General features: G+C 27.5%; 95 protein-coding genes, 2 riboswitches and 1 other annotated feature (2 of these 98 cut by a window edge). Of the genes, 74 read left to right on the plus strand and 21 right to left on the minus strand.

Annotated features, from left to right (window positions below; translation table 11 throughout):
• From IC213_RS02395 to IC213_RS02420, 6 genes are all read left to right on the plus strand, one after another.
• On the plus strand, positions 1-329 hold the 3' portion of the coding sequence (locus IC213_RS02395; protein ID WP_227432712.1) for a transketolase. Its footprint begins 484 nt before the window's first position; the window shows 329 of its 813 coding nt (coding positions 485-813); its start codon lies off the left edge, out of view; its stop codon occupies positions 327-329.
• A gap of 2 nt (positions 330-331) precedes the next feature.
• The gene (locus tag IC213_RS02400) at positions 332-1252 is read left to right on the plus strand and encodes a transketolase family protein (RefSeq protein ID WP_227862693.1); all 921 of its coding nucleotides are present in this window, start codon (positions 332-334) and stop codon (positions 1250-1252) included.
• A gap of 139 nt (positions 1253-1391) precedes the next feature.
• Positions 1392-1838: a ribose 5-phosphate isomerase B gene (gene rpiB, locus IC213_RS02405; RefSeq protein WP_227432714.1), complete on the plus strand. Its 447-nt coding sequence runs from the start codon at positions 1392-1394 to the stop codon at positions 1836-1838.
• Between the two features lie 32 nt (positions 1839-1870).
• Positions 1871-2536: a ribulose-phosphate 3-epimerase gene (locus IC213_RS02410; protein WP_227482789.1), complete on the plus strand. Its 666-nt coding sequence runs from the start codon at positions 1871-1873 to the stop codon at positions 2534-2536.
• A gap of 107 nt (positions 2537-2643) precedes the next feature.
• The gene (locus IC213_RS02415) at positions 2644-4146 is read left to right on the plus strand and encodes a phosphomannomutase/phosphoglucomutase (protein ID WP_227845639.1); all 1503 of its coding nucleotides are present in this window, start codon (positions 2644-2646) and stop codon (positions 4144-4146) included.
• Positions 4147-4539: 393 nt separating this feature from the next.
• Positions 4540-5535 carry a GGDEF domain-containing protein gene (locus tag IC213_RS02420; RefSeq protein ID WP_227845640.1) on the plus strand — a complete coding sequence of 332 codons (996 nt, stop codon included), beginning with the start codon at positions 4540-4542 and terminating at the stop codon, positions 5533-5535.
• Between the two features lie 143 nt (positions 5536-5678).
• Here the strand turns inward: IC213_RS02420 and IC213_RS02425 are convergent, their stop codons facing one another.
• The 6 genes from IC213_RS02425 to IC213_RS02450 all read right to left on the minus strand — a co-directional run bounded on the left by IC213_RS02425 (position 5679) and on the right by IC213_RS02450 (position 11789).
• Positions 5679-6857: a sensor histidine kinase gene (locus IC213_RS02425; protein WP_227862694.1), complete on the minus strand. Its 1179-nt coding sequence runs from the start codon at positions 6855-6857 to the stop codon at positions 5679-5681.
• 388 nt (positions 6858-7245) lie between these two features.
• Positions 7246-7962: a response regulator transcription factor gene (locus IC213_RS02430; RefSeq protein ID WP_227432719.1), complete on the minus strand. Its 717-nt coding sequence runs from the start codon at positions 7960-7962 to the stop codon at positions 7246-7248.
• A gap of 184 nt (positions 7963-8146) precedes the next feature.
• A complete protein-coding gene (locus IC213_RS02435; protein WP_227432720.1) occupies positions 8147-8947 on the minus strand; it encodes a PIG-L family deacetylase in 801 nt (266 codons plus the stop codon).
• 410 nt (positions 8948-9357) lie between these two features.
• Positions 9358-10557, minus strand: coding sequence for a hypothetical protein (locus IC213_RS02440; protein ID WP_227432721.1), 1200 nt, complete (start codon positions 10555-10557; stop codon positions 9358-9360).
• Between the two features lie 30 nt (positions 10558-10587).
• The gene (locus IC213_RS02445; protein ID WP_227432722.1) at positions 10588-11190 is read right to left on the minus strand and encodes a DUF3794 domain-containing protein; all 603 of its coding nucleotides are present in this window, start codon (positions 11188-11190) and stop codon (positions 10588-10590) included.
• Positions 11191-11216: 26 nt separating this feature from the next.
• Positions 11217-11789 (minus strand): DUF3794 domain-containing protein, encoded by a 573-nt coding sequence (locus IC213_RS02450; protein WP_227482784.1) that lies wholly within the window; start codon positions 11787-11789, stop codon positions 11217-11219.
• Positions 11790-11987: 198 nt separating this feature from the next.
• Between IC213_RS02450 and IC213_RS02455 the strand changes: the two genes are divergently transcribed.
• On the plus strand, positions 11988-12593 hold the full coding sequence (locus tag IC213_RS02455) for a DUF3794 domain-containing protein (RefSeq protein WP_227482783.1): 606 nt from the start codon (positions 11988-11990) through the stop codon (positions 12591-12593).
• A 508-nt stretch (positions 12594-13101) separates the two neighbouring features.
• Here the strand turns inward: IC213_RS02455 and IC213_RS02460 are convergent.
• Entirely contained in the window at positions 13102-13905 is an 804-nt protein-coding gene (locus tag IC213_RS02460; RefSeq protein WP_227824126.1) for a hypothetical protein, read from the minus strand.
• A 611-nt stretch (positions 13906-14516) separates the two neighbouring features.
• Positions 14517-14693, minus strand: coding sequence for a hypothetical protein (locus IC213_RS02465; RefSeq protein WP_227824125.1), 177 nt, complete (start codon positions 14691-14693; stop codon positions 14517-14519).
• 52 nt (positions 14694-14745) lie between these two features.
• Positions 14746-14842, minus strand: a riboswitch (cyclic di-GMP riboswitch).
• 209 nt (positions 14843-15051) lie between these two features.
• Here IC213_RS02465 and IC213_RS02470 point away from each other — a divergent pair.
• The 3 genes from IC213_RS02470 to IC213_RS02475 all read left to right on the plus strand — a co-directional run bounded on the left by IC213_RS02470 (position 15052) and on the right by IC213_RS02475 (position 16402).
• Entirely contained in the window at positions 15052-15429 is a 378-nt protein-coding gene (locus IC213_RS02470) for a BlaI/MecI/CopY family transcriptional regulator (RefSeq protein ID WP_227432727.1), read from the plus strand.
• Between the two features lie 394 nt (positions 15430-15823).
• Entirely contained in the window at positions 15824-15949 is a 126-nt protein-coding gene (locus IC213_RS20870; protein WP_255616327.1) for a hypothetical protein, read from the plus strand.
• A gap of 270 nt (positions 15950-16219) precedes the next feature.
• Positions 16220-16402 (plus strand): type I toxin-antitoxin system toxin, encoded by a 183-nt coding sequence (locus IC213_RS02475; protein WP_227824124.1) that lies wholly within the window; start codon positions 16220-16222, stop codon positions 16400-16402.
• 187 nt (positions 16403-16589) lie between these two features.
• Here IC213_RS02475 and IC213_RS02480 read toward each other — a convergent pair whose 3' ends face one another.
• A complete protein-coding gene (locus IC213_RS02480) occupies positions 16590-16766 on the minus strand; it encodes a DUF6530 family protein (RefSeq protein WP_227432728.1) in 177 nt (58 codons plus the stop codon).
• Between the two features lie 895 nt (positions 16767-17661).
• Between IC213_RS02480 and IC213_RS02485 the strand changes: the two genes are divergently transcribed.
• From IC213_RS02485 to IC213_RS02505, 5 genes are all read left to right on the plus strand, one after another.
• Entirely contained in the window at positions 17662-18354 is a 693-nt protein-coding gene (locus IC213_RS02485; RefSeq protein ID WP_227432729.1) for a response regulator transcription factor, read from the plus strand.
• Positions 18355-18549: 195 nt separating this feature from the next.
• Complete coding sequence (locus IC213_RS02490) at positions 18550-20619, plus strand: sensor histidine kinase (protein ID WP_255613177.1); 2070 nt, start codon at positions 18550-18552, stop codon at positions 20617-20619.
• Between the two features lie 469 nt (positions 20620-21088).
• Positions 21089-21517 carry a hypothetical protein gene (locus IC213_RS02495; RefSeq protein WP_227432731.1) on the plus strand — a complete coding sequence of 143 codons (429 nt, stop codon included), beginning with the start codon at positions 21089-21091 and terminating at the stop codon, positions 21515-21517.
• The gene (locus IC213_RS02500; protein ID WP_227432732.1) at positions 21504-22094 is read left to right on the plus strand and encodes a TetR/AcrR family transcriptional regulator; all 591 of its coding nucleotides are present in this window, start codon (positions 21504-21506) and stop codon (positions 22092-22094) included. Before IC213_RS02495 ends, IC213_RS02500 begins: the two co-directional genes overlap by 14 nt.
• Positions 22087-22830 (plus strand): DNA alkylation repair protein, encoded by a 744-nt coding sequence (locus IC213_RS02505; RefSeq protein ID WP_227824122.1) that lies wholly within the window; start codon positions 22087-22089, stop codon positions 22828-22830. The genes IC213_RS02500 and IC213_RS02505 overlap by 8 nt, the downstream gene beginning before the upstream one ends.
• A gap of 196 nt (positions 22831-23026) precedes the next feature.
• Here IC213_RS02505 and IC213_RS02510 read toward each other — a convergent pair whose 3' ends face one another.
• On the minus strand, positions 23027-24115 hold the full coding sequence (locus IC213_RS02510) for a DUF2185 domain-containing protein (protein WP_227824121.1): 1089 nt from the start codon (positions 24113-24115) through the stop codon (positions 23027-23029).
• A gap of 441 nt (positions 24116-24556) precedes the next feature.
• On the opposite strand from IC213_RS02510, the gene IC213_RS02515 reads away from it, so the two are divergent.
• The 4 genes from IC213_RS02515 to IC213_RS02530 all read left to right on the plus strand — a co-directional run bounded on the left by IC213_RS02515 (position 24557) and on the right by IC213_RS02530 (position 28915).
• Positions 24557-26476, plus strand: coding sequence for a BglG family transcription antiterminator (locus tag IC213_RS02515; protein WP_227432735.1), 1920 nt, complete (start codon positions 24557-24559; stop codon positions 26474-26476).
• A gap of 12 nt (positions 26477-26488) precedes the next feature.
• Positions 26489-26767, plus strand: a complete 279-nt coding sequence (locus IC213_RS02520; RefSeq protein ID WP_227432736.1) for a PTS sugar transporter subunit IIB — start codon at positions 26489-26491, stop codon at positions 26765-26767.
• A 145-nt stretch (positions 26768-26912) separates the two neighbouring features.
• Complete coding sequence (locus IC213_RS02525) at positions 26913-28172, plus strand: PTS ascorbate transporter subunit IIC (RefSeq protein WP_227432737.1); 1260 nt, start codon at positions 26913-26915, stop codon at positions 28170-28172.
• 2 nt (positions 28173-28174) lie between these two features.
• Positions 28175-28915, plus strand: coding sequence for an SIS domain-containing protein (locus tag IC213_RS02530; RefSeq protein WP_227482775.1), 741 nt, complete (start codon positions 28175-28177; stop codon positions 28913-28915).
• 227 nt (positions 28916-29142) lie between these two features.
• Here the strand turns inward: IC213_RS02530 and IC213_RS02535 are convergent, their stop codons facing one another.
• On the minus strand, positions 29143-29565 hold the full coding sequence (locus IC213_RS02535; RefSeq protein ID WP_227482774.1) for a DUF3284 domain-containing protein: 423 nt from the start codon (positions 29563-29565) through the stop codon (positions 29143-29145).
• A 483-nt stretch (positions 29566-30048) separates the two neighbouring features.
• On the opposite strand from IC213_RS02535, the gene IC213_RS02540 reads away from it, so the two are divergent.
• The 9 genes from IC213_RS02540 (at position 30049) to IC213_RS02580 (ending at position 40024) form a co-directional block, all read left to right on the plus strand.
• Positions 30049-32946, plus strand: a complete 2898-nt coding sequence (locus tag IC213_RS02540) for a sigma 54-interacting transcriptional regulator (RefSeq protein WP_227482773.1) — start codon at positions 30049-30051, stop codon at positions 32944-32946.
• A gap of 31 nt (positions 32947-32977) precedes the next feature.
• Complete coding sequence (locus IC213_RS02545) at positions 32978-33424, plus strand: PTS sugar transporter subunit IIA (protein WP_227862695.1); 447 nt, start codon at positions 32978-32980, stop codon at positions 33422-33424.
• A 118-nt stretch (positions 33425-33542) separates the two neighbouring features.
• Positions 33543-33845 carry a PTS sugar transporter subunit IIB gene (locus tag IC213_RS02550; RefSeq protein ID WP_227432742.1) on the plus strand — a complete coding sequence of 101 codons (303 nt, stop codon included), beginning with the start codon at positions 33543-33545 and terminating at the stop codon, positions 33843-33845.
• 188 nt (positions 33846-34033) lie between these two features.
• A complete protein-coding gene (locus IC213_RS02555) occupies positions 34034-35440 on the plus strand; it encodes a PTS galactitol transporter subunit IIC (RefSeq protein WP_227432743.1) in 1407 nt (468 codons plus the stop codon).
• A 350-nt stretch (positions 35441-35790) separates the two neighbouring features.
• Positions 35791-36849 carry a galactitol-1-phosphate 5-dehydrogenase gene (locus tag IC213_RS02560; RefSeq protein WP_227432744.1) on the plus strand — a complete coding sequence of 353 codons (1059 nt, stop codon included), beginning with the start codon at positions 35791-35793 and terminating at the stop codon, positions 36847-36849.
• 13 nt (positions 36850-36862) lie between these two features.
• On the plus strand, positions 36863-37684 hold the full coding sequence (locus IC213_RS02565; protein WP_255606540.1) for a transketolase: 822 nt from the start codon (positions 36863-36865) through the stop codon (positions 37682-37684).
• 2 nt (positions 37685-37686) lie between these two features.
• A complete protein-coding gene (locus IC213_RS02570; RefSeq protein ID WP_227482770.1) occupies positions 37687-38604 on the plus strand; it encodes a transketolase family protein in 918 nt (305 codons plus the stop codon).
• Positions 38605-38672: 68 nt separating this feature from the next.
• A complete protein-coding gene (araD, locus tag IC213_RS02575; protein WP_227824116.1) occupies positions 38673-39359 on the plus strand; it encodes an L-ribulose-5-phosphate 4-epimerase in 687 nt (228 codons plus the stop codon).
• Between the two features lie 17 nt (positions 39360-39376).
• Complete coding sequence (locus IC213_RS02580; RefSeq protein ID WP_227437322.1) at positions 39377-40024, plus strand: class II aldolase/adducin family protein; 648 nt, start codon at positions 39377-39379, stop codon at positions 40022-40024.
• Positions 40025-40205: 181 nt separating this feature from the next.
• Here IC213_RS02580 and IC213_RS02585 read toward each other — a convergent pair whose 3' ends face one another.
• Positions 40206-41573, minus strand: a complete 1368-nt coding sequence (locus IC213_RS02585) for an alanine/glycine:cation symporter family protein (RefSeq protein WP_227437321.1) — start codon at positions 41571-41573, stop codon at positions 40206-40208.
• Positions 41574-41760: 187 nt separating this feature from the next.
• A riboswitch (glycine riboswitch) is annotated at positions 41761-41849 on the minus strand.
• 428 nt (positions 41850-42277) lie between these two features.
• Here IC213_RS02585 and IC213_RS02590 point away from each other — a divergent pair.
• Both IC213_RS02590 and IC213_RS02595 read left to right on the plus strand, forming a co-directional pair.
• Entirely contained in the window at positions 42278-44395 is a 2118-nt protein-coding gene (locus IC213_RS02590; RefSeq protein ID WP_227862696.1) for a DNA topoisomerase III, read from the plus strand.
• A gap of 107 nt (positions 44396-44502) precedes the next feature.
• Positions 44503-45756 (plus strand): flagellar protein FliS, encoded by a 1254-nt coding sequence (locus IC213_RS02595; protein WP_227437317.1) that lies wholly within the window; start codon positions 44503-44505, stop codon positions 45754-45756.
• Between the two features lie 65 nt (positions 45757-45821).
• Here IC213_RS02595 and ytvI read toward each other — a convergent pair whose 3' ends face one another.
• On the minus strand, positions 45822-46883 hold the full coding sequence (gene ytvI, locus IC213_RS02600) for a sporulation integral membrane protein YtvI (RefSeq protein WP_227437315.1): 1062 nt from the start codon (positions 46881-46883) through the stop codon (positions 45822-45824).
• Between the two features lie 292 nt (positions 46884-47175).
• On the opposite strand from ytvI, the gene IC213_RS02605 reads away from it, so the two are divergent.
• The 4 genes from IC213_RS02605 (at position 47176) to IC213_RS02620 (ending at position 52757) form a co-directional block, all read left to right on the plus strand.
• On the plus strand, positions 47176-47916 hold the full coding sequence (locus IC213_RS02605; RefSeq protein WP_227862697.1) for a tyrosine-protein phosphatase: 741 nt from the start codon (positions 47176-47178) through the stop codon (positions 47914-47916).
• Between the two features lie 11 nt (positions 47917-47927).
• Positions 47928-49706 carry a BglG family transcription antiterminator gene (locus IC213_RS02610; protein ID WP_227482767.1) on the plus strand — a complete coding sequence of 593 codons (1779 nt, stop codon included), beginning with the start codon at positions 47928-47930 and terminating at the stop codon, positions 49704-49706.
• A gap of 174 nt (positions 49707-49880) precedes the next feature.
• Positions 49881-50798: a 1-phosphofructokinase gene (gene pfkB / locus IC213_RS02615; protein ID WP_227835754.1), complete on the plus strand. Its 918-nt coding sequence runs from the start codon at positions 49881-49883 to the stop codon at positions 50796-50798.
• A 39-nt stretch (positions 50799-50837) separates the two neighbouring features.
• Positions 50838-52757 (plus strand): PTS fructose transporter subunit IIABC, encoded by a 1920-nt coding sequence (locus IC213_RS02620; protein WP_227437309.1) that lies wholly within the window; start codon positions 50838-50840, stop codon positions 52755-52757.
• 338 nt (positions 52758-53095) lie between these two features.
• Here IC213_RS02620 and IC213_RS02625 read toward each other — a convergent pair whose 3' ends face one another.
• Entirely contained in the window at positions 53096-54490 is a 1395-nt protein-coding gene (locus IC213_RS02625; RefSeq protein WP_227862698.1) for a metallophosphoesterase, read from the minus strand.
• A gap of 343 nt (positions 54491-54833) precedes the next feature.
• Between IC213_RS02625 and IC213_RS02630 the strand changes: the two genes are divergently transcribed.
• The 6 genes from IC213_RS02630 (at position 54834) to IC213_RS02655 (ending at position 63791) form a co-directional block, all read left to right on the plus strand.
• A complete protein-coding gene (locus tag IC213_RS02630; RefSeq protein ID WP_227862699.1) occupies positions 54834-56360 on the plus strand; it encodes an FAD-dependent oxidoreductase in 1527 nt (508 codons plus the stop codon).
• A gap of 32 nt (positions 56361-56392) precedes the next feature.
• Entirely contained in the window at positions 56393-56950 is a 558-nt protein-coding gene (locus tag IC213_RS02635; RefSeq protein ID WP_227824106.1) for a hypothetical protein, read from the plus strand.
• Positions 56951-57421: 471 nt separating this feature from the next.
• Entirely contained in the window at positions 57422-58657 is a 1236-nt protein-coding gene (locus IC213_RS02640; RefSeq protein ID WP_227862700.1) for a hypothetical protein, read from the plus strand.
• A 110-nt stretch (positions 58658-58767) separates the two neighbouring features.
• On the plus strand, positions 58768-59910 hold the full coding sequence (locus tag IC213_RS02645; RefSeq protein ID WP_227862701.1) for a peptidylprolyl isomerase: 1143 nt from the start codon (positions 58768-58770) through the stop codon (positions 59908-59910).
• 459 nt (positions 59911-60369) lie between these two features.
• Positions 60370-61761 (plus strand): peptide MFS transporter, encoded by a 1392-nt coding sequence (locus tag IC213_RS02650; RefSeq protein WP_227862702.1) that lies wholly within the window; start codon positions 60370-60372, stop codon positions 61759-61761.
• Positions 61762-61997: 236 nt separating this feature from the next.
• A complete protein-coding gene (locus IC213_RS02655) occupies positions 61998-63791 on the plus strand; it encodes an aminopeptidase P family protein (protein WP_227437295.1) in 1794 nt (597 codons plus the stop codon).
• A gap of 85 nt (positions 63792-63876) precedes the next feature.
• Here the strand turns inward: IC213_RS02655 and IC213_RS02660 are convergent, their stop codons facing one another.
• The gene (locus IC213_RS02660; protein WP_227482758.1) at positions 63877-65259 is read right to left on the minus strand and encodes a peptide MFS transporter; all 1383 of its coding nucleotides are present in this window, start codon (positions 65257-65259) and stop codon (positions 63877-63879) included.
• A gap of 255 nt (positions 65260-65514) precedes the next feature.
• Between IC213_RS02660 and IC213_RS02665 the strand changes: the two genes are divergently transcribed.
• Together IC213_RS02665 and IC213_RS02670 are read left to right on the plus strand one after the other, a co-directional pair.
• Positions 65515-65862: a cupin domain-containing protein gene (locus tag IC213_RS02665; protein ID WP_227437292.1), complete on the plus strand. Its 348-nt coding sequence runs from the start codon at positions 65515-65517 to the stop codon at positions 65860-65862.
• A 17-nt stretch (positions 65863-65879) separates the two neighbouring features.
• A complete protein-coding gene (locus IC213_RS02670; RefSeq protein WP_227437290.1) occupies positions 65880-66914 on the plus strand; it encodes a DUF6398 domain-containing protein in 1035 nt (344 codons plus the stop codon).
• 50 nt (positions 66915-66964) lie between these two features.
• Here IC213_RS02670 and IC213_RS02675 read toward each other — a convergent pair whose 3' ends face one another.
• Positions 66965-68014 carry a PTS transporter subunit IIC gene (locus IC213_RS02675; RefSeq protein WP_227437288.1) on the minus strand — a complete coding sequence of 350 codons (1050 nt, stop codon included), beginning with the start codon at positions 68012-68014 and terminating at the stop codon, positions 66965-66967.
• Positions 68015-68287: 273 nt separating this feature from the next.
• Between IC213_RS02675 and IC213_RS02680 the strand changes: the two genes are divergently transcribed.
• The 3 genes from IC213_RS02680 (at position 68288) to eam (ending at position 71821) form a co-directional block, all read left to right on the plus strand.
• Positions 68288-69829 (plus strand): hypothetical protein, encoded by a 1542-nt coding sequence (locus tag IC213_RS02680; protein ID WP_227862703.1) that lies wholly within the window; start codon positions 68288-68290, stop codon positions 69827-69829.
• A 211-nt stretch (positions 69830-70040) separates the two neighbouring features.
• A complete protein-coding gene (locus IC213_RS02685; protein WP_227862704.1) occupies positions 70041-70181 on the plus strand; it encodes a hypothetical protein in 141 nt (46 codons plus the stop codon).
• A gap of 371 nt (positions 70182-70552) precedes the next feature.
• Positions 70553-71821 carry a glutamate 2,3-aminomutase gene (gene eam / locus IC213_RS02690; protein ID WP_227855526.1) on the plus strand — a complete coding sequence of 423 codons (1269 nt, stop codon included), beginning with the start codon at positions 70553-70555 and terminating at the stop codon, positions 71819-71821.
• Positions 71822-71922: 101 nt separating this feature from the next.
• Here eam and IC213_RS02695 read toward each other — a convergent pair whose 3' ends face one another.
• The 4 genes from IC213_RS02695 to IC213_RS02710 all read right to left on the minus strand — a co-directional run bounded on the left by IC213_RS02695 (position 71923) and on the right by IC213_RS02710 (position 75224).
• Positions 71923-72279 (minus strand): hypothetical protein, encoded by a 357-nt coding sequence (locus tag IC213_RS02695; protein ID WP_227437284.1) that lies wholly within the window; start codon positions 72277-72279, stop codon positions 71923-71925.
• A gap of 150 nt (positions 72280-72429) precedes the next feature.
• A complete protein-coding gene (locus IC213_RS02700) occupies positions 72430-73524 on the minus strand; it encodes an AI-2E family transporter (protein WP_227437282.1) in 1095 nt (364 codons plus the stop codon).
• Positions 73525-73727: 203 nt separating this feature from the next.
• On the minus strand, positions 73728-74426 hold the full coding sequence (locus IC213_RS02705) for a transglutaminase-like domain-containing protein (protein WP_227824055.1): 699 nt from the start codon (positions 74424-74426) through the stop codon (positions 73728-73730).
• A 36-nt stretch (positions 74427-74462) separates the two neighbouring features.
• The gene (locus tag IC213_RS02710; protein WP_227862705.1) at positions 74463-75224 is read right to left on the minus strand and encodes a helix-turn-helix domain-containing protein; all 762 of its coding nucleotides are present in this window, start codon (positions 75222-75224) and stop codon (positions 74463-74465) included.
• A gap of 321 nt (positions 75225-75545) precedes the next feature.
• Here IC213_RS02710 and IC213_RS02715 point away from each other — a divergent pair, with 321 nt between their 5' ends.
• The 9 genes from IC213_RS02715 (at position 75546) to IC213_RS02755 (ending at position 89303) form a co-directional block, all read left to right on the plus strand.
• Positions 75546-76661: a 4-hydroxybutyrate dehydrogenase gene (locus IC213_RS02715; protein ID WP_227835414.1), complete on the plus strand. Its 1116-nt coding sequence runs from the start codon at positions 75546-75548 to the stop codon at positions 76659-76661.
• 318 nt (positions 76662-76979) lie between these two features.
• A complete protein-coding gene (locus IC213_RS02720; protein WP_227437274.1) occupies positions 76980-77801 on the plus strand; it encodes an AAA family ATPase in 822 nt (273 codons plus the stop codon).
• A gap of 20 nt (positions 77802-77821) precedes the next feature.
• Positions 77822-79018 carry a VWA domain-containing protein gene (locus tag IC213_RS02725; protein ID WP_227862706.1) on the plus strand — a complete coding sequence of 399 codons (1197 nt, stop codon included), beginning with the start codon at positions 77822-77824 and terminating at the stop codon, positions 79016-79018.
• Between the two features lie 148 nt (positions 79019-79166).
• Positions 79167-82565, plus strand: a complete 3399-nt coding sequence (gene cspBA / locus IC213_RS02730) for a bifunctional germination protease/germinant receptor pseudoprotease CspBA (protein ID WP_227437270.1) — start codon at positions 79167-79169, stop codon at positions 82563-82565.
• A 9-nt stretch (positions 82566-82574) separates the two neighbouring features.
• Positions 82575-84248 (plus strand): bile acid germinant receptor pseudoprotease CspC, encoded by a 1674-nt coding sequence (cspC, locus tag IC213_RS02735; RefSeq protein WP_227862707.1) that lies wholly within the window; start codon positions 82575-82577, stop codon positions 84246-84248.
• Between the two features lie 101 nt (positions 84249-84349).
• Positions 84350-84553, plus strand: coding sequence for a CDIF630_02480 family spore surface protein (locus IC213_RS02740; protein WP_413926922.1), 204 nt, complete (start codon positions 84350-84352; stop codon positions 84551-84553).
• A gap of 289 nt (positions 84554-84842) precedes the next feature.
• Positions 84843-85077: a binding site (T-box leader), on the plus strand.
• A gap of 75 nt (positions 85078-85152) precedes the next feature.
• Positions 85153-86550 (plus strand): asparagine--tRNA ligase, encoded by a 1398-nt coding sequence (asnS, locus tag IC213_RS02745; protein WP_227437264.1) that lies wholly within the window; start codon positions 85153-85155, stop codon positions 86548-86550.
• 176 nt (positions 86551-86726) lie between these two features.
• A complete protein-coding gene (locus IC213_RS02750) occupies positions 86727-87185 on the plus strand; it encodes a hypothetical protein (protein WP_227862708.1) in 459 nt (152 codons plus the stop codon).
• Between the two features lie 183 nt (positions 87186-87368).
• Positions 87369-89303, plus strand: a complete 1935-nt coding sequence (locus IC213_RS02755) for a YARHG domain-containing protein (protein ID WP_227862709.1) — start codon at positions 87369-87371, stop codon at positions 89301-89303.
• Positions 89304-89575: 272 nt separating this feature from the next.
• On the opposite strand, the gene IC213_RS02760 is transcribed toward IC213_RS02755, so the two are convergent.
• Positions 89576-90751: a GGDEF domain-containing protein gene (locus IC213_RS02760; RefSeq protein ID WP_227862710.1), complete on the minus strand. Its 1176-nt coding sequence runs from the start codon at positions 90749-90751 to the stop codon at positions 89576-89578.
• Positions 90752-91095: 344 nt separating this feature from the next.
• Here IC213_RS02760 and IC213_RS02765 point away from each other — a divergent pair, with 344 nt between their 5' ends.
• The 20 genes from IC213_RS02765 to IC213_RS02860 form a co-directional block, all read left to right on the plus strand.
• Complete coding sequence (locus tag IC213_RS02765; RefSeq protein WP_227434929.1) at positions 91096-92460, plus strand: hypothetical protein; 1365 nt, start codon at positions 91096-91098, stop codon at positions 92458-92460.
• 21 nt (positions 92461-92481) lie between these two features.
• A complete protein-coding gene (locus IC213_RS02770; protein WP_227434928.1) occupies positions 92482-92973 on the plus strand; it encodes a zinc ribbon domain-containing protein in 492 nt (163 codons plus the stop codon).
• A gap of 257 nt (positions 92974-93230) precedes the next feature.
• Complete coding sequence (locus IC213_RS02775) at positions 93231-93902, plus strand: N-acetylmannosamine-6-phosphate 2-epimerase (RefSeq protein WP_227835420.1); 672 nt, start codon at positions 93231-93233, stop codon at positions 93900-93902.
• A gap of 70 nt (positions 93903-93972) precedes the next feature.
• Entirely contained in the window at positions 93973-94854 is an 882-nt protein-coding gene (locus tag IC213_RS02780) for an N-acetylneuraminate lyase (RefSeq protein ID WP_413926681.1), read from the plus strand.
• Between the two features lie 33 nt (positions 94855-94887).
• On the plus strand, positions 94888-96390 hold the full coding sequence (locus tag IC213_RS02785) for a sodium:solute symporter (protein WP_227434925.1): 1503 nt from the start codon (positions 94888-94890) through the stop codon (positions 96388-96390).
• 157 nt (positions 96391-96547) lie between these two features.
• A complete protein-coding gene (locus IC213_RS02790; RefSeq protein WP_227434923.1) occupies positions 96548-97000 on the plus strand; it encodes a YhcH/YjgK/YiaL family protein in 453 nt (150 codons plus the stop codon).
• A 162-nt stretch (positions 97001-97162) separates the two neighbouring features.
• Positions 97163-97966, plus strand: coding sequence for a sialate O-acetylesterase (locus tag IC213_RS02795; protein WP_227434922.1), 804 nt, complete (start codon positions 97163-97165; stop codon positions 97964-97966).
• A gap of 56 nt (positions 97967-98022) precedes the next feature.
• Positions 98023-98910 (plus strand): ROK family protein, encoded by an 888-nt coding sequence (locus IC213_RS02800; protein WP_227862711.1) that lies wholly within the window; start codon positions 98023-98025, stop codon positions 98908-98910.
• Between the two features lie 18 nt (positions 98911-98928).
• Positions 98929-99777 carry a MurR/RpiR family transcriptional regulator gene (locus tag IC213_RS02805; protein WP_227482491.1) on the plus strand — a complete coding sequence of 283 codons (849 nt, stop codon included), beginning with the start codon at positions 98929-98931 and terminating at the stop codon, positions 99775-99777.
• A 62-nt stretch (positions 99778-99839) separates the two neighbouring features.
• Positions 99840-100529, plus strand: a complete 690-nt coding sequence (locus tag IC213_RS02810) for a Crp/Fnr family transcriptional regulator (protein WP_227434918.1) — start codon at positions 99840-99842, stop codon at positions 100527-100529.
• Between the two features lie 185 nt (positions 100530-100714).
• Positions 100715-103354, plus strand: a complete 2640-nt coding sequence (locus IC213_RS02815) for a diguanylate cyclase domain-containing protein (protein WP_227862712.1) — start codon at positions 100715-100717, stop codon at positions 103352-103354.
• A 107-nt stretch (positions 103355-103461) separates the two neighbouring features.
• Positions 103462-106338: an EAL domain-containing protein gene (locus IC213_RS02820; RefSeq protein ID WP_227862713.1), complete on the plus strand. Its 2877-nt coding sequence runs from the start codon at positions 103462-103464 to the stop codon at positions 106336-106338.
• A 172-nt stretch (positions 106339-106510) separates the two neighbouring features.
• Complete coding sequence (gene asrA / locus IC213_RS02825; protein WP_227434906.1) at positions 106511-107518, plus strand: anaerobic sulfite reductase subunit AsrA; 1008 nt, start codon at positions 106511-106513, stop codon at positions 107516-107518.
• Entirely contained in the window at positions 107519-108310 is a 792-nt protein-coding gene (gene asrB / locus IC213_RS02830; protein WP_227862714.1) for an anaerobic sulfite reductase subunit AsrB, read from the plus strand.
• Positions 108311-108322: 12 nt separating this feature from the next.
• Positions 108323-109294, plus strand: a complete 972-nt coding sequence (gene asrC, locus IC213_RS02835; RefSeq protein WP_227434903.1) for a sulfite reductase subunit C — start codon at positions 108323-108325, stop codon at positions 109292-109294.
• A gap of 56 nt (positions 109295-109350) precedes the next feature.
• Complete coding sequence (locus IC213_RS02840) at positions 109351-110136, plus strand: formate/nitrite transporter family protein (protein ID WP_227434902.1); 786 nt, start codon at positions 109351-109353, stop codon at positions 110134-110136.
• A 263-nt stretch (positions 110137-110399) separates the two neighbouring features.
• Positions 110400-112418: an FUSC family protein gene (locus IC213_RS02845; protein WP_227862715.1), complete on the plus strand. Its 2019-nt coding sequence runs from the start codon at positions 110400-110402 to the stop codon at positions 112416-112418.
• A gap of 225 nt (positions 112419-112643) precedes the next feature.
• The gene (locus IC213_RS02850; RefSeq protein WP_227434899.1) at positions 112644-113501 is read left to right on the plus strand and encodes an alpha/beta hydrolase; all 858 of its coding nucleotides are present in this window, start codon (positions 112644-112646) and stop codon (positions 113499-113501) included.
• A gap of 97 nt (positions 113502-113598) precedes the next feature.
• Entirely contained in the window at positions 113599-114468 is an 870-nt protein-coding gene (locus IC213_RS02855; protein WP_227434897.1) for a radical SAM protein, read from the plus strand.
• A 262-nt stretch (positions 114469-114730) separates the two neighbouring features.
• Positions 114731-115343, plus strand: partial view of an FAD-dependent oxidoreductase gene (locus IC213_RS02860; RefSeq protein ID WP_227835423.1) — the 5' portion only. The gene runs 1388 nt beyond the window's last position; the window shows 613 of its 2001 coding nt (coding positions 1-613); it begins with the start codon at positions 114731-114733; the stop codon falls past the right edge of the window.

Below are 115343 nucleotides of genomic sequence, written 5' to 3' on the forward strand. Positions count from 1 at the left end.
ATAAATTAGACAACTTAATTGCATTTGTTGACTTAAATGGATTACAAATAGATGGTTCTAATGAAGAGGTAATGAATGTTAGTCCAGTAGATGACAAATTTAAATCTTTTGGATGGAATGTAATAGTAATAAATGGACATTGTTTTGATGAAATAGGAAATGCAATAGATGAAGCTAAAAAAGTTACAGGAAAACCAACAGTAATAATAGCTAAGACAGTAAAAGGTAAGGGTGTTTCATTTATGGAAAATAATGCTGCATGGCATGGAACAGCTCCAAATGCAGAACAAGCAGAACAAGCATTGAAAGATTTAGAAGGAGGTCTATAGGAATGGGAATAGCAACTAGAGAAGCTTACGGACAAGTGTTAAAAGAACTTGCAGAAAATAAAGATATAGTAGTATTGGATGCAGACTTAGGAAAAGCTACAAAAAGTATATCATTTAAAGAAGTTGCTCCAGATAGATTTTTTGATATGGGGATAGCAGAAGGTGACATGATTGGTACAGCAGCAGGTCTTGCTACTTGTGGAAAAATACCTTTTGCAAGTACTTTTGCAATATTTGCAGCAGGAAGAGGCTATGAGCAAATAAGAAACTCTGTAGCATATCCAAACTTAAATGTTAAAATAGCAGCTACTCATGCAGGAGTAACAGTAGGAGAAGATGGAGGAAGCCATCAAGCTATAGAAGATATATCTTTAATGAGAGGTATACCAAATATGGTTGTGTTAAATCCAGCAGATGCTTTAGAAGCAAGACAATCAATATTTGCATCTATTGATTATAATGGACCTGTATATATAAGACTAGGTAGAGCTGCAACTCCAGATGTAAACAGTGAAAACTATAAATTTGAAATAGGAAAAGGAACTGTTTTAAGAGAAGGTTCTGATATAACAGTGATAGCTACAGGAATAATGGTAGCAAAAGCATTAGAAGCAGCAGAAGAACTTGCTAAAGAAGGTATAAATGTAGAAGTTGTTAATATATCTACAATAAAACCTTTAGATGAAACATTAATAAAAGAAAGTGCTAAGAAAACTGGAAAAGTAGTTACAGCAGAAGAGCATAGTATAATTGGTGGTTTAGGTTCAGCTGTATGTGAAGCTTTAGCAGAAACTAAAGATGTAGTAGTTAGAAGAATTGGTGTTAAGGATGTATTTGGTCAATCAGGTACACCAGCAGACTTATTAAAACATTATGGATTAACTACTGAAGATATAGTAAAAAATATAAAAGAATTATTATAGATGTAAATATCATTGAATAATAAATTGGTTTGATATAAATCAATTAAAGCTGTCTTAAAAATAGAAAGAAATTTCTACAATGGGACAGCTTTATTTTTACGATAATTATAAAATTTTATATAAAGAGGGGTGCTTTTTAATGAAAATATCTATTGGATGTGACCATGGTGGTTACGAGTTAAAGGAATTTATAAAAGAAAACTTAATAAATAAAGGTATAGAAGTTGAAGATGTAGGAACAACTTCAAAAGAAAGTGTAGATTTTCCAATATATGCAAAAAAAGTAAGTCAAAATGTTCAAAGTAAAAAATCAGATTTAGGTATACTTTGTTGTGGTACAGGAATAGGCATGTCTATTGCTGCAAATAAATTTAAAGGAATTAGAGCAGCAGTTGTGTCAGATTGTTTTTCAGCTAAAGCCACGAGAGAACACAATAATACAAATGTACTTTGTTTAGGGGAAAGAGTTATTGGAAAAGGATTAGCAATGAGAATTGTTGAAGAATGGTTAAATTCAAGTTATAATGGAGAAAGACATGCAAGAAGATTACAAATGATTGATGATATAGAAAATGAAAACTTATAAATAATGAAAATTTATATCTAAGGAGGAGAATTATGTCTATTATTTGTGCTTCAATAATGTGTGCAGACCAAATGAATTTAAAAAAAGAACTAGAAGCTCTTGAAGAAGCTGATGTAAAATTGCTTCACTGTGATGTTATGGATGGAATATTTGTCAAAAACTTAGCTATGGGGCCAGAACTATTAAAATCAATAAGTGAAAATACAACTATCCCTTTAGATATTCATTTAGCTACAGAAACTCCAAATAAGTATATTGATATGATGTCTTATATAAAACCAAAGTATATTTCTTTTCATGTGGAATCAAGCACAGATGTAAAAGCTGATATACAAAAGTTGAGAGAATATGGAATAGGGCCAGTATTAGCGATAAGTCCTCAAACTAGTGTAGATAAAATAGAAGAATATATAGGTTTAGTTGAGGGTATCTTAGTAATGACAGTAAATCCAGGATTTGCAGGTCAAAAATTTAATCTATCTGTTTTGGATAAGTTAGATAAGCTTACGGAGATATTAAAAGATTATGATAATCCTCCATTTATAGAAGTTGATGGAAATATAAATAAAGAGACCATTAGACTTATGAGTGGCAAAAAAGTCGATATATATGTTGTAGGTACTTCAGCTTTATTTAATGACAAGCCTCCAATTTCATATAAAGAGAAGATAAAAGAATTAAAAGAAAGTATAAAATAGTTAATAATAAAATTATAAAATATGCATATTTAAATAATGTAAATTTTAAATAAGTTAGGAATTTTATAATCTTTAATAAAAATTTTAATTGAGTAAGGAGAATGTTTATGGGTGACATATACAAGCTGCAAAATGGAACAGATATTAGAGGAATAGCATATAAAAATGATTCTAAGGAAGTTAATTTAACTGTAGAAGAAGTAAAAAAAATAGCTAAAGCATTTCATATTTGGTTAAAAGAAAAAACTAAAAAAGATAAAGTAACTGTTGCAATAGGAACTGATTCTAGAATAACAGGGAGTCAATTTAGAAATACTGTTATTGAAACTTTGATTAATGATAATTGTGATGTAATTGATTGTGAGATTGCTACAACACCAGCAATGTTTATGACAACTATCATGGATGGATACCACTCTGATGGTTCAATTATGATTACAGCTAGCCATTTACCTTATTACTATAATGGGTTAAAGTTTTTTACAGAAAATGGTGGTCTAGAAAAAACAGATATAAAAGAAATGTTAGATATAGCTGTTAAAAATGATAGTGTACAGTCTGAAGGAGTAGATAAAAAAGGAACAGCTGTAGTAAAAAATTTAATAGAAGATTATTCTAATTTATTGATAGATAAAATTAGAACAGGTGTAAACTCAAGTAAAAACTATGAAAAGCCTTTTTCTGGACTTAAAATACTAGTTGATGCAGGAAATGGAGCTGGAGGGTTCTTTGCTGAAAAAGTTTTACACATACTGGGAGCAGATACAACAGGCAGTCAGTTTTTGAACCCAGACGGTATGTTCCCAAATCATATACCAAATCCTGAGAATAAAGAAGCAATGGAAAGCATCTGTAAAGCCGTATTAGATAATAAGAGTGATTTAGGAATAATATTTGATACAGATGTAGATAGAGCTGCTATTGTAGGTAAAAATGGGAAACCAATAAATAAAAATGCTCTTATAGCTGTTATATCATCAATAATATTAGAAGAACATCCAAATACAGCCATAGTAACTGATTCTATTACTTCAGAAGGTCTTGCTAAATTCATAAGCGAATTAGGAGGAAGACATCATAGATTTAAAAGAGGATATAAAAATGTAATAAATGAAGCTATAAGATTAAATAGTGAAGGTGAAGAGTGCCATTTAGCTATAGAGACATCTGGACATGCTGCTCTAAAAGAAAATTATTTTTTAGACGATGGAGCATATTTAATAGCTAAAATTTTAATAAAAGTTGCAAAACTGTCTTTAGAGGGAAAGACTATAGAAGAATTGATAGAAAACCTTGAAGAAGCAAAGGAAGAAAAAGAAGTTAGAATAGGAATCAATAAAGAAGATTTTAGACCATATGCAGAAGGGATACTAAAAGAATTAGATTCTCATGTTAATAATGTTGATGGATGGTCTGTTGCACCAAATAACTTTGAAGGTATAAGAGTCAATTGTAATGAAGCAAATGGAGATGGTTGGTTTTTACTTAGAATATCATTACATGAGCCATTGTTAGCTTTAAATATTGAATCAAATAAAGTTGGTGGAGCAGAAGAAATTTACTCTGAATTAAAACTTTTCCTAGAAAAATATGACTTAAAAGGTCTTTAGTGTTAATAAAAAACATATACTATATTAAAGAATGGATGTAAATTTATACCTAAGATTACAAATATTACAAAATTGTAATCTTAGGTAACAGAGATGTAACTGATTATGGAAACTCTATGTGATATTATAAATACAGAGAGATGAAATACATGATGATTTATAGAGAAATATAATTTAAAATGTATTAATATCGCACTAAAAGGTATAATCAAATAAATATGTAAATATAAACCCCAACATTTAGAAAGAGACCTCCAAGGAGGTTTTTTTCTTGTTTACTTCTAAAAAAGCATAAAAAATATATTATGTATAGATATAAATTTTTTTCTTTAAACAAATACACAATGTCATGATATAATAACTTTATTAGAACGATAAGGGGATAATAATATTATGTTTAAGAACAAATATGTTGAACGTGTTGAGCAGTTTATAAATGCATATTTTGTAGAGAGGGATGTGAAAAAATGTATGTCTTTTTTTCACAAAAATATATGTTGGATTGGTACTGGAAAGTTTGAAGTAGGGAATAGTATTGAAGAGGTAGAGTATTTATTAGAAGAGTATGTAAAACAATCACCAGATAGTTTTATTTTAGAAAAGTTATGGCTAGATAGTAAAGAATATTCAAAAAATTCACATACTGTATTTGGAGAGTATCTAGTTTGTAAGAAAACTAAAAAAGGCTATAATTTTCAAGTAGAAATAAGAATAACATACTTATGTGTTGAATGTGAGGGAGAAATATTAATAAGTAGTGTTCATAATTCTGTTGCAAATGATTTACAAAAAATAGGTGAGTATTTTCCGATAAGTTTAATGGAAGCTGAAAATAATAGACTAGAGGCCATTATTAATGAAAAAACAAAAGAAATAGAAGAGCAAAGAGTTATGTTGTTAGAGGCAAACAGAAAACTTCAGCAACTGGCTATTACGGATGAATTAACTGGTTTATTAAATCAAAGAGCCATTATGGGAAATATAAAATATACTGTTAAAGATAATTCTAAAAATTATGCAATAATGATAATCGATATAGATAATTTTAAACATGTAAATGATAATTATGGGCATCTAGTGGGAGATGAGGTTATAAGAGTGATGGCTTACATCATTCAATCATTTAAAGATTACTATCTATTCGCTGGTAGATATGGTGGAGATGAATTTATTGTTTTGACAGAAAATATAGAAAAAGCAATTCATATTGAATCTAAAGTTCATAATAGTCTACTTAAATATAATTTTAAAGAACTTCACTATAAAATAACTGTAAGCATTGGAATTTCTGAATGGATAGACTTTGATTCATTTGAAGCATTTTTAAGCGAGGCAGATAAAAAATTATATAAAGCTAAAAAATCAGGAAAAAATAAGACTATATATTAGAGCAAGTATATAAAAATAAGTATATATGTATATCAAAAATAGTTTTATGATTTTAATAAGGTTGTAAATTACAAGTTAACTATTTATAGCATGTAATTTAAAATAAAAATTATTTTGCAATTTACAACCTTATATATTTAATATTAATTAATTTTTTTAAAAGCAAGGGTTACCTTAAATAAATCAGCATCTATAATTATTTCCATAGTTGCATTTTGTAATTCAATTATATTTTGAGAAATTGATAAGCCCAGACCAGAGCCATCTGTATTTCTGGATATATCACCTCTTCTAAATCTTTCTATTAATTCTTCTGGTTTTAGATTTAATTTATCATTTGAAATATTTTTAAAGGTTACTATTATATTTTCATCTTTTATAAACATATCTATGTAAACTCTAGTATTTTTCATAGAATATTTTAGTATATTACCAATTAGGTTTTCAAAGACCCTCCAAGTCTTTTTTCCATCTATCATAGTAAATACAGAGTCTTCTGGTGTTTCTATTATAAAATCTAAATTACTGTTTTGAATTTTATCTTCAAGTTCTACTATACTTTGAATTAAGAGTTCTTTTATATCACTCTTTGTTATATTAAATTCAACATCACCACTACTAAGTTTAGAAGCTTCGAATATATCTTCTATCAATAATTTTAATCTTTGTGATTTTTTATCTAAAATATTTATATAGTCGTTTATAGTTTCTTTATCAAGGTCGTTATTTTTTAACATATCTACATAACTTAGTATAGATGTAAGTGGAGTCTTTAAGTCATGAGATACATTTGTTATAAGCTCAGTTTTCATTCTTTCACTTTTTATATTAGCATCTACAGCAGCTTCAAGACCATCTGTTATATTATTTATGCTTTTAGATAAAGCAGATATTTCATCATCTCCTATCACTTCCAACTTATATTTTAGATTTCCATTTTCAATGTTTTTTATATTTTTTGAGATATTATTTATGTAATTAAACTTAGTAGATAAAAAGTTGTATATATAAGAACAAGCAATTATACTTACAAGTGTAAATAAAACCTCTATAACTATAGCATTAGCGTAATATATACGCATAAATAATACTAAAGCTATGTACTGAATAACTGCTTGTATAACTATAGAGATTAAAAATGCTATAGCTAGTTTCTTATTTATAGTTTTTCTATTATATCTGCTAACAAGATCTGAAAAGAATCTACATGTTATAGACATATCTTTTGGATTGTAGCCACCATGCTTTATGTTTTCATATATTATATAAATTACAGATAGAATAATAAAATTAAATACAATTAAATTTGTATTGTAGAACATTTTAGTGTTTGTAAATATGTAAAATCGTAATGCTAAAAGTATTAAAATTAATATAAGTGTAAACTCAATCTTTACATTGGAAAAGAAAGTGATAATGTTTTCTAAGAATTTAACTTTATTTTGGTTATTTTTTTTATAGAATATAAAAAATAATATAGCCAATATACAACTTAATAATGCAATACCTTCACAAATAAATTTCAAATTTGTTTTTGATAAATACAAAGGAGGCCCAAAGTAGTAAAAGCAAGGTATAGCTACCTCATTGTATAAATATTTAAATTCATTAATATCAATAAAGTTATTATTTAAATCGTATATTGTCTCAAATAATATAGAAAGCGATAGAAATAATAGTAATAATAAAATAAATTTTGCTCTTGAATCATTAATAATTAAGTTTTTCAATTTTGTAACCAATACCCCACACCACCTTTAAATATTTTGGTTCTTTTGAATTTACTTCAATCTTTTCTCTAATTCTTCTAATATGAACAGCAACAGTTCTTTCGCAGCTATAAGCATCTTCGTTCCAAACTTTTTCATAAATCTCATGAGAAGAGAATATTTTTCCTTTTCGTGATAGGAGAAGAACAAGTATTTTATACTCAAGAGGTGTCATTTTAACTTCTTCACCATCTAAAGAAACTATTTTTGTATCTGTATTTAGCTCAAGACCTCCACTTTTTAAAATATAATTAGTATCATTTGAATTGTTTGTATTACTAAAATCTCCTAAGTTTATATATCTTCTAAGCTGAGATTTTACTCGTGCAGTAAGTTCGAGTGGATTAAATGGTTTAGTTATGTAATCATCAGCACCCATATTAAGGCCTATAATTTTGTCCATATCCTGTGATTTTGCAGATAAAAGTATTATAGGAATATTCTTTTTTTCTCTTATCTTGAGAGTAGTCTTAAGACCATCTAAATTGGGCATCATTACATCCATTATTATTAATTTAATATCATTTTCAATTAATATGTCCAAAGCTTCTAACCCATCATATGCTTTTAAAACGTTAAGATTATCAGGTTTTAAATAGAATTCTATAGCATCTACTATTTCCCTATCATCATCTACAACCAATATATTTTGATTCACTTCATTAATCCCCCTCGAAATTTTATTTTTAATCAATTTTTATTTTATACTAAAAATTGGTTTCAGAAAACAGTAAGTATATAAATTGACTAGCTCTAAAAATATATTAACAAATATAAATAACAAAGGAATTTCATAATTATTAAGAATTTATAACAAATATTTATTTTAAAATAAATATTTGTTATAAATTAGGAGTGTGGAGTATAGCAGGAACATTTTTATCACTTAATAATTTATCAAAAGATTTGTGGTCAGATTTATAACCAATACCCTCTCTACATTCTGATTCATCAATAAGTTTATATTGTTCACATGCATTTTTAACTTTTTCATAGTCCTCAATAGAATGAGCTTTATAAACTATCTTGTTGTTAAAACTTATTTCATGAGCAAACTTAGGTTTTACAAAGTATTTGGCATCTTTGATTTGACCAGAGTTATATAGACCTTGAATAACAGAGCCATTTTTTATGTGTTGTAAATGGTCATCTAACTTGTAAGTATGTGCTATATGGGTTACACTTTTAAATTTTTTTTCAAAAGTAATTGCAATTTCTTCCATAGAGTTAAAATTAGTAGTACCATTTACATTTTTTTCTGGTAAGATTATTATGTTTTCTCTTTTTACTCCTAGATTATTAAGAGAAGCTAAGAACTCTCTATTTCTGTATTCTGATTTTTGGCTATCTGTAAGAGTTTCATATTTTTTATATCTATCAAAAACAGATATACCACATCCAGTAGACACTAAAACCACAAATACATTATTTTGTCCTCTTTCTTTTACAGCATTTACAATAGCACTACCAGCCCACAATACCTCATCATCTTGATGTTGAACATAGAAAACAACATAATCTTTAAACTTTCTATTACTATAATTAACATAGCTATTAAAACCTGTTAAAATCAAGCATAAAACTAAAATGATAGATAAAATTCCATACTTATTTATAGTAAACTTCTTGTTTTTAAGAGTCATTTAATCATCTCCTGAAAAGCTGTCTTACTTATATTATCAATCAAAGTATTAAAAATTATTTCTTAAAAATCAAAAAATATAGAGTAGATTAATGGAATAAAATTTTTTGTTAACTAAACTAAAAATTAAAAAAATTTATATAGAAGTAAGAAAAAAGAAGGGATGGTTTATTGGAATAAACTTATAAATAAGCTAAATATCTACTTGACGTTTTATGAATTATTGAATCTAAGCGTACGTGGCACAAAGACTATTTTTTCATTGCTTTCATTTAGTGAGGTATTAAGTATTTAAACTAAATTCAAAGGCGTAAATTTGGTATTATTAACGCCTTTAAAAATTTAGATACTGTTATTAATTTGGTTTGTTTATATTACTTTATATAGTATACTAGTAAAATAGTATTAACCTTAATTACACAACGATTTTAATTGTGCTTTTAAGAATAATGTTATATTTTTAAATATAGTTCTTTCATCAAGATCATTTACATATATATCTTCAATACATGAATCTACAATAAATTCCTCACATAAATCCACTTCTATGTCTAACTTAGGATTATATCTGTAACCATTTATTGTAACTACTGGTCTTCCAGGTGGTGAAATAACTATTCCTTCTTCATATGTCAAGCATTCAAATTTGGCATATGGAATTATATATGCTAAAAATGGTACTTCATAATGTGCAGAATGAACTGATTGTTCATCTACTAGAGCAGTATATACTATTTTCTGTTTTAATAAACCATTTACTATTAGTTTTCTTCCATTTAAGCATGTTCCTTCAGCATTTTGTAGTATTGCAAATGCACTAGTCTTGTCACAATCGATTGGTATTCTACTTAAACTTTCAACAAGTATAATTAATATACCATTTTCTCCAATTAATATCTCAAATGAAGGTGTAATGATATTATTAATTATTGTTTGTAAAGTTGTTATTAATATTTCTATTAATGGTCCTTCAAGTGTACTAACTGTTTCAAATATATCATTGATAACAATTTGTATAGATTTTAGTAATCTTATTAAATCGTCTGTTCTGCATATTATAGAATTAAGAGATTCGCATACTATTCTTGCTATATCAGTTTGAATTGTATTTAACAAATTATCAATATCAAATAAAATAGAATTCACAGATGGTTGAACTAAATCTAGTAATCTTTGTAACTTAGCTAATAAAGGATTTATAATCTCACCTAATCCAGGTATTAAAGGTATAGCATCCTTAATTGTTGATATTAAATCATTTATTCCACCAATCAATGTATTAATTGTTGTCTGTATATTTGTTGCTAGAAACGCATCTAATATAGCTTCTATTTTATTCAATATATCCAAGCTAATATATAAATTATATGATTTATATGCAAATGGAGTTTCTATAAGTTTTACTGAAGTAATTGTTGCACTTGCATAAACTTGATCTATATTTTCTATATCAGGTTTTAATCTTGGGATGGGAAGTATCTCAGGAATTGAAATCTCTGTCCAATTTAAGTTTTCTTTTTTACATCCATTCATATTTAATTTTGATACATCACATATACCTAAAGTTTTGATATTAAAGTCACATTCACAAGTTTTTTTATTACATCCCATTTTTATTCCTCCTCATTTTATTTAAATTACTTAACATATTTTTGATGCCTTTATAAAAATAGTTGTATTTTTAAAGACACTTCTTTCTGATAATACACATGCATATATGTCCTCTATATATGCTGTTATTTTAAATTGTTGGTATAGTGGTGTATTTTTCTCTATTATTATAAATACTGAAAATGGTATATTAAAATCTGCAGAATGAACTGATTGTTCACCCAGTGCTGCTGTATAGATTATTTTTTGTCTTAGTAGTCCTTCTATTATTAGTTTTTTTCCTGTCAAATTTGTACATTCTCCATTTGGTATAGTTTCTCCTGGGATATAGTATCCATTACATGAGCTGTATCCGTTTACCAAAGGTGTTTTTATTACTCTTTGAGATATTATATCTACACAAGAATGTACCTCCACTATATCTTCTATATTTGGCTTTTGTGATGGTATATCTACTGTTTCTGATACAAAAAACTCTGTCCATTTGTTTTTATCTTCAGGACAGGGGCATTGCAAAACTTTTTCTATTTTTGATTCTGGATAGACACCAACAATATTTAATATCTTATCATCGCAACAGCATTTATCATGGAATTGATAAGATGTGCCATTTGTATAATTAGAATTTAACATTTCCTCTACTCCTTATTTTTATAATTTTATAATGTATTTCTTGGTATTGCATATAATAATAATGTTGTATATTTAGAGATAGTTCTTGCATCTAATAGGCTTACAGACAAATCTTCTATACACGCATTTACTTGATAGTCTACATCAAGTGAGTCTAATTTCATTGATTTTGTGCCCTTATTAAAAGTAATTTTCTGTGGTATAACTATATAGCTTGAAAATGGTACATAAAAATGTGCAGAATGAACTGATTGAGATCTTTCATCAGCTGTATAAGATATTTTTTGACACAATTCACCCTCAACAATAATTTTTCTTCCTGTAGAGATTTTTCCTTCTAAGTTTGGTATAAAATCACAATTAGCATCTAAAGGTGATACAGGTGTTTTTACTACTTTTGTTCTCAATATATTCACTGATACATTAACTGAATTTATCTGTTCAATATCTGGTTTTTGTATTGGGATACTTAATGTTTCTGGTATATACATCTGAAACCAATAAGGATATTGACTTATAACCTGTGTAACATCGTCTATGTCACATAAACCGCTTACATCAATTAAATCCATATTACAAGCACATGCATTACTATTCATATTTATCTCTCCTTATATAATTTATTGAAAGTTTTTACCTCTCAATATAATTTATTTAAATTTCGACTTTTTGTTACATGTTTTTAAGATTTTTTATTTTTTTAGCTTTTTTATAACAATATATGATTTTATATCATATATAAAATGTATATAGAAACTTTAATCTCTATATAATTATAAAATTAAGGAGATATTTATATGAATGAAAGTATTTTAAAAACGGGAATTACACCCTTAGAAGACTATCCAGATAACAAATGTATGAAATACTATAAAGAATTTATAGAAGATGATATACTATGTGTTCCAACACAAAAACCAGATATAGAATGTATTAATGAAGTAAGTGTAAAGATATGCATAGAAGATAAGGAGATTATTAACACTATACTAGGGCCAAAATTAGTTATAAAAGGATTTAAAAATATTAAGATTATATATACAGGAGATAATTGTCAGCAGTCTCTTCATTCTGCACATTGGAGTATACCATTTTGTCAATTTATCTTGCTAAAAGATTTGAGGTATGATAAGTGTGATAATATTATAGAAACTATTTTTGTTGGAATAGAGAATATTTGTGTAAAACACTTTGATTGTAGAATGATTGATTTATCACTATTATTTATAATTTGTCCGCAACTTCGTAATTGTAATAATTGTAAATGCTGTAGAAGTTATTGTATGCATAATCCAAATTTATGCTATTATGATAATGATGACTGTTCAGATAGTTGTAATAATGTTACACAATGTAAATATAGTCTTAGTGATAAATATAATAGTAAAATTAGATACAAATAAATATTTAAATAAGAGACAATAGGTATATTTACATATATTTATTGTCTTTTTATTAAATTAAAGTCAGTTTCTATAAGAGAAAATTTAACAATTACTATAAATAGATATATAATAAATTAATATAATATAGTATTATTAAACTTATAATTGTTACTATTTGAGTTAAAATATTGGAAAAAATTATATAGCAGTAAATTTGAGATAATAAAAAAAGACCTCAATTACATATAAAAATAAGGTCTTTTTATAGATTTCAAAAAAGTAAAAATATTATAGATTTTTACTTATACAAAAGAAGCTATCTCTTTTAGATTTTTAAACCTATTGAAGTAACTTCTTCTGTATTATAGTTTGTATATTATTATAAAATATTTCAAATAGCTAAAAAGTCATATTATTTGTATTATTCTATATATTTAGCTATCAAAATATATTAGATAAAAATAACAAGTTCTATTATAGTTAATAGAGCTTTTGAAAGATTTTATTTTGTATAAAAATAAGATTTTTAGTAGTTTCTATTACATTTACATTTTTTTGTATAGCATTGTTTTTTGTACTTATCAAAGCATTCTTGTATATCATCTTCATAATTATTTATATAAGATGAGTTTTCATGATAAATATTACAATAGTCACAGCCGTGATGTTCATCATGTTTACATTTTTTTGAGCCACATTTTATAAATGCAATGGCTAATTTAATTAGTTCATCAATTAACTCTTCTATTTCATCCAATTCTTTTTCTAAATCACAAATTAGACAATCGCAGAAAGAAGATCTTACATCTTTTTCATCATTGCATGAAATGCAATCACTACAGAATATTAACAGTATAATTATTTTAGCTATAATAGATATTATTAAAAGTATAATTTGTACCAATAAGCAAAATAATTTTCCTACTAAAAATTCACAGTTATCATTACAACTTATTTGTCTTATAGCTTCAGCTAAACACTCAGACAATCTAAAAGCTCTTTTTAATTCTTCTCTAAGTTTGCAGTTTTTTACATAATTAGAATCTATTAGAGATTCTAATTCTTCGGAAAGTTCGTTTAATATGCCATTATCTAAATTGAAACTTAAATCTTTCTGAAAATCTAATTTAACTTTTGCATCATATAAATCATAACTTTCGCCAACTAAAAAATATTTTATTATTCTCCATATTTGACAAGGTGTTAAATAAACTCTTGTATTTGCATTTAAATATTCCTCCTGTGTTAATCCAATTACTAATTTCATTAAATCACTAGAATATGATTCTAAATTATTTTTATAATATTCTAAACTCTTTGTATTATCCACTCTTTACCACTCCTATATATATATTAGGATAAATTCAATATCCTAATATATATATATGACTTGAGTACCTTTATGATACAAATAAAAACAAAATTTTACATTAATATATATAAAAATGCTATTTCCAATTGAATTATATAATTTTTTTATATTTTGTGTAAATATATGAATAAACATGTGAAAGAACTTTTATGCAATAGAGGTATAATAACTAAATTTAAGCATCCCTTAAATATAGATAAATTTATAAATTGTAATGGTGATAAATAATAATTTTGTTGTAAATGAAAATGATGTATAGAAGGCATTAACTAATATTATAGAAGTATTAGATTCTAAAAATAAAGAAATTAGGGTAAATACAAATATAAATATATTAAAAGTCTAACTTATTTCAGATTTGAATAGAAACAAAGTTATGTACGAAATGAAGGCAAACAGCAGTCCATGTGTTCTTTGATTTCGTACTTAAATAAAATCTCAAAATTATATCATGTTTTAATAAAAAATAAAACTGTGAATGCTAGAAATATATTTTAATTAATTTTTTAACAGAATAGTATTTAAAAGTAGATAAAACTAAAAAGGGTTTTCTAGAAAATAAGGTCTATTTAATTATACTTACTTACCAATACCATCACTTGATGCAAACAAGATTCTACTATATTTTCTCCATATTCTAGTATAAAATCATCTAACTGTGTATCTATAAAATCACAATAATCATATGAACTACCAATATAAGCAGTTAACATATGTGTACATCTATCCATTTTATCTCTAAACATATATTATTATCCCCCTAAAAAACTTTCATAAAAACAAAAAGAAAAATATCTTTTTGGCAACTGGCTGACATAACTTATAATATACTTTACAAGTCTTAGTCCCTATAGCTTTGCGTCACTAAATTTCTCTAGTTTTGCCCATTTAGTTTTATTCTACAACTACAATAATACAACAGAATTAGTTATTATTCAACATGATTGTTTGAAAATTGGATAAATTTATAAATATGAACGTCATTTTACTTAAAAAAAACATACTAAATATATAGATTTTATGGTAAAAATTACCTGTATCAATTATGATTAGAAGCTTCTATTATTAATTTGAACTAGACAGAATTTGAGGGAGTGACAAAATGTGGAAGAAGAAATATTAATAGAACAGTTAGTAAGAGCAGAATTTGTGGTAATGTGCTATCTATGGGAAAAAGATTCTTTGATATCTAAAAAAGAAATAATAAGAGACATAAAGCAGATATATGGATGGCATAAGAGTACAATAAAAATAATATTAAAAGGATTAATTTGTAAGGATTTTTTAGCTAGAGATATTATAAGATTTCAATCGCATTATAAAATAATAATAACTAGTGAAGAGTATGATACTTTCAAGAAAAAAGTATTAAAATCTACTAAAAACAGAAAAATTATACGTTCTCTTACGACTACACATAAGTCCATAAGTAAAGAAAAACTATATTATTTAGAAGAGTATTATAGGAATTTTGAAGAATGACTTGGAATAAATTGCAAAAATATTTATATAAATTCTCTTGTTTAGAAAACTTTATTGAGATAGAATTTATATATATATAAATCAATAATTTAAAAAATGAAAATGATAGATAATTAAATAATAAAAACAATGAAGGTATGAAAGTATAAGTTTTTGTACTTTTATTTTATTTATTATTCTGAACATATTTTAAAGATAAAAAATGTAGATAATATATCATTAATTAAAAAATAACAAAGAAATCTAAATTATGAGAGGTATATTTATAGAAAATAATGATATTAAACTTACAATATGTATATTTGCTTTTGTAATTGGAATAATAGTGTTATTTTGCTGTATAGCCTTAGGGCAATTTAATATAGATTGTATTATGTGACAAAATGGTGGAACAATGGATACCAACCAATACAATGTATATTTAGAACAACCTATTTCACAATATAGAAATTTTGGTTCTATATTGGCTTTACTAGGAGGAATAGGAATACTGTTTGATAAAAGTGTTAGAAAAGATTAAAAGAGTAAAAAATATTCTTAGTGATTATATTTTTGGTGTAATTAATACTAATAGAGATTAGAGTAAAGATATATAAGAATAAAGAAGCACCTACTTAAATGGTAGGCGCTTTTGCTTTGTTCAAATTTGCTTAGTTAAATATATAATAGGTAAAATATGTAAAAGTTATATGTTATAATCTTTTTAGCAAGAAGATGTAATCTACAATTTATAGAGTGGAGTTCATACAAAAGATTATCCTCCCAAGGTATAGAAGGGAGGTGAATATGTATGGATAATTTTTTACAGGGCATACTAGCCAGTTTAGTTGCCAGTTTAATAGTTTACTTAATTAGTAAGTTATTTAAAAAAGTAAAAAGCCACTCTGGCAGGAGTGACTTTAGTTTTGAACTAAAAATCAAGTTCAAAAAGAATAAACATTTAGTATTTGAACTTCACTCTACGTCTAAATAGATTGTAGTTCTTCTTGCTTTTATTATACCACAAATTGGTACACATATTCAAAAATAATATTATTATGATATAATAAAAATATAGAAGTTTTGTAGTGTGCGATTTTTCTACTAAAGTATAGTTTAACAGTTGGAATATAAGGTGTTGAGAGACTTTGATAAGTGTTATCAATTGCACTATTAGCCACTCACTGCAAATTTAAGAGAGTTGTATATGTGTAAGTATTGGAAATGCTCAATTTGTTTTGGGGTTTTTCTAAAGACAAAGCTTTTGCATCAGAATTGTTTGCATACTTTCCATCAATTCTATCATGATTATCTACTGCTACTATAGGTTTATGTGACAAATACTCAGCTACTCTCATTTTATCAATATCCTTTTATTTAAAAATTTTATTAAATTCATTCTAATAAACAATATAATAAATGCCAATAAAATAAATAAATTTATTAGTAACATATTTAGTAATTATATTGAAATAATTAGATTATATAAAAAATACAACTAAGGTATATGCAATTCATATAGGTTATATGGTAAAAATTAGATGGATATATTCAGCTAAATTCTCTTATTTGAAAAACTTTAGTGATAGTGGAGGAAGATAAATTAATTGAACTCGAAGAATATTTTAAGAATTTGAAATAAAAAAATGACAAATAGATACATAATAAACAAAATGAAGGTATGAAATTATAACTTTTTCTACCTTCATTTTGTTTATTATTCTGAACATGTTAAAAAAATGAAATAAGTTTATCTTCTGTTTATATAAATTTTAATAGGATATGTATAGTATATAGTAGATAGGATGTATAAAAATTGAATTTAAATAAGTAGCTATTATTGCAGTGAAATAAATGCTTCTAAGTATATTCAGGAGGAAGAATGGTGGAAGAACATTAGTAAAATATGATTCTCCCACCATTCTTACTCCTAGAAAATAAAAACTACTCAATAAGAATTAATATACATTAATTCAGCTGAATCCAATCAAAATACTTAAATGAAAGTAATCTGAAAACAACATAATTCAAATTAATTAATTCAAATAAACCTCAATTTATCTTAAATCTTAAGAAATATTTAAGATTTAGGATAATATTTTCTTAAGATTTATATTCTATTATATAGATATAAAGAAAAATTATAAAAATGTAAGATAATACAATATAACAATTTAGTCATTATTGAGAAAGGGAGTGAAAGATATTGTATAATAAATATAAGGATTATTATACAATAGAGGAAGTGAAAATATGTACAATATATTAGTAGTAGATGATGATAAAGAGATTGTTGATTCAATAGAGATATATCTTAAATCAGAAGGATTTAAAATACATAAAGCATATGATGGAATGAAAGCATTAGAAGTAATAACAAAAAATGATATCCATCTAATCTTAATGGACATAATGATGCCTAAATTAGATGGAATCAAAGCAACTGTAAAAATACGTGAAGAAAGAAATATACCAATAATTTTAATCTCAGCAAAAAGTGAAGATACAGATAAAATAATGGGATTAAACATTGGAGCTGACGATTATATAACAAAACCATTTAATCTATTAGAACTTGTAGCTAGAGTAAAATCAAACTTAAGGCGATATGTAACCTTAGGTAACTATGAAGATACATGTAAAGAAATTTTAAAAAGTGGGGCTCTAGAGCTAAATACATTGACAAAAGAAGTTAAGATTGATGGCGAAAATATAAAAATGACACCAATTGAATATAAAATAATTGAACTTCTTTTAGAAAATAAAGGACGAGTCTTCTCGATAGATGAGATATACGAAAAAGTATGGAATGAAGAAAGTTTTAATTCAGAAAATACAGTAGCAGTACACATTAGACGAATAAGAGAAAAGATTGAAATAAATCCAAAAGAACCAAGATTTTTAAAGGTGGTGTGGGGAGTTGGTTATAAGATTGAAAAATTTTAGCGGAAAACTTATGAAAGAAAAGAGTTTAATATTTAATTGCATTTTGATTTTAGTCGTTTTTACTTTTACACAAATATTAGGAATTCTTATATGTTTTAACTTCTTCTCAAGTAGCTTAGTGTACTCTATGGGAATTATGCTTGTATTGAATTTTATTTTATATAAGATATTGACGATGTAGATGAGGTGAACAACTTGGAAAAATATAGAGCATTAAAGTTAGTAGCATTAATAATAGTATCTATTTCGTTTCCATTAGCTATACTATTTGCATCAATAGGACTTGCTGAACCTAAACACAATATACAAAAAACTTCTACAAATAGTGGAATTTTTCGAATATCTGATGATTTTTATGACAGCAATATATTTGATGAAAGTACAATTCAAGATTTATTATATAATTTGAAACTATCTGTAAGTAGTGGATACACCAAAGAAGAAAAACTTAAATTAAATTATGAGGATTCAAAATCAGAAGGAAACGGAAAAAATGTTGCTTTAAATAATGATTATGATAACTTTGTAAATGATAAACTATCATCTATAGAATACTTAGACTCTTTAAAAAATGTAAAAATGTATATTAGAAATACATATACAGGAGAGTATTATACGAACACAATATATAATGATTTAGATGAATTTAAGCAAAACATAAAGGGTTATTGTGATGTAGAAATAATAGAAGGAGTAGAAAAAAGTTCCTATACTAAAAAACTAAATGGAAAAAAATCTGAATTAAATAATATCGATTTAAAACTAAATGGTATGGATAAAGCTTTTGAAGCCTATGTATCTTTTCCTAAAGAGTTAAGTATTGAAGATGGAATTGTATACAATAACTTTGAAACGTTTAAGCAAGCTACAGAAAAAGTGCAATTATTTTTTGTAGCTAGTTTAATTTTAGCTATTATATGTTTATTGTCCATTATATTATGTAAACGAATTAAATACAAGGCATTAAAGAAAGACAATGTATTTTTATTAATATACAATAAAATACCTATGGAATTTAATGCAGTAATAATAGTTACCTCAATAATACTTCTATTTCTGTATGTTATTGATACATCCTATGATATTTATATTATATTACTAATTTCTATAGCATCATTACTAATTTCAAATAATATATTTTTTATAACTGTTCAGTTAAGTCATTTAGAAAATAAAATATGTATATTTAAGTCAAGTATTATAGTAAGGGTGATTTTATGGTTAATAAAAACTGTAAGGGAGGTCATTAACGCTATAAAAAAAGTATCTTTAGCAAGAAAAGTTATTGGTATAGTAATAATATCTTTGGTTTTAACAATTGTAATTAGTGTTCAAAGTGTGAGCCTAGGATTGTTATTTTCTATATGTATATTTTTGGGTTTTGCACTTTATATAACCAAAAGGCTTTCTTATTTGAGTTATGTTATAGAAGGTACCGAAAAAATAAAAGATGGTGAATTAGACTATAAGATAAAAATTAGTGGAAATGATAATTTTACATCTTTAGCAGAAAATATAAATAATATTGGAGAAGGTCTGGATAAAGCAATAGAAGAACAGGTAAAAAGTGAAAGGATGAAATCTGACCTTATAACTAATGTATCTCATGATTTAAAAACTCCACTTACTTCTATAATAAATTATGTAGATTTAATTAAAAAAGAAGATTCTATACAACCAGAATATATAAACGATTATATAAATGTACTAGAATCAAAGTCAAAGAGGTTAAAATTATTGATAGAGGATTTATTTGAAGCAAGTAGAGTAAGTAGTGGAAATATAGAGTTACAAATTAGTAAAATTGATTTGGTGCAACTCTTAAGGCAAAGTATAGGTGAACTAGAAGAAAAGTTATCTACAAATAATTTAAGTATAAGACTAAATGTTCCAAATGAAAAAGTGTATATATGGGCAGATGGAAGAAGAATGTATAGAGTTTTTGAAAATCTATTATCAAATATAGCTAAATATTCTTTAGAAAGTACTAGAGTTTATATAGATGTTTATGAAAATGGTGAAAATGTAAAGGTGGTTATGAAAAACATATCTTCATATGAGTTAAATTTTGACCCAAGTGAAATTATGGAAAGATTTAAAAGAGCTGACGAATCAAGAAATACTGAAGGTAGTGGGTTAGGACTTGCTATTGCAAGAGATTTAGTAAACTTACAAGGTGGAAAATTCTATATAGAGATAGATGGAGATTTGTTTAAAGCAAATTTAGAATTTCAAAAATATGAAGAAGAAATAAAGATAGATTAAAATAAAATTTCAAGATATAATATAATTTTTACAGAAAAATTAAGATATTGAAAGGTTTCTTACAAAACAATTATATAGGTACTTTTAAAGAAAGGAATACTTTTAATTAATTTTATGAGAATATAGATAGATTTGTGTAAATATATTTTTCTTATTCAATATTACTGGAAATTTTGATATGCTCCCTTTATAAGTATACAGTTGAAATAATAACAACTGATGCTATGAAGGGAGTATATTTTTATGTCATGAAAATCTAAAATAGATTTTGAAATAAAAATTAAATCAGTTGAAATGTATTGTTTCGCCCCACTCTTGTTGTTCAAAAACGATAGTAACTGGAAGATTATAAGATAATTTAGATATTTCTTTTAAAATAAATTCTCAATCTCCTTTATTCAAAAATATTTGACATACATACTGTACGTATGTTATATTGATGATACCAAATATAAAGGAGATTATTTTTATGAAAAATAGTTTTTATCCTGTACTAATGTGCAATGATATAAGAAAAGAAGCAGATTTTTTTATAGAATTATTTGATTTCAAGGAAACCTTTAATAATGATTGGTATATTAGCTTAAAAGACAATGATGAATTTGAGTTGGCATTGATTGATAGTTCACATGATTCAATACCTAAACTTTATAGAAAACAGTGTGAAGGCCTTATTCTTAATATTGAAGTTAATGACGTAAACACTGTATATTCAGAAGTAATTAGTAGAAAAAAATCATCACTTTTATTAGATATAAAAAATGAAGAATTTGGACAAAGACATTTTATTATTGAAACTCCAAGTAAAATTTTGGTTGATATTATTCAAATAATTCCGCCATCAAATGAGTATCTTAAAAATTATAAGAAATCAGGTAAAGAAAATGAACAAAAATAAAAAAGAATTAGCATCTATAAATACTACAAAAAATTTGATTGCTATTGCACGTAATCATTTTTCTACTTATGGATATGAGAAGACATCATTAGAAGCTATCGCAGAAGAAGCTAATATGACTAGAGGTGCAGTATATCACCATTTTAAAAATAAAAAAAATCTATTTAAAGCAGTTTTAAATCTTGTTCAGTATGAAGTTGGATTAAATGTAGAAAAAGAAGCTATGAAATCCGAAGATATATGGGAACAGTTAATTTTAGGTTGTGTTGGATTTGTACAATCAGCTACTTTAGAATCTAACAAAAGAATATTATTAATCGAAGCACCCAATATTATAGAATGGACAGAGTGGAAAAAAATGGATAATGAGAATTCTGTTTTACTTTTGGAAGAACAACTCTTAGTTGCACAAAAAAATGGGAAATTAATAGAGTTTGATATTCATATGATTTCACATATGATTTCTGGTGCATTAAATGATTTATCTATTTTTCTTGCAGAAAGCAATATTTTAGATAAAAATCAAGTTTATAAAGCGATTTCTCATTTATTGACAGGGTTTAGAAAAGATGGCTAAGAAAGTGAAAGACTACTATGACATTGAATATGTAAACTTCTTAGCTGAAAAAATAAAATCAGTATATCCAGAATTTATTATTAATGAGTTTTTTTCACTAACAAAACCAACTATTGAATTGTTAGAATTCAATGAAAGGCAAGAGTTATTAGCAAATGCTTTAAAAAAGTCTATCAATTTAAACTATTCAGATACTATTAATGTTTTTGAGAAAATATTAGGTCCAGAGTTAGAAGGCAGTTTAGGCATGTTTACAGAGGGTTATTGGCTATGGCCCATTGGAAAGTATGTAGAGAAGTTTGGTGGAGAAAATTTTGAAGTAAGTACAACTTTCAGTAAGGAGTTGACAAAAAGATTTACTAGTGAATATTGTATGCGTACTATAATAAATAATTTTCCAGAACAGTCTATGGAATTGCTTTTAAAATGGAGTAAAGATAGTAATAAAAGAGTTCGTCGATTATCCAGTGAATGTCTCAGAATACGGTTGCCATGGGCAAAAAAAATGTATGTTGCCTTAGAATACTTTGATACTTATTTTGAATTATTGTCTAATCTAAAAAATGATACAGATAAAACAATTCAAAAGAGTGTAGCAAATAATCTAAATGATTTATACAAAGAAGAGCAAGACAAATTTGAATTAATTATTTCTAGTTGGCAAACAGAAAATATAACAAAAGAATGTCAATGGATTATTAAGCATGCTTCAAGAACAAAAAATAAAAAGAAATAATGTTTGTAGTATTTATATTCAAAAATATGTCTAAAGATGATATCTTTCTAATGAAAAAAGAGTAATTAAAAAGTAATTATAAAAAAACTCTATAAGAAAATTGTATTTTTCAAAAGATTTTCTTATAGAGGCAAACATATATTGTGTATAATACTAATATTAATGATAAATTTAAACTGATAATCAACCTAATATCTTAAAAATATGTTGGATTCATAAATGGGATTACAAGTTCTGCGACCTCTCCATCTGCATCAAGCCCCCAATATCCGCTGTAAATACCATCACCTATACCGCTTGTGAACATAATTAATCTGTAGGATGTTTGTGGTAATTTTAAAAGTAAGAAATTGCCATTTTTATTCTGTAAATTTGGATGCATTTCATGACTTTTTTGAAAAAGTGTTGCAAAATAATCATTATATTTGTTTTTACTTGGATTTTCATTTTGCCATTTTGTTATAAAATTACTATACTCCTTTGCAACTTTTGCGTCTGAAAAACAGGCTAATCCTGTATCCACACCAAAGAAAGTCCATGCTCCTGACTTTCCAAAATCTTCGCATTTCTTTCCCTTTGGCATTGCAATTTCATACTTGATAGGTTTTTTGTCATTGATAATCAATCTTGATGCTGCAATTCTAAGTCCTGCAATTTTAGAATGGCAGATAGAAATTTCTACCGAATAACTTCCAACAGGTATTTTTCTTTCTAAATAAGTCATATATTCACTACCTAAATACGCAAGAGGGTCTGCAAGGACAACTTCTCCACTTGGGAAATCTGTTTCTCCTATAATGAATGGTTCAAGTTTCTCACTTCTTTGAAACAAGCTTTGAAAGAATTCTATTGAATAGTTTTCCTGATTTAGAAATTTTAGGTTTTTTTCAAATGCTATTTGAGCAGGATGTTTAACTTGTTCTCTAATTTCTTTTCCTGTATTTGTATCAATAAAATATTTTCCACTTTTATTAGAGTGAAATTCTAAATCAGTTCCTATGGGCATATAAAAAATATTCAAAGTAGTTGGTTCAACGTTAATAAGTGTATTAAAATCTACAATTGCCATATTCTTGGGATTGTCTACATACTCTTGTGTATCTGTATCACCAAAAGCAATCCATCCATTTCCAAACTCACTATGCTCTCTAAAAAGCCACCTCAGTTTTGATGTTCCATTGAGAATCGATTTGCTGACAATACAGCCACCTGCTCCAGTAATATACTGCTTTACTTCTGATTTTTCGACTTTTGTTTCTTTTTTATTTTTGCTAAACAGTTCCATACGAATTCTCCTTACTTTCAAAAATTTCTTGATAATAAATATAATAGACATTATTTTATTTGATGGTTGATTTGTTATCTTTCAATTTATTTGTTAAATATATCGTATCATACCTTCATACTAAATTCTGTGTTTTTCTGATTTTAGCAAAGATACTTATTTCAATCTGTATGGTAATAATTGTATTTGATTGTATTAAATCATTACAGTACTATTTATTTAAGTAGACACAACTTAGGGATTTTTTACTCAGTATAGATTGTTTTTTTGAAAAAATAATCTATGCCATTCCCATATTTTTTAAAAAATACTTTTTAGTATCATTTATCTTTTAGATTAGGGTTAAACTGTGCAAAATTATAGAATAAGGTAAAATCATGTGCAATTATTTGGTATGGCACTATGTATGTAAAATATAGATAATAAAATTAAGGAGGCAGTATGAAGGAAAGGGCTAAAAAAATATTAGATTTTATTATTAAAAATAACAATGTAACATCACAAGAGCTACAAGAAAAGTTTAATGTATCAAAAAGAACTGTTTATTACGATATCCTATCTATAAATGAAGAACTAGGAAAAAGAGGTAATATAAAAAATATAAAGCACAAATTTATATTTGAAGGTAACTTAGGTAATGTAAGAAAAATAATTTCAGCTGAAGAAGATAAATTTCTAGATAGTGAATATAGAAAAACTTTTATATTAAACAAGATATTACATGATGAAAAAATATCAATAGAAAAACTAACAAATGAAATGTTACTTTCAAAAAACACAGTAGTACAAACAATAACTGATATAAAAAAGCACCTTCAAACAATGGGACTAAAATTAGAGTACAAGGGAAAGTACAAAGTAATAGGTGATGAATATGTTATTAGAGAACTTTTCTTGCTACTTACACAAGAAAATGTATTAGAAATTAATTCTATAAGTAAGGAAGTAACTGACTTTGATACAAAGGGATGCATAAACCTTACAGATTACTCTTTATTAAATTTAACTAAGTTTACAAAGTTTCTAAATAAAAGAATAAGAGATGGGAAAACCTTGTATTCTTATAAATATCTAAATGAAGCTAAAAAAATTAGTTACTTTAATAATTGTAAAGAACTTTTGTGTGAAGAAGCTAATGAAAATGAACAAGCCTATGTATGTGCTTATGTAAGTTCACTTCCTAGTTTAAATAGTGAAGTTAAGGAAGATGTTGTTGAAGAATATGTAGATAAACTTATAGACAAGTTTGAAGTAAATACAGCAATAAAATTAGAAAGTAAACATGAGTTTAAAAAAAATATTTTAAGGCACTTGCATTCTTCTTACAACAGAATAAGATTTAAGTTTCCTATTAGCAACCCTATGCTAGACGAAACGAAGTATAAACATAAGTCACTTTATAAGATTATAAAGTCAATTATAGAAAATGAAGAAGAGTTTCCTGTATTTGAAGGTATAAGAGAAGAAGAAATAGGATTTATAGCAGCATATTTTGGAGGATACTTAAGAGGTTCTAGAGATAATGGTCTAAGAAAGAATAAAGTTTTACTAGTTTGTCCTAATGGTCTTATGGTATCAAAGAGTTTGGAAATACAGCTATACAAATACATACCAACTATAGAAATAGTAGGTATAGTATCTATTAAGCAACTAAAAGAAGTAAATATATACTATGATTACATAATTACAACCATAGACATACAAAATGTAAGTAATGTAATAGTTGTGAATCCTCTTTTAACAACATCAGACATTCAATTACTGATGAACAAACTCATAAGTGTAAAAGAAAATGAGAAGTATTTCAATCTTGAACTGATAATACAGGCGATAAGAAAAAATGGAGTTATTAATAACGAAGAATCACTAAAAGCTGACTTATTAAACATAATACATAAGATAGATGAAGGAGAGATGTATCAACCAATGTTAAAGGAATTAATTAATGAAGATAGGGTCAATATAATAAAAAATGTTAAAGATTGGAAAGAAGCAATAAAAATAGCCTCAAAACCATTGTTAGAAGACAACTCTATAGAAGACTTGTATATAGAAAATATGATAAAGTCAGTTGAAAAGTATGGACCTTATATTGTTTTAGCTGATAGATTTGCTCTACCACATGCAAGTTCTAAAGAAGGGGTAAACAAACTTGCCATGTCTTTACTTATAGTAAAAGATGAGGTTGATTTATTAGGAAAGCCAGTGAATATATTTATGGTACTAGCTGCTATAGATAACACTACTCACATCAGAGCATTAGCATCACTTTCAGAAATGATGTATGAAGAAGAAAATATAAATTTAATAATTAATGGAGACAAAACCTCAATACTAGAACTTATAAATAAACAAAATTAGGAGGAATTTAAAATGAAAATATTAGCAGTATGTGGATTTGGTGTAGGTTCATCAATGGTATTAAAAATGACGATACAAAAGGTTTTAAAGCAGTTAAGTATAGAAGGTGAAGTAGAAAATACAGATATAAACTCAGCTAGAGGAGCTGATTGTGACTGTATATTTACAAGCCAAGAATTATTAAATGAATTAAAAGGAACTTGTAATGTACCAGTATATCCAGTTAAGAAGTATATGGACTTAGCAGAAGTTACAGAAGTTGTTCAAACCTTTTTAAATGATAAGAAATAGTATAAATTTAAAAAAGTAAATTTAAAAGTAAATTTAAGTTAATCGACATAAAATAAAAGCTTACTGAAATTAAAAATAGTAAGCAAGAGAGGGGGATTTTAGTGGTAGAAAACTTAAATAGTTAACCTATCACTAAAAAAATATAATGCTTGATTTTATTTCAAATAATATTTTACGTAATCCGTCTATGCTAATTGGATTAATAGCAGCATTTGGTCTTATATTACAGAAAAAGAAAGCATCAGATGTTATAAAGGGGGCATTACTTGCAGCTTTTGGAATCATAATTATGGAAACTGGAACAGGTATGTTAGTCAGTTCGATAGCACCAATTAATGGAGCTTTCCAAAGTATAAGTGGTGGTGCGGTAACAGAAGGTTTAAGTGATGTTACTTTTACTGCAAGTTATGGAGGAGTTATAGGTTTAGCTATGTTTGTAGGTCTAGCTCTTCATTTAATGATAGCAAGATTTACACCTATTAAGACAATCTTCTTAACAGGTCACATGCTTTACTGGTTTCCGTTTATATTTGTAGCATCAGGAGTTGAAGCTGGATTAGGTGGTGGAGTATTAATAGCTTTTGCAGCAGTACTATCAGCACTTTACTGGTCAATAATGCCATGGTTATTAAGAAAGTATGTATTTGACGTTATTGGAGATGAATCTTTTACACTAGGGCATCCAGCAGGTTGTTTAGCACTTGTATCAGGGTTTGTCGCTAAGTTAGTAGGAAATAAAGAAAAGTCTACAGAAGATATAAACATACCTCAAAGTTTATCATTCTTTAGAGAAATATCTATAAGTGGTGGAATGGCAGTATTTTTAATGTTTATAGTTGTTGGAATAGTAATACCAGGGGCATTTAAGGATGCTAATGAGTTTATTGGAACATATGCAATAAAGCAAGGTCTTTCTTTTGGGGCAGGTCTTATAATCATGCTTCATGGGGTAAGAATGTTAATAAATCAAATAATGCCAGCATTCCAAGGCATATCAGAAAAAGTTGTACCAAACGCACTACCAGCTTTTGACTGTCCAATACTATTTAACTATAAGCCAAATGCTGTATTAATAGGATTTTTAGTTGCTATGTTAACATCTACAGCTATGATTTTAATATGTAACTATTTCAATATATTTAACATGTTAATTATACCACTTGTTATAACTTCATTCTTTGAGTGCGGAGCAGCAGCAGTAATAGGAGAATCGCAAGGTGGTATACGTGGAGCTATAATAGGTACAGCTGTAGCTGCAATACTTATGGTAGCTTTAGTAGGAATATCTGCTGTAATTTACTCAGGAACTATTAAAAACTGGATACTAATATTTGGTGGTAACGACCTTTCATTATTTGGTATAATCAGTAAGTTTATAGGTTCATTATTTGGAGGAGTATTATAAGTATGAAATTTAAATACATAGATGAGATAAAAAGATTAATTGACATAATAGAAAATGAAGAAAAAGTCAATATGGAAAAAGCAGTACAAATCCTTGTTGAGGCAATAGAAAACAAAAGTGCTATATTTTCCTTTGGGGCTTCACATGCAGGAATACTAACAGAAGAATTATTCTACAGGGCAGGTGGATGTGTTCTTATAAATCCAGTATTTGCAAAGTCTCTAATGCTAGATACAGCACCGATAACTCACACTAGTAAGATGGAAAGGCTAGAAGGATATGGTGCAGCTCTAGCTGATAAGACTCCAATTAAAGAAGGAGATGTAGTTATAGTTCACTCAGTATCTGGTAGAAATCCAGTAAGTATAGAGTTTGCTATAGAAGCTAAAAAAAAGATGGCAACAGTAATATGTATAACTAATTTAAGTTATTCAAAGAGCGTATCTTCAAGACATTCTTCAAGAAAAAATCTTTATGAGGTGTGTGATTTAGTAATAGATAATCATGGTCAAAAGGGAGATGCCTGTGTAGACATAGATGGACTAAATCAAAAAGTTAGTCCAACGTCTACTGTAATTGCAACCACTGTTATGAATTCTATTATAGCTCAAGTTACTCAAGAGTTAGTTAATAGAGGGTTAAAGAATCCACCAATTTTTTATAGTGCAAATATAGACGGTGGAGATGAGTTAAATAAGAAGATTTTTGATGAGTATAAAGATGTAATCTACTATGAGTATTAAGGCGAATAAAGTATTTCAATAAGATTCAAAAGGTCTTAACAATGTAAATAAGTAGTATCTAAAAAAGCTGTAGGTAAAATCTACAGCTTTTATTATTAGGTAATCGCATAGAATAAAGATAATTAAAAGTACTCCTTATTTATCTTATATTATAAATTATTTAACTATTTAATTTCTATAATAAATATATTTAATTGTTTTTAAGTACAATAGTATTTAATTTATATTTATGAATTAATCTTTTTATTTGCTAGTTCTAGTTCTAATTTTTTTATAAAATTATTAAATTCATCTGGTTGTCTTTTTCCAAATAAGATTCTTACAATAAGTGAATTAATTTTTCCAAATATATTTCTATCACTTTCACTTTCAGTGAAAATAAGTTTTGTATTTTCTAAATCAATATGTATAAGTTCATATCTAGTAATAAAACTTTCTCTGTTATTGCTTGTTTTTATCTCATATATTCTATTCTTCTCAAAATTAGTTATTTCAACCTTAAATCTTTTATTATTTTTTTGTTGTACAAATGTACCTACCGCCCTCTTCTCGCTAAAATTAGGGAAATTTAGTCTTGCAGATTTTATAAATATATTAAATATATCTTTTGCAGAGTATTTCAATAAAGCTTCAGATTTAAATGTTTTCATATTATTTTCCTCTCTGTGTGTAATTTTAATACTTGTAAATTATTTTTATAAATAAAATAGTATAATATGTCATATAAAGTCATACCTCAGTTAGAGATATGATTAAATTACTGTGTATATGAGCATTTAATAAAATACTATTATATCGAATTAAAATTTAAAAACAGAAAGTGTTAAAAGCATAAGGGTTCATAAATTCTTTGTTGAGTAGATATATAATATTATATCTAATTAAATAAACTTTTCAATCCTAATTTTATAACTAATTTATATGATAATCTATATTATGAATTATAATATCAGCAATCAAAAACAGTTAATACATTTAGTAAATTACTAAATGTACAAAAAGCAAATGTTTATCAAAATGTATGAATGCTTATGAAAAAGTAGTCATTTACAAGCGTTGCAAAGAAAAAAAGTATTGAAATAAGTATGGCACGATAGTTGCTTATATATTTATCAAGAAAGGAGTTATCAAGCATGGAGTTGAGAGATAAACTTGTAAACATCATAAATACAGAAAATAAAAAAGACCCACTAACAGATGTTCAAATAGCAAAGTTTTTAAATACAACTAGAGAAAATATAACTAATCTAAGGAAAGAACTCAATATAAGTAATTCGAGACAAAGAAGATATCCTTATTTAAAGTCAGCGATTTCAGCAATATTGCAAAATAGCAAGGATATTTCTATTTCAGAAATTACCAGAGAGTTGATGACAGAAGGATTCAATATATCAAGAAGAGTTGTAGAGGAAATTTTACCTAAAGAAAGTTTAGAAATGGAAATCGTAGAGGTAATTGAAGAAAAATCAAGCGACCCGTTTGAAACTTTGATTGGAAATAAGGGAAGTCTTAGAAATGCTGTAGAACAAGCAAAGTCTGCTATATTGTATCCTCCAAAAGGTCTTCCAACTTTAATTGTAGGAGAGAGTGGAGTTGGTAAGAGTTTATTTTCTAAACATATGTATGAGTTTGCAAAGAAAAAAAAGGTAATAAAAGAAAATTCTAATTTTGTTGTATTTAACTGTGCTGATTACAGTGATAATCCACAATTATTGTTATCTTTATTATTTGGATATAAAAAAGGTGCATTTACAGGAGCTGAATATGATACCCCAGGTCTTGTAGAAGAAGCTGATGGAGGAGTTTTATTTTTAGATGAAATTCATAGATTACCTCCAAAAGGTCAAGAAATACTATTTTCTATTTTAGACAGAGGCAAATTTAGAAGATTAGGTGAAACTAATGCTGAAAGAAAGGTAAGCATGATACTGATTGGAGCAACTACTGAAAACGTAGAGACTAATTTATTGTTGACATTTAGAAGAAGAATACCAATGCTAATAACATTACCATCATTACATGATAGACTGTTAAAAGAAAAAATAGACCTTATATACAATATCTTTCAACAAGAGTGTAACAGAATAAATGCAAAAATATTTGTAGATAAAAATGTGATTGAAATACTTGCATTAAAAAAATTTAGTGGAAATATAGGGCAATTACAAAATATGATTCAGGTTCTTTGTGCAAGAGCTTTTATGAAGTTTATAAATTCTAAAGATGAAGATTGTGAATCAATAGTAGTAGTAGATATAAATGAAGTTTTAAAGCTTAAGGATTCTTTCAAAGATGCTGCTTTTCAAGAGGTTGAATACACAGAAATAAGAAAGTATTTAAAAAATGCTATATTTATACCATTTAATGTAGAGGAATCCTCAATAAAAGAAAATATTGTGAATGATGAGTACATATTACCAGAGGATATATATAAAACAATTGAAAAGAAATATTATGATTTAAAGTCTCTAGATATTGAAGATATTGACATAGAAAACATTTTATGGACTTTTGTTTTAAATAGATTTGCTGACATAAAGTTTAATCTAGAAAACGATGAAGAAATCTTCTCAATGAGTGATTTAAATAGCTTTGTAAGTGATAGTCTAGTAAAACTGGTAAAAGAGCTAATGAATAATATAATTGAAAAAAATACTAATTTAGAAGTAAATAAAAATGCATTTAAATATCTAGCAATACATTTAGAAGAAGCAATAAAAAGGATTAAACTAAATCAAAAGATAATAAATGTAAACTTAGAAAAAATAAAAATAGATTTTTCAAAAGAATATGAAATAGCAAAACGCTTTGCAATAAAAATTGAAGATACAAATGAAATTAAGATTCCAGAAGATGAGATTGGATTTATAACACTTTATATAAAATCAGCCTTAAAGAATGAAGTAAAAAAAGATAAAGTTGGATTGATAATAATCTCTCATGGTCGTATAGCTACAGAAACTGTAAATGTTGTTAAAGAGCTTTTGGGAGTAAAATTTCCTGTGGCCATAGACATGCCTTTAGATGAAAAACCAATGAATATATATAACAAGGCGGTGGAGTTGTCAAAAATAATAGACCAAGGGAAAGGAATATTATTTCTAGTTGATATTGGGTCACTTACAAATATAGGACAAATAGTAAATAAGAGAACTAACATAAATACTAAAACTATTGATAGAGTAGATCTTTTAATGGCATTAGAAGCAGCTAGGAAAGTTTCTATGGGAGATGAAGAACTTGATGAAATGTTTTTTTCTCTTGTAAAAGATAGGATGGGATATAATTATGAACTGGAAAAGCATATAGATAAAACCAATGCAATTGTAGCCCTATGTCTTACTGGAGAGGGAACCGCTAAGTACATAAGCAAAACATTAGAAGAAAAGTACAACAATACTAAATGTTATCAAATGAGTGCTTTGGATGAGAATCTTCCCTATAAAATTGAAAAATTAAGAGAAAAAAATAATATATTAGCCATTGTTGGTACAATAAATCCCAAAATACCAGGCATAAATTTTATTCCATATAATAAAGATGTTTTTAAAAACCTAGATATCTATCTTTCAAAAAAGCAAGATGATAGTCAAATTAAAGGATATGGAAGAATGCTTGATGAGGATTTAGTAATATTTGAGCCAGATATATATTTTAAAAAGGATTTACTAGAATATGTATGTTCAATTCTTATCAATAAAGGATATGTGGAAAAAGATTATTTGGATTCAGTTCTACATAGAGAAGAAATGCTTCCAACCTATTCTAAAGGGGCTACAGGTGTACCTCATGGAGATTCTTCTACAGTAAATAGTACAAGATTTGTTTTTATTAAATTAAAAAACCCTATTGACTGGGGTGTAGGCAATGTGAATTTTGTATTTATGCCAGTTTTTAAGACTAATGATAAAGATATTGTTAAGAATGTTCTTGAAATTTTAAAAGATGAAAAGTTTATGAATAGTGCTAAACAGTGTTTTGATAAAGAAGATTTTAAGAAGATTATATTTGATAAATTTAAAAATATATAGATATAGCAACAATTTGAGAGGAGTTAGAGTAATGAATGTAGATTTAATATCATTAGACTTAGAAGCTAATGATTATGAAAGTATTATCAGAGAATTAGGAAATAAAATGTATCAAAAAAAATATGTAAAAAATACATATATAAATGCCGTTTTGAAAAGAGAAAAAACATTACCTACAGGGCTTAATATTGGAGAAATGTGTGTTGCGATTCCACATACAGACTCACAACATGTAAATGAATCTAATGTAGCTGTAGGAATATTGAAAAATTCAGTGAAATTTAATTCAATGATAGACCCAACAGATAAATTAGATGTGGAGCTTGTATTTTTACTAGCAGTAAAGAATCCAGACTCTCAAGTAAAATTATTAAAAGATTTAATGTCAGTTTTTCAGAATATAAAGCTGTTGAGAGATATAAAAAATGCATCAACAAAAGAAGAAGTAGCTGAATTATTAAATTTTATAGAAATATAATGAAAAGATGTTTTAGAAGTAAATAATAGAAAATTAGAAACTTAAAAGCAGTATTAACTTTTGAGCAATTTAATTTATATAAAATAAAACTTAAATATAATATTAGGAGGAAATTATTATGAAACAATTTAATGTATTATCAGTATGTGGTTCAGGAACAGTTACATCATCAATGGTGGCAGGTAAATTAAAAGAAGTATTAGGAGATAAGGGTATATCTATTACAACAACAGAGGCTAGACCAACAGAAGCATTAAATTTGGCACAATCAGGAAGATTTGATTTTATAACATTTACAAGCCCACTTCAATCAGGTGATTACGGAATACCAACTATAAATGCATTTGCTTGTCTTACTGGTATAGGAGAAGATGCATTCTTTGAAGAAGTTTTAAAGGTTATTGATAGTTTAAATAAATAGTGTTTATAGTATTTAAATTAATAATTTAGATACTATAATAAACTATTATTCAAATAACTACTATCAAAATAAATTTAATTAAAGTGGCATCATTTAAGAATTTATTAGAATAAAAATGACAACAAAAAGATATTTATTTAGACATATTTAATTAATTTGATAAATGTTTAGAAATAGGAGGGTAAAAGATGTTAACATTTATGAAATCTATAATCGATACATTTGGTTCTGCAATTATAGTTCCAATTATAATATTCATAATAGCGAAAATATTTAAAGTGACTACTAAGAAATCGTTTCTTTCAGCTGTATATGCAGGTGTTGCTTTGCAAGGTTTTACGTTAATATTAAATTCATTTACACCAATAATAACACCAGTAATTAATAGAATGGTAGATAGTACAGGAGTAAATTTACCTGTGTTTGATGTTGGTTGGCAAGCTACATCATTAGTTGCATTTTCAACAAGTGCAGGTATGATATACTTAGGTCTTGGAATATTATTGCAAACTATTTTATTTTTAGTAAAGTGGACAGATGTATTCCAACCATCAGATTTATGGAATAATTATTCTTATATGGTTTGGGGAGCAATGGTAATAGGAGTGACAGGCAATTTCCCTTTAGGTATAGGGTGTATGGTCTTGTTAAACTTATACAGTTTATTAATATCAGAATTAGTTGCAAAGAGATGGTCTAGTTATTATAGATATCCTAATTGTACAATAATAGCTATGCACAATGTTGAAGCTTCTGTCTTTGCAGTATTTGCAGACCCTATATATAACAAACTTGGACTAAATAAAATAAAGTTAAACCCTAAAGAATTAGAAAAGAAATTAGGATTTTTAGGTGAGCCGATTACTCTAGGTCTTTTCTTGGGTATGTTTATTGGTATACTAGGTAATATGACTAGAATAACTACTATGGAAGCTTGGGGAGAAATAATGAAAGTTGGTATATCTACAAGTGCTGTTATGGCAATATTCCCAAAAGTAGCAAGTATGTTTGCTCAAGCATTTGCACCTATAACAGAAGCTGCTAGAAAGATTATGCAAAAAGCTGGAAATCGCGAGTGGTATATAGCAGTAAATGATGCTGTGGGATATGGTGAACCTGCAACTTTAATATCAGGTCTTATCTTAATTCCAATAATGCTTGTAGTAGCTATGATACTTCCAGGGAATCAGGTATTACCAGTTGTAGACTTACTTGCAATTCCATATATGGTACAAGGTTTAGTTGCAGTACATAATGGTAATATACCAAAAGTAATAGTTTCAGGTATAATATGGTTTGGATTAGGATTATATATATGTACATCTACAGCTCCATTATTTACAGATATGGCTACAAGTGTAGGTGTTGCTATACCAGCTGGAGCTATGCTTATAACAAGTTTCAATATACTAGGAAAACCTTTGATGGGATTAGTGTTCTTTGCATTCTTAAGTGCAAATCCAATTTATATAGGATTAGCAGTTGTAATTTATTTTGTCTTATGGGCATTATTTAGAAAGAATAAAACAAGTATACTTGAATATTTAGAAAAACAAGCACTTAAAAATGTTGCAGAAGAACCTGTAGTAGCATAGCTTAAGTTTATTAAATATAAGAATACAATGAATCAAGAAATCTATAATTGATTTTATAGGAGTATCAGAGATTATCTGAAAATCTATAAATGAAATGTAGATTTCTTTTTATTTTGATAAATATTAGGATTCTGTTTTATTGTGCTCAACTATTAATTTTATGAATTTTATTTTGTTATTTAAAACATATTTTTTTATATTTATACAATAATGTAATTTGATTTTATAAAATGTATTATACACTGTCAAAATGCTTTGTATGTAAGGTATTTGTAGATATGAATTATTTGTTTTTTGTATGGCATAAATATTGCTATATATAAGTGTATAGCATGAAGGGAGAGGTTTATATGGCAAATAAGATGAGAGCATCAGTACTATACGATATAGGTGATGTTAGATATGAAATGGTTGATATACCAGAAATAACAGATGGAGAAGTACTTGTAAATGTTAAATATGTTGGAATATGTGGCTCGGATTTACCTAGGTCTATGGTTAGTGGATTGAGTGGAGGTACAGCATATCCATTAATCTTAGGACATGAGTTTTCTGGTGAAGTTGCTAAAGTAGGGTCAAAAGTAAAGAGTATTAAAGTAGGAGATAGAGTAGCTGTTGCCCCATTAGTTCCTTGTGGAGAATGTGGTTATTGTAAAGAGGGGAATTTCGGATTATGTAATGACTACAATATAATTGGGACAAGAGTAAATGGAGCTTTAGCAGAGTATGTGAAAGTTCCTGAAGAGCATGTTTTAAAATTACCAGATACATTAGATTATGAAACTGCTGCTGGAATTGAACCAGCAACTATAGCATATCATGGGATTGCAAAAGCAGATATTAAGGTAGGAGATAGTGTAGTTGTACTAGGGTGTGGTCCAATAGGTCAGTTTGCTTTACAATGGGCAAAGGTTTTTGGAGCATCTAAAATTATAGCTGTTGATATTTTCAATGAAAAGCTAGAACTTTCTAAAGGTCTAGGAGCGAACTATACAGTAAATTCAAAAGAAGTAGATGCAATTGAAGAAATAAAAAAAATAACTAATGGTGGTGCTGATATTGTCATAGAGACTGCTGGTAGTAGGTTTACTCAAGAGCAATCTCTACTTATAGCAAAAAAAAGAGGAACTATAGTATTTGTAGGTATTTCGCATACAGAATTACCACTTAGTGCAAAAGCTACGGAGAGCATATTACGTGGAGAACTTACTTTGAAAGGTTCTTGGAATTCATATACAAGTCCTTATCCTGGAAGAGCATGGACCGCAACATTAGATTTTATGGGAAAAGGAGATATTATTTTTACACCAATGATTTCACATAAAATAGGTCTTAATGAGGTAGGAGAATTTCTGCGTAAAATGGCAAACAGAGAAATAAATTTTAATAAAATCCTAGTAGAAATATAAAAATTTAAGAGGTATAAAAATGAATAAAAAACTAAAACAAATAGCTAAAAACATAAGAATAAGTATTATAAAAAGTATAACAGAAGCTAAGTCTGGACACCCAGGAGGTTCGCTGTCAATAGTAGATATATTAACTGTATTGTATTTTGAAAAAATGAATATAGACCCTATAAAATTTAATGATGAAGATAGAGATAGATTTGTATTATCAAAAGGGCATTCTGCACCAGCATTATATGCAACTTTGGCAGAAAGAGGTTATTTTGAAAAAAAGGATTTAATAAGTTTAAGAAAATTTACTTCTAAGTTACAAGGACATCCAGACATGAAAAAGGTAGCAGGAGTAGATATGTCTACTGGTTCTCTTGGACAAGGTTTATCTGCTGCAAATGGTATGGCATTAGCTGGTAAATTAGATAATAAAAGCTATAAAGTATACACTATTTTAGGAGATGGCGAGATTCAAGAAGGACAAATATGGGAAGCTGCAATGACAGCATCACATTATAAATTAGATAATTTAATTGCATTTGTTGACTTAAATGGATTGCAAATAGATGGTTCTAATGAAGAAGTAATGAATGTTAGTCCAGTAGATGGCAAATTTAAATCTTTTGGATGGAATGTAATACTAATAAATGGACATTGTTTTGATGAAATAGGAAATGCAATAGATGAAGCTAAAAAAGTTACAGGAAAACCAACAGTAATAATAGCTAAGACTGTAAAAGGTAAAGGTGTTTCATTTATGGAAAATAATGCTGCATGGCATGGAACAGCTCCAAATGCAGAACAAGCAGAACAAGCATTGAAAGATTTAGAAGGAGGTCTATAGGAATGGGAATAGCAACTAGAGAAGCTTACGGACAAGTGTTAAAAGAACTTGCAGAAAATAAAGATATAGTAGTATTGGATGCAGACTTAGGAAAAGCTACAAAAAGTATATCATTTAAAGAAGTTGCTCCAGATAGATTTTTTGATATGGGGATAGCAGAAGGTGACATGATTGGTACAGCAGCAGGTCTTGCTACTTGTGGAAAAATACCTTTTGCAAGTACTTTTGCAATATTTGCAGCAGGAAGGGCTTATGAACAAATAAGAAACTCTGTGGCATATCCAAACTTAAATGTTAAAATAGCAGCTACTCATGCAGGAGTAACAGTAGGAGAAGATGGAGGAAGCCATCAAGCTATAGAAGATATATCTTTAATGAGAGGTATACCAAATATGGTTGTATTAAATCCTGCTGATGGAATAGAAGCAAAGAAAGCTATATTTTCTGCTGTAGATTACAATGGTCCTGTATATCTAAGACTTGGAAGAGCAACTACTGAAGATATACATAATGATGATTATAATTTCAAAATTGGAAAGGGCGAGATTCTTAGACAAGGTTCAGATGTAGCTATAATTGCAACTGGAATAATGGTTTCAAAAGCTATTAAATCTGCTGAATTATTAAGTAAAGAGGGACTTGAAGCTATGGTAGTTAATATATCAACTATAAAACCAATTGATAGTGAACTTATAGTAGAGGTAGCTAAAAATACTGGTAAGGTGGTAACTGTAGAGGAACACAGTGTAATAGGTGGATTAGGTTCTGCTGTTACAGAAGTTTTAAGCGAGAAATACCCTGTTGTAGTAAAGAGGATAGGTATAAATGATGAATTTGGTCAATCAGGAAATCCAGAATCTCTATTAAACTATTATGGATTGACTGTAGAAAATATAGTTAGTACTGCAAAATCATTCTAAATAAATATAATCAATAATAAAAGCAAACTAAAAATAAATTTTATCAAAAAAATATAGGAGGAATCAGAATGTTAGAGACTCTAAAAGAAGAAGTATTAAAAGCAAATTTGGAATTACCTAAAAGAGGATTAATCACTTATACATGGGGAAATGTAAGTGGAATAGATAGAGAAAAAGGGTTAGTAGTAATAAAACCAAGTGGTGTTGAGTATGATAAGATGACTGTAGAAGATATGGTAGTAGTTGATTTAGATGGGAATATAGTAGATGGTAGATTAAGACCTTCTTCAGACACTCCAACTCATCTAGTTTTATATAAAGAGTTTGAGGAATTAGGAGGTATAGTACATACACATTCAAGTTGGGCTACAACTTGGGCTCAAATAGGTAAATCTATACCAGCATGTGGGACTACTCATGCAGACTATTTTTATGGAAGTATACCATGTACTAGAAAAATGACTCGAGAAGAAATAAGTAGTGAGTATGAAAGAGAAACTGGTAATGTAATTGTTGAAGAATTTATGGGGAAAAACCCAATACACTGTCCAGGAGTAATTGTAAATGACCATGGTCCTTTTACTTGGGGTAAAAATGCAAAAGAGGCTGTTCATAATGCAGTGGTTTTAGAAGAAGTTGCAAAGATGGCATATTATACAGAATTAATGAGTCCTGAGAATACTATGGATAGAGTACTTATGAACAAGCATTTTTCAAGAAAACATGGTAAAAATGCATACTATGGTCAAAAATAACTGTCTGGAGGTAAATTATGCTAGAATCTTTAAAAGTTAAAATTGTGGAAGTAGCAATTAAAGCAGAGAATTATGGTTTATGTAAGGAAAAAGCTGGTAATTTTAGCATTAGAGATAAGGATACTGGATATATACTTATAACACCTTCAGGTATAGGAAGAGAAGAATTGAAGACAGAACACATTTGTGTATTAGACTTGGATGGGAATGTAATAGAAGCTGAGAAAGGTATTAAACCTAGTAGTGAGGTGCTAATGCATATTGAAATATACAAAGTGAGAGCAAATGTAAATGCTATATCGCATACACATTCTCTCTATGCAACAGCATTTTCAGTGGCAAATAAACCAATTATACCAATTGTATATGAGTCAGTTAATTATGGTGGTTATGTAGACATAGCTCCATATGAAAGACCAGGGACTTTGGAACTAGCCAAAAGTGTTTCAAAGTTATTATTAGATACGGATGCATGTTTATTAGAAAGGCATGGATTGACAACTGTAAGTAATGACCTTGAAGATGCTTTGTTAAAATCGAGATATGTAGAAGAAGTAGCAGAAATATACTATAGGTCTTTAGTATTAAATCAATTTAAAGAACCTAAGGCAGTAGATATTAATGAATTTAAAGCATGGAAATATCCAGATGAAATAAAATTTTAATTAGGATGATTTAAATTAAATAGATGAACTATAATAGGTATTAGCTTCTTTATATAGTGTAGTACTTCTTAAGTAAATATATTTAATCTGATATATTCATTTAAAACAAAAATAATATAAAACCCTAAATCGATTCTTATATTGGTTTAGGGTTTTATATTTTTTATTTATATATTTCTACTTATGCATTTCTTTTTAGTTGATTTTCTGGAGAATTTATATATTCAAAGTATTTTTTAGTTTCAGATACTATTATAGGTGATAGTGCAAGCAAAGCTATTAAGTTAGGTATTGCCATAAGTCCATTTACAATATCAGCAATTATCCAAACTACTTCTAACTTTAAGAATGCACCTAATAATACCATAGCTACAAATACAGTTCTATATCCATTCATACCTTTTACACCAAATAGGAATTCAAAACATCTTTCTCCATAATAACTCCACCCCAAAATTGTAGTGAATGCAAATAATGTTAAGCTAACTGTAAGTAATATTGGTCCAAATGTAGGAATAGCACCATTAAAAGCTGCTTGAGTCATAACAGCACCATTTAAGTCTGAACACCAAACACCTGATATAACAAGAGAAAATCCAGTAAGTGTACAGATTATAATAGTATCTATAAAAGTTCCTGTCATAGAGATAAGTCCTTGCTCTGCTGGCCACTCAGTTTTAGCAGCAGCAGCTGCTATTGGAGCACTACCTAAACCAGATTCATTTGAAAATACACCACGGGCGATACCATTTCTAATTGCTAGTGACATAGTTGCACCTAGAAAACCACCAGTTGCAGCAGTAGGTGTAAATGCACTTTTAATTATCAATACAAAAGTTTCAGGTATTTTATTCCAATAAGATATTAAAATGACTCCACAGATTACAATATAGATAACTGCCATAAAAGGTACTATCTTAGTAGCAACATTAGATATACTTTTAAGACCTCCAAATACAACTAAAGCTACAAATACTGCTAGTACAACACCTGTAATTCTAGGGTCCACTCCAAAGCTACTATTGATAGCGTCTGTTATTGAATTTACTTGAGTAAAAGTACCTATTCCTAAAAGTGCAACTAATATACCACTTATAGCAAAGAATATTGCAAGAGGTCTCCATTTTTCTCCCATACCATTTACTATGTAGTACATAGGTCCACCAGATACTTGACCATTTTTATCTTTAGTTCTGTATTTTATTGCAAGGACACCTTCTGAGTATTTAGTAGCCATCCCAAAGAATGCAGCTATCCACATCCAAAAAAGTGCACCAGGTCCACCAGCTTTAATAGCTGTGGCAACCCCAACGATATTACCAGTACCAACTGTAGCAGCCAATGCAGTACATAAAGCTGCAAAACTTGAAACATCACCACTACCTTTATTTTCAGCAGCAAATATTAGCTTAAGAGCACGTGGAAGTTTTGTTATTTGCACAACGCCAAGTTTAACAGTAAGTAATATACCAGTACCAACTAGTAGTACCAACAGGGGCGGTCCCCAAATAAAAGCATCAACTTTGTTTAAAATATCAATTAGATTCATAAAAACACTCCCTCATTTTTTTGCTTTACACAATCAATAGAATTTTTAATGAAGTAATTGACAGGAAATTAGTATAATTTATTAATAATTTCTAGTGTAATAAAAAAAGCTAAATCTAAAATAGATTCAGCTCTGGATATACACTAATTAGCAACCAAAATAAAAGTATTAATAATACTAGTTTTGGTAGATAATCCCTGTCCTTTTGCCTGAGAGATTGAGCACAAATGCCTTGCCCCTTCGGCGCCCATAATGGGTCTCTCCAGAGTTCCGTAAATTTTACAGTCCTACTTTAAAAAAGTACCTGAGAGTGTTACTCCTTCGGTGTGCCATATGGCAACTCTTCTATAAAATCTTAACCGGATATTGATTTGTCATAGCTTATTGTATTAATAATATTAATATAAGGTTTTGTGTTTTGTCAACTAAAAAATTTAAAAACAGGAAAAAAATATAAAAATATAAGTCTAATTACGAATTATAAACTTACAAATTTAAATAATATACGTAAAAATAAATAGGATAGTAGGTGTGTAAATCAAATTAAATATAGGTTTGTGATAAAAAAAGAAGAAAATATTAAATAATTAATTAGAATTGATTTAATTATGGTAATATTATAGTTACAATGTTAAGAAAAAGTATATTTATTTAGCTTTTAAGTGTAGTGTAAGATTGGAGAAAGAGAAAGGAAGTATTTTAAAATGGGAAAAATATTAGTACTAGCAGAAAAACCTTCTGTGGGAAGAGATATAGCAAAAGTTTTGGGTTCAAAAAATGAAAAAAATGGATATATAGAGGGACCAAAGTATATTGTTACCTGGGCACTAGGTCATTTGGTTACACTTGCTGACCCTGAAAGTTATGGAGAAAGATACAAATCATGGAGTTTAGAAGATTTACCAATACTTCCTAAGTATCTAAAGACTGTTGTAATAAAAAAAAGTGGAAAGCAGTTTAATACAGTGAAGGCTCAAATGAACAGAAATGATATAGATGAAATAGTTATAGCAACAGATGCAGGGAGAGAAGGAGAACTTGTAGCAAGATGGATAATAGAGAAATCTCAAGTAAAAAAACCTTTAAAACGTCTTTGGATTTCTTCAAGTACAGATAAAGCAATAAAAGAAGGTTTTGCAAAACTAAAAAGTGGTAAAGAATATGAAAATTTGTACTATTCAGCAATAGCACGAGCAGAAGCCGATTGGATTATTGGAATAAATGCAACTAGAGCTTTAACAACAAAGTATAACGCACAGCTTTCTTGTGGAAGAGTGCAGACTCCTACTCTTGCTATGATATTGAAAAGAGAAGAAGAAATAAGAAATTTTAAACCTAAAGAATATTATGGATTGGAGATAATTGCAACAAAGGGCAACTCAGATATAAAGTTTATTTGGAATGATAAAAATAATAATTCCTCAACTTTTAGTAAAGAAAAGATGGAAGGTGTATCAAAAAAAGTAAAAGATTTAGATGTTAAAATATCTGAAGTAAATAAATCATATAAGAAAAAATATTCACCTGCGCTTTATGATTTAACAGAATTACAAAGAGATGCAAATAAAATGTTTGGATTTTCAGCAAAAGAAACATTATCTATAATGCAAAAACTATATGAACATCATAAGGTACTTACTTATCCTAGAACTGATTCTAGGTATCTAACTTCGGATATTGTTGGAACATTAAAAGATAGAATAAAAGCTGTAAATGTTAGTGATTATTCGAAGGTTTGTAATAAGTTATTAAAAAGTAATATTGTATCTAATAAGTCTTTTGTTGATAATTCAAAAGTAACAGACCATCATGCTATAATACCAACAGAGCAAAAAGTGTTTATGAGTGATTTTACAGATAAAGAAAGAAAAATATATAATCTTGTCGTAAAAAGGTTTTTGGCAGTATTAAGTCCTCCCTTTGAATATGAACAGACAACTATAAGTGCAACTATAGAGGGCGAGACATTTAAAGCCAAAGGCAATAAAGTAATAAATCTAGGTTGGAAAGAAAGCTATAAAGATATGGATGATGAAGATGAATATGAAAGCATTCCAAATGTATTGGAAAAAGATATTCTTAAAGTTAAAAGCTTGAAGATGACTTCAGGAAGGACAAATCCACCACCATACTTAAATGAGGCTACACTTTTAACATCTATGGAGAAAAGTGGACTTGGTACAGTTGCTACTAGAGCAGATATAATAGAAAAATTATTCAATTCATTTTTGATGGAAAAGAAAAATAAAGATATATATATAACATCAAAAGGAAAACAACTGTTAGATTTAGTTCCTGTGGACTTAAAGACACCAGAACTTACAGCATCGTGGGAAAAGAAATTATTAGATATTTCAAAAGGGAAGCTTAATAAAAATACATTTATAAATGATATGAAGGATTATTCAAAAGCTATTGTATTAGAAGTAAAAAGTAGTGATAGCAAATTTAGACATGATAATTTAACTAAAAATAGATGCCCAGAATGTGGTAAATTTATGCTAGAGGTAAATGGTAAGAAAGGTAAAATGTTAATTTGTGAAGATAGAGAGTGTAATACTAGAAAAACCATATCACAAACAACTAATTCAAGATGCCCTAATTGTCATAAAAAATTAGAACTTCGTGGTGAAGGTGAAGGAAGAATATTTACTTGTAGTTGTGGGTACAGGGAAAAATTATCCTCTTTTAATAAAAGAAAACAAGAGGAAAAAAAGAAAGCATCAAAGAAAGATGTTAATCAATATCTAAAAAATCAAAATAAAAATCAAGAAGTATTTAATAATCCATTTGCAGAAGCCTTAGCTAAGTTGAAAAAATAAATAGTTTTCATGGCAATATTATACACAATCATAACTTTAACTATATATTAGTTATATGTACTGATATAATATAGGGTATAGTTTAGACATGAAAGTAGGGATGTCAAATGAGATTAAATTATATATTTAAATGCTATTGTGACAAATGTAAAGATATATGGAATAATTCAAGTATCGAATTATGTAAAGAAATAGAAACATATAGTGAAGATTCACAAAAAAAGTGTGAAGGCGAATTAGATAAATTGATAGATAAAGTATCAGTTCACTTAGAAAAGTGTCCAAGTGATGTTGTTCTAAGAAAAATGTGGATAAAAAAAGGTGAAGCTTTTTTGCAAAAAACACTAGAAAAAGAGAATATTTTTAAATTAGAGAAAATGAATGTAGAAGATAGAAAAAAATTCTTAGAAATAACAAAACAATTTATCAGAGATGCTAGAGGATTTGATGATGATTTACCTATAGAAGATATTATGCAGGCCATGAGAAATGTATGGATTTCAAATGCACTGCAATTATTATTTGGAAAAGATGTCTATTATTCAAAAGCAAGTTTTGCATATAGTATGTTATATCCATATACAGACAATTATTTAGATAATACAAAGACAAATGAAATGGATAAAGCCTTATTCAATCGTTGGTTAGAAAAAAGACTCTTAGGAGAAAAAATTAAACCTAATAACTGTCATGAAAGTAAAGTATCTCAGATGATAGATTATATTGAAGAGGTTTATCCTAGAGAAGATTTTAAAGAAATATATGAGTCATTGTTATTAATATTTGAAAGCCAAGTAAAGAGTTTAAAACAGCAGGATAAGGAGACTTATTTGCATAAAGACGAAATATTATCTATTTCTATTGAAAAGGGAGGTTCATCTGTTTTAGTAGATGGATATTTAATAAATGGGCTTATGACAAATGAAGAGGTAAAGTTTTGTATTGGTTATGGATTTTTATTACAAATATCTGATGATTTACAGGATATAAAAGAAGATTTAAAGTGTAATCATAAGACTATTATGACAGAGATGTCAAAAAAGGGTTTATTGGATGAAATTGCAAATAAGTTAATAAACTTTACTATTGAATTAATAGAAAACTTTAAAATTAACAGTAGAAATGAAGCTATAACAGACATGATAAAAAATGATTGTTTAATGTTGATTTTGTTTTCTATAGCTTATAATGCTGAATTTTTTTCTATAGAATATATAAAAAAAATAGAGAGATTTCTTCCATATACGATATCTTATTCATTGGAAATTAAAGAAAAGATGCGAAAAAAATTTAAAAATATTGATTTTTTAAATAATGAAAATGAATATAAAGAAATGATTGATACTATATGTGCAAAGTAGAAAAATAGTGAGATGTATAATACATATCTCACTATTTTAAGTTTAAATAAAATATTGATTTTAAGTTATTTAAATGCAGTAATAATCCCATTATCATGTAGATTTTTAATGATTGTAGCTGCAATAGGAAAGCCAAATAATCCAGCTATTCCAAATAGTTGAGCACCAACAAACATACACATTAGTGTTATTAAAGGATACAGACCAATTTGTTGTCCTACTACTTTTGGTTCTAATATTTGTCTAACAACAGTTATGATGATGTATAGTATTAAAAGCCCTATTGCCAAATGTATATTTCCATTGATTAATGAAATAATCATCCAAGGAGTTAAGATACTTCCTGTGCCTAATACTGGTAAAATATCGACAAGCGCAACTATGACAGATATAGTAAATGCATTTTCAACTTGTAGGATATTAAGACCAATAAGAAGTTCTACAAATGTTACTGATAGTAGTATGGCATATGCTTTTAACAATTTTAAAATAGCATTGATACTACTATTTTTTATATTGATTATCATTGTCTGACTTTTTTCTGGAAACTGTCTTAAAATAAAGTTCACTATTTTTTGATAGTCAAATGTAAAGAAGAAAGAAGCAATTAAAGTTATAATAAGTTTCAACATAAACGCAGGTGTTTTACTTGCAATACTTGCAATAGCATTAAGTGCATTTGTTGAAATAGAGGCAACTAAAGACATCATAGATTGACTGATATTATCCCAACCAAGTATCAATGCTAGATTAACATTAGGTGTACTAGCATCTATCTTAGAAAATAAAGTGTTTAATGTTGGCTGTATACCTGATTTATATATATCAGGAAGTCTAAAAAATATGTCGCTTATACTTGCAAATATTTTTGCACCAAAACTAACTAATAAAAATATTCCTAATCCATAAAAGGCTAAAAGTACTACCGCAGAAATAAATGTACGGTTTAAGTTTGTATTATCTGTAATAAGTTTTATAATAGGTCTTAAAATAAAGGCAATGATAAAACTAATCACAAAAGGCATTAATAATGGAAATAAGAATTTTAAGACAACATATATAATACTTGCTATTAAAACTACATATGTAAATTTAATTATAAAGCTCTTTTGTTTTTGAATGTCCATAATATAAAACCTCCAATGTATTTGATATTATTCTAAATATGGTCTTATTTGTATAAAATATACTACTGTATATTGATTATAAACTATAAAGCTTCTATGTAGTAAATAAATTATGTAAAATTTAGGTTAATTTTGTATAAAGATATACTTTTGTATTTTAAAATTATTAAGCAAATACGAAAAAATATTTTAAATAAATAGCATAAAATTGTGATAAAATTAATTTATAATGTTTGAGCTAAATATAGTAGATAACTTATCATATGATAGAGAATTTTTAAGAGGTGGTAAGATGAAAAACTTTAGAGATTTAGGTGGAAATAAAACAGAGGATGGTAGAACTGTAAAGTATGGTTTATTTTATAGGTCTGCAAAGTTGTCAAATTTGAGTAGGAATGATATAAAGATTTTAAAAGACTTAAATATCAAATATGTATTTGATTATAGGAGTGATGAAGAGGCACGTAAACATCCATCAACAATAATATCAAATATAAAAAATATAAGAATTCCAGCAATGAGAGAATTAGAAGAATCAGGAGGTCGTTTTGGCTCTATCGAAGATATGATTGAGAGTTTATTTGAAAAAGATGGTGCGTTTAATATGCTAAATAATAGCTACTATAATCTACCTGTAAATAATCCTTCATATAAAAAGCTAGTAGAACTTATAAAAGATTACTCTAATTTGCCAGTACTAAATCATTGTACAGCTGGTAAGGATAGAACTGGTATAGGAAGTGCTATAATTCTTATGATTTTGGGTGTATCAAGAGAAAATATAATGAAAGATTATCTAAAAAGCAATGAGTTTGCAGATAAGGAAATAGAAAGGTTTATAGAATGTAAGCCTAAATTTAAAGATATTCCAAAAGAAAGATTAAATTATATATTTGGTGTAAATGAAGAATATATGAATACAGCCTTTAGAAGAATTGATGAGGAATACAATAGTGTAGAAGAGTATCTATATGGAGAATTTAATTTAAATAAAGAAGAGATAAAAAAATTGAGAAATCAATATCTAGAGTAAAAGGTGATTTTATGAGTTTAAATATAACAGCTAGACAGATAAATATAATAAAGATACTGTTAAATTCAAAAGATACAATGAGTGGACTTGCCTTAAGCCAAGAAATAGGGTGTTCTTCAAAGACTATACAAAATGAAATAAAGGATATTAACAAACAGCTTAAAAATGGTAAAATTTTATCAATAAGAGGTGTTGGTTATAAGTTAGAGGGAAGCTTTGATGAAGTGAATTTAAATAGTAACCTTTATGATGATGTAGATAGGGTAGAATATATAATCAGAAAAATACTAACTTTAAGCAATGAAGAAAAAAATACTATAAGGCTTGAAGATTTAGCAGATTCTATGTATGTAAGTGTTTCAACAGTAAAAAATGACTTAAAAGAAGTCAAGAGGATATTTGATAAGTATTCAATTTCTGTTAAATCTAAGCATAAACAAGGTATATGTATCTCTGAAAATGAAGATAAGATATTAAATTGTATAATTGATTTAAGTAATAAGAGAGACAACCAACTCAGTCTAAATGATTTTTTAAATGATGATATAAAAGAAAAAAAGTTAATAATAAAAAAAATACTATTAGACGCATTAAATGAAAATGGATTAGTACTAACTGATATAGAATTTAAGAATGTATTAAATAATATATTAGTTATTTTGAGCAGGCATAAGTATGATGAAAGAGAGTTTATAAAGGACTATGTAGAAACTTATAGCAACAAAAGAAGTTCAATATTGGAAAATGAACAGAACAAAGAGATTATAATAAATTCGATAAGAACATTTTGTAAAAATTTAAAGCTAGCTACGTCAATAGATATAAGCCATGATGATATATTTGAAGAATATTTATATAAGCATATTAGTAGCTTGTGTAAGAAAATAAAGTTAGGCATGAATCAATCGCCTATAATAGCACAAGATATTAAAATAAAGTATCCTTTTGCCTTTGAGTTAGCTAATATAGCTAAAAAAACAATAGAACAAGATTTAAAAATAGAAATCAACGAAGATGAAGTTGCAAATATAGCTCTACATATAGGAGGTGCTATTGAGAGGGCATCCTATAATAATAAAGATAAGGTTTTCAAAGCGATAATAGTTTGTACATCAGGTATAGGTACCTCAATGTTAATAAAAGCTAAATTAGAGAATATATTTAGAGAAAAGCTAGAAATATTAAAGGTTATTCCTTCATATCTAGTTGAATATGTAAAGGTTATAGATGTTGATTTTGTAATATCTACTGTACCTATTGAAATAGGTGATATACCAGTAATAAACATCTCTCCAATGTTGAGTGAAAAGGAAATTAAATTAATTGAAAAATATATAGAAACAGGAAATGTATATTTGGATTTAGATATAAAAAACTTATTTGATAGTGCGTTGTTTTTTACTGACTTAGATTTTAAATATAAAGAAGAAGTTATTGATTTTATGGCAAGTGAACTTGTACAAAAAGGTTATATAGATGATGACATGAAAAACTCTTACTTTGAGAGAGAAAAAATAGCAACAACAGAAATAGGCAACATGGTATCTATACCACATGGAGCTATTGGAAAGGTTTATGATAATAAAATAGCAATTGGAATACTAAAAAAACCAATTGCTTGGGAAATATCAGATGTGCGCTTAATAATAATGTTGGCACTTGATAAAGATAAAATATTAGATTATGAAGTTATATTTTCAAACATATACAAAAGAGTAGACTCCATAGCGAAAGTTATAAGCATATGTGAAAATAGCAATTTTGAAAAATTTGTAAACATGTTTAAATAGATATATATAGAACATAGTGTTGTATATACACATGCAAATTTGGATAATATAAAACTAAATAAGATAAAAACGATAAATTTCTCTTTTAATTAAGAGAAATTTTTTGACTTTCAGGGATATTAATATGGAGTTAAGATATAAACATAAGATAAATAAATAAAAAGAGGTGGCAAAATGATTTATACAGTAACATTAAATCCATCAATAGATTATATAGTTAAATTAGATGAATTAAATACAGGAAGTACAAATCGTGTAAATGAAGAATACGTTTATCCAGGAGGAAAAGGTATAAATGTGTCTTGTATACTTAAAGAACTTGGACATGACAATACATCATTAGGTTTTATAAGTGGTTTTACTGGTGAATATATAGTAAAAACATTGGAGGAAAAAAAATTAAAAACAGACTTTATAAAATTGAAAAACGGTTTTTCAAGAATAAATGTAAAAATAAAAGTGTCAGAGGAAACCGAAATTAATGGACAAGGACCCAATATAAGTGATGAATACATCAACCTATTATATAAAAAACTTGATAAATTAAATCAAGATGATATTTTAATATTGGCAGGTAGTATACCATCTACTTTAGATGAAAAATTATATGAAAATATAATGTCTAGACTAGAAGAAAAGAATATAAAAATTGTTGTAGATGCAACAAAAAATCTTCTTCTTAATGTCTTAAAATATAAGCCTTTCCTAATTAAACCTAATAATGATGAGCTAGAGGAAATGTTTGGTGTTAAATTAAATTCAAATGAAGATATAGTAAAGTATGCTAAAAAGTTAAAAGAAATGGGAGCTGTAAATGTTTTAGTGTCAATGGGTAAAGATGGTGCATTACTGATTACAGAAGATAATGAAGTATTTATAAGTGATGTGCCAAAAGGAACTGTAAAAAATTCTGCAGGAGCAGGAGATTCTATGGTAGCAGGGTTTATATCTGGATATCTAAGTACTGGTGAATATGATTATGCTCTTAAATTAGGTGCAGCTTCAGGAAGTGCAACTGCTTTTTCATATGATTTAGCTGAAAGAAAATATATTGATAAATTAGTAAACGAAATATCTGTGAAAAGATTTTAAAAATAACCTAAAAAATATATAGAGAGGAAATGAGAACTTATGAAAATTATAGAGTTATTAGATGAAAAATCAATTAAATTAAATTTAAAGTCAAAAAATAAACCAGAAGTAATAGAAGAACTAGTTGATTTAGTTGAAAATAGTGGTAATTTAAATGATAAAGAAAATTATAAGAAAGCAATTTTAGCCCGTGAAGAGATGAGTACAACAGGAATTGGAGAAGGTGTAGCTATTCCTCATGCTAAGACTACAGCAGTTACTAAAGCTTGTATAGCAGCAGCTGTATCAAAGGAAGGTATAGATTATGAATCTTTTGATGGAAGTTTGTCAAATTTATTTTTTATGATAGCTGCACCAGATGGAGCTAATAATACACATCTTGAAGTATTATCTAGATTATCTACAATACTTATGGATGAAGATTTTAGAAATAAACTTATAAATTCAAATTCAGCAAGAGAATTCAAAGAAATAATAGATAAAAAAGAAAGAGAAAAATTCAGTGAAGAATATCAGGATGAAGAAATTAGTAAAGAGGATGTTTTAAATAATAAAGATAAAAATATTAGTAAGTATCCTCAAGTTTTAGCAGTAACAGCGTGTCCAACAGGAATAGCACATACATTTATGGCAGCTGAAAGTTTAAATAAAATGGCTGAAAGTAAAGGTATCTCTATAAAAGTAGAAACTAATGGTTCAGCAGGTGTTAAGAATAGACTTACAAAAGAAGAGATAGAAAATGCTACATGTATAATAGTAGCAGCAGATAAAAATGTTGAAATGGCCAGATTTAATGGCAAAAAAGTTATAAAAACTAAGGTTGCTGATGGTATACACAAAGCGGAAGAACTTATAGATAAAGCTGTAAATGGAGATGCTCCAATTTATCATGGAGAAGAAGGAAGTCACAACGAATCAAGTGAAGAAAACGAAAGTGGATTTAGAAAAGTCTACAAGCATTTAATGAATGGTGTGTCTAATATGTTGCCATTTGTTATTGGTGGAGGTATACTTATAGCTTTGGCATTCTTACTTGACGATTACTCTATTGACCCTTCACATTTCGGTTCAAATACACCAATAGCAGCATTTTTTAAGGGAATTGGAGATAAAGCATTTGGATTTATGTTACCTGTACTTGCAGGTTATATAGCATATTCTATATCTGATAGACCTGCATTTGTTGTTGGTTTTGTGGGAGGAGCTCTTGCAGGAGATGGTGGTTCAGGTTTTCTAGGAGCATTACTTGCAGGTTTTATAGCAGGATATTTGGTAGAAGGACTTAAGAAAATATTTAATGTATTACCAACTTCATTAGAAGGAATAAAACCAGTATTATTATATCCTTTATTTGGAACTCTTTTGATGGGCGTTATAATGACATTTCTAGTAATACCTCCAGTTACAGCAATTAATAATGCTATGGTTGGATTCCTAAATAGTTTAGGTGGAACTTCAAAAATAGTTTTAGGATTAGTGTTGGGTGGAATGATGGCTGTAGATATGGGTGGACCTGTGAATAAAGCAGCTTATGTATTTGGTGTAGCATCTCTTGAATCAGGGCAATTTGAAATAATGGCAGCAGTAATGGCTGGTGGTATGGTTCCTCCACTTGCTATAGCTCTTGCAACTACATTCTTCAAAAATAGATTTACAAAAGAAGAAAGAGAGTCTGGTAAAGTTAACTATGTAATGGGGTTATCATTTGTAACAGAGGGAGCAATACCTTTTGCAGCTGGAGACCCACTTCATGTTATACCAGCTTGTATTGGAGGTTCAGCAGTAGCAGGAGCACTTAGTATGCTATTTAATGCAGCTCTTCGTGCACCTCATGGAGGAGTATTTGTTATACCAGTAGTTACTCATCCACTTGGATATATAGTGGCTATAATTGTAGGTGCTGTAGTTGGAATGATGCTTTTAGCACTACTTAAAAAACCACTAAATCAAAGCGCATAATAACCAAAGAGTATTAAAAGGGATAATTTTAGATATATTTAAATGAAATTATTATAAAATAACTGACTGACATTTAACTGACAGTCAGTTATTATTATTTAAAAAAATTTACTTAAACTACAGGGTATTTCATTGTCAAATTTTTAAATCAGATGAGAATATCTATTTTATAGTTATTTGTAATACTTTATAGCTTTATAACTAAGTCATAGTATAGCTTTTTACTTGAAAAACTTTCAATTAGCCTTGACTTATATTTTGTATCATGTTTCATAAATCTTACATCTCATCTTTTAATTAATATTTTAATATTCAATCTTAAATCAAGGAATAAAACTCTACTCTATATGTTCTAAATTAATATTGTATTTTCTTTCACCTTTTATAACTTTGAATTTATCATTTTTATTAGGATAAATAGTCACAACATTGTTTTTGTACTCTGATTCATCACATTTTATATTAAATGGCATAAGCTCTGATTCTCCATATAGATAAGTAACAGGTTTATTATTCTTCATAACGACAATTTGTAGCATATCTCTATCTTTTGGAGAAGATATATTTCTCCATTTATATCCTACAGCTTTATATATATCGTTTGCTGATGTTCCAGACTTAAAGATAAATATTTTATCCCATTCAGGCGGCATTACTTTTGCCAGTCTTATTTCATTATTGTTTTCACTAGCTTTCATAAGTGAAGAAACAAATTGTCTAAATTTCTCATCTTCTTTATTTTTCTCAAATTTAACTAACTCACTGGATTTGTCAACTACACTCCATTTATCGTTATTTTTTTCTAATTTAAAGTTAATTTTAGAAATACATTCTCCATGCTTTCCTGGTTCAGTAACTATAACCTTTTCTCCCAATGTGTTTTTATAATCGTGTTGTTCAATTTGAACATGATTATGCCCTGCAACTATCGCATCAATACCATCAACTTGTTGAGCTAAATCTTGTATTCTATTGCCTGGATTTTTAGGATTTTTAGGTCTTTCACCTGTGTGCGCAACAGCTACTATTATATCTGGACTTTCTTTTTCCATGATTTTTACCCATTTTTTAGCATCTTCTACTAAATCATTCATATATAGTTCACCACTATAACCTTCTTGGTCTTTTAGTTCTAAAGATTTAGAATCTACAAGTTCTCCATTTTCATTTAGTTGTTTTCCTTCACCAACTTCTTTTATAGTAAGTCCTAGAATTCCTAGTTTTACATTTCCTTCTGGTGTATCAATATTTTTTATTATGTATGGTTTTGTATAGCTATCCCCATTTTTCTTATAAGTATTAGCTGATAATACATCTATTTTTTGTTTTTCAAAATCAGATATCATATTGTCTAAATGAAATTTATTAAGAGATATAAATTCATGATTACCAAGAACTACAGCATCATAACCGACTTCTTTCATGTCCTTTGAAATAGGAGTTTCAATATAGCTTTCAGTTTTGTTGTTGTTATCTTTAAGCATAGCATTAGAATAATCATCCATACTACTTCCTAAAGCTACTCCACGGTCAAAGAAGTCTCCAGCATCTACTAAAGTTATATTTTTATCTTTTTCTCTTTGTTCCCTTACATAAGAAGTTAACTCATAAGGGATGTTACCATGTAAATCGGTAGTGGCTAGTACATTTATTTCTGTTGTATGTTTTGAAGTACACCCAGACATTAGCAATATAAATAAACAAGTAATGCCTATAATTATTTTGTTTTTCATAAAACCTCCATTTTACTTTTTCTGAATATTTGTTTTAGTGTCATTAACTACATAATCCCCCTGTAATATCAATAGTAATATATTACTATACAAAAATCAACTATATATTTCATAGACATATAAATTGATAGAGATAAAAATAAAGTTCATTAAATAAAAATCAATTAAAAGTAATCTCAAAAGAATTTTAAAGCATGCTATAAGATTGGTTAACTATAGTATCTTTGAGAAAATGATAAACAAATAATCTATAGTCTTGCATTTATTTTTTTATATTATTTATAATAAATAAACCCTATGATGGAAAAACTATTCTTATTTAACATGTAAAGGAGTATTTAAAATGAATGAATCGTATTGGATTTTAAATTCAAGTCCCAAAGAATATGAAAAATTAGGCGAGAATATAAAAGTAGAATGTCTAGTTGTAGGAGGAGGAATAACTGGTTTAACAACTGCATATCTATTAGCAAAAGAAGGTAAAAAAGTAGCACTTGTTGAAGCCGATAAAGTAGGAGATGGAACTTCAGGCAGAAATACTGGTAAAGTAACTTGTCAACATGATATAGTATATTCTAAAATAGAGAAAAAATATGGATTAGATAAAGCTAAATCATATTATAATGCAAATAATGAAGCTTTAAAATTGATTGAGAAAATAATCAGTGAAAATAATATAAAATGTGATTTTCAAAGGATTCCATCTTTTGTCTTTACAGAAAAGAAAGAATCTATAAAGGATATTAAAGATGAATACCGTACATGTAAAAAAATAGGCATAGATTGCGAATATTATGAAACTATAAATGATATTCCATTAGATGTAAAAGGAGCTATTCATTTTTCTAATCAAGGTCAATTTAATCCAAAACAATATGTTGATGGTTTGGCAGAAGTAGCAGTAAATTTAGGGCTAAAAATATATGAAAACACGCCGATAGTAGACCTAGAAAAAGGAGCTATATGTAGAGTTAAGACTGGAGATAATAATATAATAGAAGCTGAAAATGTTATAATCTCATCTCACAGTCCATGGTATGATGGGTTGAATTTTTATTTTGCAAAGGAATATGCTGAACGTGCCTATTTAATGGTTGCACTCCTACAAAATGAATTGCCAGAGGGTATATTTATAAGTATAGATGACCCATCAATAACTTTTAGACAATGTAATGATGAAAATAATAACCTATTAATCTTTGGAGGAGGAGACCACAAAGTTGGTCAAGGTGGAACTGAAGAAGAAATATTTGATGATTTAGAGCATTATGGTAAAGAAGTATTTAAGATAAAAGACTTTAAATGTAAATGGTCTGCTCAAGACAATATGAGTTTTGACAATGTTCCTTATATAGGTTATATCAATAAAAGGGAGAATAATATTTATGTAGCTACAGGATTTTCTAAATGGGGAATGACTAATGGAACTGCTGCAGGAATAATAATAAAAGATTTAATAATAAATAAAACTTCTGACTATAAGGACACTTTCAATCCATCGAGATTAGGTAGTTATTTTTCAATGGATTTTATAAAGGAAAATGCAAATGTAGCGATGAATTATGTAACTGGAAAATTAAAAATAGGTAGTGGAGATATGCCTAAAAGTAGTGGTGAAGGAAAGATTGTTAATATTGATGGAAAAAGATATGGTGTTTATAAAGATGATAGAGGAGATTTTTATATTGTAGATACTACATGTACTCATTTAGGATGTGAACTTAATTTTAATAGTGAAGAAAAAACATGGGATTGTCCATGCCATGGTTCAAGATTTGACTATAAAGGAAACATACTTGAAGGCCCAGCACTTAAGCCATTAAAACTTTATGGTTATGGTGATAATGATGTTAATCCTAAGTTATTATAGAATATAGAATGTTTTGGAAAGGTAAATTATTTATGAATAAACTTTTAAAGCCAATAACCATTTTACTTTATATAGTATATGTTTTATGTGCCATATTTTTTGCTACAAATAGAGCTTTTGGAAATGTAGGTTTAGTAGCAATCAGTTTAATTGGTACTTTTATATTAAGTATTTTAAATAGGCAAAATAAAAGACTTTTGAGCAATGAATTATATATTGTACTTGTATTATTTATAATGTTTGCATCATTATTAGGTACTTGTTTTAATTTTTATGACATAAATTATTATGATGATTTTTTACATTTATGGTCGGGTATAATATCATGTATTGTAGCATTTTCTACAATTAAATATTTTTATATACAAAAAGATATAAGTAAGATGAGTAAAATATTTTTAGTTATATTTGTATTTATGTTTAGTATGGGAGTGGCTAGTTTGTGGGAAATAGGTGAATTTCTAATGGATACTTTTATTGGGACTACTACACAAGCTGGAGGACTAGAAGATACTATGATTGATATGGTAGATGCTTTAATAGGTACAATTATAACCATTCCTTTTATAATAAAAAAATCAAATGCATAGTTTAAAGTTGATTGCAATGGATTTAATTAGTCATATGAAGTTTTAAGAACTTATGTGATAAATTAAATCCATTCTTTATTGTATGTAAAGCTTACGTTTCACATTTTTTATAAATTTTACTCCATAAATAGAAAGTATTGTATCTTATTTTACTGGCCATAGTTTACAACATCTAGTATTATCACACTTGTGTTAGTGTATTGTTGTTATTTGGTAAAATATATTATAAATTGTATCTTAAATAGTATTAAAAAGTAAAAAATTTAAAAAGATAATATTTTATAAAAACATGATATAATTACTATGAAATAAAGGCTATGTTTTTGGCTGATAAGAAAGTTTTAAAAAAGTTTTATGGTTACAGATGTTGATGAATTTTTGACAAGTAATTAAAAATTAAGGAATTGCTAAAAATAGTAATATTTTATGTGATAATATAAAGAGTAGATAAAGTATTAGGAGGAACATTGAGTGTTAAAAAAGTGGTTTGGTATTATGAAAAAGAGACAAAAAGTTGAGGCAGCAAAAGAAGAAGGTGAAATAATATTAAAAAATGAAAAAATTTTGTATGAAGAAAATTTAATTGATAAAGAAAAAAAGGTATTATGTTGTAAAGAGGAAGTTGTAAGTGAAGAAAATGAGTCTTTAAACCAAGAAGAATATTTGTCTAATAAAGAAGATAAAGTGTTACGCAAAGAAGAAGTGGTATGTGATAAAAAAAATAAAGTCTTATCTGAAGAAGAATTGATAATCAACAATGATAAAGAAGAATTAATAGTTAATAATGATGATACAACTTTAAATAAAGTAGAAATAATAATTGATGATATAGAAATAATAGAAAAAAGTATAAATAGCGAAGAAATACTAATTAATAAAAATACTATAGAATTAGATAAAAATGAAGTATTTATTACTGATGAATCTATCAACTTAAATAAAGAAGAAATACCGCTTGAAAGTAAAAAAACAGATTCTAAAAAATTTGAAGAAATTGACCGAAGTGAAAATAATACTCTAGTAACAAACACTACTGAAGTTGAAGAAAAACAAGTAATTGATATAAATGAATATTTAACAGAAGAAGATTTAAATTACATAAAAGAAATAAAAATAAAACGAGGAAGAAGTATAAAAGCAATAAACTTATATACTAAAGAAGAGAAGACTTTTGATACTCATATTCAATGTAGTAAAAATCTTAAGGTACCACTTGGCTACATAAGAGAAAATTTAAAATATGGATATATGGATTACTTTGGAGAAGCTATAAATTATTTAAGTAGAGTGTTAAATGTAGAAGAATACTGTAAAAATGAGTGGAGCTATCTAGAAAATAGTAAATCTCCATCTGAGATATTTAATATTCTTAATGACAAAATATTTAGTACAAGACTTTCTGATAAAAAGAGAAATGAAATTTTAACTAATGATAAGATTGAAACAATAAAAATGAATTATAAGTTTGAGTGTATTGATGAGGAATATGATGAATATTTTAAAAAATATAAGTCTATAATCAAAAGAGGTGGAAAGAAAAAGATTGAATTAGTAAATAAAAAAGGCGAAGTATTAGAGATATTTAAGTCTTTAGAAGAATGTTCTATTTATTTGCAAAAAGAAAAAAATGAAGTTATACAAATGTTAAAGTATGGAGATACAAAAATAGGAAGAAATTTCATAAGATATAGTTTAAGAAATATTTAATTTCATTTTAAATTCATGAGAGTTTCATTTATGATTCACACATTTAATATTATTTTAATGTAAAATAATAAAAGTGAAGTATTGTACAATTAAATTTAAGGAGGATATTAATGTCTGAAGAAAAAAATTCAAAAGATAATACATTGAATGAAATTAAAAATTCAGAAAATGTAAGTTCTAAACAAGATGATGTGTCAGGTGAAAAAAATACTGATAACAAAATCGAAAAAAGAGAAATAAAATTAAGTAGTAAAAAGCTTAAAGCAATTGTAGCAATTGTAGCAGTAGGGGCAATTTGCTTGGGTGGAGGCTATGTCTCTGGAAAAGAAGCTGGAAGAAAATTACCAGCCACTTCAAAGCGTTATAATAGTAATGAAGTAGTAGCTACTATTGGGGATAAAAAAATTACAGGGGAAATGTTAAGAAAAAGAATGGAGCCATTATTTTATTTAAATGCAAAAAATACTATGAGTGATGATGAAATACGTTCATATGAATCAAATATGATTGAGACTATGATTACATCAGATATATTATCTTCAGAAGCAGCAAAAGAAAAGATAAGCATAACTAATGACGAATTAAATTCTCAATATGATAATCTAATGTCTAGCATAGAATCTGCAATGGGAATGACAAAAGAAGAGTTTCTAAAGCAATTTGACTTGACTGAGAAATATATAAAAGACGATATGAAAAAAGAACTAATAGCATCAAAATACTTAAATGAAGCATCAAAAGTAACAGATAAAGATGCACAAAGTTATTATGACAAAAACAAGAGCAATTATTTACAAGTTAGAGCTTCACATATTTTAATAAAAACTGTTGATGATAAAGGTAAACAAGTCAGTGATAGTAAAAAAGCTGAACTTAAAAAACAAGCAGAAGAAATACTTAAAAAAGCTGAAGCTGGAGAAGATTTTGCTACTCTAGCTAAAAAGTATTCTGAAGATAGTAGTGCAGAATCAGGTGGAGATTTAGGATTTTTTGGAAAAGGTCAAATGGTAGAATCTTTTGAAAAAGCTGCATTTGCTTTGAAAAAAGGAGAAATATCTAGTAAGCTTGTAGAAAGTGATTATGGATACCATATAATTAAGAAAACAGATGAAAAATATCAACCATTTGAAGAAGTAAAATCAGATTTAGTAAGTACTTTAACATCAGAAAAGCAAAACTTACTTATAAATGATTTAAAGGAAAAATACAATGTAAAAATTACAGATAAATATCAAATGAAAGCAAAGCAATAGATTAAATCAATTTATTAAAAGAAGAAAATATTAATCTATATATCTAAAAGCTGTTTTTGTTCTTAAATAGAGAACTTAAACAGCTTTTATTATTTTATCATAAAATTAATTCGCCTAAAAATGAAATTATAAAAAAATAACATGCATAAATTAACAATGAAAACGTATTTTGAATTTAAATTATTTTATTGAAAATCTATATAAAATATAAAAAAAATAAATAAAAAAATTTACAAGCTAAAAAAATACTATTCAAATATATATACTAAAGTTATTCTTTAAAAATACTTAAAAAAGAATATTTTTCATAATTTTAAAAATAATAATAAAAAAATGAAAATATTAACAATAATCTATTGAGTAATATAAAAAAAGATGCTATTATAAGTATGTGTTAAAATGATTAAGCTAATCTTAGTACTGAATTTAACTATAAAAATAATAAGGGGGCGTTTTTTTATGTCAAATACTGAAAGCGTATCTAAAAAAGCTAGTCATCCGAAGGGTTTTTGGCTTGTTTGTATGACAATTTTATGGGAAAGATTTAGTTATTATGGATTAACAGCTTTGTTGGTATTATTTTTTACAGCGAGTGTAACTCAAGGTGGACTAGGACTTTCTACTCAAGAAGCAACTTCAATGTTTGGTTTGTTTACAGGTCTTATATATCTTACACCATTAATTGGTGGCTGGTTGGCAGATAAAGTTTTAGGTCAACAAAAATGTATATCTATAGGTGCACTTTTAATAGCAATAGGTGACTTTGTTTTGTTTGCATCATCTACATCTATTAATATGGTTTGGGTAGGTCTATCAATAATCATTTTAGGAAATGGTTTTTTTAAATCAAGTTGTTCCAATATAGTTGGTGATATATATCCTAAAACCGAGGTATCAAGAAAAGACGCAGCATATAGTTTATTCTATATGGCAGTAAATGTAGGTGCATTCATAGCTCCAATCATATGTGGACTGCTTTCTGATAATGTATTTGCAGTAAGAGGAGTAAACGGAGATATAGTGTCTTATGGATATAAGATGGCATTCTTAGTTTGTGGTATAGGTATGATGCTTGGTATGATTATATTTACACTTTTTGCGCCAAAGCTACTAAAAGAAGTTGGAAAACATCCAGTTACTAAGGGAAATAAAGGTGAAAAAATTGAGTATGGACCACTTACTAAATTAGAGAAAAATAGAATCATAGCAATGGTTGTATTATTCTTATTTGTAGTTTTATTTTGGACAGCATACTATCAAACACAAAGTTCATTTATGATTTATGTAAGAGACAATGTAAATAGAACTCTATTTGGATTTGAAATGCCAGTGGCATGGCTTACATCGTTAAATGCTATATTATGTGTAGCTTTATGCCCTGTATTAGCTGCTTTGTGGGTTAAATTATCTAATACTAAAAGAGGCGACTTTTCTATTCCAGTTAAAATGGGGTTGGGAATGATAATAATGGGTCTTGGTTTTATAGTTATGGTATTGGCCACATTAGCCAATGGTTCAGATGGGACAATAAAGGCTAGCATACTTTTTATAGTAGTAACCTATATATTTACAACTGTAGGGGAGTTATTTTTGTCTCCTATAGGTCTTGCAATGTTTAATAAATTAGCTCCAGCTAAATATGCTACATTATCTATGGGTGCATGGTATCTGACAAGTTTTTTTGCTAGTTTGTTATCAGGAAAAATTGCTGGATTTACAGCTACATTAGGTTTTTTGCAAATCTTTGGAGGAATAGCAGGAGTCTTAATAATCTTTGGTTTAATATTACTTGGATTAAGAAATATATTGACAAAATTAATGGCAATGGATTTGTTAACAGAAACAAAATAATCCACACTTAATTAGTGAAAATAAAGGAAATTACATTTGAATATAAAATCAAACGTAATTTCCTCTTTAATTATGAAAAAAAGCTTTACATAGATAGATATTGTAATTAAAATTATAATTGTGATAATTAGAGTGTATAAGATTTATATAAATTATATAAAAGGAAAATTTATGTAATAAACTTTACATACTTATATATTTAGTTATTCAAACTATTATTTTGAGGAGGTCTTGTTGTGAATATAAAAGACAGAGTAAATGAATTAAGAAGACTTATGGAAGAAAAAAATATTGATGCTTATATGATTCCGTCTTCTGACAATCATCAAAGTGAATATGTAGGAGATTACTTCAAATCAAGAGAATTTATATCAGGATTCAATGGTTCAGCTGGAACAGTTATTGTGACTAAAGATGAAGCTGGATTATGGACAGATGGAAGATACTTTATACAAGCAGAATCTCAATTAGAAGGAAGTACAATAAAATTATTTAAAATGGGACAAGAAGGTTGCCCAACTACTGATGAATATTTATATACAAATATTCCAGAAGGTGGAACTTTAGGTTTTGATGGTAAAGTTATATGTGCTAAAGAAGGAGCTACATTAGCTGAAAAATTATCTAAAAAAGGTATAAAAGTAGAATACCAATATGATTTAATAGATAGCATATGGTCAGATAGACCAGCTTTATCAGATAGTAAAGCATTTTTATTAGATGTTAAATACTGTGGAGAAAGTTTTAGTTCAAAGTTAGCTAGATTGAGAGAAAAAATGAGTGAAAAAGGTACTTCTACTCATGTAATAACAACTCTTGATGACATAGCATGGTTATTTAATATAAGAGGTGGAGATGTTAAATACAATCCAGTTGTACTTTCTTATGCAGTGATAACTTTAAAAGAAGTTTATTTATTTGTTGATGAAAGTAAATTAAATGAAGAGATATTAAATGAATTGGCTAAAGAAAATGTAAAAATAAAACCATATAATGATGTATATGATTTTGTAAAACATATAGATAAAGATGAAAAAGTTTTAGTTGATGGAACTAAGATTAACTATGCAATTTACAATAATATACCTTGTGGAGTTGAAAAAGTTGATGAGTTTAATCCAGTAATGTTCTTTAAGGCCCAAAAAAATGAGGTAGAATTAGAGAACATAAGAAATTCACATGTTAAAGATGGTGTAGCTTTCACTAAATTTATGTACTGGTTAAAGAATAATGTAGGTAAGATAGAAATAACTGAAATAAGTGCTACTGAAAAATTAGAGGGACTAAGAAGAGAACAAGAAGGATTCTTTGAACCAAGTTTCAATACAATTGCTGCATATAAAGAGCATGCTGCTATGATGCACTATAGTGCAACTCCAGAATCAAACTATAAGTTGGAAGCTGAAGGTTTATTCTTAGTAGATTCAGGTGGACAATATTATGATGGAACTACTGATATAACTAGAACTACAGTATTAGGACCTATAAGTGATGAATTAAAATTACATTTCACTTCTGTAGCAAGAGGTATGATAAATCTTTCTAAGGTTAAATTCTTACATGGTTGTAGAGGATACAACCTAGATATATTATCTAGAAGTTGTATGTGGAATATGGGAATAGATTATCAATGTGGAACTGGACATGGTATAGGATTTGTATTAAATGTTCATGAAGCTCCAAATGGATTTAGATGGAGAGTAGTTCCTGAAAGATTTGATAGTGCAGTTCTTGAAGAAGGAATGGTAACTACTAATGAACCAGGTATATATATAGAAGGTTCTCATGGTATAAGAACAGAAAATGAAATAGTAGTTAGAAAAGCTGAAAAGAATTTTTATGGTCAATTTATGGAATTTGAAGTTGTTACATTAGCTCCTATTGATTTAGATGGTATAGTTCCAGAATTAATGAATCAAGATGAAAAAGATTATTTAAACTGGTATCATAAATTAGTTTATGATAAGATATCTCCTTTCCTAACTGGTGAAGAAAGAGAATGGTTAAAAGTTTATACTAGAGCTATATAGTTTTGTAATTGAATACTATAAATAAATCGAGGCATTTTAATGCCTCGATTTTTGATATATTATCTATTAAACTTAAACATAGTTTTTACTTTGATAATTCTACAAGTTTTTTATTCATTATAAGTAATATAATTCCAAATATCAATAAAAATGAAGGGATTACTATAAATACTTGTAACATACCAAGGTGGTCTATAATAGCCTGTGTATAACCAGATAATTTATTTGCTGCAAATTTACCTAAGAACCAAACACCCATTAAGAATGAAATATATTTTTCTGGTGAAAGTTTATTTACCATACCATATCCAACTGGAGAAAAACAAATCTCTCCTATACTTTGGAATGTTAAAAATCCAATTACCCAAAATACACTTGCTTTCTGAATTGAATTAGGGTTAGTTCCTGTTTGTATAACTGCGACTATCATGAATAAAAATGCTATAGCTAATAGTATAAACCCTAGACTCATTTTTGAAGGTACACTTAAATCACCTTTTTTAGTCTGAGATAATTTTACCCAGACTAGAGCAGATATAGGGCCAAGGATGACACATAGAAGACCATTATATGAATCTATCCATGAGGTTGGTATTTGAAAATTACCAACAGTCAGATTTATGTGTTCTTTTGTATACAAAGCTATAGACATAGAAGCTTGATTATATGCTATCCAAAAAAATACTGTAAAAAAAGCTAATATTAATATTACTATTATTCTTTTTTTCTCAACTGAAGTTAATGGTTTTGAAGCAAGTAATTTTTTATATTCTAATGATTTCTTTATAGTTTCTTTTTGACTACTAAATTCATTACTTGAAGATTTATAAAATCTTTTGTGACCAAATATAAAGAATAATAAGCCTATTAAAACAGTAATTGAAGCAAATAAAAATACATATCTGTAACCATACATATTTATAGAAGTACCATTTTTCATAGCGAACCATTCATTAGCGACCAAACCACAGATTAAAGGACCAAATAATGTTCCCAGATTAGTAGCCATATATGTAATAGAAAAAGCGCCATCCTTTCTTGGGTCATCATTAGTATATAAGTTTCCAACTAAGGTATGCAAGTTTCCCTTATAAAAACCTATTCCTAATCCAGACAAGAATATCATGATGTTTACATCCATTTTGCTATTTGCCAGATATCCTAAAAAGTAGCCAATTGAAACCATTATCATTCCAAGCATAATACAATTTTTCGGACCTAAAAATCTATCACTAACCCATCCACCAATAACTGGAGAAAAATAAGTCCATGCTAAAAAAGATGCAAGCATTGATGCAGATTCTGCTGGTGTTAATCCCAAACCACCTTTAGATACTTGCTCAGCTAGAAATAACAATAGCACTAATTTCATACCATAGTATGCAAGTCCTACAAATGTAAATATTGAACAACAAAAATATAAATCCTTAGGCTGTTTAAGCTTTTCTTGAGTTTTTAAAATTGACATATGTCGAGAACCTCCAGACCAATAATTTAACAAAAATTTTCCACACTATATGAGTATATGTTTTTTTTATAAAGACGTCAACTTATGGCATAAGAAAACAAAGTGTTAATAATCTATAAAAATAGTATTATTTTATAGATTCAGTAATATTTTTTTACAAGAATATATGTTATTATTATATTAAAATACAACATATTATGGAAAGGATATGCCAATTTAGTAGTTAGATTGATTGTTTGGCAGGTGGGATGAGCTATGATAAGAAAGAAATCTGAATTACAAGTAGAAGTAAAAGAAAATTTAACTGGTGGGGTTGGAAAAGTTAAGCTTGAAAATATATTACAAATTGATGAGCTTAAAGGAAAAGGAAGATTATTTAAAAGAATAACTTTACCAGTAGGAAGTTCAATTGGTGTGCATGACCATACAACTGATTTTGAGGTATATTATATATTAAAGGGAAAAGGTAAAGTTTTTGATAATGGGGAATTTGTAGAAGTAAATGAGGGTGATGTAATATACACTGCTGATGGTGAAGAACATTCTATAGAGAATATAGGAGAAGAAGAACTTGAATTTGTAGCAGTAGTCTTATATGTGTAAAATATGGAGGAGGAGTCATGACAAGCAAGATAGAAGAAATTAAAGACAAGATAAATAGATTTTGCAACTCCAATCTAAATCAAGAATATAAAGATATAAGTTTTAAAATCTTGCAAGACATTTTAGATAATAATAAAGAGATAATTCATTCTTCTAGAGCTGATATATGGTCTTCAGCTATACTAAACATAGTTTTGGAGCAAAATCTCTTATATAATAAGAAGCATCCATTACATATAACCAAAAAGGAATTTTCAAAAAAAATAGGTGTTTCTTTAAACACTATAAACAATAAATCATCATTGATAAAAGACGTTTGTAATATTGATTTCTTAAATCAAGATACTATTGCTATCTCTAATATTGAGTTTTGGGTAAGAGAGAGTAACTCTAAATCCAAAGCCATAGATTTAGAGTTAGAAAAGAAAAAAATACTTTATAAAAGATATATTAAACTATCACAAGAAGCTAAAAATCATATTGAGTCAATTAGGTATATGGAAGAAGCTGTAAACATTGGAAAAAGCATGATTACTAAGGAAGATAGACAACTTGGATTTTGGAAAGGTGTATCTACTAGAGCTTATATGGTAGCACTTGAGTCTCTTGCTAGGAAGTTAGAGAGTATTGATAATTTAAAGGAAGCTAGAAAGGTATTAGAGTATTTAATAGAAATCAATCCTGATGATGAGCAAGGAATAAGGTATAAATTACTCAATGTATTAATTAGGTTAAATGATAGAATAGCAATAAATAATTTATTTGAAATGTATAAAGAAGAAAAGTCTGCTACATGGATGTATAGCAAAGCTCTTTATTATTTTAAAAATAAAAATATGTTTTTAGCAAGTGATGCTATTAAAAGTGCTAAAAATAAAAATAAATATATTGGATTATATTTAATAGATTGGCGAAATGCCTTTGGTAGAGAGTTTGTTACAGCGGAAGAAAAGGGAGAAGCTGTCTATTACTATGATGAAAATATAGTACTTTGGAATGAAGTTAAAGGTTCTATGGATTGGTTATTGAAAAAAATGTTGGAATTTTCATAAAAAAAACTACTCCTTATTACTTATAAAAAAGTAAGGAGTAGTTTTTTTATTTATACATCTAACTTTAAATCTCCTGGTTTTATCATACCTTTTTTTCTCATAAATTCTGATATTATTAGAGTTACAATGGCAGGAAGTACAAAGTTAAGTAAAAGTATACCAATCCACATAGTTATTCCACCTTTTCCAGCACTTTGCATGGCAGTTACTGTTCCAAATTGTCCAACTAATCCACAAGTTCCCATACCAGAGCCAATAGGTATATTTTCCATTTTAAATATTGTTGTAGACAATGGCCCAAGTATTATTGAAGCTATTGTAGGTGGTATCCAAATTTTCCAGTTTTTTATTATATTGGGAACTTGGAGCATGGATGTACCAAGTCCTTGAGCTACAAGACCTCCTACTCCATTTTCTCTAAAACTCATAACAGCAAAACCTATCATTTGGCAACAACAACCAACAGTTGCTGCTCCACCAGCAAGCCCTCCCAAACTTAACATCATACAAATAGCTGCACTACTTATGGGTAGTGTAAGAGCTATTCCAACAAGTGCAGAGACAAGAGCTCCCATTATTATAGGTTGCATAGTGGTTGCTTGCATTATTATGTTTCCAAATGAAGTCATAAATGCAGAAACTGCTGGTCCAATAAGTTCTGCCACAAGTACTCCTATTAGTATTGTTACAGCAGGTGTAACTAATATGTCTACCTTTGTTTCCTTTGAAACTAATTTTCCAATTTCTACTGCAAAAAGTGTAGCGACAAATGCACCCACAGGTCCTCCTAGTTCATTACCACAAGCTCCAACAAGTGCACAAGAAAATAGCACAAGTGGAGGCGCTTGAAGTCCATACGCAATAGCCACTGCTATAGCTGGGCCTGTAACTTGCTTAGCAAGTGGGCTTATAACTTCAGTAAAAAGAGAAATATTGAAGTTGTCTCCTAATGTGTTAAAAATTGTTCCAATTAAAAGGGAAGAAAAAAGGCCTAGTGCCATATAACTTAATGCATCAATAAGATACCTTTGAACAGAAATTTCAATGTTTTTGCTCTTAGCAAACGATTTAAAATTTCTTTTTTTGCAATTGATTTCCAATTTAAAATCCTCCTCATATAATACAAATATAATTTCTTTTTAATTAATTATATAACTTTTCAGCTGACAAGACAAATGTTATTTCACTAAAATTAGACTACTGTAATAGTAAGAAATTAACACTAATTTTAGTTTTAAATTTTAAATTTATGGTTTATAATTAGTATAGGGATATTCTGAAATATAATACTTTTCCAGTTTATCCCAATATTTAACTTAGGTAGATTGCTTACAAAACAAATGATTATATATTAGGCTAAAGGAAGTGGATAGATGAGATTTGTAGAAAATAAGAAATACAGAAAAATTGCCATAATTATATCTATTCCTATATTGCTTGTTGCGCAGTACTACCTTTTTAAATTTGGAATACTTAGACCAATGGTAAAGGGAGTGGAAATCGAAATTGTAGATGGGGAATATGTTAAAGATTTAGATAAATATGTAGTAAAACTAAATGAAACAGTTACTTTGTCTACTGGCGAATATATCAAGGTTCCTTCATATGCTAAAGACCCAAATATTTGGTTTAATGTGTTGGATAATTCAGGGACTTTAAAAATAGATGGAAATAAGATGACAGCATTAAAGGTTGGGTATTCTTCTGTGGGTATTATGAAGAATTCAAGAGTGTTGAAAAAGGCTACTATAAAGGTAGTAGACCCAGAAGTAGAATCACTAGATATGGAGATTAATGGGGATTTAAAACATGTTGGTGATAGTGCTACTATAGAAAGTACAATAGAGGTTGATTATGACAAATTTAAAAAGTCATATAAACCTATCTATAAGAGTAGTAATGATGATGTGCTAAAAATTAAAGGAAATACAGTAAGTGCAGTTGGAGTTGGAAAAGCCACAATATATGCTAAGTGTGGAAATAAAGAAGTAGAGAGAACCTTTAGAATTCAAGCTAGAGTTGCCGAAATAAATATGAATGATGTAAAAATAGAAGTTGACCAAAATGAGAAATTAAAACCAGATATAATAACTTCTCCACCAGGTTTAGAACCACCAAAAATACACTATGAGTTGGCCGATTCAAAATTACCTGTGGAAAGAGCTATAAGTCTAAGCGGTGATGGAAGTGTAGTAGGTCTTAGAGAAGGTAAAGAAAGAGTAAGGATAACTTGTGGAGATAAGTCTAAAATAATAACTGTAACAGTAGTCAAAGAAACTATAACTAATGATTATATACAGAATTTAGTAGGTTCACATAAAATAGTAAATAACAAAGTTATTATTAAACTTGAATGGGATTATATGAAAGATGTTTTTGACTATGATATATATCTTAAAGACAAGTTGTCAGAAGAATCATTTAAGAAAATCAAATCTATAACTGTAAATGAAAGTGATTTAGGAAAATCACAAAAAGTATATGCTACTATAGAAATTGATGTAAAAGATAATCAGAGTATAGATTATGATATTTATGTTCTAGGTAAGAAAGACTCAGACACAACCAAGCCAAGTAATGTAATAAACATTACTAACATGAATGGTAATGGCAACTCAGATAATAATGATAACATACAAAACATGAAGGTTGAAAATATATCCGCTAATGTTGACAGAGATAACAATGTTATTAGAGTTAACTGGAGCAGTGTATCTCATAAAGAATGTACCTATAGTATATATATAAAAAATAATACTAATGGAGATGGTGAGTTTACTTTGTATCAAAGTGATATAAAAGGGAATGAACATACTATAAGTATCCCTGAAGGAGATTTAAATTTAGATATATATGTAGTGGCAAATTACAATGGACAAAATTCTAAAAATAGTGATGTTATAAATGTAAGATAAATTTGTACAAAAATTTAGAAGTGTTAGATTTATGATTTATTAATAAATCAAATCATTATAAGAAGAGGATAGTATGGGAGTAATCATACTATCCTTTCTATTTTATTGAAACATACTGGTGTTAAATTTTTAGTGTGAAAATTATTGTAAAAATGAAAACATAAAAGGCATATATATCATACCAGATTATCATAATCCAACAACGCATTCTATGTCTAACTTATTATGTAAGAAAATAGCAGAGATAGCAAAAAAGTATAATATCATAATTATTGAAGAAAGAAAAGATGAGATTATAAAAAGAAATGAAGCTACTAATAAGATTTTATCTGAGTATAATTTAATTAAATAAATAAAAATGCGGAGAAATTTATTATAATAAACCTCCGCTTTTATTATTTAATGAAATACTTTACTTTCTATTAAAATTTTAACTTTAATCATCTTGAAAATATAATCGTTTTATGGTAAAATAATTCTTAAAAATAGAAATAATTAATCATTTGTTAAAAAAAATGCATAATAAATTGTAATTTATTGACTATAGTGGGAAAATATTCACAAATGTATAAAATAACAGAAAAAATGCAAAAATAAAATCAATTTCATATGTTATAAAATCTATATGGCAAAATTAAATTTGCCTATCAGAATGATATAAACACATCAGAAAGGAGGATGCTATCAATAATGGAAATTAATTAATTTTGGTAGCTAAAAATTATGAATGAACAAACTAGAATATCCTTAGAGAGAGCTGCTGAACTAAAATCAAAAATTGATGATTATATTCAGGCTAGGAAAACAATTAACAGAGGTCTTGAAAAAGAAGAAGAGATAAATAAACGAAAACAAAACATATTAAGCATATTAAATGGAACAGAAGAAGACTGGGATAATTACAAATGGCAATTATCAAATAGAATCACAGATGTAGATACTTTATCAAAGATTATCAATCTAACTAAAAAAGAAAAAGAATATATAAAAGAAGTTGGTACTCAATTTAGATGGGCAATATCTCCATATTATTTGAGCTTGATAGACCCAGATGACATATGTGACCCTATAAAATTACTTTCTATACCGACACATATAGAATTGGAAGATGAACAAGATGATTTAGACCCAATGGGAGAAGAGTATACAAATCCAGCAGGATGTATAACTAGAAGATATCCAGATAGATTAATAATAAATGTAACAAATGAATGTGCTATGTATTGTAGACATTGCCAAAGAAGAAGAAATATTGGTCAACAAGATTCTCATAAGTCGAAAGCTGTTATACAAGAATCTATAGACTATATTAGAGAAAATGAAGAAATAAGAGATGTATTAGTAACTGGTGGAGATGCTCTTACATTAAAAGATGATTATTTGGAATGGATTCTTAGCCAACTTAAAGAAATACCACATGTTGATTATGTTAGATTAGGAACTAGAACTCTTGTTACCATGCCACAAAGAGTTACAGATGATTTTTGTAATATGCTAAAAAAATATCATCCTATATATATAAATACACATTTTAATCATCCGATGGAAATAACTAAAGAATCTAAAGAGGCTTGTGAAAAATTAGCAAATGCAGGTATACCATTAGGAAATCAAGCCGTGTTATTAAATGGTATAAATAATGATAAATTTGTAATGAGATGTTTAAATCAAGAATTACTTAAAATAAGAGTAAAACCATACTATATATTCCAAAGCAAACATGTAAAAGGAACAAAACATTTTAATACATCAGTAGATGATGGTCTTGAAATAATGGAATATCTAAGAGGATATACATCAGGAATGGCAATACCAACATATATAGTTAATGCTCCAAAAGGAGGCGGTAAGACTCCATTACTTCCACAATACCTTGTATCAAAAGGAACAGATTATGTTATGCTTAGAACATGGGAAGGCAAAGTTATAAAAATGGAAGATGAACCAGCTGTAGATATAAAGAAACTTATAAAAGAGCAAGCACAGGATTAATAAAATATTTAAATATATAAAAAGAAACAACTTTAAAATAAAAATAAAATGGATGCTAAATTTATATCAATTTGCATCCATTTTTATATTAGTTAATTATTTTATTTATTATTTTGTTGTTGATTAACCAATTCAAGGTATCCACTTGGATGGAAGTAATATATCTCAGAAGTATTTTCATTTACAAAATAACCAATGTCACCATCTGCATCTGGTAAAAATACATATCCATTAAGATTTTTAGCTTTTAATGCTTCAAAATCGCTAGCATTTCCTTGATATATGTAATCAACTTTATTGTTGTATTTTACTAAAAGTTCTTTGGCTTGCTCTTGAGTCAATTTAGTACTTTGACTTACAGGAACATTCTTTTGAGAATCAGCATAAGAAGATTCATTTACTGGTGCAGTTAATAATAAACAAGATAAAACTAATAAAGATATAAGTGCTTTTTTCATACTAAAACCCTCTTTCGTAATTAATTATATAAGATTCATTTCTTAATAATATTATATGTTTTCTATAATTAAATATTACCATTAAAGAGGATAATATTACAGTTACACAGCTGTAACCTTTGATTACAAAATCGTAATTAAATTGTATTTTTATTCCATTTGTATTTTATCATGTCTACGATTAACAAATTCACAAAAGTATATTTTTATTACACCCATAACAGGAGCAGATAGAATCATACCAGGTATACCAAAAAATCCTCCACCAACAGTAACTGCTAGTATTGTAAAGAATGGGCTAAGCCCTAGCTGTCCACCTACAATTTTTGGTTCTATAAATGCAACTTCTACTTGTTGAATTATTATTAAGTAAATTAAACAAGTTAATGCAGTTGTCGGATTGTAGAATAAGTTGATTACTACAACTGGTGCCATACCTATTACTGGGCCAAAATATGGAACCATATTCATAATACCCATTAATGTACCAAACAATAGGGCATATTCAGACTTTAAAAAGTATAGACCAATTCCAGAAAGTACTCCAACTACAAATGAATCTAAAATTTTGCCTGTAAAGTATTTACCAATATTTAAATTTAAGCTTTGACACAATTCTATTATAAAGTCTCCATATTTTTTACCTAAAGAAATATAAACAATTTTCTTTGTAAATTCTAAGAATCTTTCTTTTTCTAATAATATATAGAAACAAATTATAAAACCTAAAACAAGTTGTACTATAAATTTTCCAACAGAGAAGGTAGTACTAAAGATTCCTCCAAGTGAACCAATAAGCAAGTTACTAAACTTGGGCATTACGCTCATAATTTTATCACCATATTCTTTTAATGTATTAGGGTCTACTGATTGTAAGCTTTTTCCTAAATCAAATAAAAATTGTTCTGTCTTGTCTATATACATAGGAACTTGAGTTACCAAATCAGCCAAACTATTTACTATGGATGGAACTGTAAATAGTATAAAAGATATTAATATAACTATTAATACACCATAAGTAAGAAGCAAAGAATATATCCTTTTAAAATTAAGTTTATTTTCTAAAAACTTTACTAATGGATTAAATACATATGCTAATACAAAGGCTATTATAAATGGAGTTAGTAGTGACATCAGTAAACTTATTACTCCAAAAAAATATTTGTAATTATCAATAACTTTAATCAAAATATATGAAATAACTACAGTAAGTATAATATTTAAATGAATTTTTTTATCTTGCAAAACAACACAACCTTTCTTATATTTATTAAGTTTATATTTACTTAAATTTAAAATCAAGTTAATATTTATAGCTTATTATACAATAAAAAGTAGTATTAATATAGTGTGATTAATATTAAATTTGACAAGTGTACAATATTTTGCAAGTTTTCTCTAAATAGTGTTTTTATCTTCTCAAATTTGCATATTGCAAATAGAAACAGTTATAATTTGTTTCTAATTCTCTGTACATTTCTATTTATATAGTGCCTTCCAATATATTTGTATAAAAGATTTTTACACCATCCTATTTTTTGGTTATATTGATTGAAAAAATCATCTGGAGTATCAAAGGTTCCCAAATCATCAATTATTCCCTCTTTTTGAATAAATGTATTATTTAGATTCCAAGATATTTGAGGATTTTGCAAATCCTTAGTGGCAATGCCCCATCCCAAAAATAAGCCTTGACAGTCATTGTATTTTTGCTGAATACTTGTAAGATAATTTTTATCTAAAATAAGACCTTCTAATTGATACCATTGTTTTTCATAGTATACTTCTATCCATGTGTGAATGATTTCTGTAGGAGTAATCTTGTAAAGAACTCCTAAGAGCTCTAATTGAACTCTTTTATCTAGAGTAAAACCATGAATCCTACATGGAATGCCAACTCCTTTTAAAAGTGCCATAGCAAGTATAGTCTTTGTATTGCATTGTCCATATCCATCTTTTAGTATTTTACTTGCAGATATATTGTCACTTTCATTAAAACCAAACTTGATGTCATCTCTAACAAAATTATAAATTTGTTTGATTTTATTAAAATTATCTAATTGATTCCATTTCTTTTCGCTAATAAGCTCTTGAACATTTTTTGAATTAAAGTCTAATAATGTACTTTCTGATAAATGTCTTTTCATAAAATATAAATCTCCTTTATTTAGTGTAATTATATTTTATATCTTAGAGTAATTTGAAACTTTCAAAAACTTGCTGTTTTTTAATATACCAGAAATATTCATACCAGTCATACATTTATTGGTATATGCTAGATGTGAAGCGCTGTCAAAACCTGACATCATAGCAGCATCGGTTATAGAGTATTTACCAGATAAAAGTAAAAAATATGCTTTTTGAATTTTATGTAGGAGAATATAACTTTTTAATGGCATTCCTGTTTGTTCTTTGAATATATGGGACAGTCTACTTGGCGAAAGAAAGACCATATTAGAAATATTTTTTATAGAATGGTCATGACAGTTACACTCATTAAGTCTTTGCATTATTTTATGAATTCTTTTATCAACTACTGTGTAATTGTCTTGAGTAACATTAAGATATTCGAACATAGAATTTGTAAAATTTAAATAACTTTTTTCATCATGATTTTTGAAAAAATTAATATATTCTTTTTGTGTATGTTTATTATTATGAATATCTATAATTCCATAACCTTTAATTTTGTCAATATATTTTGACTTAAAGCTTAATGCAAGTGATGATGTTGGCTCAATTAACATAGTAAAACATATTTTTTCTCCTGTTGAAAAACAATGTTCTATATTACTATCTACAATAATACATTTACCTTCTATATCATTGCCATCTATAGTTATATTTAAACTGTCTTCAATTCCTATAAACAATTGTAACATCCAATGTTTATGCTTATTTGATTGAATAGAATTTGTAAACGAAGAAATATGATTATTTGACATAATTATATAATTAATAAAATTACCTCCAAACATTTTTCTTATTGAGGAAATACAGGTTAATTGTACAGTATTTTTCAGTAAGATTAGTGAAATTTTTATTTTATTATACTTTAGATTTTAATTTTGTTCAATTATTTTAAAATTAGATTATTTTTATAATGAATTAATTTTATTTTATATACTATTGGACCTGTATTAAGATATTTTAAAATATAAATTACTTATGGTAAAACTTGCATATAAAAAATAAAAATTTTATAATTATATTACAGATTATATAAAATAAAACATCAAGTCATAAGTTGAAGAAAAGAGGATGTCATGAAGTTATTTCAGCAAAAAACACAAGTTCATAAATTTAAAAATTCAAAGGAATTTATAGAAGAATTCAAAATTTGTAAATCAGATTTTATATTGACAAGTAAAAGTGCATATGATACATATTTTAAAAGCCTTGGTTTGGATGCACATGTAGAATATAAAAGTAAGTATGGAACTGGTGAACCTAATGATATAATGATGGATAAATTATTGGATGATTTTTCAAAAACTAATTGTACAAGAATTATTGCTATTGGTGGGGGAGCAGTTATTGATATGGCAAAGTTGTTAGTACTGAAAGATGGAAATAAATCAAGTGATTTATTTCAAAAAAAGGTTCCTTTAGAAAAAATAAGAGAATTAATAGCTGTTCCTACAACTTGTGGAGCAGGTTCAGAGGTGTCAAATATTTCAATTGCAGAAATAACAGAGATGAATACGAAGTTTGGATTAGCTGTAGATGAATTATTTCCAGATTATGCGGTTTTAATTCCAGAGTTATTATTAGAGCTTCCATATTCATTTTTTGCTACAAGTGCAATCGACGCTTTAATACATGCTATAGAATCTTTTGTATCTCCAAAGGCGAGTATTTATACAGAAATTTTTAGTACCAAAGCTATAGAGATGATTTTAAATGGATTTCAGCAAATTGTACTAAATGGAAAAGATTATAGATTTGATATTATAGAAGATTTTTTGATTGCAAGTGATTTAGCTGGTATTGCTTTTGGAAATGCTGGTACAGGAGCAGTACATGCACTTTCATACCCATTAAGTGGAGTTTATCATGTTACTCATGGTGAAGCTAATTATCAATTTTTTATAGAAGTATTTAAAGCATATAATAGATTATCACCAGATGGTAAATTAGCAAAAATAAATATGCTTTTGAGTGAAATAATGAGTTGTAAAGTATCAGAGGTATATGAAAAAATGGAAGAACTACTTAATAAAATTATTACAAGAAAAAGTTTAAGAGAATATGGAATGAAAGAGTATGAGATAAATAGTTTTGCAGACAGTGTACTAGATAGTCAACAAAGGTTGCTAAATCAAAGTTATATTAAACTTAATAAAGAAGAAATAGTAAATATATACAGAACTTTATATTGATATCCCAAATCTAAAAGTTAATTGTTCTATATTTAGCTATAACTCAAATTTATGAAAAGCGGTGATTTGATTAAATCATCGCTTTTTATGACTGACATTTTTATAAGATAATATATCTTGTACTTATTAAAAAATATATATTTCATTTAATTATGACAAATAAAGATAAAATTTAAATATTTTAGAGGTAATTTTATTTAGATATAGAATTTTAGAGTAATGATATACAAATGTGTTATATTACCACTTTATATCAAAAATAGTAATATAATAGTCATATACATTTAGAAAATTTATTGTTTAAAAGGAGTAGAACCTATGATAAAAAAAGAAATGGGTAATTTTAAAGGAAGCAGTGATTATGTAGTATCACCAGAATTAATGGCATCAGTTAATGTTGCTATAGCACTTGAAAAACCACTTTTAATTAAAGGAGAACCTGGAACAGGAAAAACTATGCTTGCACAAGCAATTTCAAATCAACTGCAAAAAGATTTAGTAATTTGGAACATAAAATCAACTACAAAAGCACAGGATGGTCTTTATGTATATGATACTGTTCAAAGACTTTATGATAGCCAATTTGGAGGTGAAGGAGTAGATGATATTGGTAAGTACATAAAATATGGTAAATTAGGAGAAGCATTTAGTTCAGAACAACAAGTAATTCTTTTGATAGATGAAATAGACAAGGCAGACTTAGAGTTTCCAAACGACTTACTTTGGGAATTAGATAAAATGGAGTTTTATATAAATGAAACAAAAGAAACTGTAACAGCAAAACAAAGACCTATAGTGATTATAACTTCGAATGCAGAAAAAGAGCTTCCAGATGCTTTTTTAAGAAGATGTATATTTCATTATATAGAATTTCCTGATAGAGATATGATGGAGGAGATAGTAAAAGTACATTTTGATAAAGTTGAAGAACATTTATTGGAACAAGTAATGACTACTTTTTATTGGATTAGAAGTTTAAGAGAGATACAAAAGAAGCCTAGTACATCAGAGTTAATAGACTGGATACAAGCATTGACTTTGAGTGGAATTCCAATTGAAAAAATAGAAAAAGAAGTTCCTTTTGCAGGGATACTGCTTAAAAATAACGAGGATATTGAATCTATGCAAAAACGTTTGTAGTCAATAGGAGCTGAATAATTATGTTTATTAAATTTTTTTATTTATTGAGAGCAAGAGGCCTAGATATATCTTTAAATGAGTGGATGACTCTAATTGAAGCACTAGACAAAGGGCTTTGTTATTCAAATTTTTCGAATTTTTACTATCTTTGTAGGATGATTTTAATAAAAAGTGAAAGTAATTTTGATAAATTTGATGCAGTGTTTTTGGAGTACTTTAAAGGTATAGAACACAAAGAGGAAATTCCAGAAGAGATTATGAACTGGCTTAAAAATCCAAATGTAGATTTAGAAGGATTTGAAAGATTAGAGCAAAATCCCAACATAAACCTTGATGAATTGAGAGCTAAATTAGAGGAACGTATAAAAGAACAAGATTCTCCACATGATGGAGGGAATTACTGGATAGGAACAGGGGGTACTTCTGAATTAGGTCATTCAGGCAAAGGTCAAACTGGTATACGCATAGGCGGAACTTCCACCTATGGAAGAGCTGTTCTCGAAGTTGCAGGAGAAAGAAAGTATAGGGATTTTAGAGATGATGAAGTTTTAAATATGCGTCAATTTCAAGTTGCATTAAAAAGGCTTCGTCAATTTTCTACTAGAATAGATGCTCCAAAAACAGAGCTTGATTTAGATAAAACCATTGAAGAGACTTGTAATAATGCAGGGTATTTAAAACTGTTTTTCGAAAAACCAAGAAAAAATACAGTGAAGCTTTTGTTGCTTATAGATTCAGGGGGTTCAATGAGAGGATATAGTACTTTATGTAATACATTATTTCAGTCTGTAAGTAAATCAAATCACTTTAAAGATGTAAAAGTATGCTATTTTCATAACTGTTTTTATGATAGATTATTTACTACACCAGAATGTTGGTTAAGTAAGTCTATTGATACTGAATGGATATTACAAAACATAGATAAAAACTATAAAGTTATAATCGTGGGTGATGCGTCTATGGCACCTTCTGAGTTACTTCATATTGGTGGTAATTATCGAGGTCCATATAACGATACACCTGGAATAGAGTGGCTTAAAAGATTCAAAAGAAAGTATAGTAAAATTGTGTGGCTAAATCCGGAACTGAGAGATGGGTGGGATTCAATCAGTTATTGGTATCAGACTCAAAGGTTAATACAAAGTGAGTTTAATATGTATCCATTAACTGTAAAAGGATTGGAAAAATCATTGAAAAATTTAATGGTCGCGAAATAATATAAAAAATGATGGTACAAATTATATAAAAAATGTACCATCATTTTTTATATTATAAATTGTATAATTGAAATTTAAAAATTATGTAGTCTAATACATTTTAGACTTACAAAAAACATATACATTAATAATAATTTTAGAAATTGAGGTGATTATAATAAATTATGAATTAATCGTAAAATACAATGGAGATATATTAAGATTAGAGCAAGAATTAGGTGTTTCAGTAGAAATACTTAATGCTTCCTATGCGATAATAACATCAAGTGATGAAGAAGATATAAATAGATTACTGACTTATCCAGAAATAGAGTTTATAGAAAAACCTTTTATATTACAAACTCAAGACATACAAAGTTTTTCAAGCACAGGGATAACAGGTTTTAAAAATAGAACAGGATTAACTGGAAAAGGAACTATAATTGGTATAATTGATTCAGGTATAGATTATACTTTGCCTGTATTTAGAGATAGCGAAGGAAAGTCCAAAATATTATACTATTGGGACCAGTCTATACAAGGAAATCCTCCAGCAGGTTTTAAAGAAGGAACCTTATATAATAATGAAGATATAAATAATGCAATAGCTGGTAATACATATATACCTATCTCAACGACTAGTCTACATGGTACACATGTTGCAGGTATTTGTTCAACCATTGCAAGCGATGCTAGGATAATAGTAGTAAGGGTTGGAAATATACAGACAGATGTTTTTTCAAGAAGTACAGAGTTTATGAGGGCGATTAAATTTATTTTAGATAGGGCATTAGAATTAAGAATGCCTGTTACATTAAATATAAGTTATGGAAGTAATGAAGGCTCACATAGAGGGACTTCTTTATTTGAGCAGTATATAGATGATATGTGTTTATTTTGGAAAAATAATATAGTGGTAGCGGCTGGTAATAATGCAGATAAGGGAGGACATAAAAGGATTAGGCTTCAAAATAATACTACAGAAGAAGTTGAGTTTGTAATTGGAGAAGGAGAGCGTATATTAAATATAAACATATGGCCAGATTTTATTGATGACTTTAGTGTACATTTAGTAAGTCCATCGAATAGCCAGACACAATCAATTTCTCTAACTTCAGGTGAAATAAGAAATACTTTAGGAGATACAAGAATTACTGGTTATTTTTATCCTATAGCACCATATTCTCTTACTAGAAGAGTTACATTGCAATTAAGTTCAAATACACAGATAAATCCTGGTCTATGGAGAATCGTATTTGAACCTATAGATATTGTAACTGGTAATGTAAACATATATCTACCAACTTCTGAGGGATTAAATAGAAACACGAGATTTTTGATTCCTACTCAAGAACTTACTGTTACAGTTCCCGGAACAGCAAGTAGAGTTATAACTGTAGGAAGTTTCAATTCAAGAACAGATATAGTATCTATATTTTCTGGCGAGGGAGATACACAATTGGGTGTATTTAAACCAGATTTATTAGCTCCAGGCGAAGATATAATATCTTTTTTACCAGGAGGTACCAGTGGAGCATTAACTGGAACGAGCATGGCCACTCCTCATGTTACAGGAGTTTGTTCGTTGTTTATGGAATGGGGAATTGTAAATGGAAATGATTTGTTTTTATATTCGCAAAAGTTAAGAGCATTGCTTCTTAGGGGAGCAAGAAGAACAAGTAATCAGTCATATCCAAATAATTCATCGGGATTTGGTTTTTTAAGTTTATCAGACATAGATTTGTATACTTTATCTAGTATAAATCAAGACTTAGAAACAGAAGACATTGGATATAGAAGCACTAATAAGTCGTTTAAAGATGAAGAAAATAATTATAGAGTTATAGAAAATTATAATTCTCAGAGAAACGATGATTTAAAGTTGGAGGATTTTATAAGTGAAAATATGGATAGACAATCAGGAACATTGGCAGGAATAAATGTAATTCATACTCCTGAATTTGAAGATGAGTTAGCCTCATTGGGTATGAGTCAAGAATTTCTTAAGCTAAGTGACTCATTTGGTGTATTATCTATAAACACTACAGACTATAATAGCATACAACGAGTTTTGGAACTTCCATCAGTTATAAGGACAGAATCAACTATAAAGATGACACTGCTTGGAGAGATTAATCAAGGTACTTTTGGTGGTGTAGTTGCAACCGAAGAAATAGGTGTAAATTTTTTTAAAAATAATCCCAATATAACAATAACAGGAAGAGGTACTCTTATAGCGATTGCTGACACAGGAATAGACTATTTACATAAAGACTTTATATATGCAGATGGAACCTCAAAAATAGCTTTTTTATGGGACCAAACAAAGAATGGAACTCCACCTGAAGGTTTTTATATTGGGACAGAATATACACGAGAAGATATTAATAGAGCAATTGCAGAAAATGATGCTAGTCTATCTCAAGATGAAGTTGGGCAAGGGACTATGATAAGTGGCATATGTGCAGGTCTTGGTAATGTAAATAAGGAATATGCAGGAATAGCTGAAGATGCTGAATTAATAATAATAAAAATTGCTAAGATAGAAGGATTTTATAATAGTGCAATGTTATTTGCTGCATCTCAGTATGCATATAAAAAATCTTTAGAACTTGGGAAACCATTAGTAATAAATATATCTTTGGGTAGCAATAGTTTAGTTGGATTGACCAATAGAAGTAATAGTGAAAAAGCATTTTTTACTAGAGGGCTGTGTATAACAGCAGGAGCTGGAAATGAGGGAAATACTCAGACACACACATCTGGAATAATACCAAATGTAGGAAGTTCCGTTGAAGTCGAGTTGGAATTAAATGAAGAAGAAGAAGAATTATCAGTTGAACTTTGGCTGAATAAACCAGATAAGGCAGATGTAATAATAGTGTCTCCCACTGGTGAAGAAAGTAAAAGTGTTGGAATATCAAGTTATAATAGGATAACAGGTTTATTTGATTTAGAAGGAACGGAGTATTCTATAACATATGTATATCCAACTACTTTTTCAGGGCAGCAGTTTACCAATGTTACTCTGAAAAATGCTAAAAGAGGAGTGTGGAAGATTAGATTAGTAGGAGTTTATATTGTAAATGGAATATATAACTTGTATCTTCCAAATAGGGCTCTTTTAAAAAGTGGAACTAGATTTAGAGAGGTTGACCCTTTTTATACAATAAATTATCCAGCTGTTCAAGATGATTTAATAACTGTAGGAGCTTATAATACTATTAATAATAGTTTGTGGCAAAGTTCATCAAGAGGGCCGACTATTGAGGATAGATTAAAGCCAGACTTAGTAGCACCAGGAGTTAATATAATAGCTGCATATCCTGGAAATACATATGCGACTATAACTGGGACAGCAGCAGCTAGTGCACATGCTGCAGGAGCCGCTGCGATGTATTTTCAATATACTTTTGTTGATAGAAGATATCCAAATCAAGCATATGTTCAAAAAATAAAAACTTTTATGCAGGCTGGAGCTAGAAAAAACCAAACTACAGAGTATCCAAATATGAGTACTGGATATGGAACTTTGGATGTTAGAGGTATGTTTGATGTGTTAAGATAGGAGGGATTTATGGAAAAATCTTATTGTATAATTTACCAAGGTGATATAGAAACTGCACTTCAAGAAAACGGAATAAATAAATATATGGTTTTAAATATTCAGCTTGCAGTAATATATGTACCTATGGATTTTGATGAAACTATTTTAAACAATATATTACAGGTTGCTTGGTGGGAAGAATCTGCTCCAATGAGCAGTTTAATTGAAATAACTAATAATATGAATAATGGAGAAACTATTACAACAGCTACTGAAGCAGAGTATATTTATGAGAATCCATATAATGATATAACAGGAAGAGGGATTTTATTAGCAGTTATAGATTCTGGTATAGATTATTTACACCCTGACTTTATAAATGCGGATGGAACGAGTAAGGTTTTACGATTATGGGATCAGGAAGAAAATACAAATCCACCACCAGAAGGATTTATTTTTGGGAGTGAATTTACAAGAAGTGAATTAAGTCTAGCTATAAGTAGAAATGATGGAAGTTTAAGTCAAGATAATATAGGTACTGGAACTTTGGCTTCTGGTATATTAGTGGGAAATGGAAGAGTAAATTCACAATATAGAGGTATAACTACAGAGTCAGATTTGATAGTGGTTAAATTAAAATCATATACAGATACTTATTATGCTGGAAAGATAAATTATAGTGTTTCAGATTTTTTAGCAGCTATAACATATGTTACTAATATAGCAAAAACAGAAAATAAGCCTATAATAATAAATCTTACTATTGGAGTTAAGTCAGGTGCTGTAGCAACTACTTCCATATTAGATACATTTAATATATTAAGTAGTGCTGGTGTTGTTGTAGTAAGTGGTGCAGGTAATCAAGGTAATACAGATATTCATTATGCTGGAAGATTTAGTAGTTTAAATGAAGTCCAAGATGTAATAATACAAGATGGTGACGATTACGCACTTGATATAACACTCAATACAAATGGTCCAGATAAGATAGGGGCACAAATAATATCTCCTTCAGGTGAGGTTAGTCATGATATAAGATATTCTCCAGACTTTTATGTATATAGAGGAAAGTTTAATCTGGAAAATACTACTTACTCAATGAGATTCATCTATCCATATATTACTTCTGGGAATGAAAGCCTAGAGATAAGACTCAGAGATATAAAACCTGGTGTGTGGACTTTGAGGCTAACTCCAGAACTTATAATAGGGGGAGAGTATGATATATATTTACCAAATAAAAACTTGATAGCACCAGATACAAGATTTTTAGACCCAGACTCAGTGGCTACAATAACTATGTATGCTGCTGGTGATGATGTAATCACAGTTGGTACATTTAATAATAAGACTGATAGTATGTGGATTGGTTCATCAAAAGGGCCAATTAGAGGAAGGGGAATTAAGCCAGATATAGTAGCGCCAGGAGTAGATATAATATCTACATATAAAAATGGAACCTACAATACAGCAACAGGTACAGGAGTTAGTAGTTCAATAGTTTGTGGAGTCTTAGCCCTATTAATGGAATATTTGGAAAAACAAGATAATATCCCAAGGTTATCGTTGTTTACACAAGTTTTAAAAACATATTTAATATTGGGAGCTACGAAGCTCGATATATATACGTATCCAAATGTTTCACAGGGATATGGTATTTTAAATTTAAAAAATACAATTCAACAGATGGCAAATACTTTATAAATAAAAAAATATGTAAATAATGGTATTTTATCTATTATAAATTTTACTTATGAATTTAATTTGAAAAATTGCTAAAACTATTACAAAATAAATATATAGAGGTGATAGTTTTGGAAAGTAAAAAAGCAAGAGCATTAAAAGGTAATGATAACAAAAGACTTAGAAGTCCGCTTCTAGTTGGAAATGAATCAACAGCAGCTTGGGCAGATGTTGAAAAATTAAAACCTCATAGTAAAGTTTCAATACCTTCACTTAATAGTGTTGAAGAAGCAAAAGATTGGGTTGATAATGGAAGTAAACTGTAAAACTTCTATACTTGATAACAAAAATAAATAATTTATTGTATTTAAGTAAAGTGGTATTAGTTTAAAAAGCTTAAAGTTAAACTTAAGCTAATAAACAGTATACTGCTTTACTTTTTTTATAGGTGTCAGAAGGCAAAATGTAATTTATAAATATTTGAAAGGAAAATATAAATTTTTGCATATAAATATTTATAGATTATATAAGACAAGTAAATATCAATTGTATAAATTTATTGACTAAAAATTTATAAATTGGTATAATTTTGTTAATTAGCGGAAATAATAGAAGATAAATACTGTGAAGAGAAGAGTAGATATAAAATGTAGTTTTAGCGAGTTGAGGATGGTGAAAGCTCAATACAAGTTTTATATTGAAGAACATCTTGGAGTTTCTAATCGAAAGCTTATTTAGCAAGTAGACTTAGACGGAAGGCACCGTTATAGGCTTTAAGCATTGCTTAACTAAGAGGTCATTTATGACAACTAGGGTGGTACCGCGAAAGTAATAGTCTTTCGTCCCTTTATACAGGGATGAAGGGCTTTTTTTATGGAATTATATTTAGAAAAAATTACTAAAAATTAAACTAGGAGGCTTTAAAATGCAAAAGGAATTTATAACAGTAAAAGAATTGTACAGAGATAAAGAACAGTACATAGGAAAAACTGTAAAAGTAGCTGGATGGATAAGAACATCTAGAGTATCTAAAAACTTTGGATTTATAGAATTAAATGATGGAAGTTTCTTTAAAAATATGCAAATAGTATTTGATGAAAAAGTTGAAAATTTTAAAGAGATAGGTAAATTGGCAATAAGTTCATCTATACTTGTAGAAGGTGAGTTGGTATCTACAGAAGGAGCTAAACAACCAGTAGAAATACATGCAAAAAATATAGTTGTAGAAGGTGAATCAGATAGCTCATACCCACTACAAAAGAAGAGACATACACTTGAGTATTTAAGAACAATCGCACATTTAAGACCAAGAAGTAATACTTTTTCAGCTGTATTTAGAGTAAGATCAATAGCTGCATATGCAATACACAAATTCTTTCAAGAAAGAAACTTTGTATATGCACATTCTCCAATCATAACAGGTAGTGACTGTGAAGGTGCAGGAGAAATGTTTAGAATAACAACTATGGATTTAAATGATATACCAAAAACAGAAGATGGGAAAATAGACTATACACAAGATTTCTTTGGGAAAGAAGCTAATTTGACAGTTAGTGGGCAATTAAATGCTGAAATAATGGCACTTTCTTTTAGAAATGTCTATACTTTTGGACCTACATTTAGAGCTGAAAACTCTTATACAGGAAGACATGCTTCAGAATTTTGGATGATAGAGCCAGAAATAGTTTTTGCAGACCTTGAAGATAATATGGAACTTGCAGAAGATATGATAAAATATGTTATAAACTATGTTTTAGAAAACGCTCCTGAAGAAATGGAATTCTTTAATAGTTTTATAGATAAAGGATTGCTAGAAAGACTAAATAAAATAGTAAACTCTGAATTTGTTAGAATAACATATACTAAAGCAGTAGAGTTATTACTTGAATCAGGACATGAGTTTGAGTATCCAGTAGAATGGGGATGCGATCTTCAAACTGAACATGAAAGATATATAACAGAACAAATATACAATTCTCCAGTATTTGTTACAGATTATCCAAAAGATATAAAAGCTTTCTACATGAGAATGAATGAAGATGGGAAAACTGTTAGAGCAATGGATTTATTAGTTCCTGGTGTTGGAGAAATAGTTGGAGGTTCTCAAAGAGAAGAAAGAGAAGACGTACTATTAGATAGAATTCATGAAATGGGATTAAATGAAGAAGATTACTGGTGGTATTTAGAACTTAGAAAATTTGGTACTGCTACTCACTCTGGATTTGGTCTTGGATTTGAAAGAATAATTATGTATATGACAGGTATGTCTAACATAAGAGACGTTATACCTTTCCCAAGAACTCCTAAAAATGCTGAATTCTAATAATTATAATCTATAATATAATTATATAATTTTTCGATATAATAAAATAGCTTGTGTGCTATCTGATTTAGATACATACAAGTTATTTTTATTGTGTTTACAAATATATGTAGTTTGTTTGTTCATATTTTATTATACAATGTAATTATAAGTTACTTATACTAGGAGGATAAATAATGTGTAGTTTTTGTTTTATTAAATTTAATGTGAATGATGTAAAAATATTTAATCGAATAAAAAATTTATTTTCATATATAGCAGATATAAAAAATGATTGTATACAAATTGAGGATTTAGAATATTATATTTTAGAAAAAGTAGACGAATTTTATAATAAAGAAGAATTAGATTATTTTTGGTGGCCAACAGAAGCAGAAAATAAAATGTTTTGGGAGAACTATAAACTACTGGATGAAGAGAATCGACAGGAATACATAAAGTCTGTTTCATGGGATTTTGAGACTGTGTTTTCTGAAATTGGACTTGGCGATTATACAATAGAAGGTTGCGAAATGATTGGTGAACAAACTGCTAAACTTTATTTTAACCCTATTGGATATCCTTATGGTGGAAATGAAGTGCTTCAAGAGTCATTAAAAGCTTTTGGAGTGACAATAGTGGGTGTGCTTGGATAACGTTTGTTGTGCTATACTATAACTAGTAGAGTAATTTTTTGGAAGTTTAAATATAAATTATATTTAAGCATTATATTTATGTAAATAGTATAAAAATATGTAAAGTGATTTAAATCTAAAAAATTATTGAATAGTATATTTATTACACAAAAAGTTTTATCATTATCATGAGGGGGAGTAATAATGTTAAAGAAAGGGTTGTTTATAGTTTTAAGTTTGGCACTTATATGTACAGGTTGCAGTTCAGAAAATGATTCTAAAGGTAAGCAAGCAAACAAAGATAATTCTCTTATACTATTAAAAAATGATGAGAATAACTCAGGTGATATGACAGATGTATACATAAAGACAGAAGGTAAGGATGAAGAAAAAATAGCATCAGATGTACCTACATATACTAAAAAAGATTATATAAATGGAGAACAATCAATATTAATCCAAGATAAAGAAAATAATTTATATAAGTATAATCTAAAAAAAGAAAAGGAAAAAATAGCATCAGATTTATCTTCTGACGGAATTAATTCATATGAATTTATGCCTTCTTCAAACACTATAGCATATATATCATCAGAAAAATCCTTGTATGTAAAATACGATGGAAAAGATAAAGAAAAAATAGCCAATGATGTTGTATTGTATAGGATGTCTACAGATGGAAAATTCATATATTATATGAATACAGATGAAGAGTTATATCTATATAAAGAAGATGGAAATAAAGAAAAAATATCTACTGATATACAGAGTTTTGATATTATAAATAATAAAGGTGATGTAATATTTATAAATAATGATGATAATCTATATTTAAAAAGTACAGATAAAAATGATAAGGTCAAAATTAGTTCAGATGTATCAAATTTATGGGGGGTAAAATCTAATGATGAAGAAATTATGTATATAAGTGAGTATAATTATAAGGATTTGAAAGGTGAATTATATTTGTACAAAAATAATGCTAGTGAAAAAATAGCATCGGATGTTAGGTCTTATAAATATAGAGATAGTAAATTTTATTTTATAAATAGTGATGATGAATTATATGAGAAAGAAATAGGTAAAGAGGTGTCTAATAAAATAAAATCAGACATTAATTATGTAAGTTTTATTAAAGATGGAATTGTATTTACAAATTCTGATGGAGATGTATATATTAAGAAAAATAATAAAGAAGAAGAAAAAATAGGCAATGATATGAAAGAAAATTCTAATGTATCTATTATTAATGATGAAAAATTACTTTATATTAAATCAAGTGGTGAGTTATTTTTAGATAAAGACAGGATAGCAAGTGATGTTGTTGGCTATTCATTTAATTCAGAGAATATAGCATATTCCACTAAAAATAAGGAAATACATTTTTATAATTTAAAAACTAAGAAAGACAATATAGAAATAAACAATGTAGGAAAATATTCAGAGATTTATTTAGGAAATAAATTGATTTACTCTAAAAATTTAGAACCAAAAGACTTAAATGGTTTTTGGAAAGCTGATGAATATAATATATTTGAATTTGAAGAGCCAAATAAGATAAAACTTTATAGTAAAAGTGAAGAAGAAAGCAATTATACAGTTAAATATGAAGTAGAAAGTTCAGATAGTAATAGCATAGTATTAAAAGGAAAAGATACTTTATCAAAGGAAAAATTTACTATAACTAAGTTTAATAGTAATGAAATTTCATTACAAGCTAATAATGTAAGTGGTACACTTAATAAAATTTCCAAAGAAGAAGCGGAGAAATTTATCAAGAGTATAAATAACAAGGAAAATAGTGAAAATACTGATAAAAAGAGTATTAAAAGTGATTCAGGTTCAAGTTCTAATTTGAAAAATAAAGAAGTAAGTTATGATGATGATTATATTATATATGATAGTGATTCTAGAGTATTAACTAAAGATGAACTTGAACTTTATAGTAAAGAGGAGTTAGCATATATAAGAAATGAAATATTTGCAAGATATGGATATGTATTTAAAGAAGAACCTTATAAAAGCTATTTTAGCAATAAGTCATGGTATCAGCCAGATTATAGTATAGGAGCGGATACAGATGTTTTAAATTCTGTAGAGAAACAAAATGTATCATTGATTAAGGAAATGGAAAACTAAGTTATAAGAAATTTTAAAATACATGTCTAAATGTAGTATAAGATAGTCTATAGACATTAAAATTGAAATGTGAATTAATTTTAAACATGAATTAATTATATATAAAATTATTAAATCTATAAGTTAGACTTAAGTATAATTTATAGATTTAATAATTATGAATCTAAAAGCTAATTTATAGGTTTACATAATATTATACAAATATTTTGAACAAAATAAATTTATTATTAAGAAAATATAAATATAAGGATTAATACTTTGTTTCTATACTCCTAATAAAACTCAACACGATTACGACCTTGTTCTTTTGCAATATATAAAGCTTTATCACAATAACTTATAAATTCATTTAAAGTTATTAATTCTTCAACTTTCTTTGTATGAACTCCGATGCTAACAGTCACACATTTTGAAGGAACGTCATCACGTTCAAAATTACAATACTCTATAATCTTACGTAAATATTCGGATTTAAGTTTAGCATTCTCCTCATCACAATTGAAAAGACATATAAAAAATTCTTCACCACCATAACGGATAGCATGTGAATTTTCAGAATTTGTAAAATCTAAAATTACTTTAGCAATATTCTGTAAACAGTAGTCACCCTTTTGATGTCCGTAAGTGTCATTAAACTGTTTAAAATAATCTATATCTATCATCATTCCTGTTATAGGTTCTTGCTTTGTATGGGTCTTTAATTTTTTTTGAAGAACATCTTCTAAATACCTACGATTATTCATTTTAGTTAGGTCATCAGTCATAACCTTAAGATTTAATAAATTATTCATATGGGAGATTTCTTCATATTGTTGATGGATTAGCATTTTATCATAATAAGTAAATACACGACTTCTATATAACATTGTAGAAATAAAAATAGCAAGTGATGTTATAAAAAATGTGTTTACAATATTACTGAACTCATTACCTGATACAGTTTGAATTCCTGGTAAGAGTAGATTAAGAAATAAAAAACATCCTCCAAAAACTATTATTGATTGACCTAATTTTAATACTGAAAAAGCAGCAGCTGTTAACATTATATAACTGAATACACTCAAATCATTTCCGCCTAACTGGTCAAGCAAAGTAATTACACAACCCCATAAGCAGAAAAATGTTACATAAATCACCCACAAGTTTATATAATAAGTACAATGTTCCTTTTTTTTATTCCAAAGATAAGAAAAAACAAGCATAAAAATTAAAGAGATACAAAATAGTATTATATACATACAAAAATACCATTGACGTCTTGGGGTGGCAAAAGGACCACCATCTCTAGCTGATATTGATATCATCATAATTAGTTGAGATATTATTATTATGATACAAATAATTTTGCCTGTATGATAAAGATAATTGCAAAGTTCTCGTTCAACATTTTCTTTGTATTTTTTATCTAGAGGGAATCCAAAGAATTTTTTTAAATTTTCTAAGTTCATATAAGCCTCCATTAAAAATAAAACATAAAAATAAGTATTCCTCTTCTTTTCTTAGATACTCGGAATACTTTGTTTATAACTTAATTATAGCAAAATATGTTATATGTAACAATCTAAATTTACAATAGATAGTATTTATTAGTTAAGATTAAATAAAATTTTGTATTAGTATTTTATTATAATTAAGATTAGTAAGTTATTTATTTTAGAATATTAGACAATTATAATGAAATACTAATACAAGACAAATAAAATAGATAAATATATCCAATTAAGGTATAATTAAGTTTTATATGATATAGTTATATTTGATAATTGACAATGGTAAAACTTGGAGGGAAAAAATGGATGAAAAAAAAATAGATAATATGAATTATTCATATAGTAACTATTCTAAAAAAACAGGTAAGCCAACTAGAAAAATAAAAAATAATAACCTTACACTTGAAACTAAAGAAGATAAACTTTGTTCTAGTTGCAACAAAGAAAATAATCCTAAAGATAATTACTGTAAATTTTGTGGAAATGAACTTTATGAAATAGTATCATTAAAATCGAGCGAAACAAAACTTGACTTAAAATCTAAAATAAAAGAACTCTCATATCACGCAAATACAAGAGGGATATTTTTAACGACTTTTTCAACTATATTCATATTGCTTGTTATTTCGTTAATATTTAAGGCTATAATTACTATTCAATTTAATGATATCAGTTACATGATAAATCCAGCACATATAATGTTAGCCCTTAATCTAGGTCAAATTAGCGTATCTATGTCTACTATGATGGGTTCTGGATTTATAAGTGCAAATATAGGATTGTTAATATTACTTATAATTCCTGTTTTAGGATTAATTATATCAAATTTAATTTTTATGAGAAAAAGATGTAAGGATTCAAAAACTACATTAGCCAATTCTCTTGGAGTGGGAATTTTCTATGGATTAATTTTAGCTATTTTATGTACTTTTACTAATGTTAAAACTAGCTCACATAGTATGCTAGAGTATGGATATGCTTTAGAGTATAGTTATGAATTTTTTAGTGCACTTTTAAATGGATTTGTATTAGGATTTATATGTACATATATAACTAATTATAGAAAAAGCTATGAAAAAGAAAATATGTATATGTCCCTTTTTTCAAATGCTATTAAAATATTCATATTAGGTTATGCTTTAGTGTTAGCAATACTTTTTATATTAACTATATCTGATAGTAGTTATTTAAATGAATTGAATATGAGTGGATATTCAAGTGGTATCGATTTATTTGCTGTATTGCCACAAATTGCTAGTTACATGTGGGCTTTTGCAAATGGAATTTCGGTAACAATAATAAATTCAACAGTTTCAATGCTTAGCCTAGGCTCATCCTCTTTATTTGGAGATACTAAATTAATGTTTTATGCAATGGGGGCTTTGTCTGCATTAATAATTTTATTAAATGGATATAAATTAAGATTTAAATATGATACAGATAATATTAAACCTGTAATAATATTTAGTATATATTATGCATTTTTAATGGGTATGTTGGCTCTATTTAGTACTTTTATACTTGATAGTAATATTAACTTCTTTAATACAACTAGCTATGGAACAACTCTAGTTATGCAATTTAAATTGTTCTCAACTATTATAATTTCATTTATATACAGTTTTGTGATATCTTTAATAGGATATAAGCTAAACTCAGCTGATTAAATATGATTGGAGGAAACTTCTGTGGAAGAAAATAATAAAAAGACAGTAGATGATAAATTTTCTAAGGTTAAGAAAAGATTTGGTAATGGAAAATTTAAGATTGAATTATATAAAGAAAAATCAAAGATAAATAGAGAAATTGATGATATTCAAGAAAAGAAGAGTAAAATCTTTTTAGAAATGGGAATGTTGACTTATCAAAAAATTAGAGAAAATTCTATTGATGATGAGTGTTTTGATAAATTCTGTGATGAGTTATTAGAACTTGATAAGATAATTTATGAAAAAAATATGGAAATTAATGATATGGAAATTGCAGAAAGCAATGTAACTTGTGAATGTGGCTATATTGGAAATATAAATGACAAATATTGCGCTGAATGTGGTAAAAAATTTGAATTAGATAATGATTGCGATAATTTTATAGTTTGTGGTTATTGTGAAAGTGAAGTAGATTCGGAATCTGAGTTTTGTCCATGTTGTGGTAGAAAAATTATTATGGATTTAGAGTAATATTGGGGAACCTATGTATTATATACATGGGTTTTTTTATTGAAATCATTTGTATCTATATAGGAATGAAAATAAAAACCAAAAAAATGAAATAAATTTTCTTAAAACTGTGAAATATAAGGAAATACTTGGAATAAATCTATAAAAAAATAGAATTAATAAAAAAATATGAAAAAATATTGCAAAGAAAAAGTTTTCATGTTATTATTAATACATAAATTAAGAAAATAAATTTCAGAAATGAGGTAATCGAAAAAATGCTAGATAAGGTAAAGGGAAGACTAATAGTATCATGCCAAGCTTTAGAAAATGAGCCTCTTCACAGTTCTTTTATAATGGGTAGAATGGCTAAAGCTGCTCAAGAAGGCGGAGCAGTTGGCATTAGAGCTCAAGGAGTTGATGATATTATTGAAATAAAAAAAGTTACTGGACTTCCTGTTATAGGTATTATAAAGAGAAATTACGAAGATTCAGATATATATATAACACCAACTAAAAAAGAAGTAGATGAGCTTTTAGCAACAGGATGTGAGATGATAGCACTGGATGCTACTAATAGAGTTAGACCAAACAATGAAGATTTAAAAGAAATTATAAATTATATAAAAGAAAATAATGTTTTAGTAATGGCTGATATTTCAAATTATGATGAAGCTATTAAGGCGCAAGAATACGGTGTAGACTGCGTTTCAACTACATTATCTGGATACACTCCATATACAGAAATTTTAGATGGTCCAGATTTTGTATTGATGGAAAGATTGGTTAAAGATTTAAAAATACCTGTAATAGCAGAAGGAAAAGTAAATACTCCTCAAGATTTAAAGAAAGTCTTTGAAATTGGAGTTCATTCATCAGTTGTAGGTTCAGCAATAACAAGACCACAATTGATAACAGAAAAATTTGTCAAAGCAATTGAAATTAATTAAAAAATTAATTTATAAATTAAAAATTAATTATATTTAACTATATTTGAAAATTAAAATTGGAGGTAAAGATATGAGAACAACAGATATGAAAGGAATTTATTCAGCATTATTAGTTTCATTTGATAAGGAAGGAAATATAAACGAAAAAGGGTTAAGACAAATAATTAGACATAATATAGATGTTTGTAAAATAGATGGTCTTTATGTAGGAGGAAGTACAGGAGAAAACTTCATGCTTTCAACTGATGAAAAGAAAAAAATATTTGAAATAGCTAAGGACGAAGTAAAAGAAGAAATAAAGTTAATAGCTCAAGTTGGTTCAGTTAATTTAAAAGAAGCTGTAGAGCTTGCTAAATTTACAACTGATTTAGGATATGATGCTATAAGTGCTGTTACACCTTTTTATTATAAATTCGATTTTGAAGAAATAAAACATTATTACAATACAATAATAAATTCTGTAGACAATAGATTAATAATATACTCTATACCATTTTTAACTGGTGTTGATATGAGTTTAGATCAATTTGGAGAATTATTTGAAAATGAAAAAATAATAGGTGTTAAGTTTACAGCAGCAGATTTCTACTTATTAGAAAGAATGAGAAAAACATTCCCAAATAAATTAATATTTGCAGGATTTGATGAAATGATGTTACCAGCTACAGTTTTAGGTGTAGATGGGGCAATTGGTTCTACATTTAATGTAAACGGTATCAGAGCTAGACAAATATTTGAACTAACGAAGAGTGAAAAAATATCAGAAGCACTTGAAGTACAACATGTGACAAATGATTTAATAACAGATATATTAGGAAATGGTCTATATCAAACAATTAAATTACTACTTGAAGAACAAGGCGTTGAAGCTGGATACTGTAGACAACCTATGAAAGAAGCAACTGATGAAATGAAATCAAGAGCGAAAGAAATATACAGAAAGTATTTTTAATAAAAATACTTTTAGTATGGGAGGATTGGTCAAATGGTAGGATTTACTTGGATAGATTTTGCAATACTAGTAGTTTACTTATTGGCAGTTTTATTTGCAGGATTGTTATTTTCAAAGAAGGAAATGAAAGGAAAAGAGTTCTTCAAAGGTGATGGAACTATTCCATGGTGGGTTACATCAGTATCAATATTTGCCACATTATTAAGCCCAATATCATTTTTATCACTAGCAGGTAATTCTTATGGTGGAACATGGATTTTATGGTTTGCACAATTAGGTATGTTTATAGCTATACCTTTAACAATAAAATTCTTCTTACCTTTATACAGTAGATTAGAGATAGATACTGCATATGAATACTTAGAAATGAGATATGAAAGTAAAGGACTTAGAGTACTTGGAGCTTTAATGTTTATAATATACCAAATAGGACGTATGTCTATAATAATGTATCTACCATCAGTAGTTTTAGCAGGTCTTACAGGAATACCTGTAAATGTGTTAATAATAGTTATGGGGGTAATAGCAATAATTTATTCATATACAGGTGGATTAAAAGCTGTTTTATGGACTGACTTTATACAAGGTATGGTACTAATAGTAGGTGTTACAGGTACGCTATTTTATTTAATATCAAGTATAAATGGCGGATTTGGAACAGTGATGGATACTCTTACAAGTGGGCATAAGTTCTTAGCAACAAATGAAGTTATGTTTGATAAAAACATACTATCTACAAGTGCATTTATAATATTTGTTGGAGCTGGTCTTAATACTTTTTCATCATATGTATCAAGTCAAGATATAGTTCAAAGATTTACTACAACAACTGATATAAAACAACTTAACAAAATGACATATGGAAATGGTGTTTTATCAATGGGACTTGCAACAGTATTTTATCTAATTGGAACTTGTTTATTTATATACTATACTCAAAACCCAGATTTAGCACAAACAGTTCAACAAGACCAAGTATTTGCATCATATATAGCTTATGAATTACCAGTAGGTATAACAGGAATACTACTTGCAGCAATATATGCAGCATCTCAGTCAACTTTATCAACAGGGCTTAATTCAGTTGCTACAAGCTGGACTTTAGATATACAAACTATTATAACAAAAGATATGAGTATGGAAAGACAAACTAAGGTTGCACAATATATATCATTAGGAGTAGGTATACTTTCTATAGTTGTTGCAATAATCTTAGCAAATGGAGAAATAAAGTCAGCATATGAATGGTTCAATAGTTTTATGGGGCTAGTTCTAGGAGTTTTAGCAGGAATATTTGTACTTGGTGCGTTTTGTAAAAGAGCAACTAAAATGGGAGCATATATTGGATTTGCAGTATCAGCAATTTTAGTTGTTTATCTAAAATATAGAATGCCAGAAGTAACTTCTTGGGCTTATTCTCTAATAACAATAACTACTTCTGTAGTAGTAGGAACAGTATTTAGTGCAATAGAATCTAAAGTTAAAGCAAAAGTATCTTTACCAAAAGCTGAAACTACAGTTTATTATGAAAAATAATATAGAATTTAAATAAGAAATTATCCTATAGAGTGGCTAGATTAGAGTGATTAGATATATAAATAATCTAGCTACTCTATAAGAATGTATAAAGAACTGTATATGTAAAAAACCTGAAAGTAGAATATACTTAAAATTATATAGGGAGATAGTGATTATGATATTTGGAAGTATAAATCATAGTAAGACATATTCAACATTACACGAAGACTTACTTAAGTGTTTTGAATATGCTAAAGAAAATTCATTGATAGATTACGAAAAAGGGACTCATACAATAGATGGTGATGATATCTTTGTAAATATTGTTGAGTATAAAACTTGTGAAAAAGAAGAAAGATTCTGGGAAGCTCATAAGAAATATATAGATGTACACTTGATGCTAGATGGATGCGAAAGAATAGATTTGAATTTTATAGAAAATTTAGAGCAAAAGACATATGAAGAAGATAGTGACTTTTTGCCTCTTGATGGGAAAAACAATGGCTATGTTGAACTTAGAAAAGGTGATTTCTTAGTATGTTATCCAGAAGATGCACATATGACAGCAATAAAAGTTTCAGAAAAAGAAAATATAAAAAAAGCTATTTTTAAGGTTTTGGTTAGATAATGAAAATTTATATAACTACTAAGGCTGAAAATAGTGATTTAACTTTCAGCGATTAGTGATATTTCGTAAATTTTAGTTAGATTACTATTTTCAGCCTTAGTTTTTTATAAGAAAGTTTAAATAGATATTAAAAGGTTTAGAATTGTATAGAGGAGTTAATTTATGGATAAAATAGATGTATTTTTATTAATAGGACAAAGTAATGCGAGAGGCTTAGGAAATCCAAAAGACAGTGTTATTCCAAATGAGAATTGTTTTGAATACTTAAGTAGCAACGAGATTATAAACATGAGATGTGAATTAGAGACTTCTGAAGGAGATGGTACTATAGCACCTGCATTTTCAAATGAGTGGAATAGACTTACTGGTAATAAAGTTTGTTTTATACACAATGCAAAGGATGGGTCAAGAATAAAAAATTGGAATCATGATAATAACTGGTTTTTAAATGACACTATAGAAAAATTTAATGCAGGGTGTAATACTTTAAGCAAGAATTATAAAATAACAAATAAATATGTTATTTGGATTCAAGGTGAAAGTGATGCAAAGTATGGTAGTGATGTTTTATACTATAAAGAGAGTCTAAAAAAAATTGCATATAGACTAAAGGAAGAATGTATCATTGATAAAATGTTTGTTAGTTTAACTGGTTATTGGCTTGGAGAAGATGAATATTTTGTTAGAACAAGACGAATTGCAGCAGCACAAGAATTTGCTTGTAATGAATGTGACATATTAAGCATAGGAAGCAAAATTGCTATGAAATTTCATGACCAAGGTCTAACTATTGATGATGTACATTATAGTCAAGAAGGTCTTAATATGTTGGGAGAAGATTTATGTAAGAATATTTATAAATATCATATAACTGAGAAAAAAATTATATTAAAGGATACCATAGATTTATCAGAAGCGAGAAAATATATCTGTGAGTTGGAAAAAATAAATAAAAAATTCATGTAATATAAAATTTTAATTAGTAATATTGGTTATAAAAATAATTTGTATGGAGATATGTTATGAAAAATTACGTTTGTATAGATATTGGAGGTACTTCAATAAAATATGGATTTATTAAAGAAAATGGGTTAATAATCGATAAATCAAGTTTAGATACTGAAGCAAAAGAAAAAGGTGGACCAGGAATATTATCCAAAATAAAGAAAATAGTTAAAAAATATATGAAAGAAAACAATATTGATGGGATATGTATATCAACTGCAGGTATGGTTGACCCAATTGAAGGTAGGATAGTATTTGCGTTAGAAGAATTAATTCCAAACTATAAAGGTATGGAATTAAAGAAAGAGATAGAAAAAGAATTTAATATAAAATGTGAAGTTGAAAATGATGTTAATTGTGCTGGCCTTGGTGAAATGTGGCTTGGAGCAGGTAAGGGAGCAACTTCTTCTATATGTATGACAATAGGTACTGGTATTGGTGGTTGTGTTATAATAAATAATAAGCTTATAAATGGATTTAGTAATAGTGCTGGTGAAGTAGGATATATGAATATGAATGGAAGTACTTTCCAAGAACTAGCATCAACTAGTAGTTTGGTAAAAAAATTAGCAAAAATAAAAAATATGGATGAAAATGACCTAAATGGGAAAATAATTTTTGATTTAGCAAAGAATAATGACGAAGATTGTTTAAAAGAATTGGATAATATGATAAAATCATTAGCAATTGGTATTGCAAATATATGTTATGTAATAAATCCTGAAGTTGTAATTTTAGGTGGTGGAATAATGGCACAAGAAGAATTTCTAAAACCTAAAATAGATAGAGCATTAAAGGAGATTCTTATAGAAAGAGTTTATAAAAATACTAATGTAGAATTTGCAAAGAGACAAAATGATGCAGGTATGCTTGGGGCATTGTATAATTTTTTAAACAAAATATAGAGAATAGAAGGTTTTTTAATGAGTATTTTAGAACAATTGGAATCACCAACTTTTAAAGTTACAAAGTCAGATAAATTATTGATAGCTTATATAAAGGAAAATATAGAGGATGTATTTTATAAACCAATATCACAAATTGCTAAAGAGAGTAATATTGGTGAAGCAACTATAACTAGATTTGTTAAAAAAATGAAGTTTAATGGGTTGCAAGACTTTAAAGTTACTTTAGCGCAAGAAATATCAAGTAGTAATAAAAAAAATATTATAAATAAGAATATACAAAATGATGAGCCAGCTTTAGATACAGCCAAGAAACTTTTAAACTCAAATATAACTACTTTAGAGAATACTGTTGAGATAATCAATAGTGTAGATGTTCATGACTGTGCAAGACTTATAATAAATGCTAAAAAGGTTTACTTTATTGGTATTGGATATTCAGGTATAATAGCACAAGATTCAAACTATAAGTTTATGAGAATTGGGCTTAATTGTGTAAGTTTTGATAGTAGTCATACTATGATAATGATGTCTTCTATAATGGAAGAAGGAGATTTAATAGTTGCAATTTCTCATTCTGGGGAAACTGAAGAAATTATAAAAACTGTAAAACTTGCGAGAGCTAATAATGCTAAAATTATATCTATTACTGAAAATAAAAATTCTGAATTAAAGGATATTTCAGATGTGCACTTATCTTATGTATCTGGGGAAACTGTATTGGAAACTGGTTCAATATCCTCTAAATTGGCACAATTTTTTATTATTGATTTAGTATATACACAGGTAGTAAAAGAACTTTCAAATGAAGCTATTGAAAGAAAAATCAAGACTACAAATGCTATAAAACTGTTTAAAAATGAATAAAATCAGATATTTGTAATACTTTATGTGGTTTTCTTAAAAATTTAGTAATGGGGAGATTTTACATGTCTAAATTAAAAGACTATGATATTGACAAAGTAATACTTTTTAATAATTTATGTAGTGAAACTAAGAATCAACTTAAGGAAAAAGCTAAACTAAAAAGATTACAAAGAAAAGAAATTTTATTTTATGAAAAAGAACAATTGGACAGAGTATACGTACTTTTAGATGGGAAAGTATCTATTTTTAAGATAAGCGAAAATGGTGAGAGAAAGGTGATTTTTATATTAAATAATGGAGAAATTATAAATGACATTACCTTTGATTTTACGAAGAATTCTGCTGTTGGATGTGAGGCATTTGAAAATTCAATTGTGTCTTATTATAGCATTGAAGAATTTACAGAAATTATGAAAAATGATTTTCAGCTTACAAAAGATATTATTTCTTATATGGAGAGAAGGACAAGACGTTTATATAGACAGTTAAAAAATTCAATATCTATAAAAGTAGATAAGAAATTAGCAGCAAAATTGTATAGATTAAGTAAAGAGTTTGGAATTTATTGTGGAGAATGGACCTTATTAAATGTAAATCTTACAGTTACATATTTAGCTGATATGCTTGGCTGTAAAAGAGAGACAGTTTCTAGAATGATAAAAGTATTGCAAAAAGAAGAACTTATAAAGATTGATAATAAAGGTTTTTATGTAAAAGAAGCTGAACTATCAAAATACTTTAAAAATAATTAATTATAATTAAATAAAGATATTATTAAGAGAATCTATCCATAGATTCTTTTTTATTTATCTAAAATGATAATATTTGCCTTAAGTTTATTGAAACAGCTTAATTCTGATAGTATAATTAATTTAATATGAACAGTAAATATACAGATGTTGACACAGCTTCTATACTCAGAAAGGGATGTATCAAAATGAAAAATAAAAAATTCATAGGTTATGCTTTAGGTTTGATTTTTATATGTGTATTTGTGATGTTTTCTCTTTGGGATTTTACCTATAATGTTAATTCATTAGTAGAAAAAAGTAAAAAGATGCATTTAGAAGAGTTGTCATTGCAAAGTTCAAATACTATAAATGTTAAGCTTAACTCACTAACAAAGTTTATAAATAGTATTTCTAAAATTATTTCAGAGTCAGAGGGTATGAAGAAAGAAGATATAATGAAATTGCTAAATGATGTATCAAAGGAATCTGATTTTGAAAAAATCTATATTGCATATCCAGATGGTACAGCCTATACAGGTGATGGAAAGGTCTATAATATATCACAACATAGCTATTTTAAGAAAGCAATGAAAGGGGAAAGCAATATTTCAGAAATCATAAAATCATCTGTTAACAATGAAAATAGTTTTATAGTAGCATCTCCTATGTACAAAAATGGTAAAGTGATAGGTGTTCTGTATGGTTCTTATTATATAAGTAAATTAAGTGAATTTATAGATGTGACTAGTTTTAATGGAGAAGGAAGTACATATATATTTGAAAAATCAGGAAATCTTGTCTTAAAATCTACTCCAGGAGAAACTGATGACACCATAAATAATGTTAGCGATTTTTTTGATTTTATTTATGTTAGAGAAGATTACAGTTATAAAAACTTTATTGAAGATATATCAAATAAGAAAAGTGGATTTTTAGAATATAAATTCAAAGGAAAAGAGGAATATGCCACGTATACTCCAGTTGGTATAAATGATTGGTATGTATTGTCTTTTATTCCAAAGACTTTGATAGTGAAAGAGATTTCTAAGATAAACAAACTTGCAATTATATTAACAACTAAAAACTTCATAGCACTTTCAATTTTGATTTTAATTGTATTTTATAAAGAGAAAAAATCCAAAGAAAAGCTTGTAAAAGCAAATCTAGAGATATCTTCACTCACTAACAATATACCAGGAGGTGTTTTTAAATGTAGTGTAGGTGAAAAATATGAATTTGTGTTTTTAAGTGATGGATTTATTAACCTGTTTGAATATACTAAAGAAGAGATAAAATCCATGTTTAATAATAATTTTTATGATGTAATTTATAAAGATGATGTAGATAGAGTGAAAAATGAATTTGCACTTCAAATATTAGAATCAAAAGTAGTTGAAATAGAGTATCGAATGATTACTAAGAGTGGGAATTTTGTGTGGGTTGTAAATAAGTGTGAGCTTATAAAAGATTCTGATGGAAAAGAGTATTTCTACTGTGTGTTGGTTGATATAACAGATTTAAAAAAAGTAGAAGAAGAACTTAAGATTAATGAAGAAAGGCTTAGAATAGCCTTATCCAAGACTTCTAACATAGTATTTGACTATTATATGCATACAAAATCTATACATGTCTCTAGTGATGTCTCTTTAATATATGGATTACAAAAAAATATTGAAAATGGCATAGAATATTTTATAGATTCTGGGATAATACATCCTGACTTTGTTGATGTGTTTAAAGAATCTTTTAATAAAATGGAAAAAGGTGAAGAAAGTGTAGTATCTGTAATAAAAACAAGACTAGTCAATGGAAAATATATATGGAATAGAATGACTCTAACGAATCTATTTAATGGAGCAGAAATTCCAATTAGAGCGATAGGTCTACTAGAAGACATAAATGAGCAAAAAAAAGCTGAAATGCAATATAATCAAGAAGAGCAATATAGAAAAGCTATGTTGTATGAAGCAATTGCTATATATGAAATTAATTTTTCTCAAGATAAATTTATATCAAGTAATATAAAGTCTGATAACAATTTAGGCTTAAGACCTGCTGGAAAATATTCTGAAGTAATGGAGGCTATTGTTGCCGATATAGTTTTTATTTCAGATAGGGAAAACTTTAAAAAAGTATTTTATTATGAAAATGTCTTAGATTCATATAATAAGGGAGTAAATGAGTTAAAGTTAGAGTATCGAAGATATGACATTAATGGTAAGATTTTATGGGAACTTTGTACAATGCATTTACTTAAAGACCCCCAAAGCAATCAACTTAAAGGATTTGCGTACATTAAAGATATAGACAAACAGAAAAAAGAAGAGATTGAGCTTAAATTTAAAGCTGAACGTGATATATTAACAGGAATTTATAATAAAGGTACAACTGAAACTCTAATAAAGAGATTTTTGAGTTTAGACAGAGTTAAAGAAAGTAGTCATGCATTTTTTATTATTGATTTAGACGATTTCAAAGCTATTAACGATAATTTAGGGCATGTCTTTGGTGATAAAGTATTAGTTGAAGTATCAAAAAAATTAACTTCTATTTTTAGAGAGGATGATATAATTGGACGTATTGGTGGAGATGAGTTTGTAGTTTTCATAAAAAATATGAAGAATATAAAATTTATTGAAAACAAAGCGATTGAGCTATGTAATGCATTTAGAAATTATTATACTGGAGAAAATAAGTCATATAAAGTTTCTTGTAGTATTGGAATATCTATTATGCCAAATCATGGAACAACTTTTATTGAATTATATGAAAAAGCAGATAAAGCTCTTTATCATTCAAAAAATCAAGGAAAAGATAGATTTATTATATTTAATGACTCTATTTAAAGTTTAAATGCAAATGGAGGGCTTAAATTTTTAATATAAAGAATATTAAGTTGAATAAGAATATTTTAACTATCTTGATATGATTTAGTTATAAATGGAGGCATATTATGAATGGAAAATATAGATTTACTATTACTATGGTTATTTTTTTACTTATATTAAATACATCATTTGTTTTAGCCACTTCTGAGAAAGAAAAAGTAAGGGTTGGATATTGGCCTAGTTATGGAATTTCTGTTACAAAAGATGGTCAGTTATATGGATATACATATGATTATATGAATGAAATCGCTAAAATAAATAATTGGAAATTAGAATATATACCTTGTGGATGGAGTCAAGGTCTAGAAATGCTTAAAGAGGGAAAAATTGATATATTTGGAGCATTGCAAAAGGATGAAGAACGTGAAGAATACTATGATTATACAAATTTAAATTTTGGATATGAATATGGAGCATTGTATGTGAACTCCAAAAACAATACAATATCTTATAATAATCTAAAAGAGATTGATGGAAAAGTAGTAGGTACAGTTTCAGATAATCATTTTAAAAGTGTATTTGATGAATACTGTAAAAAAAATAAAATATCTGTAAAATATAAGTACATAGAAGGTGCAGAAGAACTTCAAAAGGAACTTGAAAAAGGAACCATTGATATGATACTTACAGGAAGCATTAGAGATATACCAAATACAAAGGTAGTATTACGTTTTTCATCAGAGCCTATCTATTATGCAACAACTAAGGGAAACAAAAAAATACTAGATGGTTTGAATTATGCATTAAATGAGATTAAGCGAGAAGATATATATTATGATGGTAATTTATTTAATAAACATTATAAGAGTACTGCAATAGCTACAGAAGTATTTACTTTGGAGGAAAAAGAATATATAAAGAAACATCCTATAATAAAAGTTGTATCAGGTCCTGATACGTCACCACTATCTTTTTATGATAAAAATACAAATTCCTACAAAGGTATATCAATAGATATATTAAAATCAATTTCAAATAACTCAGGTTTAAAGTTTGAGTATATAAAGGTAGATAATTTTTCAGAGGGTTTAAAAATGGTTGAAAATGTTGAGGTAGATATTTGTGCAAATATGTTTATGTCACGAAGTACTGAGTTAGAGCATAATATTATATTTACTGATGGCTACCTTGAAACTACCATGTTAGGTTTGGCAAAAAATGATATTAGAATGGATGAAAAAACTAAGGTAGCAATGATTAAATGGACAGGGATAGAATCATTCGTAAAAGAATATTATCCAAATCAAGAAGTAAGTTTTTATCCAAATGCTAGTAAATGTATTGAAGCTGTCAAGAAAGAAGAAAGTGATGTATTTATAGGAAGCAACTATATCCTAAATAATATAATTAATACTGAAGAATCTGATGGGCTTATGTTTATGCCAATAAAAAATCAAGTCGTGGATATTGGAATAGGGGTTTCTGAAAAAGCAAATCCTGCATTATTGTCAATACTCAATAAATCCATCAATAGAGTTACAGAAGAAGAGGTTGCAATTGCAGTTACAGGCAGTACGAAGTACTTAGAGCATACAGTTACTCTATTAGATTTTATACAGCATAATATTATGGCATTTATTTTGATAATATTATTTATTATATTTATAGTTTTTGGAATATTTATTGTAAATTATAAGGTACAAATGAATAAATTAAAAAAGATAGCATATGTTGATGAAGTAACAGGTATAAGAAGTCTATTGAAATTTAAAATTGATGCTAATAAGCTTTTTGAAAAATATGGAACGTATAACTTTGTTATATATTATATTAACATAGATAAATTTAAATATATAAATGATATTTTTGGTTTTGAATTTGGAGACAATATTTTAAAATATATAGCAAGAAAAATAGGTGAAAGTATTTTTAAGGATGAAATATATGCAAGATTATCAGACGATAGATTTATTGTAATGACTAAAAAAAGTAATATAGAAAATTTAAGAAAAAGAGCAAATGATTTTTTTGAGATTGTGAATAGTGATAAAGAAAATACATTTAAAATAGATATAATACTTAAATGTGGAGCGTATTTAATTGATAAAGATGATGTAAATATTGATGTAATGATTGATAGAGCTAAGATAGCTTGTCAAACAATAGAAACCAATTATAAGAGTAAAGTTGCTTTTTATGATGATAAAATAAGGCTTTCTATACTTCGTGAAAAAGAAATTGAAAATAATATGGATAATGCACTTTTAAATAAAGAGTTTGTAGTTTATTTGCAACCTAAAATTAACCTTATAACAGATGAGATTGTAGGTTCAGAGGCTCTTGTTCGTTGGATTCATCCAATTAAGGGAACTATATCGCCTAATGATTTTATTCCACTATTTGAGAAAAATGGATTTATAGAGAAACTTGATTTGTATGTTTGGGATAATGTCTTTAGTACAATGTCAAAATGGATAAAAAATGGAATAAAGCCACCACCAATTTCTATAAATGTATCAAGAATTCATTTAAATAATAGAAATATAGTAACTAGTTTAAAATCTTTAATAAATAAGCATAATATACCAGCGCATCTAATAGAACTTGAGTTAACAGAAAGTTTATTTTTGTCAAATATAAGCATGCTTTTAGATATTTTAAATGATTTGCATGATATTGGATTTATTGTATCTATGGATGATTTTGGAAGTGGATATTCTTCACTTAGTCTTTTAAAAAAATTACCAATTGATGTATTGAAGATTGATAGAGAATTTTTAAATGAGACAATTACATCTACACGTGGAGAAAAAGTTATAAAGAATATAATTACATTAGGTAAGGATTTAGATATGCTAATTGTAGCTGAAGGAATAGAAACTGAAGGTCAATTAAATTTATTAAAAAATGCAGGCTGTGATATTGGACAAGGATTTTACTTTGCAAGACCTATGGATATAGAATCATTTGAAAAGCTTGTATTTAAAAGAACAGATTTTTAATTTAAAGTTATAAATAATAAAGAAATATTACTAGAGTTTAATAAACTCTAGTAATATTTTTTTTATTATTTTTAAAACTGTGATAATTATCACAGAAGTATCTAAAATAAAGTGTTAAGATTTAAACAAGATAATAAGTAAGCAAAACTAAAATATAAGAAAGGTGATAAAAATGAAATTAAAATTAGATTCATCCAAATTCAATGAAGGTCTGAATTTCCTAAAAAAAGACTACAAAATATTTGCACCAGTCATAATGCCATTTAAAGGTACTTTTTCAGATACGGACATGATAAGATACAAGGAAGTAAATACTTTTGAAGAAATGGAATTTGCTCAAAAATCAAACTTTTCACCAAAAGAAGTAGTGCTTCCTATTAATCAAGTCTTATTTTACTTTACTGAAAAAGAATTTAAGGAAAGCGATTTAGACAATAAAAAGATTTTAATTTTTCTAAGAGCTTGTGACATAAATGGAATAAAGAGACTCGATGAAATATATTTAAATAATGGAGAAGAAAAAGATTATTTTTATAAACATATTAGAGAAAAAATAAAATTTGCACTTGTAGGATGTAAAGAGAGTTTTAGAAATTGTTTTTGTGTAAGTATGGATTCTAATAAAACTGATAACTATTCACTTGGATTGAATATAGAAGGAGAAACATTGTACTTAGACATAAAAGACAATGAATTTGAAGTATTTAATGGAGAGCCATCAGAATTTGATGTTAGTCATGTAACAGAAAATTTAATTTCTATAGATATACCAGAAAATATTGATTCTAATGAGATAATAGGAAATCCAATATGGGATGAATATGACACAAGATGTATTGGATGTGGAAGATGTAATTTTGTATGTCCAACATGCTCATGCTTTACAATGCAGGATATTTTTTATAAGGAAAATGAAAATGTAGGTGAAAGAAGAAGAGTTTGGGCTTCATGTCAAGTAGATGGATATACAGACATAGCAGGTGGAAATTCTTTCAGAAAAAAACAAGGAGAAAGAATGAGATTTAAAACTATGCATAAAATAAATGATTTCAAAAAAAGATTTGGATATAACATGTGTGTTGGATGTGGAAGATGTGATGATGCATGTCCACAATATATATCATTTTCAAAATGTATAGAAAAAATAAATGATTTAGTAACTAGTAAGGAGGAGATATAAATGAACTCATATATACCAGTAAGTGCAAAAATACTAGACATAGTTAAACATACTGATAAAGAATGGACATTCAAAGTGAATTGTGATACAAAAGGGGTTCTGCCTGGAAAATTCTATGAAATATCTATACCTAAATATGGTGAAAGTCCAATATCAGTATCAGGATATGGAGAAGATTATATTGATTTTACAATAAGAAATGTAGGTAAAGTTACTAGTGAATTATTCAATTACAAAGAAGGAGATTCGTTTTTTATAAGAGGACCTTATGGAAATGGATTTGATATATCTTTATATGAAGGAAGAGAAATCGTAGTAGTAGCAGGAGGAAGTGCATTAGCTCCTGTAAGAGGAATAGTTGAATATTTTTATAATAATAAAGATAAGTGTGAAAAGTTTAAATTAATAGTTGGATTTAAATCACCAAAAGATGTTCTATTTGCAGAGGACTTAAAAAGATGGAGTGAAAAATTGGATATTTTAGTTACTGTGGATGGAGCTGATGAGGGTTATAGTGGAAATGTAGGATTAGTAACAAAATATATTCCAGATTTAGATATAAAAGATATAAATAATACTTCTGCAATTGTAGTTGGACCTCCAATGATGATGAAATTTACAGTAGGAGAGTTTTTAAAAAGAGATTTAGACGAAAAAAATATTTGGGTTTCTTATGAAAGAAAAATGTGTTGTGGAATAGGAAAATGTGGACACTGTAAGATGGATGATACTTATATATGTTTAGATGGACCAGTATTTGATTATTCATATGCTAAAAATCTTATTGATTAGGGGGTGGAGTTTGTGATAAGAGATTTAAATACTAAAAAAGTAATGAAAAATGCTTATAGAATTACAAAAACAAAATATAAAACTTCTTTAAGAGTTAGAGTGCCAGGAGGTCTTATTGACCCTGAAAGTTTAATCACAGTTTCTAGGATTGCAAATGAATATGGTAATGGTCAGATACACATAACTACAAGACAGGGATTTGAAATCTTAGGAATAGATATGGAAGATATGGAAGAAATAAATAATATCATACAGCCTGTTATTGAAAAGATGAATATAAATCAAAGTGAGAAAAATGCAGGTTATCCAGCAGCAGGTACGAGAAACATAGCTGCATGTATAGGTAATAAAGTCTGTCCAAAAGCGCAGTATAATACAACTGAATTTGCAAAAAAAATAGAAAAAGCAATTTTTCCAAATGACTTACATTTTAAAGTGGCATTGACTGGATGTCCAAATGACTGTATAAAAGCTAGAATGAATGACTTTGGAATTATAGGAATGACCTTACCACTATATGAAAAAGATAGATGTGTGAATTGTGGAGCGTGTGTAAAAAAATGTTCAAAACTATCTGTTGGAGCATTAAAAACAGAAAATAATAAAGTAGTAAGAGATGGAGATAAATGCATAGGTTGTGGAGAATGTGTACTAAATTGCCCAACAAATGCATGGACTAGAGATGAAAAAAAATACTATAGATTAGCTATAATGGGTAGAACAGGTAAGAAAAATCCAAGACTAGCAGAAGATTTTCTTTTATGGGCAGATGAAGACAACATAATAAAAATAATACTTAATACTTACAAATATGTAGAGCAATATATAGATAAAGATGCACCAGGAGGGAAAGAGCATATAGGATATATAATTGACAGGACTGGATTCATGGAATTTAAAAAATGGGCACTTGAAGGTGTACAATTTGAAGAGATAACTAAAGTACATGAAAATATATACTGGAGTGGTGTTAAATATCTATAAGTAATAAAAAAATATATTTAAATAAATTATAAATTTAATAGAAGGAAGAGGGAATTATGCATAAAGAAACTTTGGATAAATTAACTAACGCAGCTATAAATAAAATAAATTTATTAAATACAAGTAAGATAAAATATTTAGTGTCTTCTGCTTTTGCAGGACTTTATGTAGGTATCGGTATACTTTTGATATTTACTATTGGAGGGATTTTGACAGATGCAGGTTCTCCTATGACAAAGATAATGATGGGGTTATCGTTTGCAGTAGCACTTAGTTTAGTTGTAATGACAGGAACAGAGCTGTTTACTGGAAATAATATGGTAATGTCTGTAGGTATGCTAAATAAAGGGGTAAGTATAAAAGATACTTCTAAAATATGGATATACAGTTGGGTAGGAAATTTAATAGGAGCTTTAATTTTAGGTATAATGTTTGTAGGAACTGGTTTAGTAGATAAAGGTCCTGTAGCAGAATTTTTTGCAAACACAGCAGCAGCCAAGGCATCTATGCCATTTATGTCTCTTTTCTTTAGAGGAGTTTTGTGTAATATTTTAGTTTGTGTCTCAGTTTTATGTTCATTTAGAACTAACAATGATAGTGCAAAAATAATTATGATATTCCTATGTTTATTTGCTTTCATAACAACAGGGTTTGAACATAGTGTAGCGAATATGACAATCTATAGTGTTTCATTATTTTCTCCAACAATTCAAACAGTTAGTATTGGAGGAGCTATTTATAATTTAGTAGCAGTAACACTTGGAAACATTGTTGGAGGAGCTTTATTTATGGGACTTGGTACTTACATACTAGGTAAAGAAAAAATTAAACAAGTTTGCTAGATAAATCTTACAACGCCCTCAATAAGTACAAAGATTGTATTATTGAGAGCGTTGTTTTTAATTTTAAAAAAATATTTGAAAGAAAAAACGTATGCTGGCATATGAATATATATGTTATATATGATTATAAAGTTCGTTAGTATATGAATTAAAATTAGAATTATAAATAGAAAAATTAGAATCCTCACGTAGAAAAGACGATTTTGAATACGATAATAAGTGTGATAAAATTGACTTTGTTGAAATTTTTAAGGAGGTATTTGATGACAAAAAAATTAATAATATCAAAAACTAAATTGTTTATTTTTATAATAGCATTTATATCTGCATTTATAGCTTTATTTGGAAGTAAAAATACACTTATAGGTGTGGCTATAGTAACAGCTATGCTAATGCTTTTGGAAAGGGATTTAACTATTTCTCCAATTAAAAATTTACTGAAATACTTGATAATAAACGTAACATTAGGAGTATTATCGTTTTTTGCAGTACAAAATATGTATTTAGGAATTTTATTAAATTTTATAGCATTATTTATAATAGGATATTTATTTAGTTATGATTTGAAAAGGGCTGTATATGTACCTTTTGGCCTTATGTATATATTTATGATAAGTATACCTGTAGGATTAAGTGAATTTCCTATAAGATTATCGGCTTTAGCTAGTGGTTCACTTGTCATAATGATTGCTCAATTTGTTATGAATAGAAATAGAATGAAAAAAATTGGTGACAAAGAATTAATATCTATATGTGATGAGTTGTTGGAAAAAATAAATCTTTTAAAAAATATTGTTAACAGTGATAATTCTGTAAATAAGTCTAATATGAGAAAAATAGATAGTTGTAATTACACAATAAATTCTATATCAAAAGGTCTTAAAATGGTTATATTTGATAATAGAAAAGATGATTTTTTTATTAGTATTAAAGGAATGGATATAATAAATATCTTATTTTCATTAGAAAGAATAAGTTTAATCTTAGATAGATATAAAATAGATACTAAGGAATTTGAGGATGAAGACATAAAAAATATGCTAAAAGAAAGTAGTACAAATAGTAAAGAAGATGTTTTAGTTGTAGTATCTAAAGAAGTAAATTATATCAAGATGTGCTTAGAAAATAAAGATAAGATAACTGATAAAGAAATACTTGGGTTTAGAGACTATGTTGTCGCTCAAGATACTAAAAATATAAATTTGAAAGAAATTTATAGTGTTTTAGAAAATCTATATGAATTTTTATTAGAGTACAAAAAGGTAAAATCAAAAGAGGAAAAAAGAGTTGAAAGAAAAATAAAGATACCACGTGAATTTAAAAGAATATCAATATATAAACAACATTTTAATTTAAAATCTATAAGATTTTCTTATGCAATAAAAATCGCTTTGGCTGCAGCAATCTCAGGTTTTATTATGGATTATTTTCACTTAAAAGATGGAAGATGGATAATGTTAACTGTGTTTTCATTAACGCAACCTTATGCAGAGAACTGTTTGCAGAAATCCAGAAAAAGAATAGAAGGTACACTAGTAGGAGCGGTAATATTTATTGTTTCATTTTCAATAATAAAAGATAATACATTAAGGTCATTAATAGTACTTTTAGCAGGATACATAAACTCATATGTAGTTGATTATAGAAAACTGATAGTGTGTGTAACTGTTTCAGCCCTTGGTTCGGCAGCAGTTATGGGAGACCCTAATGTTTTAACTATGAGTAGAATTTCATATGTAGTATTAGGTGCAATTATTGCATTAATAATAAATAAATTTGTTTTACCATATGATGCAAAAATGGGGTATCAGCATGTTATAGATGTGTATAAAGGTATAGTTAAAAATATAATTAATGAAGTTAATAAATCTATTGAAAATTCAACCAATGTTCATTATATAAAGAATCTATTATTAGTGCCATCACTTATTGAAGATAGACTTATGCTGATAAATACTATATACAAAGATGAACATCAAGATGATTTCTTAGAAAATCAACAATTACTAATAAGTAATATGTACAATTTATATATAAATGTCAAAAAGAATAATATTAGAGATGAAGATGTAGAAAGAATATTGAGAGATACTAGTTATATTTCAAATTATGATGCTGATAAATATGATGAAGGAAGAAGTGTAATTTTAGATAGTATTGAAAGTACAGTAAGTTTAGGTGATAAAATAATTTGTCTAAATTTACTTCAAACCTTAAATGGTGTAAAAGAAATGTATAGAATAAGTAATATCAGTAAAATGTTAGTGCAAGAAGTTGCATAGTTTTCTAATCTAATTAAATTATATAAAAAGTCATAGCTTTAAAATAAAGTATATGACTTTTTCTTTTATACAATGTTAACAGAAAATAGTATATTAAAAACAAAAACCATATATTTATGAATTTTGTGTGAAAAAGGTTAAAATATTGATTTTTTTCATTGGTTGAAAAAACAATTTACTTAGGATAAACTATAATAGTATTCAAATATTATGGGGGTTAGATTTATGAGTAAAGATGTAAAGGTAAAGCGCAATAAGAAATATGATACATTTAGTATAACTATGGAACTTGAAAGACCTTTACTTTATGATGAGGTTGAAAACGAAGATGATAAAAATGATAATAGAAAATTTAATATAAAAAAGAAAATATTCATGGGAATAGGTATACTGTTTGTATTGATTCTGCTTAGTTTTTTCATATGGATAAACAAAACATATGAACCTCAAAAACTAGCAAAAGAAGCATTAGTTAGCAATAGTAAAGTTGAGGTAACCATAAATGAAAATATTTCATTTACACCGAAGGGTAGAAAAGTTTCTAAAGGTCTAATTTTTTATCCAGGAGCTAAAGTAGAAATTGAATCATATGCACCACTTGCAAGAAAAATAGCAGAAAGTGGATATGAAGTGGTAATTGCAAAAATGCCACTTAATCTAGCTATACTTGGAACTAATAAAGCACAGAAAATTATGGATTCTTACAATAATATAGAACATTGGGTAATAGGAGGTCACTCATTGGGTGGAGTTGTTGCATCTAATTTTGCACGTGACAATAAATTAATTGATGGAGTTGTGTTTTTATCTTCTTATCCAATGGGCAATGAACTAAAACAGCTAGGTAAAAAGGTTATATCTATATGGGGAAGTAAAGATGGAGTAGTTAATTTTAAAAATCTTATAGAAGCAAAAGAAAAACTTCCTGATGATACAACTTATGTTGAAATTGAAGGGGGAAATCATGCACAATTTGGAGATTATGGAAAACAAAAGGGAGACAATGATGCTATTATAAGTCAAGAAAAACAGCTTAAGATTACTGCAAATAGTATTATTAAATTTTTAAATAATATATCTTAAACAAAAGCTTGAAGTTTATAATATATATAAAGTATTATTTTAAGTAAATATTATTAATATAATAAAATTAAGAGTTGATTAAAAGGGGGATTTTAATATGGAATATGATATGCCACTTTATAGACCGCCAAGTGAGGCTTATAGTCTTATAATACAAGTTACACTAGGATGTTCTCATAATAAATGTACATTTTGTAGTATGTACAAATCAAAGAAATTTAAAATAAAACCATTAGAAGTAATAAAAAATGAAATTGATATATTTAGAAGACATTATAAAAATGTAGACAGAATATTTTTAGCAGATGGAGACGCATTGATAATACCAATGGAAAAACTAAGAGATATAATATTGTATATAAAAGAAGTTTTTCCAGAGTGTGAAAGAATTACTCTATATGGCTCTCCTAAGTCTATAGAGAAAAAAACTGATGATGAACTTAAAGAGTTAAAAAAACTTGGTGTTAAGATGATTTATCTAGGGCTTGAGAGTGGAAATGATGAGGTATTAGAAGATATTAAAAAGGGATTTAATAGTGAACAACTTATAAAAGTTGGTAGAAAAGTTAAGCAAAATGGTATTAAATTATCAGCTACTGTAATAGCAGGTCTTGGAGGAACTAAAAAAACGAATCAACATGGAGTTGATACAGGAAAAATGCTAGGAGCAATTTCACCAGATTATGTAGGTGTATTGAGTTTAATGGTAGAACCTAATACTGAACTTTACGATTTGCTTCAATCAGGTGAATTTACAGTATTGGAAGATAAAGCTGTGCTACAAGAAATTAAAGAAATGATAAAAAATATAGATACCAATGAAAAAGTCGTATTTAGAAGTAATCATGCCTCAAATTATGTTAACTTAAAAGGAATATTACCTGAGGATAAACAACGTCTAATTGATGAGATAGATTATTATCTAAGTAACTTAAAATTAAAAAGAGAAGAGTATAGAAGACTGTAAAATTTAGCTATTCTTAATATATATGTGTATATGTAAAATATTAAAATTATCTAGAGTTTAAGTAATCATGCTACATTAATAGTGTATCACTATTAATGTAGCATGATTTTTTTTGTTAAGAAACATAATCATAAAATTATAGAAAAAATCTATCAATAATGATGAAAATATGCACTGGTTTAATAGATTTCTACGCATTATAATAGAGACATAAATTTAAAACACAAAAACTATAAACATAAAAACGTGTGGAGGAATAGAAATGAAAATATATCAAAATATCTTTGAACCATTAACTATAAAAAGGATGAATGTAAAAAATAGAATAGTTATGCCACCAATGGGAACAAACTTTGGTGGAGAAAGTGGAGAATTTAAAGATGAACACATTAAATATTATGAACAAAGAGCTAAAGGTGGAACTGGACTTATAATTGTAGAAAATGCTTGTGTAGATTTTCCTTTAGGTTCTAATGGAACTACACAAATAAGAATAGACCATGACAGATACATACCTGCTTTATATAAGTTAACTGAGAGTCTACATAAACATGGTGCATGTGTAGCTATACAAATTAATCATTCAGGTGCTTCAGCTATGCCAGATAGAATAAATGGATTAACTCCAGTATCTTCTTCGAACATACCCTCAAAAAATGGAGGAACAATACCAAGAGAATTAAAGAAAGAAGAAATACTAGATATAGCTAAAAAATATGGAAAGGCAGCAAAAAGAGCTCAAATAGCTGGTTTTGATGCTATAGAGATACACGCTGGACACTCATATCTAATAAGTCAATTTTTATCCCCAATTTACAATAAGCGTACAGATGAATTTGGTGGAAGTCTTGAAAATAGAGCGAGATTTGCAAAAC

Origin of the sequence: Clostridioides sp. ES-S-0049-02, from assembly GCF_020658465.1 — a bacterium.
In the GTDB taxonomy this organism is placed as follows: domain Bacteria; phylum Bacillota; class Clostridia; order Peptostreptococcales; family Peptostreptococcaceae; genus Clostridioides.

Bases quoted from the DNA above. Each gene is read 5' to 3' on its own strand.
- IC213_RS02790 (WP_227434923.1), top strand. From the start codon at position 96,548: ATGATATTTGGAAGTATAAATCATAGTAAGACATATTCAACATTACAC.
- IC213_RS02480 (WP_227432728.1), bottom strand. From the start codon at position 16,766: ATGAGAGTAGCTGAGTATTTGTCACATAAACCTATAGTAGCAGTAGAT.
- IC213_RS02780 (WP_413926681.1), top strand. From the start codon at position 93,973: ATGAGAACAACAGATATGAAAGGAATTTATTCAGCATTATTAGTTTCA.
- pfkB (WP_227835754.1), top strand. From the start codon at position 49,881: ATGATTTATACAGTAACATTAAATCCATCAATAGATTATATAGTTAAA.
- asrB (WP_227862714.1), top strand. From the start codon at position 107,519: ATGAACTCATATATACCAGTAAGTGCAAAAATACTAGACATAGTTAAA.
- IC213_RS20870 (WP_255616327.1), top strand. From the start codon at position 15,824: ATGGATACCAACCAATACAATGTATATTTAGAACAACCTATTTCACAA.
- IC213_RS02410 (WP_227482789.1), top strand. From the start codon at position 1,871: ATGTCTATTATTTGTGCTTCAATAATGTGTGCAGACCAAATGAATTTA.
- IC213_RS02810 (WP_227434918.1), top strand. From the start codon at position 99,840: ATGTCTAAATTAAAAGACTATGATATTGACAAAGTAATACTTTTTAAT.
- asnS (WP_227437264.1), top strand. From the start codon at position 85,153: ATGCAAAAGGAATTTATAACAGTAAAAGAATTGTACAGAGATAAAGAA.
- IC213_RS02505 (WP_227824122.1), top strand. From the start codon at position 22,087: ATGGCTAAGAAAGTGAAAGACTACTATGACATTGAATATGTAAACTTC.
- IC213_RS02765 (WP_227434929.1), top strand. From the start codon at position 91,096: ATGGATGAAAAAAAAATAGATAATATGAATTATTCATATAGTAACTAT.
- IC213_RS02580 (WP_227437322.1), top strand. From the start codon at position 39,377: ATGCTAGAATCTTTAAAAGTTAAAATTGTGGAAGTAGCAATTAAAGCA.
- IC213_RS02435 (WP_227432720.1), bottom strand. From the start codon at position 8,947: ATGACTCTTAAAAACAAGAAGTTTACTATAAATAAGTATGGAATTTTA.
- IC213_RS02715 (WP_227835414.1), top strand. From the start codon at position 75,546: ATGAAGTTATTTCAGCAAAAAACACAAGTTCATAAATTTAAAAATTCA.
- IC213_RS02815 (WP_227862712.1), top strand. From the start codon at position 100,715: ATGAAAAATAAAAAATTCATAGGTTATGCTTTAGGTTTGATTTTTATA.
- IC213_RS02670 (WP_227437290.1), top strand. From the start codon at position 65,880: ATGACAAGCAAGATAGAAGAAATTAAAGACAAGATAAATAGATTTTGC.
- IC213_RS02710 (WP_227862705.1), bottom strand. From the start codon at position 75,224: ATGTCAAATAATCATATTTCTTCGTTTACAAATTCTATTCAATCAAAT.
- IC213_RS02605 (WP_227862697.1), top strand. From the start codon at position 47,176: ATGAAAAACTTTAGAGATTTAGGTGGAAATAAAACAGAGGATGGTAGA.
- IC213_RS02760 (WP_227862710.1), bottom strand. From the start codon at position 90,751: ATGAACTTAGAAAATTTAAAAAAATTCTTTGGATTCCCTCTAGATAAA.
- IC213_RS02855 (WP_227434897.1), top strand. From the start codon at position 113,599: ATGGAATATGATATGCCACTTTATAGACCGCCAAGTGAGGCTTATAGT.
- IC213_RS02635 (WP_227824106.1), top strand. From the start codon at position 56,393: ATGAATAAACTTTTAAAGCCAATAACCATTTTACTTTATATAGTATAT.
- IC213_RS02495 (WP_227432731.1), top strand. From the start codon at position 21,089: ATGAAAAATAGTTTTTATCCTGTACTAATGTGCAATGATATAAGAAAA.
- IC213_RS02630 (WP_227862699.1), top strand. From the start codon at position 54,834: ATGAATGAATCGTATTGGATTTTAAATTCAAGTCCCAAAGAATATGAA.
- IC213_RS02590 (WP_227862696.1), top strand. From the start codon at position 42,278: ATGGGAAAAATATTAGTACTAGCAGAAAAACCTTCTGTGGGAAGAGAT.
- IC213_RS02510 (WP_227824121.1), bottom strand. From the start codon at position 24,115: ATGGAACTGTTTAGCAAAAATAAAAAAGAAACAAAAGTCGAAAAATCA.
- asrA (WP_227434906.1), top strand. From the start codon at position 106,511: ATGAAATTAAAATTAGATTCATCCAAATTCAATGAAGGTCTGAATTTC.
- IC213_RS02795 (WP_227434922.1), top strand. From the start codon at position 97,163: ATGGATAAAATAGATGTATTTTTATTAATAGGACAAAGTAATGCGAGA.
- IC213_RS02660 (WP_227482758.1), bottom strand. From the start codon at position 65,259: ATGTCAATTTTAAAAACTCAAGAAAAGCTTAAACAGCCTAAGGATTTA.
- IC213_RS02515 (WP_227432735.1), top strand. From the start codon at position 24,557: ATGAAGGAAAGGGCTAAAAAAATATTAGATTTTATTATTAAAAATAAC.
- ytvI (WP_227437315.1), bottom strand. From the start codon at position 46,883: ATGGACATTCAAAAACAAAAGAGCTTTATAATTAAATTTACATATGTA.
- IC213_RS02620 (WP_227437309.1), top strand. From the start codon at position 50,838: ATGAAAATTATAGAGTTATTAGATGAAAAATCAATTAAATTAAATTTA.
- IC213_RS02440 (WP_227432721.1), bottom strand. From the start codon at position 10,557: ATGGGATGTAATAAAAAAACTTGTGAATGTGACTTTAATATCAAAACT.
- IC213_RS02775 (WP_227835420.1), top strand. From the start codon at position 93,231: ATGCTAGATAAGGTAAAGGGAAGACTAATAGTATCATGCCAAGCTTTA.
- IC213_RS02650 (WP_227862702.1), top strand. From the start codon at position 60,370: ATGTCAAATACTGAAAGCGTATCTAAAAAAGCTAGTCATCCGAAGGGT.
- IC213_RS02520 (WP_227432736.1), top strand. From the start codon at position 26,489: ATGAAAATATTAGCAGTATGTGGATTTGGTGTAGGTTCATCAATGGTA.
- IC213_RS02425 (WP_227862694.1), bottom strand. From the start codon at position 6,857: ATGTTCTACAATACAAATTTAATTGTATTTAATTTTATTATTCTATCT.
- IC213_RS02645 (WP_227862701.1), top strand. From the start codon at position 58,768: ATGTCTGAAGAAAAAAATTCAAAAGATAATACATTGAATGAAATTAAA.
- IC213_RS02560 (WP_227432744.1), top strand. From the start codon at position 35,791: ATGGCAAATAAGATGAGAGCATCAGTACTATACGATATAGGTGATGTT.
- IC213_RS02845 (WP_227862715.1), top strand. From the start codon at position 110,400: ATGACAAAAAAATTAATAATATCAAAAACTAAATTGTTTATTTTTATA.
- araD (WP_227824116.1), top strand. From the start codon at position 38,673: ATGTTAGAGACTCTAAAAGAAGAAGTATTAAAAGCAAATTTGGAATTA.
- IC213_RS02500 (WP_227432732.1), top strand. From the start codon at position 21,504: ATGAACAAAAATAAAAAAGAATTAGCATCTATAAATACTACAAAAAAT.
- IC213_RS02695 (WP_227437284.1), bottom strand. From the start codon at position 72,279: ATGAAAAAAGCACTTATATCTTTATTAGTTTTATCTTGTTTATTATTA.
- IC213_RS02535 (WP_227482774.1), bottom strand. From the start codon at position 29,565: ATGAAAACATTTAAATCTGAAGCTTTATTGAAATACTCTGCAAAAGAT.
- cspC (WP_227862707.1), top strand. From the start codon at position 82,575: ATGGAAAAATCTTATTGTATAATTTACCAAGGTGATATAGAAACTGCA.
- IC213_RS02450 (WP_227482784.1), bottom strand. From the start codon at position 11,789: ATGAATAGTAATGCATGTGCTTGTAATATGGATTTAATTGATGTAAGC.
- IC213_RS02550 (WP_227432742.1), top strand. From the start codon at position 33,543: ATGAAACAATTTAATGTATTATCAGTATGTGGTTCAGGAACAGTTACA.
- IC213_RS02445 (WP_227432722.1), bottom strand. From the start codon at position 11,190: ATGTTAAATTCTAATTATACAAATGGCACATCTTATCAATTCCATGAT.
- IC213_RS02570 (WP_227482770.1), top strand. From the start codon at position 37,687: ATGGGAATAGCAACTAGAGAAGCTTACGGACAAGTGTTAAAAGAACTT.
- IC213_RS02785 (WP_227434925.1), top strand. From the start codon at position 94,888: ATGGTAGGATTTACTTGGATAGATTTTGCAATACTAGTAGTTTACTTA.
- IC213_RS02415 (WP_227845639.1), top strand. From the start codon at position 2,644: ATGGGTGACATATACAAGCTGCAAAATGGAACAGATATTAGAGGAATA.
- IC213_RS02610 (WP_227482767.1), top strand. From the start codon at position 47,928: ATGAGTTTAAATATAACAGCTAGACAGATAAATATAATAAAGATACTG.
- IC213_RS02720 (WP_227437274.1), top strand. From the start codon at position 76,980: ATGATAAAAAAAGAAATGGGTAATTTTAAAGGAAGCAGTGATTATGTA.
- IC213_RS02465 (WP_227824125.1), bottom strand. From the start codon at position 14,693: ATGTTTAGAGATAAAATGGATAGATGTACACATATGTTAACTGCTTAT.
- IC213_RS02805 (WP_227482491.1), top strand. From the start codon at position 98,929: ATGAGTATTTTAGAACAATTGGAATCACCAACTTTTAAAGTTACAAAG.
- IC213_RS02755 (WP_227862709.1), top strand. From the start codon at position 87,369: ATGTTAAAGAAAGGGTTGTTTATAGTTTTAAGTTTGGCACTTATATGT.
- IC213_RS02530 (WP_227482775.1), top strand. From the start codon at position 28,175: ATGAAATTTAAATACATAGATGAGATAAAAAGATTAATTGACATAATA.
- IC213_RS02485 (WP_227432729.1), top strand. From the start codon at position 17,662: ATGTACAATATATTAGTAGTAGATGATGATAAAGAGATTGTTGATTCA.
- IC213_RS02840 (WP_227434902.1), top strand. From the start codon at position 109,351: ATGCATAAAGAAACTTTGGATAAATTAACTAACGCAGCTATAAATAAA.
- IC213_RS02800 (WP_227862711.1), top strand. From the start codon at position 98,023: ATGAAAAATTACGTTTGTATAGATATTGGAGGTACTTCAATAAAATAT.
- eam (WP_227855526.1), top strand. From the start codon at position 70,553: ATGAATGAACAAACTAGAATATCCTTAGAGAGAGCTGCTGAACTAAAA.
- IC213_RS02625 (WP_227862698.1), bottom strand. From the start codon at position 54,490: ATGAAAAACAAAATAATTATAGGCATTACTTGTTTATTTATATTGCTA.
- IC213_RS02725 (WP_227862706.1), top strand. From the start codon at position 77,822: ATGTTTATTAAATTTTTTTATTTATTGAGAGCAAGAGGCCTAGATATA.
- IC213_RS02475 (WP_227824124.1), top strand. From the start codon at position 16,220: ATGGATAATTTTTTACAGGGCATACTAGCCAGTTTAGTTGCCAGTTTA.
- IC213_RS02595 (WP_227437317.1), top strand. From the start codon at position 44,503: ATGAGATTAAATTATATATTTAAATGCTATTGTGACAAATGTAAAGAT.
- IC213_RS02555 (WP_227432743.1), top strand. From the start codon at position 34,034: ATGTTAACATTTATGAAATCTATAATCGATACATTTGGTTCTGCAATT.
- IC213_RS02525 (WP_227432737.1), top strand. From the start codon at position 26,913: ATGCTTGATTTTATTTCAAATAATATTTTACGTAATCCGTCTATGCTA.
- rpiB (WP_227432714.1), top strand. From the start codon at position 1,392: ATGAAAATATCTATTGGATGTGACCATGGTGGTTACGAGTTAAAGGAA.
- IC213_RS02420 (WP_227845640.1), top strand. From the start codon at position 4,540: ATGTTTAAGAACAAATATGTTGAACGTGTTGAGCAGTTTATAAATGCA.
- IC213_RS02705 (WP_227824055.1), bottom strand. From the start codon at position 74,426: ATGAAAAGACATTTATCAGAAAGTACATTATTAGACTTTAATTCAAAA.
- IC213_RS02400 (WP_227862693.1), top strand. From the start codon at position 332: ATGGGAATAGCAACTAGAGAAGCTTACGGACAAGTGTTAAAAGAACTT.
- IC213_RS02665 (WP_227437292.1), top strand. From the start codon at position 65,515: ATGATAAGAAAGAAATCTGAATTACAAGTAGAAGTAAAAGAAAATTTA.
- IC213_RS02750 (WP_227862708.1), top strand. From the start codon at position 86,727: ATGTGTAGTTTTTGTTTTATTAAATTTAATGTGAATGATGTAAAAATA.
- IC213_RS02850 (WP_227434899.1), top strand. From the start codon at position 112,644: ATGAGTAAAGATGTAAAGGTAAAGCGCAATAAGAAATATGATACATTT.
- IC213_RS02680 (WP_227862703.1), top strand. From the start codon at position 68,288: ATGAGATTTGTAGAAAATAAGAAATACAGAAAAATTGCCATAATTATA.
- IC213_RS02820 (WP_227862713.1), top strand. From the start codon at position 103,462: ATGAATGGAAAATATAGATTTACTATTACTATGGTTATTTTTTTACTT.
- IC213_RS02685 (WP_227862704.1), top strand. From the start codon at position 70,041: ATGTCTAACTTATTATGTAAGAAAATAGCAGAGATAGCAAAAAAGTAT.
- IC213_RS02540 (WP_227482773.1), top strand. From the start codon at position 30,049: ATGGAGTTGAGAGATAAACTTGTAAACATCATAAATACAGAAAATAAA.
- IC213_RS02585 (WP_227437321.1), bottom strand. From the start codon at position 41,573: ATGAATCTAATTGATATTTTAAACAAAGTTGATGCTTTTATTTGGGGA.
- IC213_RS02455 (WP_227482783.1), top strand. From the start codon at position 11,988: ATGAATGAAAGTATTTTAAAAACGGGAATTACACCCTTAGAAGACTAT.
- IC213_RS02545 (WP_227862695.1), top strand. From the start codon at position 32,978: ATGAATGTAGATTTAATATCATTAGACTTAGAAGCTAATGATTATGAA.